The organism is Agrobacterium pusense (assembly GCF_900102105.1).
GTDB classification, from domain to species: domain Bacteria; phylum Pseudomonadota; class Alphaproteobacteria; order Rhizobiales; family Rhizobiaceae; genus Agrobacterium; species Agrobacterium pusense.
This window is the reverse complement of the sequence record NZ_FNBB01000005.1, coordinates 113,623-228,965: the sequence shown is the minus strand read 5'-3', so window position 1 is coordinate 228,965 and position 115,343 is coordinate 113,623. Positions and strand designations below refer to the sequence as shown.

The window sequence follows — 115,343 nt, the reverse complement described above, 5'->3', positions numbered from 1 at the left end:
ACTCTTCCGCCGCCCCTGCCTGCAGCGGCAGGACGGAGAATGCGGCGACGGCAAAAAGGCTGGCGGAAAGCGCGCGTCGGGTGATGGCTGGCATTTCATCTCCTTATCACCAGCCCCTCTGGCCGGATCACGATATGGAGCAATGCTATGGTTTTCCATTAAAACGATAGAGAGACGATAATTCAATATCGGCAATGTTGCGGGAATAAAATTTCGCGCAACCACATGTTTTCCGCAAATCATCGCGGAGGCCCTTGTCAGACCCATCGAATAGAAATGCCGGCGCGGAGGAAGCCGCACCGGCATGACGGATCAATTTCTCTCTCAACAACGCGATCGAAAAGTCGATTACTCGATATCGAAGGAAACCCCCTGCGCCAGCGGTAGCGCCTTGGAGTAGTTGATCGTGTTGGTGGCGCGGCGCATATACGCCTTCCACGCATCCGAACCGGATTCACGGCCGCCGCCGGTTTCCTTCTCACCGCCGAAGGCACCGCCGATTTCCGCACCCGACGTGCCGATATTGACGTTGGCGATACCGCAATCGGAGCCTTCCGACGACAGGAAACGTTCCGATTCCTGTATGTCGCGGGTGAAAATGGACGACGAAAGACCGGCGGCAACGGCGTTGTGCGCTTCAATCGCCTGATCGAGATCGCTGTACTTCATGACGTAGAGGATCGGGGCGAAAGTCTCTTCCAGAACGGGGCCAACCTGCTTCGGCATTTCGACCAGCGCCGGTTTCACATAATAGGCATCTGCCGCACCCGTATCCACGCGCCCGCCCCCATTCACCACGCCGCCGGCCGCCTTGGCCGCTTCGAGCGCTTTCTGCATGGCCTCGAATGCCGCCTTGTCGACCAGCGGGCCTACGAGCGCGGAGGTTTCCAGCGGGTTGCCGACGGAGACGGAAGCATAGGCCTTTTTCAGGCGTGGCACGAGCTCGTCATAAACGCTGTCATGCACGAAAAGGCGGCGAAGGGTGGTGCAGCGCTGGCCGGCCGTGCCCATCGCACCGAAGGCGATGGCGCGCAATGCCATGTCGAGATCGGCAGAGGGGCAGACGATGCCTGCATTGTTGCCACCGAGTTCAAGAATGGCACGGGCGAAGCGTTTCGCCAGACGCGGCCCGACATCACGGCCCATGCGGGTGGAGCCGGTGGCCGAAACCAGCGGCACCTTGGGATTATCCACCAATGCCTCGCCGACCGCGCGGTCGCCGATCAGCAGTTGGGACAGACCTTCCGGCGCATCGCCGAAGCGGGCGGCAGCGCGTTCGAAAATGCCCTGCACGGCAAGCGCCGTCAACGGCGTCTTTTCGGACGGCTTCCAGACGACCGCGTTACCACAGACGAGGGCAAGTGCGGCATTCCACGACCAGACGGCGACGGGGAAGTTGAAGGCGGAGATGACGCCGACGACGCCGAGCGGATGCCAGGTTTCCATCATGCGGTGGCCGGGGCGTTCGGTGGCGATGGTGAGGCCATAAAGCTGGCGGGAAAGACCGACCGCGAAATCGCAGATATCGATCATTTCCTGCACTTCGCCCAGACCTTCTGACGGGATTTTGCCCGCTTCCAGCGATACGAGACGGCCGAGATCGGCCTTGAAAGCGCGTAGTTCTTCACCAAGAAGCCGGATCAGCTCACCACGGCGCGGCGCGGGAACATTACGCCATGTCTTGAAGGCAGCGTCCGCCCTGTCGATCACGGCCGCTACGCCCTCGACCGACACGGTCTTCAGACTTGCAATCCGCTCGCCTGTCACCGGGCTGAAAGAGGCCATGTCGCCGCCAGTGTAGAGATCGCGGGCAACGCCCATCCTGTCGAGCAGGGCGGCGGCTTCCTGTTTCACGTCGAGCTTCGTGGTTGCATCCATATCAATTGTCCTTCTGGCTGAGAGGGAGGAAAGGCCGCCTTGATACGGCGCTTTCAACTCCCGTCGCTCTTCTTTCCCCGGAATTCGTTTATGTTCTGGGAACTCGCTCCGTCGAACTCGGCAAAACCCCGTTCCATTCTTTCCCGTAATCATATATGGGCATTACGACCCTTTTCCAATGAGGAAAGCGGGTAAGTTGATGCGAGAATGGAATGGATCCGCGTAGAAGACTGGTCCCTGACATCGTCACCCTGCAGGCGTTCGAATGCGCCGCACGGCATGGCAATTTTACCCGCGCTGCCGAAGAACTCAACCTCACGCAGAGCGCTGTCAGCCGACAGATCGGCGAACTCGAAGCGCAGACGGGGATGCAGCTTTTCGAGCGTATCCGCAGACGGGTGGTCCTTTCAGAGGCGGGGCGCAAATTCCTGCCCGATGTGCGGCGCCTGTTGCAGCAATCCGAGCAGCTGATGGTGCGTGCGGTTTCGGCGGGAACATCACATGCATCGCTATCCGTCGCGACGCTGCCGACCTTCGGCAGCCGCTGGCTGATGCCGCGCCTGCACCGCTTCATCGACGCCAACCCGGATATGACAATCACAATCGGCTCGCGCTCCCATCCCTTCGATTTCGACGAGGAGGGCTTCGATCTGGCCATTCACTACGGCCAGCCGGTCTGGGCACATGGCACCTGCACATTCCTGTGCGATGAGGTGATCGTACCCGTCGCCAGCCCTGCCCTGCTGCGCCATGCGGCGGTGACGCGGCCTGAAGACCTGACGCGGCAGCCATTGCTGCACGTCACCACGCGCCCGAAACTGTGGACGGAGTGGCTGGAAATGAACGGGGTGATGGCCGAAAATGCCTATCAGGGCAGCCGTTTCGACCAGTTCTCCATGATCATCGAAGCCGCCGCGAGCGGTATCGGTTTCGCCCTTCTGCCGAAATATCTCATCGAGGCCGAACTTTCCTCCGGCCGCCTCGAAATCGTTTTCGATATGCCGTTGCAGACCGACAAGAGCTATTATGTCGCCCTGCCGGAAGGGCGGCAGGACAACGCGCTCGCCCGTGCCTTTCAGGCCTGGCTGCTGGATCAGGTCGGCAAGCCGTTATAGCTGTGCGCATTAGAGGCGATTGCGGAAAAACGGGTTCCAGCGCACCGTGCCGAGCCTGACCTTTTCGCGGATCATTGTCAGCAGCCCGGATGCGGCGATGACGGCGAGCCCGAGTACCGCAATGGCGTCAGGATATTCGTGGAAGAAGGCCATGCCCATCGCGACTGCCCAGAGGATTTGCGAATAATGCGAAGGGGCGATCTGGCTTGCCGGTGCAATGCGGGTTGCCACCAGAAGCGTGATCTGCCCCGTCGCCGTGCAAAGCCCGATAAAGGCAAAGGCCAGCAGCTGGTGCAGGTTGGGCATGACAAAATCGGGAATGGAGGCAATGCCGTTGAAGGTGAGGCCGTAGACCAGCAGCACACCCATGATCGAGGTGCGCTTTTCCTTGCCCGCAAGCGAGCGCAAAAGCACGATGGTCATGGCCGCCAGGAAGGCGACGCCGATTGCGGCGATATGCCCAAGTTCCAGCGTCTTGAAACCTGGCCGCACGACGAGGATAACGCCCACGATGCCCGCCAGAACCGCAGCCCAGCGCCATGGGCCGATATTCTCCTTCAGCACGACGGCGGAAAGGACGGTTACGAAGAGCGGTGACAGGAAGATCAGCGCATAGGCTTCCGCCAGCGGAATGGTGGTGAAGGCATAAATACCGAAAATACCCGCGAACAGGCCGGAAATGGCGCGACCGTGCACCGCGAACGGCCGGCTCATGCGCCAGAACTCACGCCACCTTTCCTCGCGCGGTTTGCTGAAGAAGATGAAGATGCCGGAGAACAGGATGCTGAAAAAGCCGATTTCGAAAACGCTGATCTGCGATCCAAGCGACTTGATGGTGGCATCGCCCATGGAAAAGGTCGCGTAGGCGAACAGACCGAGCAGAAAACCCTTTTGCATTTAAACGTCCCCGAAAATCGACCGCAACGCAAAGCTTCTCCCAGCCGCGTGGAACGCGGCCTGGACGCCCCCACTCCGGGGGACAGACAGTCTGGCAGATTTTGATCCTCTCCCTATGGCTAGACCCGGCTACCTATGAGTGCAAGCCGGAAAAATCGTAAAATGGTCCGATTGAACGCGACCAGTGCAAATGGCTGCAAGGTGCGGCAAATTTGTCCCGTCACCGCCATCACATCCCCGTCATGGAAAGACGTTAGCCGGTGTTGATCGCGGCGCTTGGCGACGGGCATGAAGGCGGCTAAATATTATCCTGCGATTTTCACCCGATGATTTCCCCGGCTGATATTGCTGCGTTACCATGGCCTCGCTAACCGAAAGGAAAAAGAATGCGGATTGTGATGATCGGTTCGGGTTATGTCGGCCTTGTGTCCGGCGCGTGTTTTGCAGATTTCGGCCATGACGTGGTTTGCGTCGACAAGATGCCGGAAAAGATCGAAGCCTTGAAAAATGGCCATATCCCGATCTTCGAGCCGGGTCTGGAGACCATCGTCGCCAACAATGCCAAAGCCGGGCGGTTGAGCTTCACCACCGATCTCTCCGCCGCCGTTGCCAAGGCCGACGTGGTCTTCATCGCGGTCGGCACGCCTTCACGGCGCGGGGACGGCCATGCCGATCTCGGTTATGTCTATGCGGCGGCAAAGGAAATTGCCCATGCGCTGGATGGTTTTACCGTAATCGTCACCAAATCCACCGTTCCCGTCGGCACCGGCGACGAAGTGGAACGAATTATCCATGAGGAAAACCCCTCGGCCGATTTCGCCGTGGTTTCCAACCCGGAATTTCTGCGCGAAGGTGCGGCGATAGAGGATTTCAAGCGGCCGGACCGTATCGTCGTCGGCCTTTCGGATGAACGTGCCCGGCCGGTCATGACCGAGGTTTACCGCCCGCTCTATCTCAACCAGTCGCCGCTGCTCTTCACCACCAGACGCGCTTCCGAACTCATCAAATACGCCGCCAACGCCTTTCTGGCGATGAAGATCACCTTCATCAACGAAATGGCCGATCTGTGCGAAAAGGTTGGCGCCAATGTGCAGGATGTCTCGCGCGGTATTGGCCTCGATGGCCGAATCGGCCCGAAATTCCTGCATGCCGGCCCCGGTTATGGCGGCTCCTGTTTTCCGAAGGATACGCTGGCGCTCGCCAAGACCGCGCAGGACTATGATGCGCCGGTGCGGCTGATCGAAACCACCATCGCCATCAACGACAACCGCAAGCGCGCCATGGGCCGCAAGGTCATCAACGCGGTGGGCGGCGACGTGCGCGGCAAGAAGATCGCCGTGCTAGGCCTCACCTTCAAGCCGAATACCGACGACATGCGCGACAGCCCGGCGATCGCCATCATCCAGACCCTGCAGGACGGGGGCGCGAAGGTGGTGGGTTACGACCCGGAAGGCATGGCGAATGCCCGCCATCTGATCGAGGACATCGATTACGCAACCGGGCCTTATGAGGCTGCGGAAGGCGCTGACGCGGTGGTCATCGTGACGGAGTGGAACCAGTTCCGCGCCCTCGACCTGCCGCGCCTCAAGGCGATCATGAAAAGCCCGGTGCTGGTGGATTTACGCAATATTTACCGCACCGACGAAGTCGCCGCCCATGGCTTCATCTATGCCGCCGTCGGTCGCCCGCAGGAAGGCGGGTCGGATAACGACGCTTGAAAGCGCCGCCATCGCAGTTTCATCAAAAGGTTTTCTGCGTTTCGGTTTAACCGCAGACGCACCAATGGATTCGGGAAATCATCATGCGTTATCTGGTCACCGGCACAGCAGGCTTTATCGGCTTTTACGTCGCCAAGCGTCTGCTCGATGCTGGTCATTTCGTCACCGGCTTCGACGGCATGACGAAATATTACGATGTCAGCCTCAAGGAAAAGCGTCACGCCATTCTTTCCCGCTCCAACGGCTTCCGGGCGGAGATCGGCATGCTCGAGGATACGGATGCGCTGAAGCGCGCGGCCGACGCCGCCGAGCCTGAAATCATCATTCATCTCGCCGCCCAGGCGGGTGTGCGTTACAGCCTTGAAAATCCCCGCGCCTATGTCGATTCCAATCTCATTGGCTCGTTTAACATGCTGGAGCTTGCCAGAAGCCTTGATGTCAAGCACCTGATGCTGGCATCGACCTCCTCCATCTACGGCGCCAATGAGAAAATCCCGTTTGCGGAAAGCGACAAGGCCGATGAGCCGATGACGCTTTACGCCGCCACCAAGAAGTCGATGGAACTGATGGCGCACAGTTATGCCCATCTGCACAAGCTGCCCACCACCGCCTTTCGTTTCTTTACGGTCTACGGTCCTTGGGGGCGGCCGGACATGGCACCGATCAAATTCGTCGACGCCATCTCGAACGGCCGCCCGATCGATATCTACGGTCAAGGCAAAATGAGCCGCGACTTCACCTATATCGACGACCTGGTGGAGGGCATCGTCCGACTGAGCGCGGTCATCCCTTCCGAGGAAAACCGCGTCACACAAGAAGGCGTCACCGACACGCTCTCCCACCATGCACCGTTCCGCGTGGTCAATATTGGCGGCGGCCAGCCGGTGGAATTGATGCATTTCGTCGAGACGGTCGAAAAAGCGGTTGGGAAACCGGCGGTCCGCAACATGCTGCCGATGCAGCAGGGTGACGTTCCCCGCACTTTCGCCTCGCCCGATCTTTTGAGAGCCCTTACCGGCTACGTGCCGCAGACGTCGGTCGAAGAGGGCATCAAAGCCCTCGTCGCCTGGTATCGGCAGATGCAATCCTCCTCGCTGCAGGAATAACTACAGCGTTGCCAGCAGGCGATTGGAGATGGTGCCGCCGGACGCGCTCTGCATGGCGATCTTGGTTTCCACTGCCTCTATGATCGTGTCGCTGAAATCCATATCCGTGAGGTCGCGGATATTGGAAAGTCCGCCCGGCGAAAACACGTTCACCTCCAGTATCTTGTCACCGACGATATCAAGTCCGACAAGGAACATGCCGTCCTCCACCAGCTTCGGCCGCACCATTTCGGCAAGCGCCACGATGTCGTCTGTCACCTTCACGGCCTCCGCCGTACCGCGGGCGTGGATGTTGGAACGCAGATCGCCTTTTGCAGGCACACGGCGAAGGGCGGCATATTTGCCGTCGCGCATCAGCGGCCGGCCATTCATCATGAAGAAGCGGATATCGCCGTCCTTAGCAGCCGGCAGATAGGCCTGCGCGATCAGATAACCCTCGAGGCTGACGGCTTCGAAAATCTGGTTGAGATTGGTTTCCTTGCTGGAGCCGATCTTGAAGACGTTCTTGCCGCCGGAGCCCTGCAGCGGCTTGACGATGACGCCTTTTGGATGGGCATCGGCGAAGGCTCGGATTTCATCCACATTGCGCGAAATAATCGTGGTCGGCCGGACGATTTCGGGAAAGCTCTGGAAATAGAGCTTGTTCTGCGCCAGCGCCAGACCTTCGGGATCGTTCAGTACGACGACACCGCGCTGTTCGGCGAGCCGACCGAACAGGATGCCGGCATGGACCGCCCAGGGCCGTGTGGTCTGGTCGAGCGAGGGATCGTTGCGCAGCATCAAAGCATCGACCTCCTCGACATCCATGGTCCGCCGTTCCAGCGTCTTGTCCTGAAGAGCAGCATGAAACGCTTCGGATTTCTTGTATTTCGCCTTCGGCAGCACCGTGGCATGGATCGTCAGGCTGTCATCCGAACGCAGGGTAAAGTCACCCGGCGTCAGATAGATAACCTCATGGCCGCGATTAAGCGCCGCCATGGCCAGCAGGCCGGTTGCAAAATTCGGCCCCTCGGTTTCAATCGAATTGACGAAAAATGCGATACGCATGAAGCCCCTCCTATAATGTCGCGAGTTCGGCAATGGATATTCCCGCCCGGATTTTTTCCAGACGCTCGTTGGCCCTGGCCGGCAGCAGGAATGCGGGCCTGACGCCTGGCGGGCGCAAAAGGCCGCGCAGGGCAAGCTCCTGCATGACCGGGAAATGCTGGGCGGCGATCTTGCCCATCCAGAACGGATCGAGCGCACCGCCCTTGCGCAGATGGTCCAGCACCTCCGCCAGCCCGCGCAAATAGATCGCGTCCTTCGAGAGGCCGCCGCCGCGATAGATGCGCAACGTCATGTTGAAGGCGCCAGCCTCATCAAAACCATGGTCGCGGGTCATGAGCCGGAACGTCTCCACAAAGCTGGCGCCATCCAGCATGGCGGCACAGCCGACGACGCGGGCCGCAATCAGCCGCAGGCGCTCGCGCGTCATTCCGCCAGCCAGATGCTCCGCGAGCACCGCCAGCCCTTCCTGCACGCCCTCATAGCCGGAGAGGCCGGTGCGAAAGAGCCTGAGCCCCTGAAACGACCCATTGAAATAGGTGAGGAGATGCACGCCGATCTCATGCGACAGGAGCGCTTCGACACGGCGCTGTTCCATAACCGTGTGCCGGGAAATCAGAAGTTTCTCGCCCGTCACCATCAGACCCGGCGGCAGGTCGTCGCGGATTTCTACCCGTGCCTTGAAGCCCGCCTCCTCGGCCAAGTAGGACTCGACCATCTCGCGCGACTTCCGTGCGACGGCGTAACAATCTACCATCGCGATTTCGCCGCCCTCCTCCCGGCGAGGACAATCCTCCAGCACCCGCAGCGCCAGCGTCAGCAGCGCAGGTTCGACGGCGCCATAGAGGGCGCGGGAAAAATCCGTGAAAGTGCGCCGGTGCAGATTGGCCAGCATCGTCAGTTGCAGATCGATCTCCTGCTGTTTCTCCCGATAGAGATGGTAAAGCACCGGATCTTCCAGATGATCGAAAACCACCGAATAGAGCTTTCGCTTCTGCTCCTCGACATCGACGCCTAACGGCCGGTAGAGAAGACGCGGCGCGAACTGGAAGCTGCCGTCCCGAAATTCCTCGAAGGCCCGGCGGGCATTGATTGGCGTGACGGAGAGAAGGAAATCGAAGGACGATACGATATCGTCGATGGACCTGTCTGCGCGCCTGACCGCATCGACGAAGGCCTTGCGGCCGAGCGCCCTGTGGCTGGTCACCTTGAGCGCGTCCATCCCTGCAGAGAATGACGAGAAGGCTTGCAGGCCCGCGTCGAAAAGATCGGCGATCATCGTCTCGCGCAGGCCCGGATAATCGGCACCGGATTCCGGCTGTCTATAGATCGGCGCGAAACGGACACTGATACAGGGAAAGTCCAGTCCTGCATTCTGAAACCGGAGGATCGGGTCGCCTTCCGGCTCGGGCCGGGTGATGCGCGGTGTACGAAACCGGACCTCGGCGTCACACACAGCCTTGATGAATACCCGACGGGCCTTTTGTGTTTCCGGTTCGGCTGTTGCCGAGACGGAGACCTCATAATGCGGTAAGAAGGGTGAATCGTCGGCAAGCAGGATGTCGTGCTCCAACTCACCGATATCGAGCACGATGAAGGCGCCGAAACGCTCCCGCATGGCCGTACCCACGGCCTCGATCAACGGCGCGGCCTCCTGAACGGTCGAAGCAATGAGATAGGAAGCGTGAGCGGCGGCAATGTCGCGCGCGGCAAGATCTTTCGTGCCGCCGGTCAGATGCAGGCACAGGAAAGGTAGTGGCCGGTCGATATGAAGCCGGCCGTCTTTGCCGATATCGCGACGTATTGCCTTGCCTGCCTGGAGGCAAGATGTCACGTCATCCACCAGCTCGGCAGTGGGAGAAGGGACATCACGGGCGGCAGAAACATTCATCGCCGCGACCTCAGACATTCCTCGACAACGGGCTGAAGTGCCGTGATCATGTCCCGTATTTCCGACACTACGCGCCTGTCCGGCTTTCCTGTCCATTCGTCCATAAAGAATTTCTTGAACTCGATGGCGATGGCACAGCCGTTTTCCGCGAAACGCTCGTGAATGAAACGGGTCTGTTCCCCCTTGCCCTGAAACGCCACGTTCTCGCGGACATCAAGACGGCGTCCGGCAATGGTCGCTGACGCGAAATGATGACCGACGGCGCTGACGATATCGTTCCAGCGGCTGCGGTCCATGGAAAAGGTGCCGATATTGATATCGGGTGCTTCCGCAGGCGTGGTCGGCGGCGCAGCCGGACCCTGCCGGCGATGGTTGTATGTGTGCACGTCTAGCACGACAAAAGCGCCGTGCCGCCGTTCGAGCGCGGCCAGCGTATTTTCCAGCATCGCGTAATAATCCGCGTGGAAATCCAGAGATTGCCGGACCGCTGCCGGCGCGGGCTCCTGCTTCCATACCTCAAGCCCCCAGGATTGTTCCGGCTTCAGATAGATGGCCTGATCGGCGGCGCGGTTGAGGTCGATTTCGAAACGTGAGTGGTGCACAATGACGCGGTTGGTCAATCCCGCAATCATGTCGCCGGTGAACGGATCTTCCTCTCTCAGGCGTTGTTCGCCCGAAAGCGCCATCAGCCCGGCTATATCGGGCCGTATGCGGTGGCCGTCATGGATGGCCGTGCCGATAACCGGCGAATTGCCAAACCCGATCGTCCAGAAGCCCGTATTTTCATCCTTGCCGTCGCTGTGTCTGGCTACCATGCTGCCTCCCCTGCATCAGGGGTAGAACAGCACAAGCGGCCCGTTTGTTCCGGCAAAAATTGCGCGCGATTTATTGGGCCGCAGCACGCATGCGCCGTTAAAAAAGTGCGGAACCATACCGGAAAGCTCACGTTGTTCTGGCAGGAGGGCCGCCGTGTCAAACGGACATGATGGCGCTGAAGAACATCGGGGTTTTTCCGTTTTCTCCCGGTGGCCAACGAAACGGCAGTCGAGCTTCTTACCCATCCGGCGTCCCTCCGTTCCCGATTCCACACACAAGGAGCCGCGACATGGAAAAAACCGAAACGCGCAAACTTGCGGAAGAATATCTGCGGCTCGGCGGCACGCGTCAGGTGATGATCGACGACAACAAGACATTTGTGCGCCAATGGGAGCACGAACCAGCTGCAGCCGAGACATTCTGGCAGACGCACATCGAACCGCTCGACGCGGAACGCCGCAAAGACGTGGAATTTTTCCTCCCCTCCGTGAATTCGGACAAGGAAGATTGAACCCAAAGGAGACAGATATGACTGCTATTAACGCCGCAAAAATTCTTATCCTGGCAACCGACGGCTATGAACGCTCGGAGCTCAGGGTGCCCTACGATCAGCTCAAGGCCAAAGGCGCGGATGTAAAGATCGCCTCTATCAAGGAAGGAGAAATCAAAAGCTGGGATGAAAAGGACTGGGGCGACAGTATTGCCGTCGATCTCCTCGCGAAAAGCGTTCGCCCGGATGATTTCGATGCGCTGGTGCTTCCCGGCGGCCAGATCAATCCGGACGTGCTGCGCCATGACGAAGACGCCATGCGGGTGGTCCGCGATTTTCTGAAATCCGGCAAGGTGGTAGCGGCCATCTGCCACGCGCCCTGGCTTCTGGTCGAAGCCGACGCCCTTCGTGGCCGTGACGCCACATCCTATTGGTCGATCAAGACCGACCTGAAAAACGCCGGCGCCAACTGGAAGGATGAAAAGGTGGTCACCGACAAGGGTATCATCACCTCCCGCAGCCCCGATGATCTTGACGCTTTTGTGGCCAAGATCGTCGAAGAGGTGGAGGAAGGTCGCCACGAGCGCCGTGCCGCCTGATAAGCTCCGCAATTCCTTTGTGCCGCCGGCTTCCGGCGGCACTTTTTTGGGAGGAAGTCATGAAAAGCAGATTGCTGGCGAGCGCCGCCGAACGTACCTTCATTCTCGTGATCGAGCCGGATGAAGAGGCATTCGACGCGATCCGCCGCTTTGCACGGACCGAAAACATCAACGCGGCCTCGGTGACGGCGATCGGTGCCTTCTCCACCGCGACGCTTGCGTTTTTCGACCTTTCATCGCGAGAATACAAAGAAATACCCGTGACGGAACAGAGCGAGGTCCTGAGCCTGCTCGGCGATATTACCCTTGACGAAAAAGATACGCCGAACCCGCACCTGCATGTCGTTCTGGGCTTTGCCGATGGCTCGACCAAGGGCGGGCATTTTCTGAAAGGCGTGGTACGACCGACACTGGAGGTGGTTATCCGCGAAACACCCGCAGAACTGCGACGCAGCTATATCAGTGACTTCGGCATAGCCCTCATCGAGCCCGCGAAATAATCCCGCGGAACCGGAAAAACGCCATTGCGTTATCTCTTCACACGGGGGATGGCATGGCGGCGACAATCGATCGGGACGGTGAAGGCGACGACGAGGTCAGACAGTTTCTGACAGGTCTGGCGCGAGGAACGGCGGGCGCATTGCTGTTTGCCCTGCCCATGCTGATGACCATGGAGATGTGGTTTCTGGGCCTTTACATCAGCCCATGGCGGCTCCTGCTGCTTTGCGTCCTCAACCTGCCGCTCCTCCTACTTCTCGCCCGTCGGATCGGGTTCGAGAATATTCACTCCTGGAGCCAGGCGGCGCGAGACGCAATAACCGCCTACGGGCTGGGCGTCGCGGTGAGCGCGGCCGCACTTCTGCTGTTCGGTGTCCTCAACGACCAGATCACCGCCTCCAACATCGTCACAAAGGTTGCGTTACAATCCGTTCCCGCGAGCATAGGCGCCCTGCTTGGCCGCAGCCAGCTTGGACAGCATTCCGATGAGCAGGATGAAGAGAAAGGCGAATATTCGGGCGAGACCGGATATCTGCACGAGCTTTTCATGATGGTGGTGGGTGCGCTCTTTCTGAACCTCAACGTCGCGCCGACGGAAGAAATGATCCTCATCGCCTATAAGGTGACCCCCTATCACATTCTCGTCCTGTGCCTGCTGTCGATCGCCATCATGCATGGTTTCGTCTACGCGCTTCATTTCAAGGGCTCGCATCGGCTCCACGAGGGACAGAAATGGTGGCAATCCTTCATCCGCTTCACCCTGCCGGGCTACGTCATCGCCATCGGCATCAGCATCTACACGCTCTGGACTTTCGAACGCCTCGACCACACCTCCCTGTCGCAGATATTGAATGCCGCCGTCATTCTCGGCGTTCCCGCCTCGATCGGCGCCGCCTCGGCCCGGCTGATCCTGTGAGGACATCATGACAATCTCCAAGGATGGAAAACACACGGAAAGTTCCGATCCGCACTGGATCGAATGGGTCACGGGCGCCATCTGCACTCTGCTCGTCGCCTCCATGCTCGGCTGGATCCTCTACGACATCTATCGCTACGAACCGGACGACGCCCGCTTCGAGATCGCCGTGACAGACGTTAACGGTGAGCCGGGGCAATATCGGGTGAAATTCGATATCCGCAATCTCTCCATGACGACGGCGGCGCAGGTGCAGGTACGCGGAGATCTGCAGCAGGACGGCGGCACGCAGGAAAGCGCGGACGTGACATTCGATTACGTCGCCTCGGAATCGCGCGACAGCGGAACGCTTTTCTTCCGCAACGATCCCGCAGGCGGGAGGCTTGTCATCAACGTCGCCGGCTATACCGAACCGTGACAGTTTTCAGGACCATTTCATGACCGCATCAGACCTGACGAAGGAACGCGACCTCAGGGAGTCAACCCCGCTCTGGGCCGATACGCCGCGGATCGGTGTCAGAAGCGGCAAGACGCCGAAAGACAACCACTACGACACAATCGTTGTCGGGACCGGTATCAGCGGCGCGCTGGTGGCCCACTCGCTGCATCGCCCGGGACGATCCATGCTGATCGTTGACCGACGCGAACCCGTCAAAGGCAGCAGCATGGCGAGCACCGCAATGATACAGCACGAGATCGACACGCCGCTGACGAAACTCCGGACGATGATCGGCAGGGAGGCCGCAGACAGGGCTTGGCAGCGCTCGGCGCGCGCGGTTCTTCGTCTGGAGGAAATCGTCACCTCGCTCAATATTTCCTGCGGCATGAGACGAAAACAGGCACTGTACCTCGCCGGTGACGACATGGGTTCGCGCGCTCTGAAGGCAGAGGCGGATGCCCGCGCAGAAGCCGGCATCGAGGCTGAGTTTCTCGGCGCCGCGCAACTGAGAGAGCATTATGGGTTGGAACGGACCGCCGCCATCGTCAGCGACATATCGGCCTCCGCCAATCCCGCCCAGTTGACAGCGGGTCTGCTGCGCCATACCGCGAGCGCTGGAGCGGAAATCGTCGCTCCTCTGGAAATCACCGATCTCAGAAACGTTGGCGACGAAGTAATCGTCGCCACTGCCAACGGGAAAATCCTCTCCGCCGGCAACATCGTATTTTGCACCGGGTATGAGTTCTTGAAAGCGCTTGAAAGCCCGACACACCGGATCATTTCCACCTGGGCGCTGGCCAGCAGGAAAGGGCTGGATCTGCCGGACTGGCTGCAAAGCCACATCGTATGGGAGGCGGCAGACCCCTATCTCTATCTGCGAACCGACCGTGAGGGACGAGTGATTGCCGGCGGCGAGGACGAGGAAAATCCTGTCTCCTATCAGTCGAAGAGCAAGCTGGCAGGCAAGACACGAACAATCCGCCGCAAGATTGAAACACTGCTGGGCGTGGATATCGGCGAACCCGATTATCGCTGGGCGGGAGCCTTTGGTACGACCACCACGGGCTTGCCGCTGATCGGCCTCGTTCCGGGCATGAAAAATGTCTATGCGGTGATGGGGTTCGGCGGCAACGGCATCACTTTCAGCCAGATCGCCGCCGAAATCGTGGCCGCCGCCATCAATGGCGGTACCGACCCCGACGCCGATCTTTTTCACTTCCGCTGATGCCGTTCATTCATCCTTGATGCCGGTTACCACCTGGATACGGCGAAGCGTCCATAATACGACGATGCCCATTGCTGCGGCGAGCAGAGCGAGCGGCCACATGCCGAGACCGGCCGAGAGGCCGATCGCCGCCGAAAGCCACATGCTTGCGCCCGTCGTCAGCCCCTTGACGTCGCCCTTGGTGTAAACGACCACACCTGCGGCGAGAAAGGCGATACCGGCGGTTACGGCTTCCACCAGTCGGATGGGATCGAGCCGCGCTGCCTCATGCCCTTCCGCCATCGTTTCCATCATATGGATGGTGATGACGCAGAAAGTGACGGCGGCAAGGCCGATGAGCATATTGGTGCGCAGACCAGCGGTGTTTTTGTGAAATTCGCGCTCCAGACCGATCAGGCCGCACAGGATGACCGCGCCGAACACGCGCACCAGCAGCACCTCGAACGGAATGGAAATATTCATGGAAAATTCTTCTGCAAGGCTTTGGGGCACTGTCGCGTCTCCTCCCGGAAATTTCTCCACACTAAGTTCGAAAAGGCGCGATGGTTCCGCACAGCAATATAAACGTTGCGTACAACCGAACCGGAACCATAGGAGCAGCTGAAAGTTTGTTTCCCGTGCGCATGAGCGCACATCGTGCATTTCCACTTCATGGGAGAAGGACCAATGGCCGAGAAGAAACTCGACGACCTGTTTTACGACACGCTGAAGGACATCTACTACGCCGAAAGGCAGATCCTGAAAGCCCTGCCGAAAATGGCGCGGGCGGCGACCGACCCGAAGCTGAAGCAGGCTTTCGAAAAGCACAAGGAAGAAACGCAGGGCCACGTAGAGCGCCTGCAGGAAGTATTCGAGATCATTGGCAAGCGCGCCCAGGGCAAGACCTGCGAAGCCATCCAGGGCATTATCGCCGAGGGCGAGGAAATCATGGAGGATTTCAAGGGCACCGCCGCCCTCGACGCCGGTCTCGTCTCATCGGCCCAGGCGGTCGAACACTATGAAATCGCCCGCTACGGCACGCTGAAGGCCTGGGCGGAAAAGCTCGGCCATACCAAGGCGGTATCGCTGCTCGATGCCACTCTTAAGGAAGAGTCGAAGACCGACGACGCGCTGACCGCGCTTGCCAAGACTTCGGTGAACGCCGCGGCCGAGAAGAAGGCTGCCTGACGCCATCCGCATCGGCTCAAAGAAAAACCGGAATGGTCAGCCATTCCGGTTTTTTATTGTCGTCGTAGCCTGAAGGTTACGGCAGGGTGTAGGCGATGACGTAGTCGCCCGGTTTGGTCCCGACGGAACCGTGACCGCCCGCAACCATCACCACATATTGCTTGCCGTCTTCCAGTGCATAGGTCATCGGCGTTGCCTGACCGCCGGCGGGCAGGCGCGCTTCCCAGAGCTGCTTGCCGGTGGTGAGGTCATAGGCCCGCAGATAATTATCCACTGCGGCACCCAGGAAGGCTACGCCGCCCTTGGTGATCATCGGTCCGCCAATTCCCGGCACGCCCACCTTGAAGGGGAGCGGCAGCGGGGTCATGTCATAGACCGTACCGTTCTTGTGCTTGTAGGCCACATCCCCGGTGCGCAGGTCCGCGCCGGCGACATAACCCCACGGCGGCGCCTGGCAGGGAATCTGCAGCGGGCCGAGGAACGGCCCCATGAAAACGCCATAGGGCGCACCGTCATTACGGTTCAGACCCTGCTCGCTGCCCTTTTCGTCCTGACCCTTGGGCGGAATCTGATCGCGCGGGACGAGCTGGGAGGTGAAGGCGAGATAGGTCGGCATACCGAACATGACCTGCCTTTCAGGATCCACAGCCACACTGCCCCAGTTGAAGGTGCCGAAATTGCCGGGATAGATGATCGAGCCGGTCAGTGACGGCGGGGTGTAGCGGCCCTTGTAGTTCAGCTGATGGAAGCGGATGCGGCAGGCGAGCTGGTCGAACATGGAGACGCCCCACATGTCCTTTTCCTGCAATGGCTCCGGCTTGAACGAGAGGGCCGTTGTCGGCTGCGTCGGCGAGGTGAAGTCCTCGGGGATCGCACCGCCCGGGGCTGGCTCCTCCGTGATCGGCAGAAGCGGCTCGCCGGTGCGCCGGTCGAGAACGTAGATATCCCCCTGCTTCGTTGGCCCGACGAGCGCAGGAACGGTCTGACCATCCTTGGTTATGTCGAGCAACACCGGCTGGGCCGGCACATCCATGTCCCAGAGATCGTGATGAACCGTCTGGCGCACCCAGCGATCCTTGCCCGTATTGATATCGAGCGCGACGATGGAGGAAGAATATTTCTCCACATTCTCGCTGCGGCCCATGCCGAGCTGGTCCGGAACCTGATTACCGAGCGGGACATAAACGAGCCCGAGGCCTTCGTCATAACTGAAGACGGACCAGCTGTTCGGCGAGTTGGTCGTGTAGGTCTCACCGGCCGCAATCGGCTCGGTCTTTTGCGGGTTCCCGGAATCCCAGTTCCAGATGAGCGCACCGCTGTTCACATCGAAAGCGCGGATCACGCCGGACTGTTCCTGCGTGGAGTAATTGTCATTCACCGCGCCGCCGATGATGATCTTGCCCGCAGCAATCACGGGCGGCGATGTCGAATAATAATAGCCGGCGGGATTATATTTCATGCCCTGCTCGAGATGCAGCACACCCTGATCGGCAAAGGAGGTGCAAACCTGGCCGGTGGCGGCATCGAGCGCGATCAACCGTGCATCCGACGTGGGCAGATAGACCCGCTCGGCGCAGGCCGTTCCCGGCGCGGCACCCGGTTCGGCATAATAGGACACGCCGCGGCACGTCTGGTGCTGGCGATCCGGATTGAGGCCGACATTCGGATCGTATTTCCATTTTTCCTTGCCTGTCGCGGCATCGATGGCGATGGCCCAATTATGCGGCGTGCAGATGAAAAGCGTATTGCCGATCTTGAGCGGCGTCACCTGATAGGTGGTTTCGCCCACATCGTCCGGCAGCTTCACGTCGCCGGTCTGGTAACGCCACGCCTCCTTCAATTGCGAAACATTGTCGACATTGACCTGGGTCAGCGGCGAATAACGCTGCCCATAGGGCGTGCGGCCATATTGATGCCAGTCACCATCAGGCACGTTGCCGCCATAGGCCGGCGTCGCGGACGCCGTTTCCTGCGGCAAGGACCCTGGCTGATCATGCGGGTCCTGTGCCATCGAATATCCGGCAACCGCGATGGAAGCGAGAACGGAAAGCGCCAGCGGCCAGGCATTCGGCCCATAGCTTAGCCCCGTCGGGCTTGCAAAACCGAGTGGCTTCCTCACCCAGGGCACCAGGAGCCAGAGGCCTATCACAATGATAAAACCGCCGCGCGGGCCAAGCTGCCACCAGTCAAAACCGACTTCCCAGACGGCCCACGCAAGTGTTGCGACAATGAACACGGCATAGACGTGAAGTGCTGCGCGATTGCGCTTGAAGAGCAGAACGGCCGTCAACAGAAAGGCCAGTCCGGAAAGCACATAATAAAAACTGCCCCCAAGCATCACCAGCTGGGAGCCGAAACCGAACAGCGCGAGGCCGATGAGCGTGAGAAAAACTGCAGTGACGGTGACTGCCATGAATGAAACCCCCGATTCCTGTCACTTTGTGTGAAATGAAATCGGGAGCAATATGGTTCCATTCAAACGCCACGAAAAATCATGGCATCTGCGTCACGGGTTCTGCGGCGCCCCCGTGGAGTCCTGCGGGGAAGGGTTTCGCTCCGTTGAAGCCGGCGGCGAAGCACGGCCGTTCGCGGGATTGTTGTCGAAGCTTTCCGAACCCGAGGGCTGCTGCGGGACGGGGGCGTTCTCCGTCTGCGGATTTTGCGGCAGGTTCTCGTCCGGTTCGAAAACCGCGTATTCCACGACAGCCCAGACCACCAGCGCTAACAACACGCTGACGATCAGAATGACAAGAACCGGACGTCCTGTCGATCCTTGCCGTGCCCGTGTGGCCGTCTCCTTTTTCGGAGCATCCCGACCGTCGAGATAGCTGGTATTTTCTCTGGCCATGTCTTTCACTCCCTAAACTCTGTCAATCTAATCCACAGGGAGAGGTTTTGTTCCCGCGAGGGGCCGGCGCATTCGACATGGCGCAATCTGGCTCTTACCGGAAGAGGGCGTCCGGGCCTCTCGGTTATTTCGCGGTCCAGCCGCCATCGATGGAAATGGTGGTGCCGGTGATGGAACGGGCCATATCGCCAGCGAGATAAAGTGCCATTTCGGCGATTTCCTCCGGCTGGATGAAGCGTCTTGTCGGCTGCGGCGCAAGCATCACCTTTTTCACCACATCTTCCTCACTCATGCCGTGTACCCTCGCCTGATCCGCGACCTGTGCGGCCACAAGCGGGGTCCAGACATAGCCGGGGCAGATGGCGTTACAGGTGATGCCGAGTTCGGCAACCTCCAGCGCAACGCTTTTCGTCAGTCCCACCACCGCATGTTTGGTTGCCACATAGGGCGCCTTGAAGGGAGACGCGCGCAAACCATGCGCGGAAGCGATGTTGACGATGCGGCCCCAGCCTCTTTCCTTCATGCCCGGCAAAGCAGCGCGGATGGTGTGAAAGGCGCTGTCGAGAGAAATGGCAACGATGCGGGAAAAATCCGCGAAGTCGAACTCATCGATCGGCGCGACCTTCTGAATGCCGGCATTGTTGACGAGGACATCGACATGGCCGAATTCCGCAATGACCTTTTCAGGCAGATGCGCGCTTTCTTCATAGTTCGCGAGGTTGGCGGAGAAATAGGCCGGTCTTTGCCGCGCCACTTTCCCCACAGCCTCCAGCGCCTGCGTCGCCTCCTCCACCGTTTCTATGCCATGGACAGCGACCAGATAGCCCGCCTCGGCGAAACGCCTGGCGATGGCAAGTCCGATGCCGCTGGTGGAACCGGTGACAAGCACGGTTTTCGGTTGATCCTCCATGGGCCTAGTCCTTCAACTGCGGCAGGTTGCGGAAAAGTTCGAGCGCTTCGGGATTGGCGAGCGCATCGGCATTCTTCACCGGCCGACCATGGATGGTGTCGCGCACCGCGATTTCGGAAATCTTGCCGGAGCGTGTGCGTGGGATAGCGCTGACAGCAATGATCCTTGCCGGCACATGCCGCGGCGTCGCCCCCGAACGGATGCGGCTGCGGATGGTCTTTTCAAGCTCTTCCGTCAAGGCAGCACCACCCTTCATGCGCAGGAAGAGGATGACCCGCTGGTCCCCGTCGATATCCTGCCCAACGGCAATGGCCTCCTCTACTTCGGGCACGGTTTCCACCTGCCGGTAGATTTCCGCAGTCCCGATGCGCACCCCACCTGGATTAAGCGTCGTGTCCGAGCGTCCATGGATCACATAACCGCCGGAGGGCCGCAGTTCGGCGAAATCGCCATGCGCCCAGATGCCGGGGAAACGATCGAAGTAGGCGGCCTGATAGCGCGAACCATCCTCATCGCCCCAGAATTTCACCGGCATGGACAGATGCGCATTCCGGCAGACGAGTTCACCGGGAACGCCGCGAACGGAACGGCCCTCATCGTCAAGCGTATCGATATCCATGCCGAGCATCGCGCCCTGCAATTCACCGCGATGAACCGGCTGTAGGGGATTGCCGCCGAGGAAACAGGCGCAGATGTCGGTGCCGCCGGAAATGGAGGCGAGATGCACATCCGCCTTCCAGTCGCGATAGATATAATCGAAGGATTGCGGGATGAGCGGCGAACCAGTGGAGAGAATTGTTCGCAGCGATGAAAGATCATGGCTTTCCCGCGGTTTCAGTCCCGCCTTCAGGCATGCATCGATAAATTTCGCAGACGTGCCGAACGTGGCGATCCCTTCGGCGTCGATGAGATCGATCAGCCGGCCGGGCGTCGGATAGCCGGGATTGCCATCATAGGTGACGAGGGTGGTACCGAGCGCGAGACCGGAGACCTGCCAGTTCCACATCATCCAGCCGCAGGTGGTGAAATAGAAAAAGCGCTCACCCTCCTTGATATCGCATTGCAGTTTCAGCTCCTTCATGTGCTGAAGAAGCAGGCCGCCGCCGGAATGGGTGATGCATTTCGGCTTGCCTGTCGTGCCGGAGGAATAAAGGATCACCAGCGGCGCCTTGACGGGCAGACGGTTGAAGACAATCTCGCCCGCCGCATAAGGCGCAACGAAAGCCGCAAGCGTGACGCAGCCCAGATCGCTAAGGCTTTCGGGAACGGTTTCACCGATCAGAACGATCTTTTCAGGGGCCGCACTCTCCGCCACGGCGCGGATGGTCGGGCCGACGTCGATCCGTTTACCGGCATAACCATATTCCGGCACGGCGATGATGATTTTCGGGCCGATCTGAGACAGGCGGTCAGAAGCGCCTGCCGGGCCGAAATCCGGAGAGCAGGACGACCAGATGGCACCGATGGCGCTCACGGCCAGATATCCCACGATCGCCTCTATATCATGGGTGACGATCGCCCCGACGCGATCACCTTCCTGCACCCCGGCATGCACGAGCGCCTGCACCATGCGGGACACTGCGTTGTAAAGCCCCTTGCGGCTTATCTCGCGCCTTGTACCATCGTCGCGATGGGCGATGATGGCCAACCGCTCATCGGCATCGCGCAGCAGGTTTTCGGCGTAATTCAACCTCGCGCCCGGATAGAACTCAGCCTCCCGGATCGTCGCGCCCGGCTTGAACGCAACGTCGCCGCGCGTGCCGATGATGCCGAGCTCGTCCCACAGCGCATCGTAAAACTCTTCCGGCGAGTCGATCGACCAGCGCAGCAGGCCGGCATAATCATCGGCGGCCTGCCCGTGTATCTTTCCGGTTTTTGTCGCGAAGGCAAAAAGCGCCGAGCGCTTCACCCTCTCTTCCGGCGACACCCACAGAATGTCAGATGGCGCGGCGGCTGTCATGCTCTGCTCCCGCGCAGCATTTCAACGATGGCGGAAAAATCACGCCCGCCCTGCCCGTCGTCAACGAAGCTCTCATAAAGCGCTGCCGCAGCAGCACCGAGCGGTGTGGAGGCGTCAGCACCATTGGCCGCCTCCTGAGAAAGCTTCAGGTCCTTGAGCATCAAGGCTGCGGCGAATCCGGGCTGGTAATCCTTGTTGGCGGGTGATGTCGGCACCGGACCCGGCACCGGGCAATAGGTGGTGAGCGACCAGCATTGCCCGGAAGAGGTGGAGGCGACATCGAACAGCGCCTGGTGCGAAAGCCCGAGTTTTTCGCCGAGCACAAAAGCCTCGGAAACCGCGATCATGGAAATGCCGAGGATCATGTTGTTGCAGATCTTGGCCGCCTGCCCGTTGCCGCCCTTGCCGCAATGCACGATCTTTTTGCCCATGGCTTCCAGCAGCGGCTTCGCCGCCGAAAAAGCTTCCGCCTCACCACCGCACATGAAGGTCAGGGTGCCGGCGACCGCACCGCCCGTGCCGCCGGAAACGGGGGCGTCGACCGAAGGGCAGCCGGCGGAAGCGGCCAGTTCATGCGCCTTCAATGCGCTTGCCATATCCACGGTCGAGCAGTCGATAAGGAGCGTTCCGGCAGAGATTTTACCAATCAGATCGCCATAGGCCGAAACGACATGCTCGCCCTTGGGCAGCATGGTGATGACCACATCAGCCGCGTTGACTGCTTCGGCAGAATTCGCGGCAACCGGAATGCCCGCCTCCTTTGCCGCTGCACGGCACGCTTCGGCAAGATCGTATCCCCTGACGGCATAACCCGCCTTGACGAGATTGGCGGCCATCGGCAGGCCCATATGTCCCAGCCCCAGAAAAGCGATGGTCTTCATCGGTAGGTTCCTTTCAGCGATTATCCGCAAGGATCATGTCGGCGGCCTTTTCGGCAATCATGATCGTCGGCGAATTGGTATTTCCGGATGTAATGCGCGGCATCACCGAGGCATCGGCGACGCGCAGCCCGGCGAGGCGGCGGAACTTCAGGCGCGCATCAACGACACTTTCCATATCCGACCCCATGCGCAGCGTGCCGACAGGGTGGAAGATGGTGGTGCCGATATCACCTGCCGCCTTGGCAAGATCATTGTCGTTTTCGAAGGAGGGGCCGGGCCGGTATTCCTCCGGCCTGAAGCGGGAAAAGGCCGGCTGGGCGACGATGCGGCGCGTCAGCCGCATGGCATCTATGGCCACCTTCCGGTCGCCTTCAGTGGAAAGGTAGTTCGGGCGGATTTCCGGTTGCATGGCGAAATCCGGTCCTTTCACATGCACTGAGCCACGGCTTTCCGGCCGCAGATTGCAGACGCTTGCCGTTATGGCGGGAAAAGTGTGAACCGGATCCCCGAACTTGTCGAGCGAAACCGGCTGCACATGATACTCCAGATCAGCGGTTTCCTTTTCCGGAGAAGAGCGGGTGAAGACACCGAGCTGGCTCGGCGCCATGGACATCGGCCCGGAGCGCGTCAGCGCATATTCCAGGCCGATCCGCGCCTTGCCGAAGAGCGTCGAGGCCCGCTCATTGAGCGTCAGAACACCGGAGACCTTGTAGACCATGCGCAGCTGCAGATGGTCCTGCAGGTTCTCGCCCACACCCTGGACCTCCGCCACCGTATCGATACCGGCAGCCTGCAACACATCCCCACGGCCGACCCCGGAAAGCTCCAGAACATGCGGCGAGCCGATTGCGCCGGCGGACAGCACGGTTTCGCGCCGCGCCCGCATTTTTTTCAGGACGCCGTCATGATGGAATTCGACACCCGTCACCCGGTCTTCTTCGATGATGAGCCGTTTGACATGGGCCTTGGTCAAAACGGTGAGGTTCTTGCGGCCAAGCACCGGTTTCAGGAATGCTTTCGCCGTGTTCCAGCGCCAGCCCGCCCGCTGGTTGACATCGAAGTAACCGGCCCCTTCATTGTCTCCGCGGTTGAAATCGTCAGTCGCGGGAATACCCGCTTCTCCTGCCGCCTTCTGGAAGGCATCAAGCACATCCCAGCGCACGCGGGCCTTTTCCACACGCCACTCGCCCCCGCTGGAATGCAGGTCACTCTTGCCGCGATAAAAATCTTCAGACTTCAGGAAATAGGGCAGGATGTCGTTCCAGCCCCAGCCTTCGCAGCCAAGCTGCCGCCAGACGTCGTAGTCCCGTGCCTGCCCGCGCATATAGATCATGCCGTTGATGGAGGAGCAGCCGCCCAGTACCTTGCCGCGCGGATAGATCAGCGCGCGTCCATTCAGGCCAGGCTCTTCCGCCGTCTTGAAACACCAGTCCGTGCGTGGATTGTTGATGCAATAGAGATAACCAACCGGAATATGGATCCAGTGGTAGTTGTCGTTGCCGCCCGCTTCTAGAAGCAGCACGCGGTTGTTCGGGTCTTTCGAAAGGCGGTTGGCGAGAACGCATCCGGCGCTCCCCGCTCCGATGACGATATAGTCATATTCGCCCATTCTCTTCTCCACACGCCATCCTTGCCGCGTTGTCCCGAACGCGGGGAGGCTTTTCAGGTGTTTTCAAAATTGGCTAGCTGCGGTGCTGAAAGCCGAGTTTCCGCCCCAGCCGGGAAGCATAAAATTCACCGATCAGACCGCGACGGAACACCAGAACGCAGGCCATGAAGACGAGGCCGGTAATGATGGTGACCGGGAAGTCCGAGGTCGCGAGATAGTTCTGCAGGGTCACGACAAGGCCTGCGCCGAAAATCGGGCCGATCATGGTGCCGATGCCGCCGAGCAGCGTCATCAGGATCACTTCACCGGACATCTGCCATGTCACGTCTGTCAGCGTCGCGAACTGGAACACCAGCGCCTTCAGCCCGCCAGCAAGCCCGGCGAGCGCCGCCGACATGACGAAGGCGCCGAGCTTGTAGCGCTGCACGCTATAGCCGAGTGAAATGGCGCGTTGCTCATTTTCACGGATCGACTTCAGGATCATGCCGAACGGCGAATTGACGAAACGCCAGATGACCAGCAGCGCCAACACGAAGGCGGCAAGCACCGTGTAATAGATATTGAGCGGACCATTGAGATCGAGAATACCGAAGAGATGGCCGCGCGGCACGCCCTGCAGGCCGTCCTCTCCATGAGTGAACGGCGCTTGCAGGCAGAAGAAATAGAACATCTGCGACAAGGCGAGTGTGATCATGGCGAAATAGATGCCCTGTCGGCGAATGGCGAAAAAGCCGATGACAAGGCCGAGGAGAGCGGCACCGGCCATGCCGATGACCAGACCAATTTCCGGTGTGACACCCCATTCCTTCACGGAATAGGCGGTGAAATAGGCGGCGCCGCCAAAGAATGCCGCATGGCCGAAGGAAAGCAGCCCGGTATAACCGATCAGCAGATTGAAGGCGCAGGCAAAGAGCGCAAAGCAGAGAAGCTTCATCAGAAAGATCGGATAAACGAACATCGGCGCGGCGATGAGAATGGCAAGCCCGGCCAGAATGAGCACCGTCTTGATGGTTGCTGCCGTCGTCGATACTTCCGTCCGCGGCATTGCGCCGGCTGTCGGGCTATGGGTGGCTTTGGACATATCAGGCGTCCTTTCCGAAGAGTCCGGCGGGGCGGATGAGCAGCACAAAGGCCATGATGACGAAGATGACGATATTGGAGGCCTCAGGGTAGAACACCTTGGTGAGGCCCTCGGCGATACCGAGCATGTAGCCGGTGACGATGGCGCCCATGATCGAGCCCATGCCGCCAACGACCACCACCGCAAAGACGACGATGATGAGGTTTGTGCCCATCAGCGGCGAGACCTGATAGATGGGGGCGGCGAGAACGCCGGTGAAACCCGCAAGGCCGGCGCCGAGCGCGTAGGTGAGCGTCAACAGAACAGGCACATTGATGCCGAAAGCCTGCACAAGGGTCGGGTTTTCCGTCGCGGCGCGCAGATAGGAGCCGAGACGCGTCTTTTCGATCAAGGCCCAGGTGGCGATGCACACGATCAGCGAGATCACGACGACGAAGGCGCGGTAGTTCGGCAGGAACATGAAGCCGAGATTGGTGCCGCCTGCGAGTTCGCGCGGCACCGAATAGGGTTGGCCCGCCGCGCCGTAAAGCCACCGGAACGTGCCTTCCACCACCAGCGCCAGGCCGAAGGTGAAGAGCAGACCATAGAGTGGATCGAGATCATAAAGCCGCGACAGAAGGAAACGTTCGATGATCGCCCCGAACAGCGCGACGACGAGCGGCGTGACGATGAGCGCCACCCAGAAATTGATGCCGAAATATTGCAGGCCGAGAAAGGCGACGAAAGCGCCGAGCATATATTGCGCGCCATGGGCAAAATTGATGACGCGCAGCAGCCCGAAGATGACAGCAAGCCCAAGTGACAGCAGCGCATAGAATGAGCCGTTGATAAGGCCGACCAGCAATTGCCCGAGGAGCGCCTGAATTGGAACGCCGAAGATCATCGTCATGGTTAAACCCCCAGCACCTTGTTAAGCTCCCCCATGCGGGCGGAAAGCTCCGCCACCGGAAAATCCCCGACCATCTGGCCGTGGTCCATGAGGTAGAAGCGATCGGCGATACGGCTCGCAAACCGGAAATTCTGCTCCACCAGAACCACGGTCATGCCGCGGCTCTTCAGCTTCTGCAAAACCTCTCCAATGCGCTGTACGATGACGGGGGCAAGCCCTTCGGTCGGCTCATCCAGCAGCAGCACCTTGACGCCGGTGCGCAGGATGCGCGCCATGGCCAGCATCTGCTGCTCGCCACCGGAGAGCTTCGTGCCGGGGCTGGTGCGGCGTTCGTAAAGATTGGGAAACAGCTCGTAGATTTCATCGAGCGTCATGCCGCCGGACGCGACGACGGGCGGCAGCTTCAGGTTTTCCTCAACACTCAGGGTCGCGAAGATGCCGCGCTCCTCCGGCACGAAACCGAGGCCGTATTTCGCCGTACGATGCAGCGGCACCGGCATAAGATCCTTGCCGCCGAGCTTGATGACGCCCTTGCGGTTGCGGATGATGCCCATGATGGTTCGCAAGGTCGTGGTCTTGCCCACGCCATTGCGGCCGAGAATGGTGATGGTTTCGCCCTCGCCGACCGTCAGATCGACGCCGTGCAGCGCCTGGCTTTCGCCATACCAGGATTTCAGGTTGGAGACTTCGAGCATCGCCGCCATATCAAGCCTCCTCCGTGCCCATATAGGCCGTGCGCACGCGCGGATCGGCAGAAACCGTGGCATAATCGCCCTCAGCCAGAATTTCTCCACGCTGCAGAACAGTAACGTGATGGCAGATATCGGCCACGACCTTCAGATTATGTTCGACCATCAGCACCGCGCGGGTCTTTGCCACCTCACGAATAAGCTCGGCCACATGCGAGACATCTTCTCCACCCATGCCCGCCATCGGCTCGTCCAGCAGCAGAACTTTGGGATCAAGCGCCAGCGTAGTAGCGATTTCGAGAACCCGCTTGCGGCCGTAAGACAGATCGGCCGCAAGCGCGTGTTTTTCCCGCGTGAGGCCCACCATGGAGATCAGCTCCTCGGCGCGTGCATTCAGCCTGTCCAGCGAAGAGAGCGGCAGCCAGAACTGCGTTGCAAGGCTGTTGGGCCGCTGCAATGCCACCCGCACGTTTTCCAGAACTGTCAGATGCGGAAACACCGCCGATATCTGGAAAGACCTGACGAGGCCGAGACGCGCCACCTTGTCCGGTGGCGTTTTTGTTATATCCGTTCCCATGAAGGTGATCGCCCCGCCTGTCGGCTGGAGAAACTTGGTCAACAGGTTGAAAACCGTGGTTTTGCCGGCACCGTTCGGACCGATAAGCGCATGCACGCGGGCATGGTGGACGTCGAGATCGACGTTTTTCACGGCCGCGAATGCGCCGAAGGTCTTGGAGAGACCGCGCGCCGAAAGAACGACGCGAGGTTCGGCCTGCCCGGCAAGGGCGGGAGCGATCGTCATCAAGCTTTCCCCTTTTTATTCTTCTTTACTGCGTTACCAGCGGGCAACCGCTCTTTGCGGGGTCCATGAAGGCTTCCTTGCCGGGGATGGTGGCAAGTACCTTGTAATAATCCCACGGCTGCTTGCTTTCGTCCGGCTTCTTCACTTCCATGAGATACATGTCGTGGATCATGCGGCCGTTGGCGGCCACATGGCCGTCCTTGGCGAAGACGTCGTTGACAGCCATTTCCTTCATGGCCTTGGCGACGGCGTCCGCATCGTCGGTGCCGGCCTTTTCGATCGCCTTCAGATAATGCAAGACAGCGGAATAGGTGCCGGTGTGAACCATGTTCGGCATGGCCCCGGTGCGTTCCTTGAAGCGCTCACCAAACTTGCGCGATTCATCGTCGCGATCCCAATAAAAACCTTCCGTCAGTGTCAGCCCTTGAGCTGCCTCAAGGCCGAGGCCATGGACTTCTGCAAGCGTGAAGAGAAGCGCTGCAAGGCGCTGGCCACCTGCAACGATACCGAATTCCGCAGCCTGTTTGATGGCGTTGGAGGTGTCGAGACCGGCATTGGCAAGACCGATAACCTTCGCGCCCGAAGACTGCGCCTGCAGCAGGAAGGACGAATAGTCGGTGGTTGCGAGCGGATGGCGGACGGAGCCAAGCACCTTGCCGCCGTTAGCCTTGACGAAATTGGACGTATTTTCTTCCAGCGAATAACCGAAGGCATAGTCGGCTGTCAGGAAGAACCAGCTGTCGCCGCCCTGTTTGACGAGTGCGCCACCGGTGCCGACAGCCAGCGAATAGGTGTCATAGGCCCAATGAAAACCATAAGGGCTGCACTGCTTGCCGGTCAGCTCGGTGGTGGCAGCACCGGTGTTGACGGTGATCTTCTTTTTGTCCTTCGAAAGTGCCTGCACGGCAAGGCCGACAGACGACGAGGTCAGTTCCATGATCGAATCGACCTGTTCGGTGTCGTACCATTGGCGGGCAATGTTGGAGGCGACATCCGCCTTGTTCTGGTGGTCAGCCGTTACCACTTCCACGGGCGCGCCAAGCACCTTGCCGCCAAAATCCTCAACCGCCATCTTCGCGGCTTCATAGGAGTATTTGCCGCCGAAATTGGCGTAAACGCCGGACTGGTCGTTCAGGATACCGATCTTGACCTTGCCGTCCGAAATCTCGGCGGCATAAGCGGCGGTGCCGGCGGCCAGTGCCATGGCCGTGGATAAAACGATACTCTTGCGCATGACTTCTCCTCCCAGAGATGATTGCGAGCCTCAGATTGTCTGTGCAGCGGTGAACCGAAACCCTGCACATGAATGGCCGCACCGCCCTCCTCAAAGCGGCGCATCCTAAGCGTAGACTTCTCGAATTCGGCCGTTGACACAAGAGCGTGTCATCATCAAATTGCGAACAGGAACTGTTCATTTTTGTACAGAACTCTTGATGGGAGACAATTATGGCCACCCCTTTCACCTGGGACGACCTGCAATATTTCCTGGCCGTGGCCCGCACCGGACAGCTCTCATCCGCCGCCAGAAGCCTGCGCACCAGCCACGCCACCGTCTCCCGCCATATCGACCGGCTGGAATTTTCGCTTAAAACCAAGCTCTTCGAGCGGAACCCGCGCGGGTATGAGCTGACGACGGTGGGGCGGCGACTGGTCGATACCGTCGAGCGCATAGAGGCAGAGGCTGAACGGCTGCAATCGGATATTTCCGAAAGCGGCAGCCTGCTGCGCGGCGTTGTGCGCCTGAGCGCTCCCGAAGGTTTTTCCAATTTTTTCTTCGTCGAGAGGCTGAAGGACTTCGCCGCCACCCATCCCCACATCATGGTGGAAATGGTGACGATCCAGCAGATCATGGCGCTTTCCCGAAAGGAGGCGGATGTGGCTGTCACGCTCGATCCGCCGAAGGCCGGTCCCTATATCAATGAACAGATCATCGATTACACGCTGCATATTTACGCCTCACGGTCCTATCTCGCCGGACAGCCGAAAATTACGAAGCGGGAAGACCTGCTCGACCACTTCTTCATCGGCTACGTGCAGGATCTGATCTTTTCACCCGGCCTCGATTACATGCGCGATGTGCTTCCGGGCCTGCGGCCAAATTTCCAGTCTTCGAGCATTTTTGCGCAACTGACCGCCACGCTTGGTGGCCGAGGGCTTTGCATCCTGCCGAATTTCATCGCCGCGCGCTTTCCGGATTTGCAGATGGTGCTTCCGGGTGAGGTCGAGCTGCGGCGAGGTTACTGGCTCACCAGCCATCAGGACTTTGCCAATGTGCCACGGGTGCGCTCCTTGATGGATTTCATCCTCACCACCGCGCGCGCCCACGAAAAGCTCTTTATTCTCAAGCGCGGCATCATGGTCTGAAGTCGCGATCGTTCACATTTCGGCGACACCCTGTCTTCGTCTCGCAGGTTGGAGGATCTGCGCCGTTGCTTATATGAGGGACAACAACGATGTCGCTGCACTAGCGGACATCCTCCAAATCTGGAAGGTCATTATGAAAAAGATCGGATTCCTATCCTTCGGCCACTGGACGCCCTCCCCCCAGTCGCAGACCCGCTCGGCAGCCGATACGCTGCTGCAGTCGATAGACCTCGCCGTGGCCGCAGAAGAACTGGGGGCTGACGGCGCCTATTTCCGTGTGCACCACTTCGCCCGTCAGCTGGCCTCACCCTTCCCGCTTCTGGCCGCCGTCGGCGCCCGCACGAAAAAGATCGAGATCGGCACCGGCGTCATCGATATGCGTTACGAAAACCCGTTCTACATGGTGGAGGACGCCGGTTCGGCCGACCTCATCGCCGGTGGACGCCTGCAGCTCGGCATCAGCCGGGGCTCGCCGGAGCAGGTCATCGATGGCTGGCGTTATTTCGGTTATCGCCCGGCCGAGGGCCAGAGCGAAGAAGATATGGCGCGTCAGCACACCGAGGTCTTCCTCGAGCTTTTGAAGGGCGAAGGCTTTGCCGAGCCGAACCCGCGGCCGATGTTCCCCAACCCGCCGGGTCTTCTGCGGCTGGAGCCGCATTCCGAAGGCTTGCGCGAGCGCATCTGGTGGGGCTCGAGCTCCAATGCAACGGCAGTGTGGGCGGCAAAGCTTGGCATGAACCTGCAAAGCTCCACGCTGAAGACGGACGAAACCGGTGAGCCTTTCCACGTCCAGCAGGCGCAGCAGATCCGCACGTTCCGGGAAGCCTGGAAGGAGGCCGGACATGCGCGTGAGCCACGCGTCTCCGTCAGCCGCAGCATCTTCGCCCTCGTCAATGATCGCGACCGCGCCTATTTCGGTTACGGTAACGAAGGCGACGACAAGATCGGCTATATCGACGACAAGACGCGTGCGATCTTCGGACGCAGCTATGCCGCCGAACCGGAAAAGCTGATCGAACAGCTGAAGGCCGATGAAGCCATCGCCGAAGCTGACACGCTGCTGCTGACCGTGCCGAACCAGTTGGGCGTCGATTACAGCGCCCATGTGATCGAAACCATCCTGAAGCAGGTAGCGCCGGCACTTGGCTGGCGCTAAATCTGGAAAAATCGTATCATCCACACGCCGTCACCCCGGACTTGATCCGGGGTCCAGCGCGATCAAGTCTTTGATCGCGAAAGAGTCTTTTTACGGCGTAGACGCGCCGTGGCTGGATGCCGGATCTAGTCCGGCATGACGGAGGACGTGCTTCCCTCCGTTAAAATCCGGGCTGTATACCGCTGCTCTAGTTCAGCGCCTTGCCGTAACGCGCGAAGCTCTCCGCCAGCGGCGTGGTGCTCGCACCCGGCTGCTCAGGCCGTTTGTAGACACCATCCTGCACCTGGATCGGTTCTTCGAAATGATCCTTGATCCACGGAATATATTCGAGAATGGTCGACGCCGGATGCCAGTAGCTCAGATGCACATGCACCTGGCTCATCTCGCCGGCATGCGGCACGACAGGCAGGCGATGGGCGAGTGCCAGATCGGCAACCTGGATATATTCGGTGACGCCGCCAAGCCGTGTTACATCCGGCTGGACATAAGCGACGGCGCCGGCATCGATGAAGGAACGGAACGCATCCACCGTATAAAGCTGCTCGCCTAGCGCAATCGGGATAGTGGTATTGCGCGCCAGCCGGGCATGGCTCGTCACATCGTCATACCACAGCGGCTCCTCGAACCAGTAGATGTCCAGATCCCTCGCTGCCGCACAGAAGCGCTGGCATGTGGGCAAATCCCATTTGCCGTTGCCATCGATGGCGATGCGGATGGATGAGCCGACGCGTTTGCGGACGGCAGCAAGCCGGGCGATATCGATATTCGGGTCGTCATGCCCGACCTTGATTTTCAGCCGGGTGAAACCGTCTTCCTCCACCGCCCTTGAGCTGCCTGCAAGCAAATCGTCCAACGAGAAGGAAAGCCAGCCGATATCGGTATTATAAGCTTCCACTGCCGCCGTGCGTGCGCCGCCGAGATAGTGCCACAGCGGCACGCCTGCCTTTTTCGCTTTCAGGTCCCAGAGAGCCACATCGATCGCAGCTAACGCCAGATGGGTGATGCCAGCCCTGCCGACCCATTGGAGTGAGGGATAACGAGCGAGCTTCATCCAAAGCCGTGAATGCTCCGACGCATCCTCGCCGACAAGCAAGGGCGCGTAACAATCGCTGATGCAGGATGTGATCAGCCTGTCCGACGCCAGATGCGCATGGGTGCCGGTGAAACCATAGCCCTCGAGGCCGTCACTGGTGGTGATCTTTGCGCCGACAACACCCCAATGGGTGATGCTGTGGGTGGAATCGGAAATGGAGTCCGATGTCAGCGGCAGGTGCAGGATGAAGGGTTCGACGGCGGTAATTTTCATGATCGGTCATTCCTCGATGCTTGAACGCTTCTGGGGAGGAAAGCCGGAAGTCCCTTTATGAAACACGCTTTGCCGACTGGGCGGGTGAAATCGTGTTATCTCCCGCGTCCAATGGTTGCAGGAGTCAAACCGTCAGGGGATTGCCGGACCGCCCTCCTCCGGCAGCCGGCTTCCGATGGCAGACAGAGCTAACAGAAAAACGGATTTTGTAAAATAAAAAATTTTTTATTTTTAATATTCGATCATTGCCTGCTTAGCAAAGCTGGGCGATGATGTGGGCATGAACACACTCGTCAAAGTCACGCTCGCCGAACAGGCGCACCGGGAACTGCGCGCACGCATCGTCAGCGGCAAATTGCGCGGCGGCGAACGTCTGCTGCCAAATGAACTTGCCGCCGATCTCGGCATCAGCCCGACGCCGGTCAAGGAAGCCTGCCTGAAACTCGAGGCGGATGGGCTGGTGGTCAGTTCGTCCCGGCGCGGAATGGTGGTGCGCGACTTCACGGTCGAGGATGTGGAGGAACTATACGCGGCCAGGATGCTGCTTGAAAAAGGTGCGGTTGAAGTGGCCTTCGATGCCGGGCAGCTGGACGGAACGCTGCACGTAGCACTGCTGGAAAGCCTCGACAAACACCGCGCCTTCGCCAAAGGCTCGACGCTGGATGAATTGTCGAAAGCGCTTTTTTACGACCGCAGTTTCCACGCGACCCTGGTCGCAGCGGCGCGCATTCCGGTCATTTCCGGTTCGCATGAGCGCATTCTAGACCAGACCCACACGGTCTTCGTCTCGATCCTCGGTGATTACGCCCGCTCGGTCGAGGAGCACCAGAATATTGCCGATGCCATTGCCGCCGGCAGCAAGGCCCAGATCATCGATGCGCTGTGGCGGCACCTGGAGCGCAGCCGCCAGAACACGCTGCGTCAGGTCCGACTGTTCAAAGAGGCCGGCGCCTGATCAATTAAAAGACAAGTGGAGGACTGCATGCGCGAAAACCCCGGGGTCGCAATTCCATCAGCGCGAGCCGAAACCATCTCATTCGCCAGGGGGATTTTGTGCTGATGATGGACCGGCTTTCCGCTAGAACCCTGCCCCGCCTGCCGCACACGGTCACGACCCCTGCCTATGAGCGCATGAAAATCACGCCCGGCATCGTGCATCTCGGCGTCGGCGCCTTTCACCGGGCGCATCAGGCGGTTTTCATCGACGATTGCCTCAATCGCGGCGAAACAGGATGGGGCATCGTCGCCGCATCGCTGCGCAGCCCGGACACCCGCGACGCCATCGAACCGCAGGATAATCTCTACACCTTCTGCCTTCGCGATGGCCAAAGCGAGCGCCTGCGCATCGTCGGCTCGATTCTTGAAACCGTCGTCGCCCCGGAAAACCCGGAGCGACTGGTGGAGCGGATGGCCGACCCGCGCGTTCTCATCGTGACCCTGACCGTGACGGAAAAGGGTTACCTGACCAATCTCGCCTCCCGCAGCCTGCTGCGCGACCATCCCGATATCGTCCACGATCTCGAAAACCCGGAGCGGCCGCGCTCGATCTTCGGCTTCATCCTTGCAGCGACCCGGCGCAGACGTGCCGAAGGCTCCCTGCCGCTGACGCTGCTGTCCTGCGACAACCTGCCCGCCAACGGCCACATGCTGCGAAAGCTGCTGCTGGAATTCGCGAGCCTTGCGGATCAGGAACTGGCCTCCTTCATCGAAGCCAATATTGCCTGCCCCTGCTCGATGGTGGACCGTATCGTTCCCGCCACCACGGATGCGGACCGGGATGCGATTTCGGCCGCACTCGGCCTCAGCGATGCATGGCCGGTCGTTGCGGAACCTTATTTCCGTTTCGTCATCGAAGACCGTTTTCCTCATGGCAGACCGGCGCTTGAGAAATCGGGCGTGGAATTCGTCGATGATGTCGAACCTTACGAGCATATGAAGCTGAGGATGCTGAACGGCTCCCACAGTGCCATCGCCGCCATCGGCCAGATTGCCGGCCTTGCGACGGTGGCCGATGCCTGGGCTGAAAAGACCGTGCGCGACTTCATCGACGTCTATTGGCGTGAGGTCGGACGGACGCTGGATCCTGCCGTCAATGGTTCTGAATTCGCAGCCGGCCTGCGGCAGCGTTTCGCCAATCCCTCATTGCAGCACAAGACCATGCAGATCGCCTCCGATGCGTCGCAGAAAGTGCCGCTGCGGATACTTTCACCACTACGAGAATTGCTGGCGGAAAAGGCTGAGTGCGGAGCGGTCATTTTTGCCGTCGCGCTGTGGATCAGGTCCTGTGCAGAGGAAGATGAAAAGGGGCAGCCGATCACCATTCTCGACCCCGCCTTCAGGGAATGGGATGCGCCGGATCAACTGGCGATGGCTCCGGATGCGGTGGTCGACCGCTTCCTCGGTTTCAAACGCACCTTTGGCAGCGACCTGCCCGCCACCGAAACCTTTGTCCTGGCCCTGAAAGCCGCCTATCGCAACATTCGCGAGCAGGGCGCCCTGGCGGCAATTGGGCGTTTCCTGAAGTCCTGAAAAAAGAACAGGCCGGAAATCCGGCCTGCTCCCAACCTCTTTCGTCAACCGTCAGGCTGTTGCAGACTGTCTCGCCGCCTTGCGGCGCTCCACGCGGGCGCGAATGGCATCGACATCCGTGATTGGGGTCGCGGCGAAGAGCTGACGGGTATAGGGGTGCTTCGGATCGGCGAAAAGTTCCTCGCGCGTGCCCTGCTCCACCGCCTCGCCCTTGGAGATGACCATCACGTCATCAGCAATGTAACGCACCACGGAAAGATCGTGGCTGACGAAGACATAGGTCAGTTCGAATTCCTCTTGCAGATCGCGCAGCAGGTTCAAGACCTGTGCCTGCACCGAAAGATCGAGTGCCGAGACCGGCTCGTCCAGCACCAGCAGCGCCGGGTTCAGCATCAGTGCACGCGCAATGGCGATGCGCTGGCGCTGGCCGCCGGAGAACATGTGCGGATAACGGTTGAAATGCTCAGGACCAAGGCCGACCTTGACGAGCATGGCTTCAGCCCGCTCGCGGCGCTCGGAAGCAAGAATCTTCGTGTTGATGATGAGTGGTTCCATCAGCACGTCACCCACCTTCTGGCGCGGATTGAGGCTGCCATAGGGGTTCTGGAACACCATCTGCACCTTGGAGCGCATTTCCGTGCCGGGACGGCGCCTGGCGATATCGACCGGCTGGCCATCGATCTTCAATTCACCGCCGGAAGCCGGATCGATGAGGGCAATGATGCGAGCCAGCGTCGACTTGCCCGAGCCGGATTCACCGACAATGGCGAGCGTCTTGCCGCGCTCGACGGCGAAATCGATGCCCTTCAGGGCCTGCACCATTCTCGCACCGCCGAACAGGCCGCCGGGAACGTGATAGTCGCGGGTAATGCCCTTGCCTTCAACCACGATACTCATCGAACGCCCTCCTTGCCGAAGAAATCGGAGACGGTGGGCAGACGGTCGCCGGTGGCATTTTCCGGCAGGGCCGAAAGCAATGCCTTGGTGTAGGGATGCTGCGGGGCTTCGAAGAGGCTCAGCACATCCGCCTCCTCCATCTTGCGGCCCTTATATTGCACGACGACACGATCGGCGGTCTCGGCAACCACGCCCATATCGTGGGTGATGAGGATCAGCGCCATGCCATATTCTTCCTGCAGCTTCATCAGCAGGTCGAGAATCTGCTTCTGTATCGTCACGTCGAGCGCAGTCGTCGGCTCGTCGGCGATCAGGAGACGCGGCTTGGAGGCAATCGCAATGGCGATCATCACGCGCTGGCACTGCCCGCCCGACATCTGGTGCGGATAGGCCTTGAGCTTGGATTCCGGATCGGGAATACCGACAGCACGGAATAGCTCCAGCGCGCGGGCGCGTGCGGCAGCGCCGCTCATGCCGAGATTGAGGCGAAGCACTTCCTCGATCTGGAAACCGACCGTGAAGGACGGATTGAGCGAGGCGACCGGCTCCTGGAAGATCATGGTGATCTCACGGCCGATCAGCTTGCGGCGCTCCTGCGGCGACATGGCCAGCAGATTGATGCCGTCAAAGACCATCTCATCGGCGGTAATCGTCGCCGTATCGGGCAGCAGGCCCATGACGGCGAGCATCGATACCGATTTGCCCGAACCGGATTCACCGACGATGGCCAGCACTTCGTGTTTGTCCACGGACACATCAATTCCGTCGACGGCGGTGAAGGCACCGGTGGCGGTGGCGAATTTCACCGTCAGGTTCTTGATTTTCAGCAGGCTCATATCTCAGCTCCGCTTCAGTTTGGGATCGAGCGCATCACGCAGCCCGTCACCCATCAGGTTGATGGCAAGCACCGAGATCAGGATCGTCAGGCCGGGAAGGGTAACAACCCACCAGGCCCGCAGAATGAACTCACGCGCTTCCGCCAGCATCGTGCCCCATTCGGAGGCAGGCGGCTGAGCGCCCATGCCGAGGAAGCCGAGTGCGGCCGCATCGAGAACCGCAGACGAGAACGAAAGCGTTGCCTGTACGATTAGTGGTGCAAGGCAGTTCGGCAGGATGGTCTTGAACATCAGCCGGAGATTGCCGGCACCGGCCACGCGCGCGGCCGTGACATATTCACGCCGAAGCTCGCTCATGACCGCTGCACGCGTCAGACGCGCAAAATGCGGCTGATAGACGATGGCAATGGCGATCATCGCGTTGGTGAGCCCCGGCCCAAGGATCGCGACCAGCACCAGCGCCAGAAGCAGCGATGGGAACGCCAGGATGACGTCCATCACACGCATGATGACGGTATCGACCCAGCCGCCGAAAAAGCCGGCAATGAGACCGATGACAATGCCGCCAATGAGCGCGATGGAAACGACAACGATGCCGATGAACAGCGAATATTGCGCGCCGTATATCAGACGGGACAACATGTCACGCCCGACGGCGTCCGTGCCGAAGAAGAAGCCGGCCCGGCCGCCTTCCTGCCAGACCGGCGGCACCAGCAGCGCATCGCGATATTGCTGGGTTGGATCATGCGGCGCGATCAGCGGCGCAAAAACCGCGACCAGCACGAGGAGAATAAACACGGCAAGGCCGATGACGGCACCACGGTTCTGACGGAAATAGAACCAGAAATCGGCGATCATCCGGCGGCGGATGGCGGCGTCAGAAAGCCTGACGACCGGAGCTGTGGTCACATCGCTCATTTGTGACGGATCCTTGGATTGATGAGGCCGTAGGTCAGGTCGACGAGCAGGTTGACGATCATCACCAGACCCGCAATCAACAGCAGGCCGCTCTGCACGACCGGATAGTCGCGGCGCGAGATGGAATCGATCATCCACTTGCCGATACCCGGCCAGGAAAAGATGGTTTCGGTCAGGATGGCGCCAGCCATCAGCACGCCGATCTGCAGACCGATGGTGGTGATGACGGGGATCATGGCGTTGCGCAGCGCATGGATGCCGACGACACGGGAAGGCGACATGCCCTTGGCGCGGGCCGTGCGCACATAATCCTCGCCGAGAACCTCCAGCATGGCCGAGCGCGTCTGGCGCGCAATGACGGCAAGCGGAATGGTGGCAAGCACCACCGAGGGCAGGATAAGATGCGAAAAGGCCGAGGCGAAGGCGCCCTTCTGTCCCGAAATCAGGCTGTCGATCAGCATGAAACCGGTGACGGAGGGGAAGAAATACATCAGCGAGATGCGGCCCGAAACCGGCGTCCATTGCAGGATACCGGAGAACATGATGATGAGCAGCAGACCCCACCAGAAGATCGGCATGGAGAAGCCGACGAGCGCCGTCGTCATGGAAATCTGGTCGAACCAGGAGCCGCGGCGAATAGCGGCGATCACGCCGACCGGAACGCCAATCAGCGTTGCGATGATGATGGCGACGAGACCAAGCTCGACCGTCGCGGGAAAGAGCGACAGGAACTCGGTGAGAACCGGCTTCTTGGTGACCAGCGAATTACCGAGATCGCCCTGAAGCAGCCGTCCCAGGAAATGAAGATATTGCTGCCACACGGGCTGGGCAAAGCCGAGCTGTTCGGCAAGCTGCGCATGCCGTTCGGGCGAAATGCCACGCTCGCCCGCCATCAGCAGCACGGGATCGCCCGGCAGGACGCGCACGAAGGCGAAGGCAACGATGGTGATGCCGAGGAAGGTCGGAACGAGATAGAGAAGTTTGCCGAGAATGAACCGGATCATGGCTTTTTCCTGAAAAGACGCGCGGAAGAACAGGGTTCTTCCGCGCGTCCGGTTGTTCGGGGATTACTCCGCGATGTCGACGTTTTCGAAGGTGAAGTCGCCAAGCGGGCTCATGGTGAAGCCGGAAACCTTGGCGGACATGGGAACGAACTGCGTGGAGTGCGCAAGCGTCGCCCACGGAGCCTGTTCCTTGAAGATCACCTGTGCCTGCTCATAAAGCTTGGTGCGCTCGGCAACGTCGGTGGTCTGCTTTGCCTTGGCCAAGAGGTCCGAGAACTCCTTGTTGCACCACTGTGCACGGTTCGCACCGCCTTCACCGGTTGCGGCGCAGGACAGGAGAACGCTAAGGAAGTTGTCCGGGTCGCCGTTGTCGCCGGTCCAGCCGAGGATGACGGCACCGTCGCGCTTCGTTTCGGTGGACTTCTTGAGATATTCACCCCACTCGAAGGAGACGATCTCGGCCTTGACGCCGACCTTCGCAAAATCCGACTGGATCAGCTCGGCGGTACGACGGGCGTTCGGCATGTAAGGACGCTGCACCGGCATCGCCCAGATCTTCATCGACAGATCCTTGACGCCAGCGGCTTCGAGAGCCTTCTTGGCAGCTTCCGGATCGTAAGCATCGTCCTTGATGCTGTCGTTGTAGGACCACATCGTCGGCGGGATCGGGTTCTTGGCAACCTGGCCTGCACCCTGGAACACGGCGTCGATGATCGCCTGCTTGTTCATCGCCATGTTCAGCGCCTTGCGGACTTCCGGCTTGTCGAAAGGTGCAACGGTCGTGTTGTAGGCGAAGTAAGCGACGTTCAGGCCCGGCTGTTCATCGAGCTTGAGGTTCTTGTCGGCGCGGATGGTCGCGAGATCAGCCGGAGCAGGGTATGGCATCAGGTGGCATTCGCCAGCCTTCAGCTTCTGCAGGCGAACCGCAGCGTCAGGCGTGATCGCGAAGATCAGGTCGTCGATCTTCGGGGCTTCACCCCAGTAGTCGGCGTTCTTCTGGAAGCGGATGACCGCGTCCTTCTGATAGGCGACGAACTTGAACGGACCGGTGCCGATCGGCAGATTGTTGAAGTCTTCCTTGGTGCCGGCCTTCTCAAGCGTATCGGCATATTCCTTCGACACGATGGAGGCGAAAGGCATGGCGATGTTGGCGAGGAACGGCGCTTCCGGGCGGGTCAGCACGAACTTGACCGTGTAATCGTCGACCTTGACGATTTCCTTGATCAGGGACGGCATTTCCATGGAGTTGTAATATTCGTAGGTGATGCCTGCGATATACTGGTTCCACGGGTTCTTCGCGTCGCCCTGGCGGTTGTAGCTGAAGATCACGTCGTCAGCGTTGAATTCGCGGCTCGGCGTGAACTTGTCGTTGGAGTGCCACTTGACGCCCTTGCGCAGGTGGAAAGTGTACTCGAGACCATCCTTGGAAACGTCCCACTTTTCCGCAAGGCCCGGCTCTACTTCTGTCGTGCCCTTTTTGAACTCCGTCAGACGGTTGTAGACCGGATGCGCGGAAGCGTCGAAGGTGCCGCCGGCGGTGTAAGGCGACGGATCAAAGCCTTCCGGCGATGCCTCGGAGCAGTAAACGAAGGTCTTCGCCATGGCTGGCATGGCGGAAGTCATCGCAAGTGCAGAAGCGATAAGCAAACTGCGGGTCAGCATTTTCATCTGATGGTCCTTTCCCTCTTTTTCTGAGTTCCTGCGGCCCCCTCCAGGGGCCTACCTTCTTCTGGTCAGCGGCGGCACGGGGATGCCCGTCTCGCCGTTCGGTCTTTGCCTCCCGACCAATTACCCGGCGACCGGCTGAAACAACCGGTCGAGGTTCGTTTCCGGTGGGCAGAACCAGCGCGGCCCTGCCTCCGTCATGTAAGCGATATCTTCGAGACGAACGCCGCATTCCCCATAAACGCACAGCATCGGCTCGATGGAAAAACACATGCCGGGCTCAAGCGCCGTGGCATTTCCTGCAACGATATAGGGTTCTTCGTGAATATCCAGCCCAAGCCCGTGACCCGTGCGGTGCGGCAGACCGGGAAGCTGATAATCCGGGCCAAATCCGGCCGCCTTCAGACTGTCCCGGGCGGCCTTGTCCACCTCGAAACAGGCGGCGCCAACGCGGGCGGCAGCGAAGGCCGCGGCCTGTGCGTCACGTTCGGCATTCCAGAGAAAACGCTGCCGTTCCGTTGGCTTGCCAAAGACATAGGTACGGGTGATATCGGAACGATAGCCATGAAGAATACCACCGAGGTCGACCAGCACCATGTCGCCCTGGTTCAGCGTCTGCACATGGGGCACGCCATGCGGATAGGCCGTCGCCTCGCCGAACTGCACCGCCACAAAAAGCGGCTTCATGCCAAGGGCAATATGGGCGGCATTGACGAAATCCGCGACTTCCGTGGTGGAGATGCCGGGACGCAGGCCTTCGAACACGGCCTTCTGCACATTATAGCTCGCGTCCATCGCTGTCTGAATGAGGGCGATCTCCGCTGCAGACTTGACCTGCCGCTGGGCGACAATCAACGGCTGAGCGGAAATGATGCGGCCTTCCAGACGCTGCATGAGCGAGGATGCAAAAACAAAGGGCGTAGCCGGATCGATGGCGACGAAGTGACCTGCACAGGCCAGCGCACCGATACGCCTTGCCATCAGGTCGAACGGGCTTTCATCCTCTTCCCAGGTGGCGACTGCGCCGGGGATACGGATCAGGGTCTGGAGTTTCGGTTCCTCGAAGGTCGGGCTTATATAGATCGGCTCGCCCTCGGCCGGCACCAGAGCACCGTGAATACGCTCGGAAAGGCCAAGCGACAGACCGGTATAATAAGTCAGCGACGACGAAGCGTCGAGCCAGACCGCCTTGATGTTCTGCTGGGTCATTCGCGCCTGCAGGCCACGCAACCGCAACCTGAGCTCGTCTTCAGCGATCGATGAAACCGCGATCGGCTGAAACTGCTTCAGCGCCTCTTGAAAGTCTGCCATTCTCTCCCCGCCGCCTTCGGGCGCACGGACACTGGCGTGCCGGCACCTCCCAAGCGTTCTTTTGCCCATGCTTAACCACAGGGGGAAGGCTAAGCAATGGGGCGGGAGGACGCACCGCCACAAAACTGTGCATATTTATCTAGACATAACGAAATCGTGATCGACGCGAGCCTGATTTCAGGAGTCGTTGCCTTGACGCGGAAATCGAAAATCCCCCGGAAATCCAAGGGAGAAACCAGCCCCTTGTCCACGCATCGCGTGCAGCCGGGAAACGGACGCCAATCCACCACGTAAAAAAGAGCCAAGAAAAGGAAAAAGCCTGCCGCGGGAGGAGGTGCGGCAGGCTTCAAACTTGATCGGTGATTGGGAGGAGGAGTACCACCGATCCACATCGAGCGACGCTGGGAGGAGGAGTGCGTCGCTTCGATGATTTGAATATAGCGGTATCTGTGATTTTTAACAGAGCAAGTCTCGCAATGCAGCATTGCATTTCTGCATAGCTCCGGAATGACTGCCCGGTTTTTCGGCAGAACCTACCCTACCGCGGGAAGTCAGCTCTCCCGGTAGACCTGGAAACCGGCGAAGGACTGGTTGACTGGCATGAGCTCAAGACTGTTGATGTTGATATGTTTGGGCTGCGAGGCGACCCAATAGATGGTGTTGGCGATATCATCGGCCGTGATCGGATTGACGCCCTTGTAGAGATTGTCCGAAGCTTCCTGATTGCCCCCGGTGCGCACCAGCGTAAATTCCGTTTCGCACATGCCCGGTTCGATTGAGGTTACCCTGACGCCCTTGCCGTGCAGATCCGAGCGCAGACCGAGCGAAAACTGCCGCAGGAAGGCTTTGGTGCCGCCGTATACATTGCCGCCCGTATAGGGATAATGCGCGGCAACAGACGAAAGGTTGACGACGATACCTTTACGGTCGATCAGTATCGGCAGGAGATGGTGGGTGATGTTCAGCAGACCGGTGATGTTGGTGTTCACCATGGTCTGCCAGTCCTTTAGCGGCACCTGCGGCGCGGGGGCCGTGCCCAGTGCCAGGCCGGCATTGTTGACGAGGACATCGATGTCTCGGAAGCCCTCCGGCAAGGCGGCAAGCGCTTTTTCGGCTGCGTCCTCATCGGTGATGTCGAAGGCGGCGCCGTAGAAAGCCGATCCGAGTTCGGCTGCCAGTGCCTCCAGTCGTTCCGCCCGACGGCCCGTGCCGATGACCTTCCAGCCTTCCCTGATGAAGCGTCGGGCCGTAGCCTGTCCGAAGCCCGACGTCGCGCCGGTGATGAGGATGGTTCCGCTCATGATGATGCCTCCACTCTATTCGTTTTTTCAGGGTCAATCGGTGTCAGTAGTTTTTCCGCCGCCGCTGCAAGGCAGCGCTGGTAGGCGGCGAGATCCGTATACAAGTCCTCATCGGAAACGTCGCCGACAATAACGTTGCCGCCCCGCCGCAAAATCCCGCCGTGCAGCATGAGATTGTCGACCATGTCGAAATTCTCGATCGACAACCCGTCCGGTCCGCGATACCGGCCCGTTTCATCCACGGTGACAACATTGCCGTAATGCGCCTTGATGCGGCTGAAGTGATTGGCCGCGACATTGGTGTAGGCGAACACCGGCTTGCCCAGCGCGCACATGAAGCCCAGCTCGTAGCTCGTTCCCGTGTCGGCGGCGATGCCGCGAAACGGTGTGAGATTGGCAATCACGGCATCCGCTTCAAGCATCATCCCTTCGTCGACTTCATTGATGTTGCAGCCATGACCGATCCTGGTATCCGCCGGCGGGATCTGCAGATCGCCCGGCGAAAGCGGGATGAAGCCGGCCTCCCGCGCCAGTGCTGCCTTGAGGTCGAGCATTTCGCGCGCATTCGGGAGGAACACTTCCGGTCCGGCGAGATAGATTTTCTTTGTCATTGGGAATTCATGCAATTTGTCAGGAAAAGATTTCCGACCCTAACCCGGGGACTTTCGCAAAGGCAAGTGCCAAGGGCGTGCGGCGTGGCGCGGCGGACCGACCGATAAAACGGTATCGTCCCGCTGGTCTTTCCGTTATAGCCGGAGCAGTAGACTGGAATTTCTGGAGCAGGACATGGCAGCACCCATCCGTTATCACGAAGGCGATATTTCCGCCGAAGATGCCGCGCGCTATACCGGCGCCATCGCCATCGATACGGAAACGCTGGGTCTGGTGCCGCGTCGCGACCGCCTCTGCGTCGTCCAGCTTTCGCCGGGCGACGGCACGGCAGACATCATCCGCATCGCCGCTGGGCAGAAAGAAGCGCCGAACCTCGTGCGCATGCTTGCCGATCCCGCCCACCAGAAGATCTTTCACTATGGCCGTTTCGATATCGCCGTGCTTTTTCATACGTTCGGTGTGACGACCACGCCTGTCTTCTGCACCAAGATCGCTTCACGGCTGACCCGCACCTATACGGACCGGCACGGGCTGAAGGACAACCTCAAGGAAATGCTGGAGGTCGATATTTCCAAGGCGCAGCAATCTTCGGACTGGGCAGCGCAAACGCTTTCCCCGGCGCAGCTCGAATATGCCGCTTCCGACGTTCTTTATCTGCATGCGCTGCGCGACAAGCTGACGGCGCGTCTCATCCGCGACGGCCGCCTTGATCATGCCGATGCCTGTTTCGCGTTTTTACCGACCCGTGCGAAGCTAGACCTGCTCGGCTGGGACGAAACCGACATTTTCGCCCATAGCTGAGCGTTTTCGCCTTCGTTTAAACACTGATTTACCAGACTTGCCTATTCTCGGCCGTAACTTTGGGCGGCCGGGGACTTTCCAGATGATTACTCCGCTACAACAGACGGCGGGCATTGCAGTGAGCGACCTCATGCGCTCGATGGTCGAAACCATCGAGGAACGCCAGCGCGAGGAGCAGGAAAAGGCCAACGGCACCAAGAAGGATGATGCGGTCAGAACGAACCCGCAGCCGGATGAAAGCCAGCGCGTCGCCAATGAGAAGATAAGCGCTTATCTCTTCGGTGCCATGAAGCCGGACCCGGATGCCTTCGCCTCGCTTGTTTCCCGCTTTTCCGCCGCCCTCGGCATCACGCAGGACGTGGATGAATCCAATTTTTCCTTTGCACAAAGGCTTCAGGATGCGCTGACCCTGACCCAGAGTTTCGAAAAAACCGATGCGCAGGGAAAAGCCACCACAATTTCCCTCGCCTCCTTCGGTGTTTCGCAGTTGCAGGTCGTCGATGTGCTGAACAACGGCGTCAACGCCAAAACCGATCCCATGGCGGCGCTTGCCGCCCGCATCGCCGAGCGTGCCGGCCTCACCGGAACGGAGGAGGATTTTGGCGCGCAGATGTCGGAGGCCATCATGGCCGCGCGGGCGACCTTGCCCATGAACGTCAGTGAACTGGAGGAATCGACCGGTCTCGAGGAGCTCGGCATCTCAGCCAGCGCGATGATCGCCGCCATCGCCAATCCTTACGGAGATCAGGCGCGAGCGGTAAAAGATGCGCTCAATGACAAGGCGCAAGGCACTCTCTTCATGACGAGGGAGACCCTGAAGGTCATCCAGCGTCTGGAAGACGTGGCAGATCCGAAGTCCAAGGAAGAATTGCAGGCCGAACGTGGCGAAAAGCGCATTGGCGAAATCAACGATGCGGAAGTGGCAGCCGAACGGGAAGAAGATATCCAGACCCGTGACGCACAGGGCAAGCTTGAGGACGTGCAGGAAATTCAGGACGTCGTGAAGGAGCACATTGACGCCTCCGCCGATGAGAAGGCGGATGGCGCAGCCGGCCAGGGCCCCGCCGACATCTCATCGGAAATCGCCCTGATTTCCGTGCTCGCGGCAACGCCGGCGGAAGAGGCCCCACCTGCTGAAGGCGATAACGAGCCTGAGGGAGCGGATGCGGCCACCACGCCGGCCGATGCGGAAAACGAGGCAGAAAAGCTGCTTGATGCACAGGCCGCTGTCGAAGCTGCCGGAACCGACATCTTGCCGATTTCGGTCGATGAAAACGGCCTTTATGCATTGCTGAAGAAAAAGGCGGCATGATTGCCGTCTGGAACTGTCACGTGAGCGAAACATGATGTGAGTTCAGACATGGTCGATATCTCAGGCGTGTCAGGCGGCGCCATTCACGATGCCGAACCGAACGCGGCCCAGGCCCTTCTTTCCATGGCGGCTCCGCCCCTCGCGCCGGAGGATGCCACCATCATTCCACTGGCTGGCGAAGAAGCGACTATCGCGCCCGCAGAAATCCAGCCGGAGCGAAGCTTTCCGAAAGCGAGCTGGCTGGATGCCATGCCGCCGGAGGCGCTGGAAGTCACGGTGAGCGAACCCGATCGTATCTCCTCCGTCAACTCGGACGACAACGGGCTTTATCGCATGTTCATAGGCGTTTCGCCCTGAGCCGGTCCGGCCGTGCGCAATCACTTGGTTAGCCAAATCTTAATATCTGCAGGCGAGGATTCGGCTTGATGATTCTGTGTGCGCTGAAAAGAGCGGCCTTCGAGCCTATGGTGCACATGGCGCTCCCGCATGAGCGGGCGAGATGACACCTGTATGCCAGCGGCGTGGCGATTTTCAACATTCGAGGCAGATGCGGATCACAGAGCCAATGGGGATTGGCGCTTTCGCAGCCGGCGCCGGCCACCGATAGAAACGGAGCGCAGCATGTTACCGCCTGTATCCAAAGTTTCCGCAGCCGATGCCACCTATGGAGCCTCGCTCGCGCCGGCGCAGCGCGCGCAGCCGAAAGGCGTCGTGCAGCCGCAACCAAGCGCTGCCCTTCCCGAACAGAGCGCCAGCCTTTTTTCACGGGCTGCAGTGGCCTCCCTCGCCGGCGAGTTCCAGCTGGCCCGGAGCACCGCAGTCTTGGCGGAAACACTCGGCAAGCTGATGAACCTGCCGCGACGGGACGGCGAAGCCGTCGAAACCTATGTCGGGCGTCTGACGGAAGCCTTACGCGCCCTGCCGCCCGCGCAGCGTCTTGCGCTGGAACAGCAGATTGGCAAAGCACTGCAGGGTCTCAGCCTTTCGATGCTCGCGGAAATCCTGAAACAGCCGACGGGACCGGATGCGGCGCGGCTTGCGCTGCTGATCGAGCTTTCGCGTTACAGGGGGGCCGATCTGGCTGCGAGGGCGGTGGTCTCCTCCTATCAGCAGAATAATTCCGCCAGTCCGGTGCCCGCCCAGCCCAGGCAGCAGCCGACCGCCGCGAGCCCCAATGCGGAGTTCCGTTCCAATCCGCCCGCGGCAGCGCAATTGCCGGGCTCCACGACAACCGGCCGTCTGTTGCCGCTGCTTACTGGCCCACTCGCTCTCAGCGGTGCGGCAATGAAGGCAACGGTCACGGCGCTGACCGCGCAACCGGAAGGAGCCGTCCGGCATTCCGCCGCGCCCGCAAATGCGCCTGACCTGCCAGACCAGTCGGCAAAACCGGAAGGCAGGACGGAAAACACGACGCGTCCGCTTCCGCCGCAGACGGGCAGCATGACAAAAGAAGCGCCGGCAGAGACCCTTCCAGGCAATTCGCCTCGCGCGCAACCCGGCGAAACACGCCCTGCCCTTCCGCATCGGGAGATGATGAAGACCGAGCAGAAAGACGTCCGCACCGCCTCACTGTCAATCTTCGGCCCGCCTGCAACTGATGCAGAGAACGTGGCCAGTCTTGTGCTGGCCGCCACGGCCGGCAAACTGCCGGCGAGAGCAAGCACGACGCAGCAGCCCCCCGCCATGCCGCAGGGCATCGAGCCGCCATCGCCCGACGATCAGCCAACCGAAAAGTCGGGGCTGTCCGCTGCCCACCCAACAGGGGAAGAAGCGGAATCGGTGGCTCACCGGCCTGAAGCTCCCTACTCTTCGCGACTCCCGCTGGACACGGAAGCGAGAATGGCGATGATGGAGCAATCCGCCTCGCAATCGCTGATTGCCGCCGCTCTGGCAAAAGACGGCACGCCGCTGCCGCTCGTCGCTTATCCCCCTGCCGATGATGATTACGAATCAGAAACGCCACCCCGCGGCGGCGGGCCTTTTTCCGACGATGAGGCGGAAAGCGAAAGCGGAGCGGAGTCTGAAAATTCCGGCGATGACGATGGCCTGGAAGAGCGCGTTGCCGCCAATGACGGGATCGACACGCAGGAAAGTCCGACGGCGACGGCCGCCGACGACAGCGCGGAGAATTATTACCTCAAGATGAGCGGCGTCCTCTGAACGCCCAATTGCCTGCCGGCGGATCGCCCAAGAAAAAACCCGCCGGAAAATTCCGGCGGGTTCTTCATTTCAACGATCTAGACGATTATTCGCCGCGGTTCTTCAGAGCCGCGCCGAGGATGTCGCCGAGCGAAGCGCCCGAGTCGGACGAACCGAACTGTGCGACGGCTTCCTTCTCTTCAGCGATTTCCAGAGCCTTGATCGAAAGCATGACCTTGCGGTCCTTCTTCGAGAAGTTGACGACGCGGGCGTCGACAACCTGGCCAACGGAGAAGCGCTCAGGGCGCTGCTCGTCACGGTCACGGGAAAGATCAGCGCGACGGATGAACGAGGTGAGGTCTTCGTGGTTGACGAGCTTCACTTCGATACCGCCATCGTTGACCGCGGTGACTTCAGCGGAAACGACTGCGTTCTTGCGCAGGTCGCCGGAAGAAGCGGCTTCGCCGACAGCGTCCTTGCCGAGCTGCTTGATGCCGAGCGAGATGCGTTCCTTCTCAACGTCAACGTCGAGAACGACAGCCTTAACGACGTCACCCTTGTTGTACTCTTCGATGACCTGCTCGCCCGGACGGTTCCAGTCGAGGTCCGACAGGTGAACCATGCCGTCGACATCGCCTTCGAGGCCAATGAACAGGCCGAATTCGGTCTTGTTCTTGACTTCGCCTTCGACTTCCGTGCCAGCCGGATGGCTGTAAGCGAATGCCTGCCACGGGTTTTCAAGCGTCTGCTTGAGACCGAGCGAGATACGGCGCTTCGACGGATCGACTTCGAGAACGACAACGTCAACTTCCTGGCTCGTGGACAGGATCTTGCCGGGGTGTACGTTCTTCTTGGTCCAGGACATTTCGGAAATGTGGATCAGGCCTTCGATGCCCGGCTCCAGCTCAACGAATGCACCGTAGTCGGTGATGTTCGTGACCGTGCCGGAGATCTTCTTGCCAACCGGGTACTTGGCGGAGATGCCATCCCACGGATCGGACTCGAGCTGCTTCATGCCGAGCGAGATACGGTGGGTTTCCTGGTTGATGCGGATGATCTGAACCTTGACCTGCTGGCCAATGTTGAGGATTTCCGAAGGATGGTTGACGCGGCGCCATGCCATGTCGGTGACGTGCAGCAGACCGTCGATGCCGCCGAGGTCAACGAACGCACCGTAATCGGTGATGTTCTTGACGACGCCGTCAACAACCTGGCCTTCTTCGAGGTTCTGAACGATTTCAGAACGCTGCTCGGCACGCGACTCTTCGAGAACCGTACGACGCGAAACAACGATGTTGCCGCGACGCTTGTCCATCTTGAGGATTTCGAAGGGCTGCGGGTTGTGCATCAGCGGGGTAACGTCGCGGATCGGACGAATGTCGACCTGCGAACGCGGCAGGAACGCAACAGCGCCATCCAGATCGACGGTGAAACCACCCTTGACCTGGTTGAAGATGACGCCTTCGACGCGCTCGCCAGCTTCGAACTTGGCTTCGAGCTTGACCCAGCTTTCTTCGCGGCGAGCCTTCTCGCGCGACAGAACGGCTTCGCCGAGAGCGTTTTCAATGCGCTCGACGTAAACTTCGACTTCGTCGCCGACCTTCAGCGTGCCGTCCTTGGACTTCGCGCCGAATTCCTTCAACGGTACGCGGCCTTCAACCTTGAGGCCGACGTCGACGATGGCAACGTCCTTCTCGATTGCCGTTACGATACCCTTGGCAACATAGCCTTCGGCAAGATCGTTGGAGGCAAAGGATTCTTCGAGAAGCGCTGCGAAATCTTCGCGCGTGGGGGTAGATACTGACATGAAATCTCCTGATTGCATCCGCGCAATGGCGAATACAAAAGCGCCGGTGGGCTAGTGTTGTTGATACCCGACCCCATGCCCGCCTTTTCAAAAGGCTTTCCGGCGCAAGGACATGTCTTCGGGCAATTCCTGACTAAACGCAGACGGCAGGAAGCCGTTCCGCGAAAAACCTATCTCTTCAGAGCGGCGTCGATGATCGTGCGCGCGGCCTGAAACGCCGCCTCTATACTCATTTCCGACGTATCTAGCAAGTGTGCGTCTTCCGCCGGCTTCAGCGGACTGTCGGCGCGGGCCATGTCGCGCTCGTCGCGTTTTTTCACCTCGGCGAAAATGGCATCATAATCCGCGGTGCCGCCATTGGCCAGAATCTCATCGTAGCGCCGGCGCGCCCGCACGTCGGCAGAGGCGGTGACATATAGCTTCACTGGCGCATCCGGGCATACTACCGTGCCGATATCGCGGCCATCGAGAACCGTACCCGGCTCCCTCAAGGCAAAACGCTGCTGCGCCATCACGAGCGCCCGCCTCACCGGCGTCATCACCGCAATCCTCGACGCGGCTTCGCCAATATCGTGCCGGGACAGGACGGAGCGGTCGAGCCCCGCAAGATCGACCTCCAGGGCGACCTTCTCCGCCACGGCCTCGTCATCCAGCGGCAGGCCCGCGTCCAGGAGCGCCCTCGCTGTCGCCCTGTAGGTCAGCCCGGTATCGAGATGATGAAAACCGTAGGCTTCCGCGATCTTTCGCGACAGGGTTCCCTTGCCCGCCGCAGCCGGCCCGTCTATGGCGATCGTGAAGGTCATTAAGCTTTCCGCCTGTGCATCTGTTATTCATATAATAGAGTGCGACACGCCTTACGATTTATATCAGCATTCCCGAACAGGGGTTGCGCCAAGGCAGGAGGCACCCGAAGTTTGTCTTTGACACGAAAGAGCGCAACGATTAAGGGGACCGGCTATAAATTTTACCGTCTATGCCGGTTTTACGGCGTACACACCGAAACTCATTCGACAATTTGAGGCTTAGACAGTGGCAAAAGCGGAACTTGGTACCAAGCGCACAGACCCCGATACCGGCAAGAAGTTCTACGATCTGAACCGCGATCCGGTCGTTTCTCCTTACACCGGCAAGTCCTGGCCGCTCTCCTTCTTCGAGGAAAGCACAGCTCAGGCAAAGCTCGAGCAGGCTGAAGAAGAGGATGTAGCGGAAGTCGATACCGAAAACACGGAAGTCGAACTCGTGTCGCTGGAAGATGCCGACGGCGACAACAGCGGCGACGATATCCCTGATCTCGGTGACGACGATGACGTTGAAATCGACGACGACGACGACACCTTCCTGGAAACCGACGACGAAGATGACGACGACGACATGTCCGGCATCATCGGCGTATCGGGCGACGACGAAGAAGCTTGATTTTATTTGATAATTCGGCCCGACGACAAAAAAATGACGCCGGGCCGTTTTTTATGCTTGCACTCGTCGGAAAGCCGCAGTAGTAAGCCGCCACCGAACGGAACAACAACCGCTTCGGTTCCCGGAACCGGAAGAAATGCCGGAACCCTTATGGGGCTATAGCTCAGCTGGGAGAGCGCTTGCATGGCATGCAAGAGGTCAGCGGTTCGATCCCGCTTAGCTCCACCAAATTTCCCAAGATAAAATTCATCACGTCAGTAAAATCTGAATTGTGCGACCTTCAGTCCCACCTCACGCGGCCATCTATCGCAATAACGCCCGCACATCCTGTCCGTTGATACGGCATTCCAGAGAACGGAGCGCGCCGCTCTCCCCCACCACGCGACATTCGATATATCTGCCGCGCAAACGGTTCTCCAGCGCTTTGAAGGCATTGAGGCCGCAGGCATAACGGCGGCCGTCCGGGGTGGTGCAGACACGGTTTCTCTCCACCTCCTCCACGCCTGCGAGGCGGAACTCCTCGTTTTTGAAGGTGAAGCGGCTGCTGGAGATGACGCGAAGGCGCTGGTCGGCATGCATCTTCAGCGGGAAGGGAGCCGGCGGGGTCGGAACGCGCTCGTATTCCTGCCGGGTGGGGTCAACCCGTACGGGCGAGGTGGTCCACAGCTGTTCGGTGTTGGCCGCAAGTCCTGCCAAGGCGGAGGCAGTCTCGCCATTGACGAGCGAGGCAATACGCATGCCGGCTATGGCGACGCCTATGACCAGGGCGATCTGAAACAGCAAAATTGCGACCTGCCGGACCATGTCACCGCAACATCAAAAACAATGAACAAAATAAAATCGGTCTGACGTCCCCTTGCGAGAGGCCACGGCCGCCCATCACATCAATAGAAGCTTGCCTGCGCTGATATCCCTGACCGTGCCCATGGCCATGATCGGAAGCCGATCGCTGTCGAGGATCACGCGTCCTGTTGTCCGCAGCCAGCGAAAACCACCAGAGGTGAGCTGGATACGGTATTCCTGATCGTAAAACACGCCGTTCGTCAGCGAATTATAGACCGCTTCAGCCACACGCGCCCGGGAGCCGCTTTCGATTTGCGCAATGAAATCCTCTACCGGGATACCGCGGGCGGCCTTTTCCGGACGAACCTCCCGCAGGCGCGCGGCCACGGCATCCAGATAAACCAGATTTTGCCCGATATTCCAGGTGTAGTAACCCACAAGTGTCTCTTCGAGAGATATGTTCTTCAACATCGGCCTTCAACAGTCTGAGATGCTTGTGGCGGGTCTCTACCATAATGGACGATAAACGGCTAACCACAAGAATTCATTCTTTTGTCTGATATAGTATCTTTTTCGGCCGGTCGCTTATCGACAGGCCATTTCGGCCGACATGTTGGCGAAGCGATCTTCCTGTGCCAAAGAAGGTTGACCTTGCCGCCACAGATCACAGGAGCCGCCGTGACCATCGGGCTTGCCCATGCCGAACTCATTGCCGTCGTCACCGCCATTACTGGAGATGAACCGCGCGTGATGACCGTTCGGGCGGGGTCGGCGCTTCCTTCGGGACCCTTCGAATTCGGTCACAGGACGCTTCAAAGCGGCTTGCGGGAATGGATTCACGAGCAGACGCATCATCCCGTCGGTTATCTCGAGCAGCTCTACACCTTCGCCGATCGCGACCGAAACAACGATATTCCGGGCGGCAGAACCATCTCCATCGGCTATCTGGGACTTGTCCGCGAACAGGAGGCCATGGACGGCAAACGTCCTTTCTGGCACGGGTGGTACGATTATTTCCCGTGGGAAGACCATCGCCAAGGACGCCCCGCGGTTCTCGCCAGCATCATCGAGAAGCTGCGGGCATGGGCGGATTCCGACCCATCTTGTAAAAACCAGCGCCACTTGCGGGCCGATTTTACCTTCGGCCTCGACGGCGGCGGCTGGAACGAGGAACTCACCCTTCAGCGCTATGAGCTGCTGTATGAGGCGGGGCTGGTTGAGGAAGCGCAGACCGAACCCCGGATCAATTTCGGAAGGCCGATGTTCGCCGATCACCGCCGCATCCTCGCCACCGGAATTGCCCGGTTGAGGGCCAAAATCAAATACCGGCCGGTGGTATTCGAACTGATGGCCGATACCTTCACGCTGCTGCAATTGCAGCGTGCCGTCGAAGCGTTGGCTGGGCTGACGCTGCACAAGCAGAATTTTCGCCGGCTGATCGAACAGCAGCAACTGGTGGAAGAAACCGGCGACATGGCTACGGAAACCGGCGGACGACCGGCAAAGCTTTTCCGCTTCCGCCAGACCGTCCTCGATGAACGCGCCCTTTCCGGAACGAAACTGCCGCTCTCCCGCAATTGACATATGCTCATAATGAGAATATCTCTTCGTTCTAGATATACTCAAAACGAGCATAAATGGGAGAGCATCGTGAACGAGCAGATTTCCGCCGCAAGCCTTTACGACCGCGTCGCCCGCGTCATTCCCAAGGCCGAATGGATGGGTTTCCAGGACGATGTGGAGGCGATCCTTGAGTTGAAGCGCAAGCGTAATGCCGTCATCCTCGCCCATAATTACCAGACACCTGAAATATTCCACGGTGTCGCCGATATCGTCGGCGACAGCCTTGCCCTTGCCCGCAAGGCGATGGAGGTGGAGGCGGATGTCATCGTTCTCGCCGGCGTGCATTTCATGGCCGAGACGGCGAAGCTGCTCAATCCGGGAAAGACCGTGCTCATTCCGGATATGGCTGCCGGCTGTTCGCTTGCCGATTCCATCACGCCGGAGGATATCGCCCTCCTGAGAAAGGCCTATCCCGGCGTGCCTGTTGTGACCTATGTGAACACGTCCGCCGCAGTGAAGGCGGCGTCCGATATCTGCTGCACGTCGGGTAATGCCCGCCAGGTGGTGGAATCGCTCGGCGTGCCGCGCGTCTTGATGCTGCCGGATGAATATCTGGCGAAGAACGTGGCCATGGAAACCAATGTCGAACTGATCGCCTGGCGCGGCCATTGCGAAGTGCACGAGCTTTTCACCGCCGATGACATCAGGGAGCTGCGGGAAAGCCATCCCGGCGTGATCGTACTGGCGCATCCCGAATGTCCGCCTGAGGTTGTCGAGGCCGCGGATTTTTCCGGCTCTACCGCCGTGATGTCCGACTATGTCGGTCGTGAGCGCCCCGCCCGCGTGGTGCTTCTGACGGAGTGCTCGATGAGCGACAATGTCGCCGTGCATCACCCGGACGTCGAATTTATCCGCCCGTGCAATCTCTGCCCGCACATGAAACGCATCACGCTCGGAAATATCCGCACAGCCCTTGAGGAAAACCGCCACGAAGTGACTGTCGATCAGGCCATCGCCGCCGCCGCCCGTCGCGCGGTGGAAAGGATGCTGGAAGTATGAGCGAGCGCTTGCCGCAGCAGGACTGGACGGCCATCGTCGGCAGCGGCATTGCCGGCCTGATGGCGGCGCTGACACTTGCGCCGCAGCCCGTGCTCCTTCTGACACGTGGTGCGCTTGGCGGCGAAACGTCGAGCGCCTGGGCGCAGGGCGGCATTGCCGCAAGCCTCGGTCCCGATGACAGCGTCGCGCTGCATCTTGCCGATACGCTCGCCGCTGGAGACGGTCTCTGCGATGCGGAAATGGCCGCCGATATCGTTTCCGCCGCCCCTGCTGTCGTCGAGGCGCTGGAGCAGGCCGGGGTGCGCTTCGACCGGGACGCCGATGGCAGGCCCATCTTCGGGCTGGAGGCCGCCCACAGCCGAAGGCGCATCCTGCACGCCGAGGGCGACGGTTCGGGCGCGGCCATCGTCAGGGCTCTCGCCGCCGCCGTTCTGCGCACACCGTCGATCACGGTTCTTGAAGGCACCGAAGTGCGCCGGCTGCTGACACAGGACGGCGCGATTGCTGGCCTCGCCTGCGCCGGACCGAAAGGCGGCTTCGTTCTGCCGGCAACGCGGGTGGTTCTCGCCACCGGCGGCCTCGGCGGCCTCTACGAGGCCACGACCAATCCTTCCGGCAATTTCGGACAGGGCATCATGCTGGCCGCCCGCGCCGGCGCAATCCTTGTCGACATGGAATTCGTACAGTTCCATCCGACGGCGCTTTCTTCAGCGCGGCGGCCGCTGGCGCTGGTCAGCGAGGCGGTGCGGGGCGAAGGCGCACTTCTCCTCAACGAAAGCGGTGAAAGGTTCATGGCCCCTGTTCCCGGCGCGGAACTCGCCTCCCGCGACGTCGTCGCACGCGCGATAGATCGTGAAATCCTGCGCGGCGGCAGGGTGTTTCTTGACGCCCGCAAGGCCCTTGGCTCCGGCTTTTCCGCCCGGTTTCCTGCAATCGACCTGCTCTGCCGGGAGGCTGGAATAGATCCGGCCCGTGAACTGGTCCCCGTCCGCCCTGCCGTGCACTATCATATGGGCGGCATTGCCACGGACGGCAGAGGCCGAAGTTCGGTGCCGGGCCTGTGGGTCGCCGGCGAGGCCGCCTGCACGGGGCTTCACGGCGCCAACCGGCTGGCCAGCAATTCCCTGCTGGAAGCTGCCGCAATGGGTATGCGTGCGGCGCAGGATATCGCCACCCAGCCCTCGTTTGCACCGCCGAGTACCACCGCTTCTGCAACCCGCACGGTGGACCATCCTGCCGCCGATCCCGCCACCGTCCGCGCCATCATATCCCGACATCTCGGTATCGTCAGACATGCGACGGGTCTAACCGAGGCGATCCGGGATTTACTGCCGCTCGTGGAGGGAAAGGACCCGGCATCCGATCCCGCCCTCGTGGGTCTGGCGATCGCCGTTTTTGCCGCCTTGCGGACGGAATCGCGCGGAGCGCATTTCCGCGATGATTTTCCTGGGAAGGATGCGACGGCGACGAGGCGTCGCCTGAGCATGGCAGAGGTGATTGACCGTGCCCATGCCCTTTCCTCGACCAGCCCCTCCTCTTCCAGCTTCGCACGGACCGCCTGACATGACCCTTGCCCCCCTGCCCCGCCTCATCATCGAACCGCTGGTCCGTAACGCCCTTCTGGAAGACCTGGGCCTTGCGGGCGACGTCACTTCTACCGCCGTCATTCCCGCCGATCACCGGTCGGTCGTCGTCATGGCGGCACGCGAAGAGGGTGTCGTCGCCGGGCTTGATGCTGCGGAACTGGCCTTCCAGCTCGTGGACCCCGCCATCACGATAGAGCGGAACGTGCAGGATGGAGCTTCCGTCGCACCAGGCGACACCGTCGCAACGATCAGGGGGCCTTCACGCGGGCTTTTGACGGCAGAGCGTACGGCTTTGAATTTCCTCGGCCACCTGTCGGGCATCGCCTCCGTCACGGCTAAGATCGTCGCGGCCATCGCCGGGACCAATGCTTCGGTCGCCTGCACCCGCAAGACCACACCAGGCCTCCGGGTACTGGAAAAATACGCCGTGCGCGCCGGCGGCGGCATGAACCACCGTTTTGCACTCTATGACGCTGTTCTCATCAAGGACAACCACATCGCCGTGGCGGGCAGCGTGCGTGACGCGATCCGCCGTGCAAAAAAGGGTGTCGGCCATCTCATCAAGATAGAAGTCGAGGTGGATACGCTTTCGCAGTTGCGCGAGGCGATGGATGAAGGTGTCGATGCGGTTCTTCTCGACAATATGACGCCTGAACAGCTGCGCGAAGCGGTGAAAATCGTCGCCGGTCGTGCCATTACCGAAGCGTCCGGCCGCATCACTCCACAGACGGCTGCAGCCATCGCCGCCACGGGCGTCGACCTCATCTCCATCGGCTGGCTGACCCACAGCGCGCCGGTTCTGGATATCGGACTGGATTTCGAGAGCAAAAATTGAAGCCTGCACGCGGCACGGAACAAATTTTCCGCGCCATCGTTATTATCCCGCCTGGGGTCGATTCAAGGCGGGGGGACGTGCGCACAAAGCGGGTCCATATGCCTTTTGACCTCTCTTAGAAAGGAAAGGCCTGTTATGGAAGACGCACAAGTTGGCTGGATTGCAGCAATCATCATTGGCGGCGTAGCTGGTTGGCTCGCCGAACAGTTCATGAAAAGCAATATGGGTGTTTTCATGAACATTATCCTTGGCATTGTCGGTGCCATCGTCGCCAATTTCCTTCTGGGATTGGTGGGCGTTTCGCTCGGCGGCTGGATTGGTTATCTCATTGCCGGTTTCATCGGCGCCTGCATTCTTATTGCCGTCGGGCGTGCATTTCGCCGCTAAGGGGAGGACAGAATGAGCTTTTTCGACAAGATCAAGAACGCGATTTTCGGCAAGGCAGAAGCCGCCCCACAGACTTCGGCTCCGGCCGGCACGCCGACGGGCACTGCCAGCACAACTGCAGCAGCCCCTGCCGCACCGGCGTCACCTGCACCGACAACGGCGGCACCGGCTTCTACCGGCAACGTCGATGTAGCGTCCATCCTGGATGCGGCGGTCAAGAAAAACGGCCAGAAGCTGGACTGGAAGCACTCCATCGTCGACCTTCTCAAGGCCCTCGACCTCGACAGCAGCCTGACCGCCCGAAAGGAACTCGCCAGCGAACTCGGTTACACCGGCGATACCTCGGATTCGGCGACCATGAACATCTGGCTGCACAAGGCCGTCATCAAGAAACTCTCCGAAAACGGCGGCAAGGTTCCGGCCGAACTTCTGGACTGAACCGATAAACGGGAGGCCGCCATGGACGACTATTCCAGCTTGAGGGAGCAGATCGGTCGCGATCTCGACACCCTGCAGGGAACGGAGAACCCGAAATCGATCTTCGAAATCGCCGACGATTACCTTTTGGGAGATCCGGGTCTGAAGCGAACCATCGTCGAAGACATTATCAAGGAAGAAGCGGACAAGCGCGGTATTGCTATCCACTGAAGCAGCGCCTAGCGGGCACCGGCATTAAAAAAGGGGCGGCATCCGGTTTGGATGCCGCCCCTTTCGTGTCGCGCACATCAAGCCGCTATCTATCCAGCTTGGCTTCGGCCTTTTTCGCGTTTTCTTCCATCAACTCATACCACATCGCATTCATGACGGCGAAGATGGCGGCGAGAGGCAGGCCGAGCAGCCAGGCGAAGTACCACATGTTCGATCTCCTTCTTTCTTGATCAATAAGCATGACCGCTGTCATCGCGGATCGCCTTTTCATCCACCTTGCCCCACAGCACCCGATAGACCCACGAGGTGTAGGCGACGATGATCGGGATGAAGATGAGGGCGACGACCAGCATGATGAACAGCGTCATATGGCTGGAGGACGCGTCCCATACCGTCAGGCTCGATTTCGGATCGACCGAAGACGGAAGGATGAAAGGAAACATCGTGAGGCCCACCGTCGAGATGATGCCGAAGATTGCGAGCGAACTGGCAAGCAGCGCCATCACCTCCCGGCGCAGCGTCAACAACAGCAATGCGACGAGCGGAAAAACAAGGCCGAGGGCCGGCGCCAGCATCATCCATGGATGCGCTGCATAATTGGAGAACCAGACCCCGGTTGCAATCTCCACCGTCTTTGACAAGGGATTGGACGGTCCATCGGTCACGACTTCCGAGGTGAAGCGATAACCATCGATACCAAGCCACAGAAGAACGCCGCCAAGCGCGAAGAGAACGGTGGTGGCAAGTGCGGCGACGGAGCCGAAACTGCGGGCGCGGGCCGCCACCGGACCATCCGTTTTCAGTACCAGCCATGCGGCGCCATGCATGACCAGCATGGCGACGGATACAAGCCCGCAGAGAATGGCGTAGGGGTTCAGAAGTTCAAACAGCGTCGTCCCGTCATAGAAAATCCTGAGATCGTCATTGAGGTGGAAGGGAACACCCTGCAGTACGTTGCCGATCGCCACGCCGAAGATAAGCGAAGGAACGAAGCCGCCGATGAAGAGCGCCCAGTCCCAGCCGGTGCGCCATGCGGTGCTCTCGCGCTTGGACCGATATTTGAAACCGACCGGCCGCAGGATCAGTGCAAACAGGGTGGCGAACATGGCCAGATAGAACCCCGAGAATGACACCGCATATAGCGGCGGCCAGGCCGCGAAGATCGCTCCGCCACCAAGGATGAGCCAGACCTGATTACCCTCCCAGACCGGGCCGATGGAATTGATGACGACACGCCGCTCCACATCCGTTTTCGCCACGAAGGGCAACAGCGCGCCGGTGCCGAGATCGAAACCGCCGGTCACGGCAAAACCGATCAGCACCACGCCAAGCAGCAGCCACCAGATGATGCGGAGGATTTCGTAGTCGATGAGTTGGTGCAATATCATGATCGTTTACTCCGCAGCGACGAGTTTTTCAGGAACGAGCGGCGCTTCCGGCTGATGGTCCGGATCGGGGCCCTTGCGGATCGCTTTCAACATCAGGCCCATCTCGACGATGAACAGCACCGTGTAGATGGCGATGAAGCACAGGAGCGTGATGAGGACAGTGGACGCGCTGAGACTGGAGACGGCGGCTGCGGTCGGCAACACGCCCTCGATGATCCATGGCTGGCGGCCGAACTCGGCCACGACCCAGCCCATTTCCGCCGCGATCCATGGCAGCGGAATGGCGAATACCGCCACCTTCAGCAGCAACGGGTAATGATCCAGCCGGCGGCGGGCCGAAAGATAGAAGAAGGTCGCGGTCAGAAGGATGAAGAACATGCCGAGACCAACCATGATGCGGAACGACCAGAAGAGCGTCGGCACATGCGGGATGGTATCCGCCGCCGCCTTGGCGATCTGCTCTTCGCTCGCCTGACGAGGATCGTCCACGTAGCGTTTCAGCAGCAGGGCGTAACCGAGCTCATGGCCGAGTTCCGCGAAGGTGCCGCGCACCTCTTCCGGCAATTCGGCGCCCTTGCCGGTGGCGCGAATCTGCATCAGGGCATCATAGGCCTTGATGCCGTCGCGGATGCGGGTTTTGGCCTGCTCCACGAGATCGTTGATACCGGGAATTTCCGTATCGAGCGAGCGTGTGCCGATGAGGCCCATGACCCACGGGATCTTCACGGCAAAATGTGTCTCGCGCGATTCCTGATCCGGAAAGCCGATGGCGGTGAACGGGGCCGGCGCAGGCTCCGTCTCCCACATGGCTTCGATGGAGGCGAGCTTCATCTTCTGGTGTTCGGTCGAAAGATAACCACTTTCATCACCCAGCACGACGACGGACAGCGCGGACGCCAGGCCGAATGAGGCAGCAACCGTCATCGAGCGTTTGGCAAGATCGACATGGCGGCCTTTCAGCACATACCAGGCGGAAACGCCGAGCACGAAGATGGATGCCGTGACATAACCGGCGGAAACCGTGTGAACGAACTTCGCCTGCGCCACCGGGTTGAACAGGACTTCAAAGAAGTCAGTTACTTCCATGCGCATGGTCTGGGGATTGAAGGCGGAGCCCGTGGGGTTCTGCATCCAGCCATTGGCGATCAATATCCAAAGCGCTGAGAAATTGGAGCCGAGGGCCACGCACCATGTCGCGACGAGATGGCCGAGCTTCGACAGTTTATCCCAGCCGAAAAAGAACAGACCGACGAAGGTGGCTTCCAGGAAGAAGGCCATCATGCCCTCGATCGCCAACGGCGCACCGAAGATATCGCCGACATAATGGCTGTAGTAACTCCAGTTCATACCGAACTGGAATTCCATGACGATGCCCGTGGAGACGCCCAGCACGAAATTGATACCGAACAGGGTGCCCCAGAATTTCGTCATCTGCCGCCAGATTGTGCGGCCGGTCATGACATAGACCGTTTCCATGATGGCGATCACCACCGATAGTCCGATCGTCAGGGGAACGAACAGAAAGTGATAGAGAGCCGTCACCGCAAATTGCAGGCGCGACAGCGCCACTATGTCGAGTTCCATGGTCTTATCCACCTTTTCCGGAAGGCCGGCCTTCCATTTGTAAGACGACGCCGGCTCTCAAAAAAATCTCAGTCCGGGCGCAATGTGTTCAGCACTACGCCGTATTCCGGAGTGCCGCTTTGACATTCATCAAATTGACGCCCCTCTTTCAGCACGACGATGCGGTCTGCGAATTCCGCCTCGCGGCGATTATGGGTGATGACCACGACGGTCCTGCCCTCCGCCGAGGCAAACAGGCGGGCAAGCACGTCGCGGGCGGTCTCGCCGTCCAGCCCTTCCGTCACCTCGTCGAGAAGCCAGAGGGGCTTGTCGGTGAGCAGGAAGCGGGCCAGCGCAAGCCGGCGCGACTGGCCGCCGGAAAGCCCCTGTCCCGCTTCGCCAAGCCTCGCCTCCAGTCGACCCGGCATGGCCTTGACGTGTTCGGCAAGGCCCGCCGCCGTGAGGACCTCCCACAACTGGCTCTCGGTCGCGGCAGGATTTGCCAGCCTTAGATTGTCGGCGATGCTGTCGCGGAAGATCTGGCTTCTCTGTGTCATAGGGCTGGACGGCAGCGCGCTGACCGTGCCTGCCGACGGCTGCAATTCGCCCGCCAGCAGCTGGATGAGGCTTGTCTTGCCCGCGCCGCTTGGACCGACGATCGCAAGCCTTTCTCCGGCGCAGATCTCAAGCTCGATACCGGTCAGCACTACTTTGCCTTCACGTTCGAGGCGCACGCCCTGAAGCTTGGCCGCAATGCCGCCAGCCGGCAGGGGCGGACAGTGCAACGCAGCTGCAGGCGCGAGCCGTGGTGCAATGCGGCGTGCGGAAAAAAGCGTTCGTCCCAGTTCCATCGCACCACGGCGCAGCGCCGTGAACGGCTCCAGCGCTGCCAGACAGACCAGCAGGCCAAGCGCCGCGGCGGGCGCACCGAGCTTTTCCTGCTCCGCCAGCCAGGCCACGCCGAGAAGCGTCGCGCTCAAAAGTACCGCCGTTGCAACGCCGAAGGAAAACCCGGCATTCGTCTCAATGCGGTTCAAAGCTTCATCACAATCGAGCAGATAATCATCGGCCCGTTTCACCGCCTCGACCTGTGAGGCAAGCCGGCCGGCCACGAGCAGTTCCGCCTGCCCGCCGACAAGATCCGCCGCGCGAGCGCGTAGCGCCTCCAGACCGACCGCCCTTCGGCGCGAGAATTTCTCCGCCCGCACAGCTGCGCGCACCGCAATACCGAGGCCGGAAGCGACAAGAAACAATGCAGCCAGAAGACCGGCAAGCGGATCGATGAAAGCAAGCCAGATGCCGGTTGCGATCGCCGCAAGGGCCGCGACGGCCGCGGGAAGCAGCACACGCAGGTAGAGTGAATCCAGCGCATCGATATCCGCTGTCAGCCGGTTCAAAAGGCGCGCCGGCCTTGCCTGGAGATTTTTCGCCGCCTGCGGCGCTGCAAAACCGCGAAACAGCTTTTCCCGAAGTGCCGCGAGGATGGAAAGCGTGGCCTCGTGGGTCGTCATGCGCTCACCATACCGCGCGGCGGTGCGGGCCAGCGCGAGAAGGCGAATGGCGGCTGAAGGTGCAAAAACGTCGAAAGCATAAGCTGTCGCCGGAAGCAGGCCGGCAATGGCGGTGGCCGTGATAAACCAGCCGGATATGCCAAGCAGACCGATGCCAGCCAGCACTGTAGTCGCCGCAAGAACCGCACCGGCCAGCAACATGCCGCTCCGTGCCGACCAGAAGAGGGCGATAACGGGTTTCAATATGGCGAAGCGTGACATCATGAGGGATCTCCCGATCTCACCGCCGCCATATCCACGACCCTGTCCATGCGCGCGGCCAGCACCGGATCATGGGTCGCGACGATCAACGTCCTTCCCTTTGCCAGTTGCAGCAGGTTTTCCGTAACGAGTTCGGCCGTCTCGCGGTCGAGATGCGCCGTTGGCTCATCGGCCAGAATGAGCCGTGCGGCGGGGTCGGCGAAGGCACGGGCAATGGCGAGCCGCACCGCTTCACCGCCGGAAATGCCATGGCCGCCATCTCCCACCGGCAGATGCCCGCGGGAAGACGACAATTGATCGAGGCCGGTGCTTTCAAGCGCCTTGTCAACCATGCTCCGCGTGATGCCGGCCCGGCCGAAGCGAATGTTCGCCTCCAGCGAGCCGGCTGTGAAAAACGGCTTCTGGCCAATCCACCCGATGGATTTGCGCAGTATGTCCGCCGTCTCATCGCCGAGTACGGTGCCGCCGATTTTTATCGTGCCGCCCTGTGCCTTGGCGAGCCCGGCAATAAGGGAGAGCACCGTGGATTTGCCGCAACCGGAGGGTCCGAGAAGTGCCACTGTTTCACCCGCCCGGACATTGAAATCGAAATTTCGAAGCACGGGCGATGCACCGGGATAGGCGAAGGTCAGGTCATGCATATCCACGGTTGCCGGCGTCGCAACTGTCACGTCCGGCGCGTCCTTGCCCGTGCCTGCAATAGCCGCCCCACCCTTCGCCAGATTGTCGAGCGCGCCGAGCGCAGCCTCGCCGGCCGCCCGGTCGTGCCAGACGGCGGACAATTCCCGCAGAGGCTCGAAAAATGCTGGCGCGAGAAGCAAGATGAAAAGACCTTCGGCAAGCGTCAGTTTCTGACCCCACGCGCCGAAATCGAGAAAGCCGAGCAGATGGAAACCAATGTAAACGGCGGTCATGGCGACGCCGAGCGCCGCGAAAAGCTCAAGCACTGCCGATGAGAGAAAGGCGATCCTGAGCACCGCCATCGTTCGCTTCTTGAGATTCTGCGCATCGGCGCTCAGGCGTGTGGCCGTTAGATCGACCGCTTCCAGCGCCCGAATCGTTTCCAGCCCGCGCAGCCGGTCGAGCAGGAAGGCGTTCATATTGCCGGCCTCAACAAGCTGCTTTTCACTGGCGGCCTTGGCCTGCCAGCCAATCAAAGCCATGAACAGCGGAATGGTCGGCATGGCAAGCAAAAGCACCAGCGCCGCGATCCAGCTGAACGGAAGGATGACGAGGGCATATGCCACGGGAACGATCGTTGCCTTCATCCTTGCCGGCTGAAAACGGGAAAGATAGGGCACCAGTGCCTCCGACGTTTCGGCGACGACAGCTGCCACCTCACCGGAAGCCGTTCGCGAGAGGTCGAGCGGGGAGACCCTGGCGAGGGCGTGGAGCGCTTCCAGCCGCCGCTGCGAAAGAGCCGCCCGCGCTATACGGAACGACATGCGCGCTGCGGTTTTTTCCAGAAGGGCCTTGAGGATACCGAGAAGAAAAATGGCGGCAGCCGGCGGCAGGAGCGCCATCATTGGCGCACCATCAGCAATTTTTCCGACGGAAAAGGCAAGCAGACCCGCCTGTGGCAACCAGAACAGCGAAACGAGAACATGCAGCAGGGAAGCCGATCTTGCCGCCGCCGGTGCGTGCATTTTTTGCGGGGTGGGCGCTTTATCGGCGCGGGGCTTGCGGCCAGGAATGGAAAAGACCCGCCGCGTACCGAGCGACAGTGCAACCGGCGCGGAACAGCCGTCATCGCGGCTGTCGGCCAAGGGAGGGGTCTGGGCTGACATGGTCATGATCGCCTTAGCCGTCCTTTTTCGCGACGCGGGGCCGACCAAGGGAAACGATCTTGTCCTTGGCCTCCAGAAGCTTGGTGACTTTGGAGCCGAGCGCCAGAAGAGAAGCCAGCCGTTCCGTCTCCAGCCTTTTCACATCGTCATACCAACCCGTGAGCTGCTCGATCAGCGTCTTCATCTCATCGATACGCCTCTGCGCATGACGCTCATCTTCGTTTTCCGGCGTTTCCATCAGGATTTCCCGAAGCACGCTGAGGGTCGGATCGATTTCGCGTTTCTTGCGCTCCTCAGCAAGCGTTCGCAGGATGTGCCAGACATCCTCAGGCGTCGTGAAAAAATCACGCCTGTCTCCGGGGAAGTGCTTGAGGATTGCCAGGTTCCAGGCTTGCAGTTCCTTGAGGCTCATCGACACGTTGGACCGCGAAATGCCGAGCGCCTCCACAATATCGTCCGCGCAGAGCGGCTGTGGCGATATGTAAAGCAGAGCATAAACTTGGCCGACAGTGCGGTTGATGCCCCAGCGGCTGCCCATCTCACCGAAATGCAGCACGAAGGACTGAACGAGTGGAGAGAGATTGGAAGGCATTTCTCTTCCTTCTGAATTTTCAGTAATTTCTGAAATTTCGATAACGCAAAAATCGACTGGCGGCAAATCACCTTTTTGACCTGCGTCAAAATGTGCAAATGGGCAGAGACGACGCTGGTATAGACGGTCCTGGGTGCAGTCCGGGCAAAATATGCGGCAGTCGTGTTGGGGGTATGACAGGCTGGAGCGTTTGCTGGCGTCCGTCACTTTCCCTCCGTCATTCCGGTCTTGAGCCGGAATCCAGCCAGCCCAAGTCCTTGGGCCGCAAGGACTCTCTCGTCGCGCAGACGCGTGTCGGCTGGATTCCGGCTCAAGGCCGGAATGAAGTCTCCGAAGCAGTCGATGATATCGATAACATCTACGCGAGTCGCTACGACCAACAATCAGCCCAAAAAAATTGGCGGCGGGATAACCCGCCGCCAATCGAAACGTCGGCGTATTCGCACGTAGAAACCTTGCTTACGAGAAAGCGATCTGAACCTTCATGGCGCGGCTGCGGTCGGAAGCGAATTCGAAGGCCGAGATGGCATCGGCGAGATCAACGGTCTGGGTGATGAAAGGTTTGACATCGATCAGGCCCTTTTGCATCAATTCAACGCCGGTTGCGAATTCCTCATGGAAGCGGAAGGAACCGCGCAGATCGAGTTCCTTGGCGGTGATCGCCATCATCGGCAAGCTCATATCGCCGCCAAGGCCAAGCTGGACGATGATGCCGCGCGGGCGAAGCGCCGCGATGCCGCCGGCAAGCGCCACGGCGGCGCCTGAGCATTCATAGAGAATATCGAAGGTTCCCTTGTTCGCACCGTAGGCGGCAAGCGCGTCGGGCTCGTCCTTGCTATTGATGACGCGATCCGCACCCGCCTCACGCGCCTTGCCAAGCGTGAAATCGGAAAGATCGGTGGCGACGATCTCAGCTGCACCGGCGCGGCGCGCGGCCAGAATGGAGAGGATACCGATCGGGCCGCAGCCCGTGACCAGCACACGTTTTCCCAGCATATCACCGGCTCGGCGGGTGGCGTGCAGCGTTACCGCCAGCGGTTCCGCCATGGCGGCCTCACCGGCGCTCAGGCCATCGGCCGGCACGCATTGCAGGGCATCGGCCACCAGGACCTCGCGGAAGGCGCCCTGAATATGCGGGAAAGGCATGGCGCTGCCATAAAACCGCATGTTCAGGCACTGGTTGTGCAGGCCTTCCTGGCAGAAGCGGCAGGTTCGGCACGGGCGGGATGGCGAAACCGCAACCAGACCACCGATCTTCAGCCCATCGACGCCTTCGCCCAGTTCCTCAATGACGGCGGAGACCTCATGGCCCAGCACCATCGGTTCACGCAGCCGCACGGCGCCGAAACCGCCATGATTGTAATAGTGCAGATCACTGCCGCAGATTCCGCCCCTGGCCAGACGGAGCCGCACCTCACCCGGTCCCGGCTTTTCCTCCGGCCGGTCTTCGATGCGCACATCCTTTGCCCCGTGGGCGACAATCGCTTTCATGACAACTCCCGTTCAAGCGCGCGCCATTATGGCGCATAAAATTCTTCATCCCATTGCTGCCGCAAGATGCGCCTCGACGCGCCTTGTCAGTTCGCCACCCGCCCGATACGTACCGAAAGCGGGCGCATCAGCCTTGACATCCGCCCTCAAACGGATGAATGTTATCGGTAACATATACTTTCAAGAATGCAATGTCGAGAGACTGGAGGAAACAGTGGGCCTTAATTTGTTCGATCTTTCCGGCCGCCGCGCCCTGATCACGGGTTCGTCCCAGGGCATCGGGTTGGCGCTGGCGCACGGGCTGGCGGAAGCAGGGGCGGAAGTGGTGCTGAACGGGCGCGATGAGGTGAAGCTGAAGGCGGCGGCAGCGGGCATCAAGGGTGCCAGAACGCTTGCCTTCGATGCTACCGATCACGGCGCGGTGCGCGAGGCGATCGACCGTTTCGAAGCGGAGGTCGGCCCCATCGATATCCTCGTCAACAATGCCGGTATGCAACACCGAACGCCGCTGGAGGATTTTCCGGCGGATGCCTTCGAGCGCCTGCTGCAAACCAACGTCGCCTCGGTGTTTCACGCCGGGCAGGCTGCCGCGCGCCACATGATCGGCCGCGGCCGTGGCAAGATCATCAACATCGCCAGCGTGCAGACCGCCCTTGCCCGCCCCGGCATCGCCCCCTACACCGCCACCAAGGGTGCCGTTGGCAACCTGACAAAAGGCATGGCGACGGACTGGGCCAAATATGGACTGCAGTGTAACGCCATTGCGCCCGGTTATTTCGACACCCCGCTCAACGCCGCCCTTGTTGCGGACGAGACCTTTTCGGCATGGCTTGAAAAGCGTACGCCGGCCGGTCGCTGGGGCAAGGTCGAAGAGCTCGTCGGCGCCTGCATTTTCCTGTCGTCCGATGCCTCATCCTTCGTGAACGGCCACATTCTCTACGTCGACGGCGGCATTACCGCCTCGCTTTGACACCCCAGGCCCGGATGGCCGGCTGCACCGCCATCCGGGCTTGAACGACGACACCACGACGCTTTGGGAGGAGGCCGTGACCACCATGACCGAGAAGAACAAAGTTGCACTGATCGGCGCAGGCGCCATGGGCGGGGCGATCGGGACACGGCTCATAGAGACCGGCAATCAGCTGACGGTTTTCGATCTGGATGCGGAAAAGGTGGCGGCACTGACGAGCCTCGGCGCGCAGAGCGCGAGCACAGCGGCGGAAGCAGCGTCGATTTCCGATGTGGTCATTCTCAGCCTCAATTCGCCCAAAATCGTTCGCATCGCCGTCTTCGGCAAGGATGGCGTCGCGGCGGGGGCGAAGCCCGGCACGCTCATCATCGACATGTCTTCCATCGATCCGGAAGCCACAAAGGAACTTGCAGCCGATGCCGCCGAAAAGGACCTGCGCTGGGTGGACAGCCCGCTTTCGGGCGGCGCGCCCAAGGCGCTTGTCGGCCAACTGACGCTTATGGCCGGGGGCAGCGAAAAGGATGTGGCCGATGCGCATCGCGTGCTGCGACATGTGGCCACCAATTACACCCATATGGGACCCTGCGGCGCAGGGCAGACCACGAAACTCATCAACCAGGTTCTGTGCGGTCTGAACTTCCTTGCTGTAGCGGAAGCGACGCAACTGGCGCTGGACGCCGGCGTCGATGCCGCAAAAATTCCGCAGGCACTGAAGGGTGGCCGCGCCGACAGCGCCATCCTGCAGGAGTACATGCCGCGTTACGTGGCAAGGGATTACCGCCGCACCGGCCGGATCGACAATATGGTGAAGGACCTGAACGGCGCGCAGGATCTCGCCCGACGCACCAACACGGCCATGCCGCTGACGGCTGTTTGCGCCGAGGTGCACCGGATGCTCACGGCAGCAGGGCTCGGTGGAGAGGACCAGGCAGCGCTTATGGAGTTTTTCAGCGGCGCAAAGCGAAGCTTTCCGGACTGATTGACCGGCAGACAGGGGATGGCAGGAGCCTGTTGATACAGTCCCTGCGAGCCATTGCGAAATTGTCTTTCAGCGAAGATGATCAGGCGAATCGGCACGGCAGTGGCCCCGATGACAGCAGACGCATGTATGCAAAGGACAATTTCCCGATGACCACCTCCGCGACAGGCACGGGAATTGCCAGTCTGACCGTTTCCGGAACCGGTTTCATTGCCGAAATCGCTTATCAAGGGGCGACGCTTCTGAGCTGGCGGCCGGTCTCTGCCGATGGCAGCGGAGGCGAAAATCTCGTCGACGGATATTCGACGCCCGCCGAAATGCAGTCCCAAAATGGCGTGAGGAACGGCATTCTCGCGCCCTTCTCCAACCGCATCCTGGATGGTCGGTTTAGTTTTGCCGGGCAGACGCACCGCATTGAGCCGGTGCTTGCCCATGAAGCCCTCGTCTTCCACGGATTTGCCAGAGCCCTGCCCTTCGTCCTCGCCCAGTCATCGGAGGAAAACGGCACTCATACTCTCATCTTCCGTGCCGAAATATCGCCTGCGGATTTCAGCGGTTACCCTTACCGTCTCGCCATCGAAGTGGAATATCGCTTCGTCGGCCGTGACGTTACCATCGACATACGCGGCATCAACCGCGACGGCCGGCCCCTGCCCTTCGCCGCCGGCTGGCATCCCTATTTCCGCCTGCCCGGCACCACGTCCATCGACGACCTTCTCCTCACTCTGCCTTCGCGAACAGCAATTGAAACAAACGAGTATCTCATCCCCCTGCGAAACCCACAGGGCGGGTTACTCAAACGGAACGACACCCTTTTTCTCCATACCCCGCTGGCCGGGCATGTGGTCGATGCCTGTTTCACCGATCTGATTGCATCCGCAAACGGGCTTTACGAGACGAGGCTCGAAAACCCGCATGACGGCTCAAGCCTGACGATCTGGCAGGAGCGTGGGCACATGCATGTCTTTACCGGGGATACGCTCGCACGCGACAGGCGGCGCTCCATCGCGCTCGAACCCGTGGAAACGCCGACCAACGCCTTCAACCAGACGGAACTCGCGGATGCAATCACGCTGCAACCGGGCGAGACGCGAAGCTTCCGCTTTGGCGTCCGTTTCAAGGCAGCACGCTGATCAAGGTTCGATAGCCCTCAGATATGCGTCGTCGGCAGCGAAGACGACAGTTTCACCGTCTCCATGGAGATATAGGCGGACATGTCGTAAAGCTGCACGCGGCGCAGAATCTGTTTGTAGACCGTGTCGTAATATTCGACATTCGGCAGTACGAGCTTCAGAATATAATCAAAATTGCCGGTAAGCCGGTGAACCTCGACGATTTCAGGGATGGTGCTGACCGCGGCATGGAACCGGTCCAGCCAGTCCTCCGCATGAAGGCCCGTTCTTACCAGCAGGAAAACCGTGGTCGGAAGATTGATCTTCCGCCGGTCGAGCAGCGCCATGGTGCCTGTCACGTAACCTTCCGTTCGTAGCCGCGTGATGCGGCGCGAACAGGCCGATAGCGACAGGGAAACTTCCTCTGCGATATCGGCGAGCGGGGTTTCGGCATTTTCCTGGAGAATCGCAAGGATTCGGCGGTCGCGGTCATCAATCATCAGTGAACAATGCACGGGTTAATGGAAGCGCGCAAGAAATTTGCGACATCGGGACAGAAAGCGCGCCGAGTTTGCATCCAGGCCACGAAAACTGCGCAAAAACGCATGCCGTTTTCGTTGCGACGATGGCATTCTTATTTCAATCAAAGTTGAAAAGGGAACTCTTATGAAACGGATCGGCCTGATCGGCGGCATGAGCTGGGAATCCACCGCAACCTATTACCGCATGATCAACGAGGCGGTTCGCGACAGCCGCGGCGGTCTGGTCTCGGCCGATATCGTCATGCATTCGCTCGATTTTTCCGAGGTCGTCGCCCTTCAGAAGGCAGACCGCTGGGATGAGGCCGGCGCGCTTCTGGGTGCAGCAGGCGCGCGCCTTGCCAATGCCGGCGCCGATTGTGTACTGATCTGCACCAATACCATGCATCTCGTTGCCGACACCGTTGCGAAAATGTCCGGCGTGGCGCTGATTGACATCATCGACGAGACCGCAGCCGCCCTGAAAACGGACGGACGCCGCAAGCCGCTGCTGCTCGCCACCCGCTACACGATGGAACACGGTTTCTACACGGACCGGATGCGCCGCCACGGCGTCGACGTGGTCGTGCCGGATGCCGAAGACAGGGCCGCCATCCACGACATCATCTTCGGTGAATTGTGCCAGGGCGAGATCAAGTCCTGCTCGCGTGACCGCTATCTTGCGGTCATCGAGAAGGCTCGCGCACTCGGCGTTGATTCCGTCATTCTCGGTTGCACCGAAATTTCCCTGCTGATCGATCCCGACGCCCTGCCGCTGCCGGGTTACGATTCGACCGCCATTCACGCGAAGGCCGCCGTCGGTTTTGCGCTCGGAGACAAGGCATTCGATAGAGCTGCATGAATGTGCCGCCTCTTTGCCTATTCCGGTGAACCGGTCTGGCTCGACAGCCTGCTGATCGAGCCGGAAGCCTCGCTGGTCAGCCAGTCCATGGCAGCAAGGGAAGCCAAGACCGTCGTTAATGGTGATGGTTGCGGCCTTGGCTGGTATGGCGAACGCGGAACGCCCGGCGTCTTTCGCGACACGCGCCCCGCCTGGTCAGACGCCAATCTCGCAGCACTTTGCCACCAGCTTCGATCGGGCATGTTCATGGCGCATGTGCGATCCGCCACGTCGGGCGAAGTCTCGCGCGCCAATTGCCACCCCTTTGCGCATGGGAAATACCTTTTCATGCATAACGGCCAGATCGGTGGCTATGAGCAGATCAGGCGCGATATCGATTCCCTTATCCCCGATGACATCTATGCATCCCGACGCGGCACCGGCGATAGCGAAGCGATCTTCTTGATTGCCGCCGGCCATGGCCTTGAGGTGGACCCGGTCAATGCCATCTCTACCGCGCTGCGGCTTTGCCAGGAAAAGATGATGGCGGCAGGTGTCTCTTCCGCATTGAGATTCAGCGCCGTTCTGATGGATGGTGATTGCGTTCACGCCTTCCGCTGGTCAAGCGATGACAAGCCGCCGACACTTTACTGGCGCGGTCTGGACGAAGGCATTGCGTTGAGTTCGGAACCCTTTTCCTTCGATTGTGCTCCCTGGTGCGCCGTTCCACCAAATACCAGCGTGACGATCCGCGCCGGAAAAATGACGACACAGGCTTTTTTCCTTCCGTAATCCCGGCTTTGCTGGCCGCATTTTCCCGGTTTCGCGGCGTCGCTTCCGTCGACCGGTGCGGCTGCCGCGATGCCTCGTTTATTTTCATTGAATTTTTGCAGCCGCGAAGGCTAGTGTGTGGTCCATGGCGTCGGATCGGAATAAGCACGATTTTCGGCTCGACGCGCAAAACGGAATATTAGAGCGAAACAGATTTCAGGACCGGTGAACCATTTAGAAGTGTTGCAGCCTCTCCCTTTCTTGCACGTTGCCCGCCATCGCGAAGACCATGCAAACCCGTTCAGGACCGACCCATAATGGGCCGGCAATCCCTTCGGCGATCCTCGGAACGCAGAGTAAAAAGTCTTATTTTTCATCACCCTAGGCCGTTCAACTTTCCGAAAAAATTGCTGTTGCCACACCTCCATATCGATGCATAAACTGGCATCAGCAAAGGCAACACGGATCGACCTCATCAGACCCTCTCCTCCCACCAAGGTGCTGACCGACCAATGATCAATAATCTCAACGCCGCCGATCTCCCCCGTCCCGCGCCGCGCAGTTCCAACCCGGAAATCATGGCGTCGGAAATCATCGAACGCCTCACCTACCGTATCGGCAAGGACGTCAAGGTTGCCAAGCCGCATGACTGGCTGACCGCAACTATTCTGGTCGTACGCGACCGCATCATCGACAAGTGGATGGAATCCACCCGCAAGGCCTATGCCAACAATTCCAAGCGCGTTTATTACCTGTCGCTCGAATTCCTGATTGGCCGCCTGATGCGCGACGCCATCTCCAATATCGGCCTGATGCATGAAATCCGCGACGCGCTGTCATCGCTCGGCGTCGATCTTGACGTCATCGCCGGGCTGGAGCCGGATGCCGCGCTCGGCAATGGCGGCCTTGGCCGTCTCGCCGCCTGTTTCATGGAATCCATGGCGACCGTTGATATCCCCGCCTATGGTTACGGCATCCGTTACGTGCACGGCCTCTTCCGCCAGCAGATGGCAGATGGCTGGCAGGTGGAACTGCCGGAAACATGGCTTGCCCACGGTAACCCCTGGGAATTCGAACGCCGCGAAAGCTCCTACGAAATCGGCTTCGGCGGATCTGTAGAGACGATCGGCGGTTATGAAGATCCGCAGCGTTTCGTCTGGAAACCGGCCGAACGCGTCATCGCCATGGCCTATGACACGCCGGTCGTCGGCTGGCGCGGCACGCGCGTCAATACGCTCCGCCTCTGGTCGGCACAGCCGATCGATCCCATTCTGCTGGCTGCCTTCAACGCTGGCGACCACATCGGCGCGCTGCGTGAAAGCAACAAGGCGGAGAGCCTGACGCGGGTTCTTTATCCTGCTGACGCGACACCTGCCGGTCAGGAACTGCGCCTGCGGCAGGAATTCTTCTTCTCCTCCGCCTCCTTGCAGGACATTCTGCGCCGCCATCTGCAGCAATATCCGGATTTTACTTCGCTGCCGGAAAAGGTCTCGATCCAGCTAAACGATACACATCCGGCCATATCCATTGCGGAGATGATGCGCCTTCTATGCGATGTGCACGGGCTGGAATTTGATGAGGCCTGGAAGATCACCCAGGGTACCTTCTCCTACACCAATCACACGCTGCTGCCGGAGGCGCTGGAAAGCTGGCCCGTGCCGCTGCTCGAACGTCTTCTGCCCCGGCACATGCAGATCGTCTACGCCATCAACGCAAATACGCTGCTCTTTGCCCGTAAGGAAAAGAAGATGGCGGATCAGCAGATCCGCTCCATCTCGCTCATCGATGAAGGCGGCGAGCGCCGCGTGCGCATGGGCAATCTCGCTTTCATCGGCTCTCATTCGATCAACGGCGTTTCCGCCCTCCATACCGAGCTGATGAAGGAGACGGTCTTTGCCGATCTCCACGGCCTCTATCCTGACCGTATCAACAACAAGACCAACGGCATCACACCGCGCCGCTGGCTGATGCAGTGCAATCCCGGCCTCACCAGCCTGCTTCGCGAAACGATCGGCGACGATTTCCTCGATGATGCGGAAAAGCTGACAGCGCTCGACCGTTTCGCCGACGATGCCGCGTTCCGCGAGAAATTCGCCGAAGTTAAGCGTCTGAACAAGGTGCGCCTTGCCAATACGGTGGCGCAGCGCATGGGCATTCGCGTCGATCCGTCGGCCATGTTCGACATCCAGATCAAACGTATCCATGAATATAAGCGCCAGCTTCTGAACCTCGTGGAAACCGTCGCGCTTTACGACCAGATTCGTTCTCACCCGGAACTGGATTGGGTTCCGCGCGTTAAGTTCTTTGCAGGCAAAGCGGCGCCGAGTTACCACAACGCGAAGCTGATCATTAAGCTTGCCAACGATATTGCCCGGGTCATCAACAACGATCCGGCCGTGCGCGGGCTTCTGAAAGTGGTATTTGTTCCGAACTATAACGTCTCGCTCGCGGAAATCATGGTACCCGCCGCCGATCTCTCCGAACAGATCTCGACGGCCGGCATGGAAGCCTCCGGCACCGGCAACATGAAATTCGCCCTCAACGGCGCACTCACCATCGGCACGCTCGATGGCGCCAACGTTGAAATGCGCGATCATGTCGGTGAAGACAACATCGTCATTTTTGGCATGACGGCCGATGAGGTGGCCAGAGCCCGTGCAGAGGGTCACAATCCCCGCGCGATCATCGAAGGATCGTCGGAACTGTCGCAGGCCCTTTCGTCCATAGCATCAGGCGTCTTCTCGCCGGATGACCGCTCACGATTCGCCGGCCTGATCGACGGTATTTACAACAGCGACTGGTTCATGGTTGCCGCCGATTTCGACGCCTATGCCGGTGCGCAGCGAGAAGTAGATGCGATCTGGAGTAATCCGGATAGCTGGTACGCCAAAACAGTGCGCAATACGGCGCGCATGGGCTGGTTCTCGTCCGACAGGACTATCCGCCAATATGCCACCGAGATCTGGAGAGCCTGATGAAAAAACCGCTCAATTCGGCCGACGAGAAAAAGACTGGCGACATCACGAAGGCTGAAATCGAGGCGATCAAGAGCGGTTTGCATTCCAATCCCTTTGCCCTTCTCGGCGTTCACGAAACGCCGGAAGGGTTTTCTGCCCGCTGTTTCATTCCGGGTGCCGAGGAGGTTTCCGTCCTGACGCTGGACGGAAATTTCGTGGGAGAATTGAAGCAGCTGGACCCGGATGGCTTTTTTGAAGGCCCGATCGATATTTCGAAACGCCAGCCGGTGCGTTACCGCGCCTGCCGCGACGATGCCGAATGGGCTGTGACAGACCCCTACAGCTTCGGCCCGGTTCTCGGCCCCATGGATGATTATTTCGTCCGGGAAGGATCGCATCTGCGGCTGTTCGACAAGATGGGCGCACACCCGCTGAAGCTCGAAGGCGTTGAAGGTTTTCACTTCGCCGTCTGGGCGCCGAATGCGCGGCGCGTTTCCGTCGTCGGCGATTTCAACAATTGGGACGGCCGCCGGCATGTGATGCGTTTCCGCAAGGATACGGGCATCTGGGAAATCTTCGCGCCCGATGTCTATGCCGGTTGCGCCTACAAGTTCGAGATTCTCGGTGCAAACGGCGAGCTGCTGCCGCTGAAGGCCGACCCCTATGCCCGCCGCGCCGAGTTTCGGCCGAAGAACGCTTCCGTCACTACGCCCGAACTGACGCAAAAATGGGAAGATCAGGCCCATAGGGAGCATTGGGCGCAGGTGGACCAGCGCCGCCAGCCGATTAGCATCTATGAGGTGCATGCCGGCTCCTGGCAGCGCCGTGAGGACGGCACCTTCCTAAGCTGGGACGAGCTCGCCGCCCAGCTCATTCCCTATTGTACGGATATGGGCTTCACCCATATCGAGTTCCTGCCGATTACGGAACATCCCTATGACCCTTCCTGGGGTTACCAGACGACGGGTCTCTACGCCCCAAGCGCACGTTTTGGCGATCCCGAAGGGTTTGCCCGCTTCGTCAATGGCGCTCACAAGGTTGGCATCGGCGTTTTGCTGGACTGGGTTCCCGCCCATTTTCCGACCGACGAACATGGACTTCGCTGGTTCGATGGCACCGCACTCTATGAGCACGCCGATCCGCGTCAGGGTTTCCATCCCGACTGGAACACGGCGATCTATAATTTCGGCCGCGTCGAGGTCATGTCTTACCTCATCAACAACGCGCTTTACTGGGCTGAAAAATTCCATCTCGACGGCCTGCGCGTCGATGCGGTCGCCTCGATGCTCTATCTCGATTATTCCCGCAAGGAAGGCGAGTGGATCCCGAACGAATATGGCGGGCGTGAAAATCTCGAATCCGTGCGCTTCCTGCAGAAGATGAATTCCCTCGTTTATGGCACCCATCCGGGCGTCATGACGATTGCCGAGGAATCCACCTCCTGGCCGAAAGTGTCGCAGCCCGTTCATGAGGGTGGCCTCGGTTTCGGTTTCAAGTGGAACATGGGCTTCATGCACGACACGCTGAGTTATTTCTCGCGGGAGCCTGTGCATCGCAAGTTCCATCATCAGGAACTGACCTTCGGCCTGCTTTACGCCTTCACCGAAAATTTCGTGCTGCCGCTGTCCCACGACGAAGTTGTGCACGGCAAGGGGTCGCTGATCGCCAAAATGTCCGGCGATGACTGGCAGAAATTCGCCAATCTCCGCTCCTATTACGGCTTCATGTGGGGTTATCCCGGCAAGAAGCTGCTGTTCATGGGTCAGGAATTTGCGCAGTGGAGCGAATGGAGCGAAAAGGGCGCGCTCGACTGGAACCTGCGCCAATATCCGATGCATGAGGGCATGCGCCGCCTCGTGCGTGATCTCAACCTCACCTACCGATCCAAAGCCGCCCTGCATGCCCGGGACTGCGAACCTGACGGCTTCCGCTGGCTTGTGGTCGATGATCACGAGAATTCCGTCTTCGCCTGGCTGCGCACGGCGCCCGGCGAAAAGCCGGTCGCGGTCATCTGCAACCTCACCCCGGTCTATCGGGAAAACTATTATGTGCCGCTGCCCCAGGCGGGGCGGTGGAGGGAGATTCTCAACACCGATGCCGAAATTTATGGCGGCAGCGGCAAGGGAAATGGCGGACGCGTTCAGGCGGTCGATGCCGGCGGCGATATCGGGGCGATGCTCGTCCTGCCGCCGCTCGCCACGATCATGCTCGAGCCGGAAAACTGACAGACAGAGAGGGAGGACACCATGTCGGAAAAAAGAGTTCAGCCTTTGGCGCGTGATGCAATGGCCTATGTCCTCGCGGGCGGCAGAGGCAGCCGCCTGAAGGAACTGACGGATCGCCGAGCAAAACCCGCCGTTTATTTTGGCGGCAAGGCGCGCATCATCGATTTTGCGCTCTCCAACGCGCTTAATTCCGGCATTCGCCGCATCGGCGTCGCCACGCAATACAAGGCGCACTCCCTCATTCGGCACCTGCAGCGCGGCTGGGACTTCTTCCGCCCCGAACGTAACGAAAGCTTCGACATCCTGCCCGCCTCCCAGCGCGTTTCCGAAACGCAATGGTATGAGGGTACGGCAGACGCGGTTTACCAGAACATCGACATTATCGAGCCCTATGGGCCGGAATACATGGTCATCCTCGCCGGCGACCATATCTATAAAATGGACTACGAATACATGCTGCAGCAGCATGTCGATTCCGGTGCGGATGTGACGATCGGCTGCCTTGAAGTGCCGCGTATGGAAGCAACCGGCTTCGGCGTCATGCATGTGAATGAAAAAGACGAGATCATCGATTTCATTGAAAAGCCCGCCGATCCGCCCGGCATTCCCGGCAATGAGGGTTTTGCGCTCGCCTCCATGGGCATCTACGTCTTCCACACGAAATTCCTGATGGAAGCGCTGCGCCGCGACGCCGCAGACCCCACCTCCAGCCGCGATTTCGGCAAGGACATCATTCCCTATATCGTGAAACACGGCAAAGCCGTTGCCCATCGCTTCGCAGACTCCTGCGTGCGTTCGGATTTCGAGCATGGCCCCTACTGGCGGGACGTCGGCACCATCGACGCCTACTGGCAGGCCAATATCGACCTGACGGATGTGGTGCCTGACCTCGATATCTACGACAAATCCTGGCCGATCTGGACCTATGCGGAAATCACACCGCCGGCAAAATTCGTGCATGACGACGAGAACCGCCGTGGCTCGGCCGTGTCTTCGGTCGTTTCCGGTGACTGCATCATTTCGGGTGCGTCGCTCAACCGCAGCCTTCTGTTCACAGGCGTGCGCGCCAATTCATACTCCCGCCTTGAGAATGCCGTAGTACTGCCGAGTGTGAAGATCGGGCGTCATGCCCAGCTCAGCAATGTCGTCATCGACCATGGCGTGGTCATTCCGGAAGGACTGATTGTAGGAGAAGACCCAGAACTGGATGCCAAACGTTTCCGCCGTACCGAAAACGGCATCTGCCTTATCACCCAATCGATGATCGACAAGCTGGACCTGTAGCGCCGATGAATGTCCTTTCGGTTTCATCCGAAATCTACCCCCTGATCAAGACCGGAGGGCTCGCCGATGTTGCCGGCGCGCTCCCCATCGCGCTCGAAGCCTATGGCGTAAAGACGCGCACGCTGATACCCGGGTATCCGGCGGTGAAAGCTGCCGTGACGAACGCGGTGAAATGTTACGAATTCACCGACCTGCTGGGCGAAAAGGCCGATCTGCTCGAAGGCCGGCACGAGGGACTGGATCTCCTTATCCTCGATTCGCCCGCTTATTACGAGCGCTCCGGCGGGCCCTATCTCGACCAGACGGGCAAGGATTATCCCGACAACTGGAAGCGCTTTGCGGCGCTTTCGCTGGCGGCGGCCCGCATTGCAGCCGGCGAATTTCCCGACTGGCGGCCGGATCTCCTGCACGCTCATGACTGGCAGGCTGCCATGGCGCCAGTCTACATGCGTTATGCCGAAACGCCTGAAATTCCGAGCCTGCTCACCATTCACAACATTGCCTTCCAGGGGCAGTTCGGCGCCAACATCTTCAGCAAGCTTGGGCTACCAGCCCATGCTTTCGGCATGGAGGGCGTGGAATATTATAACGATGTGAGTTTCCTCAAGGGCGGGCTGCAGACGGCGACGGCGCTCTCCACCGTCAGTCCCTCCTATGCCGAGGAAATCCTCACCCCGCAATTCGGCATGGGCCTGCACGGCGTTATCGGCAGCCGAGCCCATGTGCTGCACGGCATCGTCAACGGCATCGACACGGACGTCTGGAACCCGGCAACGGATCATCTGATTCATGACAATTATTCCGCCGCCAATCTCAGAAACCGGGCCCTGAACAAGAAGTCTGTCGCCGAACATTTTCGCATCGACGACGATGACAGCCCGCTGTTCTGCGTCATCTCACGCCTCACCTGGCAGAAGGGCATCGACCTCATGGCCGAAGCCGTGGACGAGATCGTTGCTCTCGGCGGCCGTCTGGTGGTGCTGGGCGCGGGCGATGTGGCGCTGGAAGGTGCGCTCCTAGCGGCAGCATCCCGCCACCATGGCCGCGTCGGCGTTGCCATCGGTTACAACGAACCCCTGTCACATCTCATGCAGGCGGGCTGCGACGCGATCATCATCCCCTCGCGCTTCGAACCCTGCGGCCTCACCCAGCTTTATGCGTTGCGTTACGGCTGCATTCCGGTCGTCGCCCGCACCGGCGGCCTTGCAGACACGGTGATCGACGCCAACCATGCCGCCATCGCCAACAAGTCGGCGACCGGTGTGCAATTTTCCCCCGTCACGCTTGATGGTCTCAAACAGGCGATCCGCCGGACCATCCGTTATTATCACGACCCGAAACTATGGACACAAATGCAGAAACTCGGGATGAAATCCGATGTTTCCTGGGAAAAGAGCGCCGGCCTTTACGCCGCGCTTTACAGCCAGCTTATTTCGAAAGGCCATTGAACCAATGATCAAGACTGTTCAGACGAAGCCCTATCAGGACCAGAAGCCGGGCACTTCAGGCCTGCGCAAGAAGGTGCCCGTCTTCGCCCAGGAAAATTACGCCGAGAACTTCATCCAGTCGATCTTCGACGCGCTTGAGGGCTTTGAAGGCCAGACGCTGGTGATCGGCGGCGATGGCCGTTACTACAACCGCGAAGTCATCCAGAAGGCAATCAAGATGGCCGCCGCTGCCGGCTTTGGCAAGGTTCTGGTCGGTCAGGGCGGCATTCTTTCCACGCCGGCCGCATCCAACATCATCCGCAAATACAAGGCCTTCGGCGGTATCGTGCTCTCCGCTAGCCACAATCCCGGCGGCCCCACCGAAGATTTCGGCATCAAATACAATATCGGCAATGGCGGTCCCGCCCCGGAAAAGATCACCGACGCGATCTACGCCCGTTCCAAGGTCATCGACAGCTACAAAATTTCAGACGCCGCCGATATCGACCTCGACAAGGTGGGCAGCTTCAAGGTGGACGATCTGACGGTCGAGGTGATCGATCCGGTCGCCGATTATGCCGCCCTGATGGAAGAGCTGTTCGATTTCGATGCCATCCGTGCCCTCATCGCCGGCGGCTTCAAGGTCGTGGTCGATTCCATGAGCGCCGTCACAGGCCCTTATGCCGTTGAGATCATCGAAAAGCGGCTTGGCGCTCCGAAGGGCTCGGTCCGCAATGCTACACCGCTGCCGGACTTCGGCGGCCATCACCCCGACCCTAATCTTGTCCACGCCAAGGAGCTTTATGACGATGTCATGAGCCCGGAAGGCCCCGATTTCGGCGCTGCTTCCGATGGCGACGGCGACCGCAACATGGTCGTCGGCAAGGGCATGTTCGTCACGCCATCAGACAGCCTGGCGATCATCGCCGCCAATGCCAGACTGGCGCCCGGTTACGCGGCAGGCATTTCCGGCATCGCCCGTTCCATGCCGACAAGTGCGGCAGCTGACCGTGTCGCCGAAAAGCTCGGCCTTGGCATGTACGAGACTCCAACCGGCTGGAAGTTCTTCGGCAACCTCATGGATGCCGGCAGGGTGACGATCTGCGGCGAAGAAAGCTTCGGCACAGGCTCCAATCATGTACGCGAGAAAGATGGTCTCTGGGCCGTGCTCTACTGGCTGAACATCGTCGCCGCCCGCAAGGAAAGCGTGAAGGACATCGTCACCAAGCACTGGGCCGAATATGGCCGCAATTATTACTCCCGCCACGACTATGAGGAAGTGGATTCGGACGCCGCCAACACGCTGGTGGCGACCCTGCGCGAAAAGCTCGCGACGCTTCCTGGCACCAGCTACGGCAATCTGAAGGTCGCCGCGGCAGATGATTTTGCCTATCACGATCCGGTCGATCAGTCCGTCAGCAAGAACCAGGGTATCCGCATCCTGTTCGAAGGCGGTTCGCGCATCGTGCTGCGCCTTTCCGGCACCGGTACGGCGGGCGCCACACTTCGTCTCTATGTCGAGCGTTACGAGCCGGACGCGGCGCGTCACGGCATCGAAACGCAGGAAGCGCTCGCCGACCTGATTGCCGTTGCCGATACGATCGCCGGCATCAAGGCCCATACGGGACGAAGCACGCCCAGCGTTATCACGTAAGCTGGCTGCGGCGCTGCTTTCTCCTGAGAGAGCCGGGCACAATACGATGAGTTCACAAAGCAACTCGTTGGAGTGACACGTCCGCCGCCCTGCTCGGCGTCATCCTCGGGCTTGCTCGAGGATGACGGAGGAGGGTTTCCAACCCTCCTATTCTGCCGATACCTTTCAGAAGAGATATTATCTAGCGGAGACAGATAATGCAGACACCTTCCGTTTTCCCCAAAGGCGCGCTGCAGACGGAAAACGGAACGGAATTCACGGTCTATTCCCGGCACGCCTCCCAGATCGATCTTTGTCTTTTCGATACGGCCGGGGAAAAAGAGATGGCGCGCCTGCCAATGGTGCGCGGCGAAGGCGACATTCACGGATTGATCGTCTCCGACGCTGGCCCGGGTACGCGTTACGGCTTTCGCGCTCACGGTATTTATTCGCCCGAACATGGCCTGTGGTTCGATCCCGCAAAGTTGCTGCTCGACCCCTATGCCACCGAGATAGACCGTCCCTTCCGGCATGATCCAGCCCTTTTTGCCTTTGGTCAGGAAACGGGCCACATCGTGCCCAAGGCGATTCTTGCCAGCCATGAGCCGCTCAAGCGCCAACCCCCGCTTTTCACCGAAGGTGGGCTGATTTACGAACTTTCCGTGAAGTCCTTTTCACAGCTGCATCCCGAGGTGCCGGAAGACATCCGGGGCACCGTCGCCGCGCTCGCCCATCCCGCCATCCTCGCCCACCTGAAAAAAATCGGCGTCGACGCGGTGGAGCTGATGCCGATTACCGCGTGGATCGACGAGCGTCACCTGCCGCCTCTCGGCCTTTCCAATGCCTGGGGTTATAATCCCGTCGGCTTCATGGCGCTTGATCCTCGACTCTGTCCCGGTGGCGTGCGCGGACTGCGCGAGACGGTTGCAGCGCTGCATGCGCAGGGCATCGGTGTCATTCTCGATCTGGTCTTCAACCACACGGGTGAAAGCGATATCGAAGGATCGGTTCTATCGCTGCGCGGGCTCGACAATCTCACCGCCTTTCGTCACCCGCCGGGCAAACCGGGGGTTCTGGTCAACGATACCGGCACCGGCAACACGGTCGCCTGCGACCATCCCTATATCCGGCAGCTTATTATCGATTCTCTCAGGCATTTCGTTCTGAGTGCCGGCGTGGACGGTTTCCGCTTTGATCTGGCCCCAGTGCTCGGACGAACGGCCAATGGCTTCGAAATGGCAAGCGAAACGCTCTCGGCCATGCATTCGGACCCGGCGCTTTATGACCGCCTGCTAATCGCCGAACCGTGGGATATCGGCCCCGGCGGTTACCAGCTCGGCAATTTTCCGGAAAGCTTCCTCGAATGGAACGATCGCGCCCGCGATGACATGCGCCGGTTCTGGCGCGGGGACACCGGCACGACCGGGGCGCTGGCCGATGCGCTTTCCGGTTCCTCGCCGATCTTTTCCCGCCATGGCCGCCAGAACACCCGCAGCGTCAATTTTCTCGCAGCCCATGACGGTTTCACCCTGTACGATCTCGTCAGCCACGAACATAAGCACAATGAGAAAAACGGCGAGAGCAATCGCGACGGCCACAATGACAACCATTCCTGGAACAATGGCTTTGAGGGGCTGACAGACGATCCCGCCATTGGAGCAGCCCGGATTGCAGATGTGAAGGCGCTGCTTTCCACGCTTTTCGTCTCTCGCGGCGCCCTGATGCTCACGGCGGGCGATGAGGGCGGCCGCAGCCAGCAAGGCAACAACAACGCCTATTGCCAGGACAATGAGATAAGCTGGGTCGACTGGTCATCGCTTTCCCGCGAATTGATCGACCATACGGCCTTTCTCGCTTCATTGCGCAAACGTTTCGACGTGTTTTCGGGGACAGGCTTCTTCTCAGGCTATGGCGATGTGACATGGCTCGCCCCCGCCGGCGAGCCGATGACGACGGCAGACTGGGAAAGGCCAATTGCGCAGGCTTTTGCCATGGTGCTTTCCACCCTCGACCGGGAAACTGGTGCCGACGCTGAACTTGCCGTGCTGATAAACCGCAGCCGTGAGATAGTGCCTTTCACCCTGCCGGGCGATGGCTGGTCCGCCATCGGCACGGATTTCGGTAACCCCGCCTTCCTTCCAGCCCGTTCGGTGGTGTTTTATCTGCGCGGTTGATCCCGTCGCGTCACGAGCCGTATAAGTCGCGGGAGACAATGCGGACGAGGTAACATGACAAAAGAAATTGCGCTGGCCGAGATGAAAAACCACGTTGGCACAGAAATGGGCGTTTCCGACTGGATCACGGTCGACCAGACAATGATCGACAGCTTCGCAAAAGCAACACTGGATGACCAGTTCATCCACACAGATCCGGAACGCGCCAAAGCGGAAAGTCCCTTTGGCGGCACCATTGCACATGGGTTCCTGACGCTGTCTCTGCTTTCGGCCCTGAATTACGACGCCCTGCCGCGCATCCGCGAGCAGACCATGGGCATCAATTACGGCTTTGACGCCATTCGTTTCGTCGCTCCGGTCAAAAGCGGTGCTCGCGTGCGCGGCCGTTTCACCCTGGCGGAGACGCGCTTTCGCGGAGCCTCCATGCTGATGACCACCTACGATGTGACGGTGGAAATCGAAAACGAGAAAAAGCCGGCGCTAACCGCGCGCTGGACCACCATCAGCCAGTTCAATCCGGAGGACAGGCCGGAGGACGCCTGAAACCCACGAGGGAGAGACCGCATGCATGACGAAGCCGTGAGGAATGCGTTTCTCGTTCAGGCAAGAGCCTGCGACAGCCTCGGCTCTCCCTTCACTGCACGGCTTTGCCGCGCCATGGCAACAAGGCTCGACCGCCAGACAGAGGTCGGCGAGCGAATTTTGTCCTGGTCCGGCGATGTCGGCCCATCCGGAGATTCCGTACCGCTACGGCTGGCCGGCGCCCTGCATGCGCTTGCCATAGAGGAAAAGATCGCGCCGCTCGCCGATATTCCGCCGGAAAACGAAGAAGCGCTCTGGCAGGCATGTGCAAACGCCCTGCGTTTTCATTCCGCCTTCATCCTCGGAAGGTTGCAATCACCGCCGCAGACCAACGAGGTTCGCCGTTCTGCCGTTCTGCTGCCTGGCTTTCTTTCGATTGCGAAAATGACGGGCAAGCCGCTGGTGCTTTCCGAAGTCGGGGCCAGCGCTGGCCTCAACCTGCAATTTGACCGTTACCGATATCGCCTCGGCGATCTCGTCTGGGGTGAACAATCCGATGTTTTCCTGTCACCGGAGTGGCGCGGCGACACCCCCGCCCATGAGCGGATCGACGTTATCGAGCGCGCCGGCTGCGATATCAACCCACTCGATCCGTCATCCGCGGAAGATCGTCTGCGGCTGATGTCCTATGTCTGGGCCGACCAGACGGACAGGCTGGAACGAACGGCCGCCGCCCTGCGCATAGCGATGGAACACGCTCTGCATGTCGAGAAGGCCGACGCTGTCGACTGGCTGCAACGCCGCCTTGCCACGCAATATCCGGGCGCTGCCCATGTCATCTATCATTCCGTCGCCTGGCAATATCTGCCCGATGACCTGAAACAGGCCGGCGAGACTGTGATTGCCGAGGCCGGCACCCGCGCCACGCCGGACGCCCCGCTTGCCCGGCTGCAAATGGAAGCGGATGCGACGCCCGGCGGTGCTGCAATTATGCTTCAAATCTGGCCGGGCGGCGAAAAGCAGGAAATCGGCCGCGCCGATTTCCATGGGCGATGGGTGGAATGGCGGGGTTGGACAGAGAGTTAAACCGCCACGTCCTCAGCCGCCTCCTGCAGCAGCCCGCCGACATAGGTCGCGAAGGAGCGCCAGCACTCCACCCGGAATGTGTCATCCGCCGTGCGCAGCAGGACCACTTCCGCCTTGCCGAAAATAGTGCGTGAGCAGCCACCTACCGGGAACCTCGCAAGAGAAAGGTCCTGCGGGCAGCCGGCATTGAGAGCTGCTTCCGCGCCAGCGCCGGAAACGATGATGGCGGTGTTGCGGTGGGAAATATCAGTTGCCGAAAACAGGCCGGAAACGCCGGCAAGCGCCACCATGAGATCGCTTTCGCCCTGATCGATCAGCAGCCATTCATCCGGGCCGAGCCACAGAGCGGATCGCAGACCAGAGGTGACCGAGCTTTTCGGGCTGGTCGGCAGGGCAAGACCGAGCGCTTCGGACAGCGCCGGCACGGCGCTCTCGCGTGCCCGCAGCGACAACCGCGAGGCAGAAGCCGCAGGCTTCAGCGATACGAAGGGCGAACCGCCGTGAAAATCCTCAAGCACGGATTTGCGTTTTGCGTGCAGCATATCAGCCATTGAGACGGGCTCCTTCCTTGTCGAGGAAGACCATGTCGGTCACTTCGACGGCAATGGTTTTATCAGCAAGCGGAATATAGAGCGTTTCGCCCATGCGCGCCCTGCCATCCGCCACCAAGGCGAAAGCAATGGAATGGCCGAGATTTTCCGACCAATAGGCCGAGGTCACATGGCCGAGCATGGTCATTGGCTTTGGCTGGTTCGGATCGGCAACGATCTGACCGCCCTCGTCCGGAACGGTCAGCCGGTCCTTCGTCTTCAGGCCAACAAGCTGTTTGCGGCCGGAGCGCGTTAGATCGGGGCGTTTCAGACCGCGAATGCCGACGAAATCCGTTTTCTTTTTGGAGACAGCCCAGGCAAGCCCGGCATCATCGGGCGTCACGGTGCCATCCGTATCCTGCCCGACGATGATATAGCCCTTTTCGGCACGCAGGATATGCATTGTCTCGGTACCATAGAGGCAGCCGCCGACGGCTTCCGCCCTCTCCCGGATTGCAGACCAGACGGCTGCGCCGTAATCGGCAGGCACATTGATTTCGAAACCGAGTTCGCCGGTGAAGGAGACGCGGAAAAGCCGCGTCGGCACGCCGCAGAACTTGCCTTCCGCCACCGCCATATGCGGAAAGGCCTCCGGCGAAAGGTCGATACCCTCGACGAAAGGCGCGATAACCTCGCGCGCCTTCGGCCCCTGCACGGCAATCACGGCCCATTGTTCGGTTGCCGATGTCAGCCAGACATTGAGATCGGGGAATTCGGTCTGGAGATAGTCCTCCATGTGCTGGAGAACGCGCGGCGCGCCGCCCGTCGTCGTCGTCACGTGGAAACGGTCTTCGGCCAGGCGCCCAACAACGCCGTCATCGTAAACGAAGCCGTCTTCGCGGGTCATGATGCCATAACGGCAGCGGCCGGGTTTCAACGTATCCCAGGCATTGGTGTAGATGAGGTTCAGGAACTTCGCCGCATCCGGGCCAACCACCTCGATTTTGCCGAGGGTGGAGGCATCAAACATGCCGACGCTATCACGAACCGTCTTGCATTCACGGTTGATCGCTTCATGCATGTCCTCGCCCGCCCGCGGGAAGAACCAGGCACGCTTCCAGTTGCCGACATCCTCGAATACCGCGCCAGCCGCCAGCTCTTCGTCGTGCATCGGCGTCTTGCGCGCGGGATCGAACAGCGTGCCGCGTGAATGGTTGATGAGCGTGCCGAAAGTAACCGGCGTATAGGGCTGGCGGAAGGTGGTGAGGCCGACCTTGGGCAAATCCCGGCCGAGCGCTTCCGATGCAATGGCAAGGCCATGCATGTTCGACATCTTGCCCTGGTCGGACGCCATGCCATTGGTGGTGAAGCGCTTGATATGCTCGACCGAATGCATGCCCTCGCGCACGGCAAGGCGAATATCCTTGGCGCAGACATCGTGCTGGAAATCGATGAAAGCCTTGACGCCGGTGCCCTCGCCTGCACCCTCCGCCGCACCAATCATGCCGCCTGTCCAGGCCCGGGCGTTTTCACCGGAAAACGCCACCGCGCCGCCACCCGCAGCCGCGGCCTCGGCGATCAGCGCCGAAAGATCATCCGTGCCATTGCAGGCGCCGATGGAGACGCAGTTCTGCACATGGATGTCAGGCAGGAAACGCTGGTTAGCCGCGTCAAACTTCAGCTTGCCGCGAGATTGCGAGAACAGATGCACTGAAGGCGTCCAGCCGGCGGAGACAACAAGCGCGTCGATGGCGATCTTGCGCTTGTTCGACCCGCCATTGCGGCCGACCGTCATGGAAGATACGCGCAGGCGGCCGGCGGTATTGTAAACGCTGTGACCCGCCAGCACCTCGATGCCGAGTGCCCGGGCCTCGTCCAGCAGACGCTGGTCCGGATTTTCGCGGCAATCGACGATGGCGGCGATCTTCACCCCGGCCTTCTTCAGATCGAAGGCGGTCTCATAGGCGGAATCATGAGCGGTGTAGACACCGACATTGTGGCCCACGGCGACGCCGTAGTGGTTCAAATAGGTGCGGGCGGCCGAAGCCAGCATGATGCCAGGCCGGTCATTGTTGGCGAAGACCATGTGGCGCTCGATCGCACCGGCCGCCAGCACGACCTTTTTGGCGCGGACCTGCCAAAGGCGCTCGCGCGGCTGATGTTTAGCCGGCGTCGCGAGATGATCGGTGACGCGTTCGGCGAGCGCGACAAAATTGTGGTTGTAATAACCAAAGGCGGTCGTGCGCGTCAGAACCCGCACATTGGGCAGGGACTTCAGCTCGGCAAAAACCTTCTGCGCCCATTCATAACCGGCGAGACCGTCGATGACCGCGCCGGCATCGAAACGCAGGGCTCCGCCGACGTCCGCATTCTCATCCACCAGAATGACGCTGGCGCCAGTTTTCGCGGCAGAAAGCGCAGCTGTGAGACCGGCGACACCAGCGCCGGCCACCAGCACGTCGCAATGGGCATAACGGCCGGAATAATGATCCGCATCCGGCTCGCTCGGCGCCTTGCCGAGACCGGCGGCGCGGCGGATCAGCGGTTCGTAAATCTTGTGCCAGGCGGCCTTCGGCCACATGAACGTCTTGTAGTAGAAACCGGCCGCGAACATCGGCGACAGAAGATCGTTGATGGCGCTCAGATCGAAGGACAGTGACGGGAAACGGTTCTGCGAGGCGATAATCGCGCCGTCGAAGACTTCCTGCACCGTAGCGCGCACGTTGGGCTGCTTGCGCAGGCTGTCGCGCGACACGTCGATCAGCGCATTCGGTTCCTCCGGCCCGGCCGACAGGAAACCACGCGGACGGTGATATTTGAACGAGCGGCCGATCAGATGCACGCCATTGGCCAGAAGGGCTGACGCGACGGTGTCGCCCTCCAGCGCCGGATAGATCTTGCCGTCAAAGGTAAAGCGCGCGGTTCTCGCCGGCGTGAGACGGCCTGCGCCCTTGATACGATAATCGCCGCTCATTGCCCGGCTCCCTTTTCTGCCGAAAGGACCGTTTCAATATCGGGTTTCGGTTCACCCGCCTTGTAGGTCATCAGGAATCTGTCGCTCACCGAATCGCGGGCGGCGTTGAAAAAGCGGCCGCAGCCGTGAATGTGACGCCAGCGCTCGAAAACGAGGCCCTTGTCGTTGTCGCGGATGAAGAAATACTCCGCAAAGGCCTCGTCGGAGATATCGGCGATGTTTTCCGGCCGGGCGATATGGGCTTCGCCCGCCCAGCGGAATTCCAGTTCGGAACGGTCTTCCCCGCAATAGGGGCAATGGATCAGAAGCATCGTCGCTCCACCTAGAGAGAATTTTCCGGAAGGATCGTTCCGGCGGGTTGGTCACACAGCCGCTTCCCCATGGCTACAAAAGGGGAAAGCCGCTTTAAAAGCTGCTCAAAATTATCGAAGGGACGCAACGCCGAGGCCCGGCCCATATTGACGATGGCGACCGCCATCATGTCGGTGTCGATCGCGAAGGGATAATCCTGCTCGCCATCCTCATTCTCTCCGACAAAATAAACCATCTTGTCTGCGAGGCTGGGAGCACACAAAAGCAGGCCCTTTTCCGCCGTGAAGGGCCAGTCTTTCTCACCCTGCATCTTCGCAATCTTCTGGCTGCGAAAATCCTCGGCCCCGGGAATAACGCTACCGGCGGGCACGGCCTCGGCCGCGCCTGATATATTGATCGCAAGCATGGCCGCCGCCAGCATCAATGCGCCACCGCGGCAGCGGCAGCCTCATCAATCAGTCGGCCGGTGCGGAACCGGTCAAGCGTCAGCCCGGCCGCCAGGCGATGCGGTTCACCGCGGGCGATGAGATGCGCGAAGAGATTGGCGGAGCCCGGCGTCGCCTTGAAGCCGCCGGTGCCCCAGCCGCAATTAACGAAAAGGTTTCGCACCGGCGTCACGCTTTGGATGGCGGAACGATCAGGTGTGTTATCGGTGATGCCGCCCCACTGGCGCATCATCTTCACCCGCCGAAAGATCGGAAACAGCTCGCAGATGGCGTCGAGCGTGTGAGTGATGATCTGCAGACCACCGGTCTGGGAGTAGGAATTATACTGGTCGGTACCAGCGCCGATGACCAGCTCGCCCTTGTCCGACTGCGAAATATAGGCATGCACCGTGTTGGACATGACGACGCAGGGGAAAATCGGCTTCAGCGGCTCCGACACCAGCGCCTGCAGCGGGTTCGAATGCAAGGGAACGCGCACGTCCGCCATCTTCATGATGACGGAGGAATGACCGGCGGCCGATACGCCGATCTTCTTTGCGCCGATGAAGCCTCGATTGGTCTCGACACCCGTCACCGCGCCATCAGGCCCGCGGCGAATGCCAGTCACCTTGCAGTTCTGGATGATATGCACGCCGCGGTCGGAGGCCGCGCGCGCATAACCCCAGGCCACGGCATCGTGGCGTGCCGTGCCGCCGCGACGTTGCAGGGCTGCGCCATTGATCGGGTAACGCGCATTGCCGGATATGTCGAGCGGCGGACAGTACGCCTTTGCCTGCTCCGGCGTCAGCCACTCATTGTCGATGCCATAAAGACGGTTGGCATTGATATGACGGCTGAAGGACTGCCGGTCATGGATATTGTGCGACAGCATCATCACGCCGCGCGCCGAATACATGACGTTATAATTGAGATCCTGGCTCAAGCCCTCCCATAGCTTCAGGGAATGCTCGTAAATATCCATGCTCTCTTCATAGAGATAGTTGGAGCGGATGATGGTGGTGTTGCGGCCGGTATTGCCACCGCCGAGCCAGCCTTTTTCCAGGACTGCGACATTGGTAATGCCATGTTCCTTGGCAAGATAATATGCCGCGCCGAGACCGTGGCCGCCCCCGCCAATGATGATGACATCATAGTCCTTGCGCGGCTCGGGTGAGGCCCATTGCGCATCCCAGCCCTTATGACCCCTAAGCGCCTCACGCGCCACGGCAAAAACGGAATATTTGCGCATTCGCAATCTGCTCCTCGAGAACCGGCCAGAGGCCTGGAACATAGCCCCGGCCCGTATCATACACATGGCAAATCGGGATGGGAGGCAATATCCATTTTGCGACGCGGCAATGGTTTTGTTTCGACATGGCCGAAAGATTGCGGGACGGCGCGCATTTTGTGGCTGAATATGCGCTACCGGCTGGACTTGCTGCAAATGATCTGTTATTGCACGTCACCAATCGCCCGGCTCAACAGCCGGATGAACCACTTTTTGTTTGCGTGCGAATGCCTTTATTCACACAGCAAGATAACCAAACTAAAGGAACGGGTTTAACGTGCAGGTACTAGTCCGCGACAATAACGTTGATCAGGCGCTCCGCGCCCTGAAGAAAAAGATGCAGCGCGAAGGCATTTTCCGTGAAATGAAGATGCGTGATTATTACGAAAAGCCCTCCCAGAAGCGCGCTCGCGAAAAGGCTGAAGCCGTTCGCCGCGTTCGCAAGCTGGCACGCAAGCGTGCACAGCGCGAAGGTCTGGTTGCTGGCCCCCGCGCAGGCCGTTAATAGGCCGTCTTTTGGACGTTTTTGAATGCTTGTTGGGCGGGGGCGATCAATTCGCCGCCGCTCTTTGTGTTTGTGGCCGGAGAACGCTCTTGAAAACGACCGTGAGACCGGCCTGCGAGGGAACCCACACCGAATGATCGCTGTCGACACCTGTGTTGTGAAAAACGCCGATGCCTCCACGCGCCGGTTGCCATTAAAAAACAACAGAGGGTTCCGCGCTTCTCTGGTCGTCTGCGCCGTGCTTGCCGGTCTTTCCGGCTGCGCGACATCCAACCAGACGGAAGATGTGTTCCGGATCGACCGCGCACAGGGCTCGCAGGAAAACATCGCCTCGCTCACCTCGGTCATCAACGCCAATCCGCAGGATCCTGAAGGTTACAACGTCCGCGGCTCGGCCTACGGCCGCGCCGGCGATTCGCGCCGTGCCATCGAAGATTTCAACAAGGCGCTGCAGCTCAACCCGCGCTTTTACCAGGCCTATGCCAACCGCGCGCTGGTTTACCGCAATAGCGGCCAGCAGCAGCAGGCCCTTCAGGACTACAACGCCGCCCTGCAGATCAATCCGAGCTACGATGTGGCGCTGATCGGTCGCGGCAATCTTTACCGGCAGTCCGGACGCGTCAACGAAGCCTTCAACGATTTCTCCCGCGCCATCGAGCTGGAAACCACCGACGGTCGCGCATGGCACAATCGCGGCCTGATCTACCAGCTGCGTAACCAGCATGCCCAGGCCATCGAGGACTTCTCCAAGGCAATCTCGTTGTCATCGACGTCACCGGAGCCCTATAACGGTCGCGGCCTTTCCTACGTCGCGCTCAATGACGACGAAAACGCCTTCGCGGATTTCAACCACGCCATTTCGCTTGACGGGAATGTGGCGGAATCCTGGGCCAACCAGGCGCTGGTCTATGAGCGACGCGGTGAGATGGCCAAGGCGGCCAAGTCCTATGCGCATGCGGCGCGACTCGATCCCAAATACAAGCCCGCACTGGATGGTGTTGCCCGCACGCGCGGCGCCGCTGGCGCCTCCTAAGGCGTCCGGAACCAATAAAAAAGCCGGCTGGTTTATAACCCGCCGGCTTTTTTAATGAAGAAAAAGAACCATCAATGGCTGTCGCGGCGTGCCTCGGGCGCGGCATCCACCGCCCACAATTCAGCCTGCACGGCGTTTTGAAATTCCATGACCTCGCGCCGCATGGCGGCGTCCTCATAGCCAAGCGCCGTCAGACGGGCGGCCAGTTCACGGCACTCCCTGCGCCAGAAATCATTCGCCTCCACACCATGCAGCCGGTCGAGCATGGTTGCACATCGTTTTACGTCGGCAATGCGGTTCTTTGCCGGAAAGGCGATTACTTCTGAACTCGTCGTCACGCGGGCACCCTGCTCTTCGAGGAATCAATACCGACTTTTTAAAGGCGAGATGGTTAACGAAGTCTGCAGAGCCGGCCAGACGCTCCGCAAGGCCCGCACCGGAGGCGGTTTTAGACTTATCAGAAGCAGGCATCACTGTTGTCTGGCCGACGTCATCGATGCGAATCGGCAGTTACTGAGGAATTTACCAATCAAGATTACCGAAATTTCATGCCGCGGGAGGTAGAAGAAGTATATGTGTGTTGAAACAGCACCGGTCTCATCGTATATTTCCTGCAAAGAAGAAAAATGCCGCAGCGCAGTCAAAAATGGAGAAATCGTTCTCGGGAGGAGAGCAACATGTATGCACCTCGTGTTTTTTTCAGCATGATCGGTGCTTTGCTTGCTTTTGCGGTTGCGACATATTTCATCCACGGCTCCTTCTATACGGCATTCATTCAGACCCTCATTTGCGCAGTCATTCTGCAAGTCGGTTACTTCGTGGCGATTTTGGTTCTGGTCGCCCGTGAAAAACGCCGGATGCGGGAGACCTTTTCCCGGGACCTCAGCGCTGAAACAATTGCGGCAGACACCGCAAAAAGCGCACCGCCGCATGGGGCAAAGCTGACGGATATGTAAGTTTTTTCGCATCCGCTTTTATTGCATCGCAAAAAATCGCTTGCATCCATATCGCTGACACTTTCTGCTGGCCAAATCCTGAAGGTTCGTCAAAGCAGAAGGACACCCCATGGTGAGCGGTTCACAGCCCATTTGCGTCATCATCGCTGCAAAGAATGCATCTGATACCATCGATATCGCCATTCGCTCCGCCCTTGCGGAGCCAGAGGTCGGCGAAGTCGTGGTGATCGACGATGGTTCCACCGATACAACGAGCGACGTGGCGCATGCGGCGGATGACGGCACGGGTCGCCTGCGGGTGGTGCGATTCGACGTCAACCGCGGGCCATCGGCTGCGCGCAATCATGCCATCTCGATTTCCTCCGCTCCCCTCATCAGCATTCTTGATGCGGACGATTTTTTCTTCCGCGGCCGTTTCGCTGCCATGCTGGCCGATGACGACTGGGACCTCGTGGCCGATAATATCGCCTTCATCCAGCAATCCGTTCCAGGCGCGTCCTCCATGCAGCCTGCCCGCTTCGAGCCCCAGGCGCGGTTTTTGTCGCTGACGGAATTCGTGGAAGGCAATATTTCCAGGCCTGGTGTGGAGCGCGGGGAAACCGGCTTCCTGAAACCGGTGATACGCCGCGCCTTTCTCGACAAACATGCGCTGCGTTATGACGAGGCTCTGCGACTTGGCGAGGATTACGAACTTTACGTGCGCGCGCTGGCGGCCGGCGCGCGCTACAAGGTCATCCGTCATTGCGGTTACGGTGCGATCGTTCGCGGCAACTCGCTGAGTGGCCGCCACCGAACCGAAGATCTCCGTCTTCTCTACGAAGCAGACAGGGCGATTCTCGCCGGTTGCCGGCTCTCGGCAGAGGAAACGGCGATCCTGCGCGAGCACGAGAAACACATCCGCGCCAAATTCGAGCTTCGCCATTTTCTCGATACAAAAAAACAGAAGGGTGTGAGCGGAGCGCTGAGCCACGCCCTTGCGCGTCTGCCCGCCCTGCCCGCCATTACACGCGGTATCTGGAGCGACAAGACCGCCCGCTTCCGCAAAGCGGCGCCGGTGCGGGACGTGCGTTATCTGCTGGACGGCACGCCGGTTTCCTAAGGGAAAAGACAACTCACGACAAATCTCTGCCGTCCGCCCCGGGGCTTGTCCCGGGGATTTGCTCACGTATCCTCTAAGCGTTCAGTCGCAGATGCTCGGGACAGGCCCAAGCATGGCGATGCAGCAACGGTGTCCTCAAGCAAAAGCCGCAGAAAATTCTCTGCGGCATCCGCTCCTCACCTCTAGAGATAATCCCGCTTTACCGTTTCCAGAACGGCGGCGAAACGCTCCTTGCGTTCTTCCAGTCTGCCATCCGGGCTAAGACGCGGTTCCGCTCGGCTTGCCTGCCAGAGCGCCAGTGTGGAAGGTGCGGCCAGCACCTGCTTGGCGAGCTTCCGCAACGAGCGGGATTGCGTTTCCTGCGGACGCACCATTACATCGCCCTCATGCGCCCGGCCCTCAAGCGCAGAGACGGAATCGGCGGTGACAACGGGGGCGGGCGGTGGGGGGAAGCTCATGCCCCAGAAGCGTGAGCCCTTTTTCGCCGCTTCGGCGCGGGTTGAAACCGGCACATAGCGCGGCTGATATTCGACTCCGACGCTGCCGGCCCAATCGCTCCATTTGAAGCTGTTGATCGATGGTGAAGTGCTGACGGCGACCCACGGCACGCGGAAGGCATCGGCAAGGATTGCACCATGCATGGATTCAGCCACGATGAATTCCGATTGGGCAATGGCGCGGATGACCGCTTTTGCCTCGCCGCGCGGGTCGAGATAGGTGAGTCCTGCCGGTTCACAGACGGTTTCCCACATGCCGAATTCCGCCGATTCCCAATGGGGGACGAAAGTCTTCTTGTGGAGCTTTGGCAGCCCCTTGAAATCAGGCATCTCGGTGACCATCACGGCGGGATCGACAATGCCTTTTTCGGGAGCGAGCCCCAACTTGGCGGCGGTTTTTTCGCCGCGCACACACCGGATATCCCAGAACTCGGTGCTGGTATCCGGCACCGCGCCATAACCATAGCCGCTGCCGATCACCAGCTTGCGCTGCTTGGCGGGCAAAAGAACGTCGTTGAGCACCGTTCCGACGCCCACGAGCATGACATCGTCATGCACATCGCGCAGGCCCGGAAGCAGAAAGTCCCACAGCCACAGGTTGAGATCGTCACCGAAATTTCCGTGATGAGATTCCCAGTGGTAAGGTTTCATGAGGTCACTCCTGGGTGAAAAACATATAAATTGTTGCGGGCGAAAATTCGCTCATCTGGAGCGGACGATTTTTCCGGCGCCGAGTTCGAAAGCGGCGCGCAGCAGTGCCGGATCGCGCATTGCCCATTTTAGCAGCAAACCGAATTCGGGAGCCTTGCGCCGTTTCAGGTTGCCAGCCTGGCTCCAGAGAGCCTGTTTGCGCGCGGTGTTTTTATAGGAAGCGATGGACGCCACGTCGGCCGGCCGGCGAGAAAAACGTCCCTCCAGCGTATCGAGCGCCACCCAGGTATTGAACTGCTGGCGCAGGAATTCCGGCGAGGTATTGTCGATGCTGTGGAAGATATTGACGCCCATGCCGCGCATCGCGCCGGCGTCGTCACAGAGCAGTGTCCGCTTCGATGCAAGGATGGAATCGCAGAAAAACAGCACGTCTTCCGCCGCCAGTCTGAGCGCCGGATCGAAACGGATCTTCTCGAAAAGAGGACGACCGATCACCATGCAGGAGAGATGCAGGAAGCTCCAGTTCCGCAGCATGACGCTTGCGAGATCCGGCAGTTCGATCACCAGCGGCTTCTCCGAAAGCCGTGCCGCACCCTCATTCTTTTCCAGCTCGGAAATGGCGAAATGATAATAAAATTCGTCACTTGCCTGCATGGACGCCCAGTAGCACTCGCCGCCATAGGTCGTGAGCGCAAAGGCCGCATTCCGCAGATGATCGGGCGTCCAGATATCGTCGGAATCAAGAAAGGCAACGTAGTCGGTGCCGTCAGGCACATTGTCCAGACCGGTGTTGCGGGCGCCGCCCGGGCCGGCATTGGCCTGCTTAATGACAAGAATCCGGTCTTTCTGTTCCTGCGAAAGTTCCGCAAGTTCCTGATCGATCGGGTATGGCGATTCGTCATCGACGATGACAAGATCGAAGTCTTGGTAGGTCTGCGCAAAAACCGATGCGAGTGCACGTCCCAGGACACCGTGCTGCTTTTGATAGTAGGGAATGACGACAGTAAATCTTGCCATTGTTTCGCCCCTTGCGTTGATCAAGAAGTGTCGGGCCCGATCCTAAAAGCGGCCCCGATGGTATCGGCAACTCCCAACCGGCTTCCTCCCGCCGGCCTCCAGAAACAGGATGCTTGTATGCCCCCAGCGCCAAATGTAAAGACCATCACCACGAATGTCGGCTGGAGCGTTTTATCAAAAACAGGGACATTCGGGCTTAAATTTGTCACGGTCCCTATTCTTGCAAGGCTGCTTTCCCCGGAGGAATTCGGGGTGGTAGCGGTAGGACTAACGGTTGTACAGTTCCTGACCATGATTGCCGGCGCGGGGCTCACCTCCGCTCTCATCGTTGAGAAGGAAGAGGATATGGAAACGATCCATACCGTCTTCTGGGCTAATCTGGCGATCTCCTGCTCCATGGCAGCCGTCCTCTACATCTGGGCGGAATTTTTCGGCGGACTGCTGGGGGCGGTGGAAAGCGCATACCTGCTGCGCATCATGGCATTCCTCATTCCATTGCAGCTTGCCGGCGATGTCGCCTATTCGCTGCTGGCGCGACGGATGAACTTCAGCAAGGATGCGCTCTGGAGCATGGCCTCGGAGAGCATCGCAGCGATTGTCGCGGTCGCGCTCGCCTTCATGGGGTTCGGCGTCTGGGCACTTATCATCCAGCTTTTTGCCGCAGCTCTCATCCGTCTCGTCGGGCTTTATGCCGTTTCCCGCTATTGCCCGCGTTTTGTCATGAAGCCACGCCGGCTGGTGCCGCTTCTCGGCTTCAGTTCGGGGCTGATGGGCTCGGAAATCGCCAATTTTGTCACCTTCCAATCGCCGATGGTGGTCATCGCCCGTCACCTGGGTCTGGCGGATGCCGGCGCCTATTCCGCCTCCAACCGTTTCGCCAGCATTCCCAACCAGGTGGTTTTATCCGCCGTCATGGGGGTTCTGTTTCCCGCCTTCAGCCGCATGATGGACGACCCGCAGCGCCGTCGTGATGCGTTGATGTTCAGCACGCAGGTGCTGACCGTACTGCTCGCGCCCATGATGTTCGGTCTCTGGGCCGTGGCCGAGCCGGCCATGCTTGTCATCTTCGGCCAGAACTGGGCCTATGCCTGGCCTGTCCTCGGGCTGCTCGCCCTGTCCAAGGCCATTCTCACACCGTGCAGCACCTTCATCCCGTATCTGAAGGGTGCTGGTTACGGCCGCGTATTGTTCTGGTCGGCGACGATCCGCGCCATCGTCACCACGGTGGCAGTGTGGCTCGCCGCACTTTATGGCACGCTGATCGACGCCATGGTCTGGCTTTGCATCGTCAACGCGGTCACACTGGTCGCTTACTCCTGGGCCGTGTTCAAGGCCAGCGACACGCCTTTCTTCCGGGGCCTTTATGTCAGCAGTCGGCCGATGATCGCCGCTTTCGTGATGGCCGTTGCGGTGCGCTATCTGCTTCACCTTCTCGCCGATCGCATTCCCAATGCCACCCTTCAGGTTCTTATCGGTGGTGCCGTGGGCGGCGCCATCTATGCAATACTGATTCTGCTGACTGAACGTGCCCTGCTGGGAAAAATCCTGGGCATGGTCAAATCACGGCGTATGCCGAATACCGCAACCCAAGGTTAGAAATATCACAAAAAAATGCGCCTCATTTCTGCCGTTAAGGGGCCTTGCCACGGTGATTTTTCTCGCCGTGGCAAGGTGGGTTCGGCGCTCTTTTTGCAGCGCAACATCACGGCAAATGACAAATTCGCACGCTTCAGAGATTTTTAATGAAGCGTGAGTTTAGATAAAATTCATTTATTTCAATCGTTTAATTTTTTCACGCGATAGAAACTGCGCTGACGCCAGACATTCACCCGCAAAATCTAATCTTGTGTTTTTCCCGCGTCGCCACATTTTATCCCAAAGTCGAAACCAGACTTCCCAGTGCGGGCTTAAGTTCGCTCTGGTTGCAACGCGGCGTGGGGAGACGCCGCCCAATAGGGGTGACTGATGTGACTGTCGATCAGAACCTATCCTCCCGTATCAACTTGATGCGCATATTGCTGATTTCAGGAATCGTGTTCGTGCATGTGCCGCACAATGCCGAAACCAGCCCCTTTCTTGGCCTTTACGGCTTTTTCGACTGGCTGCGGGTTTTCCTTGGCGACGCGCTGTTTCGCATCGGCGTGCCCTGTCTCAGCGCCATTTCCGGTTATCTGCTGTTTCGCCGCGGCATGAGCGCTTTCGATTATCCGGCGACGATCCGCTCCAAGACGAAAACCGTGCTGCTGCCATTCCTCTTGTGGAATGGCGCACTGTTTGCCGCCGTGCTGCTGATCCAGCTGTTCGAGGTTGGCGTCGGATATTTTCCCGACCTATGGAACGCCAGCCCGCGCGAAATACTCAGCCATGGTACGGCGCTGGAAGAGCTGCCGGTGAATGTGCCGCTTTATTTCCTGCGCGACCTTTTTGTCTGCATTCTGCTGTCGCCGGTGCTCGCATTTCTGATGCGCCGCTTTGCGCTGCCGACGCTCGTAATCCTGCTGATCGTCACGGCCATGCCAGACCTGAAGATCTTCATTGTCCAGAAAAAATCCATCCTCTTCAGCTTTTCGCTCGGCATCGCGCTTGCGCTGCACCGGGTCGACGTCAAGGCACTTGATCCTTATGCCCTGCCGATCATGTTGTTGACATTTGCCGCGTCGGCCATTCTCGCCACAGGTCTCTATTTTACTGGCCCTGAATTCACATTCTGGCTGAATATGTCGCGCAATCTGCTCGCGGTCTTCGGCGCGCTCGGCTTCTGGGTGTCTTCATCGATCTTGATCCGCAGCCGGCTTGGTCAGAGGCTTGCCGAGACCGGCAGTCTCAGCTTCTGGATATTCTGCGCCCATTATCCGCTGCTGGTCATCATGTGGATGGTCTGGAACAAGGGCGGGCCGGATTTCTATCCGGCTTTCTACATCAGCGCGACGCTTTGCGCCTTCGTCATTTTGGTGATCAGCAATGCCCAGACCCGCAAATACCTGCCGGCCGTCTATGCCGTATTGACCGGAAGCCGCAGCGGCAAAGGCAAGGCAAAGGCCGAATTCGCGGCCAAACGGGCTTCCACGATAGGCCCACCCACATCCGAAACACTTTATTCGCAACGACAGAGGTGAACCAATGACAACATTTGTCACCCGCGTTCAGACACGCATTCTTCTTGCCGCCGCCCTCACTGCAACGGCATTCACGGCCCCCGTCAACGCCCAAGAGGGCAATGGCACGTCCTTCATGGAGAATTTCGACCAGATGGACAGAAGCTTCTGGTACGTTTCTGACGGCTGGAACAATGGCGCGCACCAGAACTGCACCTGGTCGAAGAAGCTGGCAACGGTGGAGAACGGCCAGCTGACGCTGGGCTTCGAGGAAGCCAAGGCTGGCGACCGCAACTTCGCCTGCGGTGAAATCCAGACCAAGGGCCGTTATCGTTACGGCACCTATGAAGCGCGCATGAAGGCCGCCACCGGCCCTGGCCTGAACTCCGCCTTCTTCACCTATATCGGCCCGACCGACAAAAAACCGCACGACGAAATCGACTTTGAGGTTCTTGGCAAAAATACCGGTCAGGTGCAGCTCAACCAATATGTGTCCGCCAAGGGCGGCAATGAGAAGCTGGTGCCGGTGGAAGGCGGGGCCGATGCCGGCTTCAACGACTATGCCTTCGTCTGGGAACCGCAGCGCCTGCGTTATTACGTCAACGGCAAGCTCGTTCATGAGGTGACGGACGCGACGAAAATTCCGCAGAACGCCCAGAAGATTTTCTTCAGCCTGTGGGGCACCGATACGCTGAAGGACTGGATGGGCAAGTTTGCTTATGCCGGGCCATCGCAGATGGTCGTTGACCGCTTCGCCTTCACGGCGCTCGGTGACAAATGCCAGTTCCCGGAAAGCATTGCCTGCGCTCTGAATTGACCGATTTTTTTGAACCAAATCCTGTGCTGCGGCGTCTTTGACCCGCGAACCGACCGGAACCCTGCATGATCCATATTCTCTACCTCGCGCATGATCTGTCAGACCCCGCCATTCGTCGGCGGGTGCTGACGCTGCTTGCAGGCGGGGCGCGGGTCACGCTGGCCGGTTTCCGGCGCGGACAGAACCGGCTGGCGGAGATCGAAGGCGTCGTACCCGTCGTGCTCGGGGAAACCGCCGACGGGCAATTTCTGCAGCGCATGGCGGCAGTGGCGAAAGCCAGCCTTTCGCTCGGCAAAGTCTTGAACGGAATTCCGGCACCCGACGTCGTTCTCGCCAGGAACCTCGAAATGCTGGCTCTGGCAAAGCGCGCCATGTCGATCTATTCCGGCCGCCCGGCGCTGGTTTACGAATGTCTCGATATTCATCGCCTGCTGCTCAACGAAGGCAAGCCCGGACAGATGCTGAATGCCGCGCAGCGTTATTTCGCACGCGACGCAAAGCTTCTGGTGACAAGTTCCCCGGCATTCGTGGAGCATTATTTCAAGCCCGTGTCGGGCCTCGACCTTCCTGTCCTGTTGCAGGAAAACAAGGTGCTGGCGCTCGACGACACCGTTGCCGCCACGCCAAGACCACGGGCGCCCGCGCCCGGCGAGCCATGGAAAATCGGCTGGTTCGGCGCGCTTCGCTGCCGCAAATCGCTTGAAATTCTCGCTGAGTTCGCTCGCCGCATGGAAGGCAGGGTCGAAATCATCCTGCGTGGCCGGCCGGCCTATTCGGAGTTTGCTGATTTCGATGGCTTCGTGGCCGCAGCGCCGCATGTGCATTTCCATGGGCCATACAGGAACCCCGAGGATCTAGCCGCGATCTATAACGAGGTGCAACTTACCTGGGCGATCGACTTTTTCGAGGAAGGCCAGAATTCCAGCTGGCTGCTGCCCAACCGGCTTTACGAGGGCTGCCTTTACGGCGCTCTGCCGATTGCACTTGCTGGCACGGAAACGGCTCGCTTCATTGAAAAACGCAATATCGGCTTTGTCCTGCAACAGGCGGGCGCTGACGATCTTGCCGCCCTCTTCAACCAGATGACCCCGCAAACCTATGCGGATGCCTTCCACGCCCTGTCGGCAACAGACAGGAAACAATGGCTGACCGACCGCGACGATTGCCGTCTGCTGGTGCAGCAATTGTCTTCTCTGGCCAAATCCGCTTCCGGCCACGCCCGTGAAGCGCAGTTTTCACCCGTGTAGTGCGTAGGGGGCAAATCATGGAAGGTCCAGGTCATTCCGGCATCAGAACGCTGATCGTCATACCCTGCCTCAATGAGGCGAAGACGATCGAGGGGTTGCTTGTCAAATTCACCGGCGCAATGCAGGGGCGCCTGTTCCGCATCGTCGTCGCCGATGGCGGCAGCACGGATGGAACGCGCGATATCGTTGCCGCCTTTGCGGCAAAGGACGAACGCGTCACGCTTCTCGCTAATCCGAAGCGTATCCAGAGCGCCGGCATCAACCTTGCCGTCGCCACCTTCGGCGAGGATTTCGATTATCTCATCCGCATCGACGCCCATGGCGATTATCCCGATGATTATTGCCAGCGGCTGATCGAGGATGCGGAACGGACGGGTGCGGACTCCGTTGTCGTTGCGATGGATACGGTCGGCCACGGCCTGTTCCAGAAGGCGACTGCCATTGCCCAGAATTCCAAGCTCGGCAATGGCGGTTCCAAGCACCGCGAAGGCGCAAAAGGCCACTGGATCGACCACGGCCACCACGCGCTGATGCGGATCGCAGCTTTCGATGCGGTAGGCGGTTATGATGAGAGCTTCAGCCACAACGAGGATGCGGAGCTGGATTTCCGGCTGCGCAAATCCGGGTTCCGCATCTGGATGACCGACAAGACCCGCATGACCTATTATCCGCGCGCCAGCGTCATGCCGCTCTTCAAGCAATATCTCGCCTATGGCCGCGGCCGGGCGAAGAACCTGTTGAAACATCGCTCAATCCCGAAAATCCGCCAGATGATTCCGCTCGCCGTGCTGCCGGTCTTCATCTTCGCGCTGCTGTCGCTGGTGCATTGGGCAGCCCTTATTCCGCTCGGCCTCTGGATTGCCGCATGTGTGGGTTATGGCTTGTGGATGGCAATAGGTCAGAAAAATCCATACGGCCCGCTCGCCGCTTTTTCGGCAATGGTGATGCATCTGGCCTGGTCCACCGGCTTCTGGCTGGAACTCCTGAAATTCCGGGGAAGAAAGGCTGTCTCATGACCGACAACACCGTCACCGGCACGCAATATCTCAAGACCGTCGATATCGGCATCTGCACCTACAGACGCCCGGCGCTTGTCGCCACACTTCTGTCACTCTTCGAGCTGGATGTGCCTGAAGGCGTGAAAGTTAGGCTGATTGTCGCCGATAATGACGAGGAGCCCAGCGCAAAGGCAAGCGTCGATCGCCTGCGCGAAACCGCCCCCTTCGAGATCACCTATGTGCATTGCCCGAAATCTAATATTTCGATTGCCCGCAATGCCTGCCTGTCGGAATGCAAGGCGGATTATCTCGCCTTTATCGATGACGACGAAACGGCGCCGCCACACTGGCTGGCCGCGCTTCTGGAAAAGGCAGACGAGACCGGTGCAGAAACAGTTCTCGGCCCCGTCACTGCGGTTTACCGGGACAACGCGCCGGGCTGGATGAAACGCGGAGATTTCCACTCGACCGTTCCGGTCTGGGTCAATGGCGAGATCATCACCGGTTATACCTGCAACACGCTGCTCAGGATGGAAGCGCCATCGGTAAAGGGCCGGCGCTTCGCGCTGGCGCTTGGCCAGACCGGCGGCGAAGACACACATTTCTTCTCGCATCTCCACGCCGCTGGCGGCCGTATCGTCTTTGCGGAAGACGCTGTCTTGTCGGAGCCGGTTCCGGAAAATCGGGCAAGCTTTCTATGGCTTGCCAAGCGCCGGTTCCGTTCCGGCCAGACCCATGGACGGGTGCTGGCTGAAAAGAAACCCGGTGCGCGCCGCGTCGTCCAGGTGGTGAAAGCTGGTTCGAAAGTGCTTTATTGCGCTCTTTTTGCCGCCTTGAGCGGTTTCAATGCCGTACGCCGCAACCGTTATGCGTTGCGAGGCGCGCTGCACATGGGTTCGATGAGCGGCGCCTTCGGTGTGCGCGAAATCCGCCAATATGGTGCCGTGGAGGCGACCTGATGGAAAACCTCACCTCTTCGCCAGACATCAGCTTCGTCATCGCCGCCTATAATGCCGCCGATACGATTGAGGCCGCGGTTCAAAGCGCGCTCGATCAGCAGGGCGTGACGCTGGAAGTAATCGTCGTCGACGACCGCTCCGCAGACGATACCATTCCCTTCGTTGAAGCGATCGCCGCAATCGATCCGCGCGTGCGGCTGCTTGCGCTCGAAGAAAACCGCGGTCCAGGCGGCGCCCGCAACGCTGGCATCGAGGCCGCGACGGGGCGCTGGATCGCCGTGCTCGACTCCGACGATGTCATCCGCCCGGAGCGCTCCGCCTGCATGATGTGCCGGGCAGAAGCCGCCAACGCTGACATCGCTGTCGATAATCTCGATGTCGTCTACACCGATGGCCGGCCGATGGAGACGATGTTTCCCGAAGAGTTTCTGGAGGAACGGCCTGTTCTCACGCTGGAGGACTTCATTTCCTCCAACATCCTGTTCCGCTCCACCTTTAACTTCGGCTACATGAAACCGATGTTCCGGCGCGATTTCCTTAATAACGAAGCACTGCGCTTCCGTGAGGATATCCGCATCGGCGAAGACTATATTCTTCTCGCCTCGGCGCTTGCCGCTGGCGGCCTCTGCGTCATCGAACCGAAGCCGGGTTACATCTACAATATCCGCGAAGGTTCGATTTCCCGCGTCCTCGAACTTCATCACGTCGAAGCGATGATGCGAGCGGACGAAGAATTTCTGAGCCACTACACCTTGCTGCCGGCCGCCATGGACGCGCAGCAGGCGAGAGCCCGCAGCCTGCGGCTGGCGCATAATTTTTTGACTTTGGTGGACAACATCAAGCGCCGCTCGGTACTCGGCGCCTTGAAGACCACAATCCGAGATCCTGCCGTGCTGGGGCACCTGAGAATGCCGATTGCAGTGCGGCTGAGGAGGCTGCGGGACGCCGTGTTTGCGCCCGCAGCGAATACAGGGGTGAAAAGGCAGATTTCATAAAATTTGCGCGCGGACCATGTCTGCGCGGGGACTGGGGACAGATCAAACCTTGATGAAGGAGAACGCGATGGACCTGAAGAGAACTGTCAGAAAAGCCGTCATTCCGGTAGCCGGCAACGGCACGCGGTTTTTGCCCGCCACCAAGGCGATGCCAAAGGAAATGCTGACGATCGTCGACCGGCCGGTCGTTCAATATGCCGTGGATGAAGCCATGCAGGCCGGCATTGAGCACATTATTTTCGTCACGAGCCGCAACAAGACCGCCATCGAAGACTATTTCGACAGCGCACCTGAACTCATCAACACGCTGACCCGCTCCGGCAAGACCGTGCAGGTGCTGCAGCTGGAAAAGATGCTGCCGGTTGCCGGCACCGTCAGCTATACCCGCCAGCAGGTGCCGCTCGGCCTCGGCCATGCCGTCTGGTGTGCGCGTGAACTGGTCGGCAAGGAGCCTTTTGCACTGCTGCTGCCTGACATGGTCTCCTATGGCGCGCGCGGCTGCATTGCCGGTCTGATGGAGCTTTACGATGAAGTCGGCGGCAATATTCTCGGTGTCGAGGAATGCCTGCCGGAAGAAGTTTCGTCCTATGGCGTCGTCGGCGTCGGCCAGAAGGTCAATCACGGCTTCGCCGTGACCGAAATGGTCGAAAAGCCGGAACCATCCAGGGCGCCTTCGAATTATTACCTGAATGGCCGTTATATTCTGCAGCCGGAAATCTTCGATATTCTCGCCAAGCAGGAGCGCGGCGCGGGCAACGAAATCCAGCTGACCGACGGCATGAAGCGGCTCGCCGAAAAGCAGGCCTTCCATGCGCAGAAATATAGCGGCCGCACCTTTGACTGTGGCAGCAAGCAGGGCTTCATCGCCGCCAACGTCGCCTTCTCGCTGCTGCGCGCCGACATGGAAGCGCAGGTTCTCGCTTCGGTGAAGGAACTGGTGGCAAACCACGAAAGCCGCGTGCAGGCGGCCTGACTTTCATCGCGCCGCCGGGGGAGGCGGCCGGCGCACCAATAACGGGAGGCGGGAAGGCGAGAGTTGCTCGGCTTCCCGCGTACCATTTTTAATTCACAAGGTAGGTCCATGCACCACAAGACCTTTAAATCCAATATCGGTTTTCCGGAATCCGGCAAGGATTCCGACACGTTCATCGACCTCGACCGCCTGTGGGCCGCCGTGGTGCGCCGTGCCAACGTCATTGCCGCCTCCGTCATTGCCGCCGTAGTTTTGGCCGGACTTTACCTGGTGCTTGCGACCCCTGTTTATACGGCGATGACGCAGGTGCTGCTCGATGAAAGCCTCTCCCGTTATGCGGAAGAGGAATCGCCTGTGCCCGCTGCCCAGATCGTCGACAACCGCATCGCCAGCGCCGTGGAAATCCTGAAATCCAAGGAAATGGCGCTGACCGTGGTGGACAAGGCCAAGCTTGACGAGAACGACACCATCGTCAATCCGCCGATGTCGCCGGTCGAGCTCGTCAAATCCTCCGTGCGCGGTATCCTCGATCTCGTCCTGCCGGGCGATCCGCCGGTCTCCGAAGCCGCAATCCGTGCCGGGCGCCGCGAAAAGGGTGCCGCCGTGCTGCAGCAGTCGCTGACTGTGGAGCGGGTCGGTCGCAGTTCCGTCATCGCAATCTCCACCCGTTCGACTGACCGCCAGCTGGCCGCACACATCGCCAAGACCTACGCGCAGGCCTATCTCACCGAGCAGCTGAACGCCAATTTCGACGCCAGCGAGCGGGCCTCTGTCTGGTTGCAGGAACGCCTGACCGACCTTAACCAGCGCGCCCAGGCGGCAGAGCTTGCGGTGCAGAAATTCAGGTCCGACAACAATATCGTGTCCTCGCGCGGCGAACTGATGTCGGAAGGCCAGCTTGCCGATCTCAATGGCCAGCTGATTGCGGCACAGGCGGATGCCGCGACGGCCTCCGCCCGTTACAATCAGTATAAATCCATCATCGACCGCGGCCCGGAAACGGCCGTCGACAACGCCGTCGTCTCGGCCCGTGATACCGACAATTCCGTTATTCAGGATCTGCGCAAGCGCTACATCACCATTTCCGACCGGCAACGGGGCATTGTGCAGCAGTTCGGAGCAGACCATCCGCAGGCAGCCGCGCTGGACGCCGAGAAGAAAGAAGTGGCGCAGCAGATCTTCCAGGAACTGCAGCAGCTGACCGGCAGCTTCAAGAACGAATACGACGTCGCAAATTCGCGCGTACAGTCGTTGCGCGACAGTATCGACAAGGTGGCTGGCCGTAATTCGGAAGCCAATATCACCATGGTGCAGCTGCGCGAGCTCGAGCAGCGGGCGACGGCCCTGCGCACCCTCTACCAGTCCTATCTCGGACGCTTCGAAGAGGCTTCGCAGAAGCAGTCGCTGCCGATCGCCAAAGCCCGCATCATCTCCGAGGCCGGTCTTCCCACATCGCCTTCCAGCCCGAAAAAGACCATGACAATGGCGCTTTCGGTCGTATTGGGCCTGATGCTGGGTGGGGGCATTGCGGCACTTCTCGAATTCCGCGACCGCTTCTTCCACACCGGCAACGATGTGCGTGATAACCTGCGCATGCGCTTTCTCGGCTACCTTCCCTTCATCGGCGAAAGGGGTGTGGAAAACGCCAAGACCGGAAACAGCGCCGCAACCCCCGGCGGCGAAAACGCCACGCTTGAGGACAGCGGACAGGTTTCGTTCCAGAAAATGCTGCGCCTCGCCGTTGACAGTCCGCGCTCCAGTTTTGCGGAAACGCTGCGCAACGTGAAACTGACGGCGGATGTCGTTATTCAGGAGCGCCAGTGCCGGGTCATCGGCGTCATTTCCTGCCTGCCGAATGAGGGCAAATCGGTCGTTGCGCTCAACCTCGCGGGCCTGATCGCCTCCACCGGCAAGCGCACGCTTGTGGTGGATGCCGACATCCGCAACCCGGGTCTCAGCCGCATGCTGACCACGCGCCAATCCGCCGGTCTGGTGGAGGTCGTGCTTGATGAGGTGCCATGGACGCAGGCGGTGAAAGTGGACACGCGCACCAAGATGGGCATTCTGCCGGTTTCGACCAGCAACCAGTTCGCCCATTCAAGCGAATTGCTCTCCTCTTCCGGCATGCGCAAGTTTATCGACTCGGCTCGCGAGGCCTGCGACTACATCATCGTTGACCTTGCACCCGTTGTGCCCGTCATCGACGCCAAGGCCTTTGCGCCGCAGGTGGACGGCTTCGTCTTCGTCACCGAATGGGGCAAGACACCGATCCAGATGGTGCAGAACCTGATGGCCAACGAACCGCAGATCGCCAACAAGACGCTCGGCATCGTGCTCAACAAGACCGACATGACGGAACTGCAGCGTTATGCCGGACCTGGCGGTTCGGAGCATTACCACGAGTCGTTCTCGGCCTATTACGGCGATGCAAAGCCGCCGGTGAAAGAAGATGCGTAGTGGCAGAGATTTAACAGGCCGGTTGCATCCACACTCCGTCACCCCGGCCCCCGAGCCGGGGTCCAGCCAGCCCAAGTCCTTGAGCTGAAAGAAGTCCTGGCGCCGCGCAGACGCGCGGCGGCTGGATACCGGATCTAGTCCGGCATGACGGAAGAATCACAAATTCCCCTATTCCACCCATGGCATTACCCGCCGAAATTGCGCATTGATGGCGTCACGCAAAAATCGCAAGCAGGACCAATGCCATGTCTTCACCAATCGCCTTTGTTTCACGGATGAATGCAGAGACGGAGGCCGTTTGGAAACAGGCGCTGCGCGCCGCCATGCCGGAGGAGGAGATCCTCTCCTTTTCCGAATTGACGGATGAGCAGCGGCGGGCAGTGGAATTTGCCATTGTCGCCAATCCCGATCCGGCCGATATCGCCGCTCTTCCGGGCCTCAAATGGATCCACAGCCTGTGGGCGGGCGTGGAGCGGCTGGTGCTGGAACTGGGCAGCAAGGCTCCCCCCATCGTTCGGCTGAAGGACCCGGAACTTTCCCGCGTCATGGCCGAAGCGGTGCTGGCATGGACCTATTATCTGCAGCGTGACATGCCCGCCTATCGCGAAAATCAGCGAAAGGCGCTCTGGCAGGAACTGGATTACCGCCACCCCGGCGAGATGACCATCGGTCTCCTGGGGCTCGGAGCACTCGGCGCGGCCGCGGCGGAGCGCCTTATCCATGCCGGCTTCAACGTCGCAGGATGGAGCCGTTCGGCCAAAACAATCGAAGGCGTGGAAACGTTGACCGGCGATGCAGGGCTGCAGGCATTGCTGGAAAAAAGCGACGTTCTCATCTGCCTTGTGCCGCTTACCGATGCGACGCGCGGTCTTCTCGATGCCCGCCGTCTCGCCGCAATGAAACAGGGCGCGGCAGTCATCAATTTCGCCCGCGGCGCCGTCATCGTCGCCGATGCGTTGATAGCGGCACTCGATTCCGGCAAGCTCTCGCATGCCGTACTCGATGTCTTCGAACAGGAGCCACTCCCTGCGGCTTCGCCATTTTGGCAGCACCCCAAAGTTACCGTCCTGCCGCATATTTCCGCGCCGACAAGCTGGGAGAGTTCGGCGCGGATCGTGGCCGGCAACGTCCGCACATGGCGGGAAACAGGCAAGCTGCCGGAAACCGTCGACATGGACCGCGGTTACTGAGCCGGCATCAAGGCGGCCTATTCGGCCGCCACCGGCCTGGCCGTATGGGCCTTTTCTACGGCGGCAATGATCTGCTGTTCATCGTAGGGCTTGGTGAGCAGGACTGCGCTTTCCGGCGCCCCCTCCGGCAGATGGCTGTCGCCCGTCGCAAAGACGATGGCAAGACCCGGCCTGCGGCGCAAGGCCTCCACCGCCAGTTCACCGCCCTTCATGTCCGGCAGGCCGATATCTGTAACGAGAACGTCGATCTGCTCCGATTCGATAACCTTCAGCGCCTGCGCCGCGTTGCCAGCCTCAACAACGGCAAAGCCGCTCTCCGAAAGCATCTCCATGGAATTCATCCGGATCAGCTCGTCATCCTCGACCAGAAGAACCTGGATTGACCGCTCCCGGTTGTCGACCGCCATGGCGGGTTCGGGGATTTTCGAAGAACCAGGCCGCGCCCTCGACAGCGAAACCTGCTTGCGGTTGGCTATGACGTGGCGGATGCGCCGCGCCAGCGCTTCACGCGTATAGGGTTTGGATAGCAGTTCCACACCTGCATCCAGCTTGCCGCCATGCACAATGGAGTTTTCGGTGTAACCCGAGGTGAAAAGAACGGCGAGATTGGGCAACCGCTCCTGCGCGCGACGCGCCATTTCCCGGCTTTTCAAGGGGCCTGGCATCACGACGTCGGTGAAGATGACATCGATCGGAATGCCGCTTTCCACCACCGTCAAACCCGCCTGTGCGTCGCGTGCGGTCAGCACCCTGTAACCGAGATCGCTCAGAGTTTCGACGACAGTACCGCGCACTTCTTCATCGTCCTCAACCACGAGGATCGTCTCCGTACCACCTTCGACAGGGCCGTTATGCACCACGACCTCCCTGTCCTCATCGGCTGCGGAACGCGGCAGATACATTTTCACCGTGGTGCCCTGCCCCACCTCGCTATAGATGTTCACATGCCCGCTGGACTGTTTGGCGAAACCATAGACCATGGAAAGGCCAAGGCCCGTGCCCTTGCCCTCGGGCTTGGTCGAGAAGAACGGTTCGAAGACCTTTTCGAGTATCTCCGGCGACATGCCCGAACCCGTATCGGTGACCGCGAGCATCACATATTGCCCGGCCGTGACCTCGGAATGTTTGCGGGCGTAATCGCGGTCGAGAACAGCATTGGCTACCTCGATGGTGAGCTTTCCGTGCCCTTCCATGGCATCGCGCGCGTTGATCGCGAGATTGAGAAGCGCGTTTTCCACCTGGTTGGGGTCGGCATAGGTGTTCCAGAGGCCACCTGACGTGATGACCTCCACCTCGATCGCCTCACCAAGCGAGCGGCGAAGCAGGTCATCCATGCCGGTTACGAAACGGGCGATATTGATGACCCGCGGCTCCAGCGCCTGACGGCGGCCGAAGGCCAGAAGCTGGCTCGCGAGCTTCGCGCCACGTTGGACGCCCGCGAGCGCATTCTCCAGCCGGCGCTCCGCACGTTCATTGCCGATCACATCTTTCGCCAGCAATTGCAGATTGCCGGCGATCACCTGCAGTAGATTGTTGAAATCATGCGCCACGCCACCGGTCAGCTGACCGATCGATTCCATTTTCTGCGCCTGCTGAAGGGCCTTTTCGGTCTGACGGCGCTCCGCCATTTCAGCTTCGACCCGGGCTTCCAGCCCCTCATTCAGTTGCCGGAGCTGCTCTTCCGCCCGGATGCGATGGCGAATTTCACGCTCAAGGTTGCTCGCATGTTCCTTGAGGGTATCTTCGGCACACCGCTGCTCGGTGATATCGGTGTGAACGCCGACCCATTCGGCAATAGCACCTGACTTGTCGAAAATCGGCACGCCGCGGATCGCGAAAGTACGATAGACACCGTCATGTCTGCGCACGCGATGTTCCCAGATATAGGTCGATTTTTCCGCGACCGCCTTGTTCCAGCTATCGACTGAACCCTGCCTGTCTTCCGGATGAACGGCGTCCGCCCACCCAAAGCCCTGATATTCTTCGGGCGTCTGGCCCGTCAACGCCGCCCATGCCGGTTGCTCACCCAGCATCCTGCCTTCGGCACTGTTGGTCCACAGCACACCGTGCACGGCCTCCACCGCCGCGCGGAAACGGTTGTTGCTGATGAGGATTTCCTGCTCCGAGCGCTTCCGCTCCTCGATATCGATGATCAGGACATAGATGCCGTCGACGGAGCCGTCGGCAATGTAGCGCGGAACATACCGGATTTCAGCGGCGCGCTTGGTGCCATCCGGTCTGCTGATGACGGTATCCGAAACGATCTTCTCACCGGCAAGCGCCCGGTCGAGATAGGCCTTGCGCGCATCGAAAAATGCCTCGCCGACAATCTCGGGAACGCTGCGCCCGATGACGTCTTCACCACTTCGGCCGAACCATTCGAGATAACCGTCATTGGCAAATTTATAGATGTAATCGCGATCGACATATCCGACCAGAATGGGCAGGGCGTTGGTGAGCCGGCTCAATTCCTTGCGGCTCTGCTCCATAGCCTCAACGGCTTTCACCTTGTCGGTATTTTCGAGCACGGTGCACAATACGCCATCAACCGTGCCACCTTCATTATAGATAGGCGTGTAAAACAGGTCGAAGATCACCTCTTCCGGTATGCCATGTCGCATAAGCGTCATTGGCTGGTCGCGATATGCCAACACTTCACCGCGAAAACCGGCTTCGAGAATGCGGCTGTTCCAGTCCCAGATTTCCGGCCAGATGCCGGGCACCGTGCCGCCCAGCGCCTGCGGATGGTAATTACCGGCGATCTCCGCATAACCGTCATTGTAGATCATCACATGATCGCGGCCCCACATCAGCACCTGCGGAATAGGTGAATTGACGACGGAATTGGCTTTTTGCCTCAGATTTTGCGGCCAGTCGCAAATCGAACCAAGCGATGTCTTCGACCAGTCGAAGCGGCGCACAAGCTCACCCGTTTCACCGCCGCCGATGGGCCATACCGGGGCAGCACGAAGATTGGTCATTCAAAATCACCACAAAAATCGAGAAGAAATCTCCCGTAATACAGAACGGGATAAAAGTCCAAGAGAACAGAAACTTCGCCTGATTGTTCCCAGACTTTTCAAAAAAATGAAAAAGTTCCCTCGCTTGTGAAATATCATTGATGCGCCGCTAAACAACTATATGTTTCAATATCTTAATTCCGAAATTTTCGCTAATATGGCCCCGCGATCGCGCCTTCGTCCGGCGAATGGCATCCTCAATACGCCAGAAATTGCCGCAAACGGGATGGCGACAAAAGATTTATTAAGCCTCAATAAGGGTGCTGGCGGTCGCGGTGCCGTCAGCGCCCGGGTCATCGCCACACCGCGACCAGAGGGAACAACAATGAAAATACTTTTGGGTGCCACAATTCTTTCCGCCGGCTTCGCCTTTTCAGGCAGCGCAGCCTATGCCGCCGACTGTGGAAACGTAACAATCGCCAGCATGAACTGGCAATCCGCTGAAGTTGCCGCCAACCTGGACAAATTCATTCTCGAAAAAGGCTATGGCTGCTCCGCCGAAATCGTTACCGGCGATACGGTGCCGACACTGACCTCCATGGCCGAAAAAGGCCAGCCGGATATCGCACCTGAGGCCTGGGTCAGCCTGCAGCCGGAAATCGTCAAGCAGGGTCTGGAAGGCGGCAAAGTGGTCGCGGCCGCAAAAATCCTTTCCGATGGCGCTGTTCAGGGCTGGTGGATTCCGAAATACGTCGCTGACGCCAACCCCGATCTCAAAACAATTCCTGATCTTTTCAAGCATCCCGAGCTCTTCCCATCGCCTGAAGACAAGTCCAAGGGTGCTGTGTTCAACGGCCCGCAGGGCTGGGGCGGCACAGTCGTCACCGCGCAGCTGTTCAAGGCGTTTGGCGGCGAGAAGGCCGGCTTCACCCTCGTGGACACCGGCTCTGCCGCAGGTCTCGACGGCTCCATCGCCAAGGCCTATGAAGCCAAGCAGCCCTGGGTCGGCTATTACTGGGCGCCCACCTCCCTGCTCGGCAAATACGAAATGGTGAAACTTGGATTCGGCACTGAGTACGACGCGGCCGAATGGAAACGCTGCACATCCGTTGCCGATTGCGCCGATCCGAAACCGAACGCCTGGCCGATCGACGACGTACAGACGCTGGTCAGCAAATCCTTTGCCGATCGTGCCGGTCCGGCAATGGATTATCTCAACAAGCGCGCCTGGACCAACGCCACCGTCAACAAGCTGATCGCCTGGATGACGGATAACCAGGCCACCGGCGAAGACGGCGCCAAGCAGTTCCTGAAGGAAAACGAAGCCCTGTGGAAGGGCTGGGTCTCGCCCGAGGTCGCGGAAAAGGTCAAGGCCGCCCTTTAAAAAGCGCGTTCTGACATATCTGCCCGGCAACCGGCGTCTCCCGCGGCGACGCCGAACCGCATCGGCTACCCGGCTTTGGCTGATAACGATGCGCCGGTTCAACAGAGCGTTCCGCCCATGCGTCCAGTTGGCCGCGCGGCGCTCTGGCGATTTTACTCCCGGAGTGCGGAGGACATCGATCCCCGCCTCCGGTTCGTCATGGAGAACAGGATATGGAATGGCTTTTCAAATTTCCGACCATGAATGACGATGCTCTGCGCGCGCTGAAAAAAGTCATCGACGAGGGGTTCCGGGCCTTTACCCGAACCTATGGCGGCGCAATCGAGGGGTTGTTCACCCCACTCCAGAGCTTCCTCATCTGGGCGGAAAGGCTTTTGATCGGCGCGCCCTGGCCGGTCGTTATTCTTATTGTCGGCGCTCTTGCCTGGTTCGGCAGCCGCAGCGCCACCATTGTTTCGCTCTGTTGCGGCATTCTCTTCGCCATCGGCTGGTTCGGCATGTGGGAAGACACGATGAAGACGGTTTCGATGATCTTCGTCTGCGCCGTGCTGTCCATCATCGTCGGCCTGCCCATCGGCATCGCCATGGCACGGTCCAACCGCCTGCAGAACGTGATCAACCCCGTTCTCGATGTGATGCAGACGATGCCGAGTTTCGTCTATCTTATTCCCGTCGTCATGCTGCTCGGCATCGGCCGTGTCCCAGGTGTCATCGCCGTCGTCATCTATGCCATTCCGCCGATGATCCGGCTCACCAATCTCGGCATCCGCATGGTCGACCGTGACGTTCTGGAGGCGGCCGATGCCTTCGGCTCCTCCAAACGCCAGAAACTTTTTAAAGTTCAGCTGCCGCTCGCGCTGCCCACCATCATGGCCGGCATCAACCAGACCATCATGATGGCGCTTGCCATGGTCGTCATCGCCTCCATGATCGGCGTGCAGGGCCTCGGCCAGCCGGTGCTGAAGGCCATCGCCAACCAATATTTCACGCTCGGCGTGTTCAACGGGCTTGCCATCGTCGGCATCGCCATCATTTTCGACCGCATCAGCCAGGCCTATGGCCTTCGCCTGCAAAAACACCGGGAAGTGGCGCATGGCTAGTCAATCGATCGAAATTCGCAGTCTTTACAAGATTTTCGGCTCCAAAGCGGGGGATCATGTCGAAGCCGTCAAAGCCGGCATGTCCAAATCGGAACTCAACGCCAAGCACGGCCATGTGCTCGGCCTGCGTGACATCAACATCACCATGCCGGGCGGGCAGATCACCGTTATCATGGGCCTTTCCGGCTCCGGCAAATCCACGCTGATCCGCCATGTCAACCGGCTGATCGACCCGACCGCCGGCGAAATCCTCTATGGCGGCACAGACGTGTGCAGCCTCAACGAAGCGGATCTTCTGGAATTTCGCCGCCACAAGACGGCGATGGTGTTCCAGAAATTTGGTCTCCTGCCCCACCGCAACGTGCTGCAGAATGTCGTCTACGGCCTTGAGGTGCAGGGCGTCGACAAGCGCGAGCGCGAAGAAAGGGCAGAGGTCTGGATCAGGCGGGTCGGCCTGGAGGGCTTCTCCAACCATTACCCCAACCAGCTCTCCGGCGGCATGCAGCAACGTGTGGGTCTCGCTCGGGCGCTCACCAACAATGCCGAAATCCTGCTCATGGACGAGGCCTATTCGGCCCTCGATCCGCTCATCCGCGTCGACATGCAGACGGTGCTGCTGGAACTTCAAAAAGAGCTGAAGAAGACCGTGGTCTTCATCACCCACGATCTCGACGAAGCGCTGCGGCTGGGTGACAAGATCGCCATTCTGCGCGACGGCGAAATCATCCAGCAGGGAACGGCCGCTGAAATCGTCATGTCGCCGGCGGATAGTTATATCGAGGCCTTCGTGGAAGAGGTCAATCGCGGCCGCGTCATTCGCCTTGGCGCCGTGGTGCAGCCGGAATTTGCCGGCCAGTCCCGCCTTCAGCTCGATGCGGATATGACGGTTGAAGAGGGCCTGCGCGCGCTGGTCCGGGAAAATGTCAGCAGCTCCACGGTCGTCGGAGAAAACGGCAAGGCGCTTGGTGCAATCACCACCGATGCCATCATGCGCTGCCTCGTCCGAACCGCACATGGTGAGGAAGCAGGCATGGCTGAACGTTTGTCAGGCTGAGCCTTCGAGCCACGCGGCCATGCCCTTTGCGG

General features: G+C 59.8%; 106 protein-coding genes and 1 tRNA gene (2 of these 107 only partly in view). 57 read left to right on the top strand and 50 right to left on the bottom strand.

Features of this window, described 5'->3' with window-relative positions; all coding sequences use genetic code 11:
• Together BLU28_RS14785 and amaB are read right to left on the bottom strand one after the other, a co-directional pair.
• On the bottom strand, positions 1–94 hold the beginning of the coding sequence (locus BLU28_RS14785; RefSeq protein ID WP_022563488.1) for an aliphatic sulfonate ABC transporter substrate-binding protein. The gene continues 860 nt to the left of window position 1, outside the view; 94 of the gene's 954 nt are visible here — the first part of the coding sequence; its start codon is at positions 92–94; the stop codon falls past the left edge of the window.
• A 254-nt stretch (positions 95–348) separates the two neighbouring features.
• The gene (gene amaB, locus BLU28_RS14780) at positions 349–1,878 is read right to left on the bottom strand and encodes an L-piperidine-6-carboxylate dehydrogenase (protein WP_034500234.1); all 1,530 of its coding nucleotides are present in this window, start codon (positions 1,876–1,878) and stop codon (positions 349–351) included.
• A gap of 212 nt (positions 1,879–2,090) precedes the next feature.
• On the opposite strand from amaB, the gene BLU28_RS14775 reads away from it, so the two are divergent.
• The gene (locus BLU28_RS14775) at positions 2,091–2,993 is read left to right on the top strand and encodes a LysR family transcriptional regulator (RefSeq protein ID WP_006698048.1); all 903 of its coding nucleotides are present in this window, start codon (positions 2,091–2,093) and stop codon (positions 2,991–2,993) included.
• Between the two features lie 9 nt (positions 2,994–3,002).
• Here BLU28_RS14775 and BLU28_RS14770 read toward each other — a convergent pair whose 3' ends face one another.
• The gene (locus BLU28_RS14770) at positions 3,003–3,890 is read right to left on the bottom strand and encodes a DMT family transporter (RefSeq protein WP_004437937.1); all 888 of its coding nucleotides are present in this window, start codon (positions 3,888–3,890) and stop codon (positions 3,003–3,005) included.
• Positions 3,891–4,276: 386 nt separating this feature from the next.
• Here BLU28_RS14770 and BLU28_RS14765 point away from each other — a divergent pair, with 386 nt between their 5' ends.
• Both BLU28_RS14765 and BLU28_RS14760 read left to right on the top strand, forming a co-directional pair.
• Positions 4,277–5,608 carry a UDP-glucose dehydrogenase family protein gene (locus BLU28_RS14765; RefSeq protein WP_004437935.1) on the top strand — a complete coding sequence of 444 codons (1,332 nt, stop codon included), beginning with the start codon at positions 4,277–4,279 and terminating at the stop codon, positions 5,606–5,608.
• A gap of 83 nt (positions 5,609–5,691) precedes the next feature.
• Positions 5,692–6,714: an NAD-dependent epimerase gene (locus BLU28_RS14760; RefSeq protein ID WP_077987879.1), complete on the top strand. Its 1,023-nt coding sequence runs from the start codon at positions 5,692–5,694 to the stop codon at positions 6,712–6,714.
• Here the strand turns inward: BLU28_RS14760 and BLU28_RS14755 are convergent, their stop codons facing one another.
• The 4 genes from BLU28_RS14755 to BLU28_RS14740 are packed head-to-tail and all read right to left on the bottom strand — an operon-like array spanning position 6,715 to position 10,710.
• Positions 6,715–7,761: a glutathione synthase gene (locus tag BLU28_RS14755; protein ID WP_004437928.1), complete on the bottom strand. Its 1,047-nt coding sequence runs from the start codon at positions 7,759–7,761 to the stop codon at positions 6,715–6,717.
• A 10-nt stretch (positions 7,762–7,771) separates the two neighbouring features.
• Positions 7,772–9,649: a flavohemoglobin expression-modulating QEGLA motif protein gene (locus BLU28_RS14750; protein WP_022563484.1), complete on the bottom strand. Its 1,878-nt coding sequence runs from the start codon at positions 9,647–9,649 to the stop codon at positions 7,772–7,774.
• Positions 9,646–10,464 (bottom strand): N-formylglutamate amidohydrolase, encoded by an 819-nt coding sequence (locus BLU28_RS14745; protein ID WP_022563483.1) that lies wholly within the window; start codon positions 10,462–10,464, stop codon positions 9,646–9,648. The genes BLU28_RS14750 and BLU28_RS14745 overlap by 4 nt, the downstream gene beginning before the upstream one ends.
• A 15-nt stretch (positions 10,465–10,479) precedes the next feature.
• Positions 10,480–10,710: a hypothetical protein gene (locus BLU28_RS14740; protein WP_077987880.1), complete on the bottom strand. Its 231-nt coding sequence runs from the start codon at positions 10,708–10,710 to the stop codon at positions 10,480–10,482.
• A 44-nt stretch (positions 10,711–10,754) separates the two neighbouring features.
• Here BLU28_RS14740 and BLU28_RS14735 point away from each other — a divergent pair, with 44 nt between their 5' ends.
• The 6 genes from BLU28_RS14735 to BLU28_RS14710 are packed head-to-tail and all read left to right on the top strand — an operon-like array spanning position 10,755 to position 14,632.
• A complete protein-coding gene (locus tag BLU28_RS14735; RefSeq protein ID WP_004437916.1) occupies positions 10,755–10,976 on the top strand; it encodes a hypothetical protein in 222 nt (73 codons plus the stop codon).
• A 17-nt stretch (positions 10,977–10,993) separates the two neighbouring features.
• The gene (locus tag BLU28_RS14730; protein ID WP_004437914.1) at positions 10,994–11,554 is read left to right on the top strand and encodes a DJ-1/PfpI/YhbO family deglycase/protease; all 561 of its coding nucleotides are present in this window, start codon (positions 10,994–10,996) and stop codon (positions 11,552–11,554) included.
• A 59-nt stretch (positions 11,555–11,613) separates the two neighbouring features.
• Complete coding sequence (locus BLU28_RS14725; RefSeq protein ID WP_022563482.1) at positions 11,614–12,054, top strand: PPC domain-containing DNA-binding protein; 441 nt, start codon at positions 11,614–11,616, stop codon at positions 12,052–12,054.
• A 53-nt stretch (positions 12,055–12,107) separates the two neighbouring features.
• On the top strand, positions 12,108–12,968 hold the full coding sequence (locus tag BLU28_RS14720) for a TIGR02587 family membrane protein (RefSeq protein ID WP_077987881.1): 861 nt from the start codon (positions 12,108–12,110) through the stop codon (positions 12,966–12,968).
• 7 nt (positions 12,969–12,975) lie between these two features.
• Positions 12,976–13,386, top strand: a complete 411-nt coding sequence (locus BLU28_RS14715; protein WP_022563477.1) for a TIGR02588 family protein — start codon at positions 12,976–12,978, stop codon at positions 13,384–13,386.
• Between the two features lie 19 nt (positions 13,387–13,405).
• Positions 13,406–14,632 (top strand): NAD(P)/FAD-dependent oxidoreductase, encoded by a 1,227-nt coding sequence (locus BLU28_RS14710; RefSeq protein ID WP_022563476.1) that lies wholly within the window; start codon positions 13,406–13,408, stop codon positions 14,630–14,632.
• Between the two features lie 6 nt (positions 14,633–14,638).
• On the opposite strand, the gene BLU28_RS14705 is transcribed toward BLU28_RS14710, so the two are convergent.
• Positions 14,639–15,124: an MgtC/SapB family protein gene (locus BLU28_RS14705; RefSeq protein WP_004437902.1), complete on the bottom strand. Its 486-nt coding sequence runs from the start codon at positions 15,122–15,124 to the stop codon at positions 14,639–14,641.
• Between the two features lie 174 nt (positions 15,125–15,298).
• On the opposite strand from BLU28_RS14705, the gene BLU28_RS14700 reads away from it, so the two are divergent.
• A complete protein-coding gene (locus BLU28_RS14700) occupies positions 15,299–15,799 on the top strand; it encodes a YciE/YciF ferroxidase family protein (RefSeq protein WP_004437899.1) in 501 nt (166 codons plus the stop codon).
• A 76-nt stretch (positions 15,800–15,875) separates the two neighbouring features.
• Here the strand turns inward: BLU28_RS14700 and BLU28_RS14695 are convergent, their stop codons facing one another.
• The 11 genes from BLU28_RS14695 to BLU28_RS14645 form a co-directional block, all read right to left on the bottom strand.
• A complete protein-coding gene (locus BLU28_RS14695; RefSeq protein WP_006698058.1) occupies positions 15,876–18,212 on the bottom strand; it encodes a glucose/quinate/shikimate family membrane-bound PQQ-dependent dehydrogenase in 2,337 nt (778 codons plus the stop codon).
• A 93-nt stretch (positions 18,213–18,305) separates the two neighbouring features.
• On the bottom strand, positions 18,306–18,647 hold the full coding sequence (locus BLU28_RS14690) for a hypothetical protein (RefSeq protein ID WP_022563475.1): 342 nt from the start codon (positions 18,645–18,647) through the stop codon (positions 18,306–18,308).
• A 124-nt stretch (positions 18,648–18,771) separates the two neighbouring features.
• Positions 18,772–19,557 carry a 3-hydroxybutyrate dehydrogenase gene (locus BLU28_RS14685; protein WP_004437889.1) on the bottom strand — a complete coding sequence of 262 codons (786 nt, stop codon included), beginning with the start codon at positions 19,555–19,557 and terminating at the stop codon, positions 18,772–18,774.
• A 4-nt stretch (positions 19,558–19,561) separates the two neighbouring features.
• Positions 19,562–21,517, bottom strand: coding sequence for an acetoacetate--CoA ligase (locus tag BLU28_RS14680; RefSeq protein ID WP_022563474.1), 1,956 nt, complete (start codon positions 21,515–21,517; stop codon positions 19,562–19,564).
• The gene (gene mmsB / locus BLU28_RS14675; RefSeq protein WP_022563473.1) at positions 21,514–22,398 is read right to left on the bottom strand and encodes a 3-hydroxyisobutyrate dehydrogenase; all 885 of its coding nucleotides are present in this window, start codon (positions 22,396–22,398) and stop codon (positions 21,514–21,516) included. Before mmsB ends, BLU28_RS14680 begins: the two co-directional genes overlap by 4 nt.
• 13 nt (positions 22,399–22,411) lie before the next feature.
• Positions 22,412–24,007, bottom strand: a complete 1,596-nt coding sequence (locus BLU28_RS14670; protein WP_006698061.1) for a GMC family oxidoreductase — start codon at positions 24,005–24,007, stop codon at positions 22,412–22,414.
• Positions 24,008–24,080: 73 nt separating this feature from the next.
• Positions 24,081–25,088 carry a branched-chain amino acid ABC transporter permease gene (locus BLU28_RS14665; RefSeq protein WP_006698062.1) on the bottom strand — a complete coding sequence of 336 codons (1,008 nt, stop codon included), beginning with the start codon at positions 25,086–25,088 and terminating at the stop codon, positions 24,081–24,083.
• A 1-nt stretch (position 25,089) separates the two neighbouring features.
• The gene (locus tag BLU28_RS14660; RefSeq protein ID WP_004437878.1) at positions 25,090–25,977 is read right to left on the bottom strand and encodes a branched-chain amino acid ABC transporter permease; all 888 of its coding nucleotides are present in this window, start codon (positions 25,975–25,977) and stop codon (positions 25,090–25,092) included.
• A gap of 2 nt (positions 25,978–25,979) precedes the next feature.
• Positions 25,980–26,681 (bottom strand): ABC transporter ATP-binding protein, encoded by a 702-nt coding sequence (locus tag BLU28_RS14655; RefSeq protein WP_022563472.1) that lies wholly within the window; start codon positions 26,679–26,681, stop codon positions 25,980–25,982.
• Between the two features lies 1 nt (position 26,682).
• Complete coding sequence (locus BLU28_RS14650) at positions 26,683–27,468, bottom strand: ABC transporter ATP-binding protein (protein ID WP_022563471.1); 786 nt, start codon at positions 27,466–27,468, stop codon at positions 26,683–26,685.
• A gap of 25 nt (positions 27,469–27,493) precedes the next feature.
• Positions 27,494–28,702 carry an ABC transporter substrate-binding protein gene (locus BLU28_RS14645; RefSeq protein WP_004437873.1) on the bottom strand — a complete coding sequence of 403 codons (1,209 nt, stop codon included), beginning with the start codon at positions 28,700–28,702 and terminating at the stop codon, positions 27,494–27,496.
• Between the two features lie 212 nt (positions 28,703–28,914).
• On the opposite strand from BLU28_RS14645, the gene BLU28_RS14640 reads away from it, so the two are divergent.
• Positions 28,915–29,832, top strand: a complete 918-nt coding sequence (locus tag BLU28_RS14640; protein WP_004437871.1) for a LysR family transcriptional regulator — start codon at positions 28,915–28,917, stop codon at positions 29,830–29,832.
• Between the two features lie 133 nt (positions 29,833–29,965).
• Positions 29,966–30,988, top strand: coding sequence for an LLM class flavin-dependent oxidoreductase (locus tag BLU28_RS14635; RefSeq protein ID WP_034500268.1), 1,023 nt, complete (start codon positions 29,966–29,968; stop codon positions 30,986–30,988).
• A gap of 187 nt (positions 30,989–31,175) precedes the next feature.
• Here BLU28_RS14635 and BLU28_RS14630 read toward each other — a convergent pair whose 3' ends face one another.
• On the bottom strand, positions 31,176–32,294 hold the full coding sequence (locus tag BLU28_RS14630; protein ID WP_022563468.1) for a mandelate racemase/muconate lactonizing enzyme family protein: 1,119 nt from the start codon (positions 32,292–32,294) through the stop codon (positions 31,176–31,178).
• Positions 32,295–32,574: 280 nt separating this feature from the next.
• Between BLU28_RS14630 and BLU28_RS14625 the strand changes: the two genes are divergently transcribed.
• Both BLU28_RS14625 and BLU28_RS14620 read left to right on the top strand, forming a co-directional pair.
• Positions 32,575–33,249 (top strand): GntR family transcriptional regulator, encoded by a 675-nt coding sequence (locus tag BLU28_RS14625; RefSeq protein ID WP_022563467.1) that lies wholly within the window; start codon positions 32,575–32,577, stop codon positions 33,247–33,249.
• A 104-nt stretch (positions 33,250–33,353) separates the two neighbouring features.
• Positions 33,354–34,823 (top strand): mannitol dehydrogenase family protein, encoded by a 1,470-nt coding sequence (locus BLU28_RS14620; RefSeq protein WP_045533875.1) that lies wholly within the window; start codon positions 33,354–33,356, stop codon positions 34,821–34,823.
• Positions 34,824–34,874: 51 nt separating this feature from the next.
• Here the strand turns inward: BLU28_RS14620 and BLU28_RS14615 are convergent, their stop codons facing one another.
• The 8 genes from BLU28_RS14615 to BLU28_RS14575 form a co-directional block, all read right to left on the bottom strand.
• Complete coding sequence (locus BLU28_RS14615; RefSeq protein ID WP_022563465.1) at positions 34,875–35,720, bottom strand: ATP-binding cassette domain-containing protein; 846 nt, start codon at positions 35,718–35,720, stop codon at positions 34,875–34,877.
• Positions 35,717–36,556, bottom strand: coding sequence for an ABC transporter ATP-binding protein (locus BLU28_RS14610; protein WP_022563464.1), 840 nt, complete (start codon positions 36,554–36,556; stop codon positions 35,717–35,719). The genes BLU28_RS14615 and BLU28_RS14610 overlap by 4 nt, the downstream gene beginning before the upstream one ends.
• A 3-nt stretch (positions 36,557–36,559) precedes the next feature.
• Positions 36,560–37,474 (bottom strand): ABC transporter permease subunit, encoded by a 915-nt coding sequence (locus tag BLU28_RS14605; RefSeq protein WP_004437857.1) that lies wholly within the window; start codon positions 37,472–37,474, stop codon positions 36,560–36,562.
• Entirely contained in the window at positions 37,471–38,478 is a 1,008-nt protein-coding gene (locus BLU28_RS14600) for an ABC transporter permease subunit (RefSeq protein ID WP_004437854.1), read from the bottom strand. The genes BLU28_RS14605 and BLU28_RS14600 overlap by 4 nt, the downstream gene beginning before the upstream one ends.
• A 63-nt stretch (positions 38,479–38,541) precedes the next feature.
• On the bottom strand, positions 38,542–40,146 hold the full coding sequence (locus tag BLU28_RS14595; RefSeq protein WP_004437852.1) for an ABC transporter substrate-binding protein: 1,605 nt from the start codon (positions 40,144–40,146) through the stop codon (positions 38,542–38,544).
• A 120-nt stretch (positions 40,147–40,266) separates the two neighbouring features.
• Positions 40,267–41,454 (bottom strand): M24 family metallopeptidase, encoded by a 1,188-nt coding sequence (locus BLU28_RS14590; RefSeq protein WP_022563463.1) that lies wholly within the window; start codon positions 41,452–41,454, stop codon positions 40,267–40,269.
• A gap of 551 nt (positions 41,455–42,005) precedes the next feature.
• Positions 42,006–42,755: an SDR family oxidoreductase gene (locus BLU28_RS14580; protein WP_022563462.1), complete on the bottom strand. Its 750-nt coding sequence runs from the start codon at positions 42,753–42,755 to the stop codon at positions 42,006–42,008.
• Positions 42,752–43,366: a nucleoside 2-deoxyribosyltransferase gene (locus tag BLU28_RS14575; RefSeq protein ID WP_022563461.1), complete on the bottom strand. Its 615-nt coding sequence runs from the start codon at positions 43,364–43,366 to the stop codon at positions 42,752–42,754. The genes BLU28_RS14580 and BLU28_RS14575 overlap by 4 nt, the downstream gene beginning before the upstream one ends.
• A 175-nt stretch (positions 43,367–43,541) precedes the next feature.
• Here BLU28_RS14575 and BLU28_RS14570 point away from each other — a divergent pair, with 175 nt between their 5' ends.
• The 4 genes from BLU28_RS14570 (at position 43,542) to BLU28_RS14555 (ending at position 47,640) form a co-directional block, all read left to right on the top strand.
• Positions 43,542–44,168, top strand: a complete 627-nt coding sequence (locus tag BLU28_RS14570; protein WP_006698074.1) for a ribonuclease D — start codon at positions 43,542–43,544, stop codon at positions 44,166–44,168.
• A gap of 82 nt (positions 44,169–44,250) precedes the next feature.
• Positions 44,251–45,480, top strand: a complete 1,230-nt coding sequence (locus tag BLU28_RS14565) for a hypothetical protein (RefSeq protein ID WP_022563460.1) — start codon at positions 44,251–44,253, stop codon at positions 45,478–45,480.
• A 48-nt stretch (positions 45,481–45,528) separates the two neighbouring features.
• Positions 45,529–45,837, top strand: a complete 309-nt coding sequence (locus BLU28_RS14560; protein ID WP_004437838.1) for a hypothetical protein — start codon at positions 45,529–45,531, stop codon at positions 45,835–45,837.
• Between the two features lie 264 nt (positions 45,838–46,101).
• Positions 46,102–47,640 carry a hypothetical protein gene (locus BLU28_RS14555; protein WP_022563459.1) on the top strand — a complete coding sequence of 513 codons (1,539 nt, stop codon included), beginning with the start codon at positions 46,102–46,104 and terminating at the stop codon, positions 47,638–47,640.
• Positions 47,641–47,725: 85 nt separating this feature from the next.
• Here the strand turns inward: BLU28_RS14555 and rpsA are convergent, their stop codons facing one another.
• On the bottom strand, positions 47,726–49,426 hold the full coding sequence (rpsA, locus tag BLU28_RS14550) for a 30S ribosomal protein S1 (protein WP_004437832.1): 1,701 nt from the start codon (positions 49,424–49,426) through the stop codon (positions 47,726–47,728).
• Positions 49,427–49,596: 170 nt separating this feature from the next.
• On the bottom strand, positions 49,597–50,229 hold the full coding sequence (gene cmk, locus BLU28_RS14545) for a (d)CMP kinase (RefSeq protein ID WP_022563458.1): 633 nt from the start codon (positions 50,227–50,229) through the stop codon (positions 49,597–49,599).
• 226 nt (positions 50,230–50,455) lie between these two features.
• Between cmk and BLU28_RS14540 the strand changes: the two genes are divergently transcribed.
• Together BLU28_RS14540 and BLU28_RS14535 are read left to right on the top strand one after the other, a co-directional pair.
• Positions 50,456–50,842 (top strand): TIGR02300 family protein, encoded by a 387-nt coding sequence (locus BLU28_RS14540; protein WP_004437826.1) that lies wholly within the window; start codon positions 50,456–50,458, stop codon positions 50,840–50,842.
• Positions 50,843–50,994: 152 nt separating this feature from the next.
• Positions 50,995–51,070: transfer RNA gene (locus BLU28_RS14535), tRNA-Ala, on the top strand.
• A gap of 75 nt (positions 51,071–51,145) precedes the next feature.
• Here the strand turns inward: BLU28_RS14535 and BLU28_RS14530 are convergent.
• Both BLU28_RS14530 and BLU28_RS14525 read right to left on the bottom strand, forming a co-directional pair.
• Positions 51,146–51,646, bottom strand: coding sequence for a hypothetical protein (locus BLU28_RS14530; RefSeq protein WP_022563457.1), 501 nt, complete (start codon positions 51,644–51,646; stop codon positions 51,146–51,148).
• Positions 51,647–51,721: 75 nt separating this feature from the next.
• Entirely contained in the window at positions 51,722–52,096 is a 375-nt protein-coding gene (locus tag BLU28_RS14525) for a PAS domain-containing protein (RefSeq protein ID WP_006698082.1), read from the bottom strand.
• A gap of 207 nt (positions 52,097–52,303) precedes the next feature.
• Here BLU28_RS14525 and BLU28_RS14520 point away from each other — a divergent pair, with 207 nt between their 5' ends.
• The 7 genes from BLU28_RS14520 (at position 52,304) to BLU28_RS14490 (ending at position 57,703) form a co-directional block, all read left to right on the top strand.
• Positions 52,304–53,206 (top strand): NUDIX hydrolase, encoded by a 903-nt coding sequence (locus tag BLU28_RS14520; protein ID WP_022563456.1) that lies wholly within the window; start codon positions 52,304–52,306, stop codon positions 53,204–53,206.
• 69 nt (positions 53,207–53,275) lie between these two features.
• Positions 53,276–54,247 (top strand): quinolinate synthase NadA, encoded by a 972-nt coding sequence (gene nadA, locus BLU28_RS14515; RefSeq protein ID WP_022563455.1) that lies wholly within the window; start codon positions 53,276–53,278, stop codon positions 54,245–54,247.
• Positions 54,244–55,809, top strand: coding sequence for an L-aspartate oxidase (locus tag BLU28_RS14510; RefSeq protein ID WP_022563454.1), 1,566 nt, complete (start codon positions 54,244–54,246; stop codon positions 55,807–55,809). The genes nadA and BLU28_RS14510 overlap by 4 nt, the downstream gene beginning before the upstream one ends.
• Position 55,810: 1 nt before the next feature.
• On the top strand, positions 55,811–56,668 hold the full coding sequence (gene nadC / locus BLU28_RS14505; RefSeq protein WP_022563453.1) for a carboxylating nicotinate-nucleotide diphosphorylase: 858 nt from the start codon (positions 55,811–55,813) through the stop codon (positions 56,666–56,668).
• Between the two features lie 135 nt (positions 56,669–56,803).
• Positions 56,804–57,055, top strand: coding sequence for a GlsB/YeaQ/YmgE family stress response membrane protein (locus BLU28_RS14500; RefSeq protein WP_004437812.1), 252 nt, complete (start codon positions 56,804–56,806; stop codon positions 57,053–57,055).
• Between the two features lie 12 nt (positions 57,056–57,067).
• On the top strand, positions 57,068–57,493 hold the full coding sequence (locus BLU28_RS14495) for a DUF3597 domain-containing protein (protein ID WP_004437809.1): 426 nt from the start codon (positions 57,068–57,070) through the stop codon (positions 57,491–57,493).
• A gap of 21 nt (positions 57,494–57,514) precedes the next feature.
• Complete coding sequence (locus BLU28_RS14490) at positions 57,515–57,703, top strand: hypothetical protein (protein WP_004437805.1); 189 nt, start codon at positions 57,515–57,517, stop codon at positions 57,701–57,703.
• A gap of 85 nt (positions 57,704–57,788) precedes the next feature.
• Here the strand turns inward: BLU28_RS14490 and cydX are convergent, their stop codons facing one another.
• The 7 genes from cydX to BLU28_RS14455 all read right to left on the bottom strand — a co-directional run bounded on the left by cydX (position 57,789) and on the right by BLU28_RS14455 (position 66,296).
• Positions 57,789–57,911, bottom strand: coding sequence for a cytochrome bd-I oxidase subunit CydX (gene cydX, locus BLU28_RS14485; protein ID WP_006698088.1), 123 nt, complete (start codon positions 57,909–57,911; stop codon positions 57,789–57,791).
• Between the two features lie 22 nt (positions 57,912–57,933).
• The gene (cydB, locus tag BLU28_RS14480; RefSeq protein ID WP_004437800.1) at positions 57,934–59,091 is read right to left on the bottom strand and encodes a cytochrome d ubiquinol oxidase subunit II; all 1,158 of its coding nucleotides are present in this window, start codon (positions 59,089–59,091) and stop codon (positions 57,934–57,936) included.
• A gap of 6 nt (positions 59,092–59,097) precedes the next feature.
• Positions 59,098–60,675 (bottom strand): cytochrome ubiquinol oxidase subunit I, encoded by a 1,578-nt coding sequence (locus BLU28_RS14475; RefSeq protein WP_006698090.1) that lies wholly within the window; start codon positions 60,673–60,675, stop codon positions 59,098–59,100.
• 68 nt (positions 60,676–60,743) lie between these two features.
• Positions 60,744–62,429 carry an amino acid ABC transporter ATP-binding/permease protein gene (locus BLU28_RS14470; RefSeq protein WP_022563451.1) on the bottom strand — a complete coding sequence of 562 codons (1,686 nt, stop codon included), beginning with the start codon at positions 62,427–62,429 and terminating at the stop codon, positions 60,744–60,746.
• On the bottom strand, positions 62,426–64,213 hold the full coding sequence (gene cydD, locus BLU28_RS14465) for a thiol reductant ABC exporter subunit CydD (protein WP_374709483.1): 1,788 nt from the start codon (positions 64,211–64,213) through the stop codon (positions 62,426–62,428). The genes BLU28_RS14470 and cydD overlap by 4 nt, the downstream gene beginning before the upstream one ends.
• A gap of 13 nt (positions 64,214–64,226) precedes the next feature.
• Positions 64,227–64,805, bottom strand: a complete 579-nt coding sequence (locus tag BLU28_RS14460) for a GbsR/MarR family transcriptional regulator (RefSeq protein ID WP_022563449.1) — start codon at positions 64,803–64,805, stop codon at positions 64,227–64,229.
• Positions 64,806–65,264: 459 nt separating this feature from the next.
• Positions 65,265–66,296, bottom strand: coding sequence for an L-idonate 5-dehydrogenase (locus BLU28_RS14455; protein WP_022563448.1), 1,032 nt, complete (start codon positions 66,294–66,296; stop codon positions 65,265–65,267).
• A 214-nt stretch (positions 66,297–66,510) separates the two neighbouring features.
• Between BLU28_RS14455 and BLU28_RS14450 the strand changes: the two genes are divergently transcribed.
• The 3 genes from BLU28_RS14450 to BLU28_RS14440 all read left to right on the top strand — a co-directional run bounded on the left by BLU28_RS14450 (position 66,511) and on the right by BLU28_RS14440 (position 69,378).
• Entirely contained in the window at positions 66,511–67,266 is a 756-nt protein-coding gene (locus tag BLU28_RS14450; RefSeq protein WP_022563447.1) for an SDR family oxidoreductase, read from the top strand.
• A gap of 85 nt (positions 67,267–67,351) precedes the next feature.
• Complete coding sequence (locus tag BLU28_RS14445) at positions 67,352–68,245, top strand: NAD(P)-dependent oxidoreductase (protein WP_034500261.1); 894 nt, start codon at positions 67,352–67,354, stop codon at positions 68,243–68,245.
• Positions 68,246–68,394: 149 nt separating this feature from the next.
• Positions 68,395–69,378 (top strand): aldose 1-epimerase, encoded by a 984-nt coding sequence (locus BLU28_RS14440; protein WP_022563445.1) that lies wholly within the window; start codon positions 68,395–68,397, stop codon positions 69,376–69,378.
• Between the two features lie 17 nt (positions 69,379–69,395).
• Here BLU28_RS14440 and BLU28_RS14435 read toward each other — a convergent pair whose 3' ends face one another.
• Entirely contained in the window at positions 69,396–69,857 is a 462-nt protein-coding gene (locus BLU28_RS14435; RefSeq protein WP_003508584.1) for an Lrp/AsnC family transcriptional regulator, read from the bottom strand.
• A 166-nt stretch (positions 69,858–70,023) separates the two neighbouring features.
• Between BLU28_RS14435 and BLU28_RS14430 the strand changes: the two genes are divergently transcribed.
• From BLU28_RS14430 to BLU28_RS14380, 10 genes are all read left to right on the top strand, one after another.
• Positions 70,024–70,737, top strand: coding sequence for an aspartate/glutamate racemase family protein (locus BLU28_RS14430; RefSeq protein WP_006698095.1), 714 nt, complete (start codon positions 70,024–70,026; stop codon positions 70,735–70,737).
• Positions 70,738–71,508: a class II glutamine amidotransferase gene (locus BLU28_RS14425; RefSeq protein ID WP_022563444.1), complete on the top strand. Its 771-nt coding sequence runs from the start codon at positions 70,738–70,740 to the stop codon at positions 71,506–71,508.
• A 491-nt stretch (positions 71,509–71,999) separates the two neighbouring features.
• Entirely contained in the window at positions 72,000–74,462 is a 2,463-nt protein-coding gene (locus BLU28_RS14415; protein ID WP_022563443.1) for a glycogen/starch/alpha-glucan phosphorylase, read from the top strand.
• Positions 74,462–76,669 (top strand): 1,4-alpha-glucan branching protein GlgB, encoded by a 2,208-nt coding sequence (gene glgB / locus BLU28_RS14410; RefSeq protein WP_022563442.1) that lies wholly within the window; start codon positions 74,462–74,464, stop codon positions 76,667–76,669. Before BLU28_RS14415 ends, glgB begins: the two co-directional genes overlap by 1 nt.
• Positions 76,670–76,690: 21 nt before the next feature.
• Entirely contained in the window at positions 76,691–77,953 is a 1,263-nt protein-coding gene (gene glgC / locus BLU28_RS14405) for a glucose-1-phosphate adenylyltransferase (RefSeq protein ID WP_004437759.1), read from the top strand.
• Between the two features lie 5 nt (positions 77,954–77,958).
• Positions 77,959–79,401: a glycogen synthase GlgA gene (gene glgA / locus BLU28_RS14400; protein ID WP_034500217.1), complete on the top strand. Its 1,443-nt coding sequence runs from the start codon at positions 77,959–77,961 to the stop codon at positions 79,399–79,401.
• Between the two features lie 4 nt (positions 79,402–79,405).
• On the top strand, positions 79,406–81,034 hold the full coding sequence (locus BLU28_RS14395) for an alpha-D-glucose phosphate-specific phosphoglucomutase (protein ID WP_022563440.1): 1,629 nt from the start codon (positions 79,406–79,408) through the stop codon (positions 81,032–81,034).
• Positions 81,035–81,231: 197 nt separating this feature from the next.
• Positions 81,232–83,187 (top strand): glycogen debranching protein GlgX, encoded by a 1,956-nt coding sequence (gene glgX, locus BLU28_RS14390; protein ID WP_022563439.1) that lies wholly within the window; start codon positions 81,232–81,234, stop codon positions 83,185–83,187.
• A 54-nt stretch (positions 83,188–83,241) separates the two neighbouring features.
• Positions 83,242–83,730 (top strand): MaoC family dehydratase, encoded by a 489-nt coding sequence (locus BLU28_RS14385; protein WP_004437750.1) that lies wholly within the window; start codon positions 83,242–83,244, stop codon positions 83,728–83,730.
• Positions 83,731–83,751: 21 nt separating this feature from the next.
• Positions 83,752–84,795, top strand: coding sequence for a DUF2332 domain-containing protein (locus BLU28_RS14380; protein WP_022563438.1), 1,044 nt, complete (start codon positions 83,752–83,754; stop codon positions 84,793–84,795).
• On the opposite strand, the gene BLU28_RS14375 is transcribed toward BLU28_RS14380, so the two are convergent.
• From BLU28_RS14375 to BLU28_RS14355, 5 genes are read right to left on the bottom strand one after another with little or no spacing between them, the layout of a single operon-like run.
• Positions 84,792–85,346 (bottom strand): sarcosine oxidase subunit gamma, encoded by a 555-nt coding sequence (locus BLU28_RS14375; RefSeq protein ID WP_022563437.1) that lies wholly within the window; start codon positions 85,344–85,346, stop codon positions 84,792–84,794. The two genes, BLU28_RS14380 and BLU28_RS14375, sit on opposite strands and share 4 nt — an antisense overlap.
• Positions 85,339–88,299, bottom strand: a complete 2,961-nt coding sequence (locus BLU28_RS14370; RefSeq protein ID WP_022563436.1) for a sarcosine oxidase subunit alpha — start codon at positions 88,297–88,299, stop codon at positions 85,339–85,341. Before BLU28_RS14370 ends, BLU28_RS14375 begins: the two co-directional genes overlap by 8 nt.
• Positions 88,296–88,610: a sarcosine oxidase subunit delta gene (locus BLU28_RS14365; protein ID WP_004437737.1), complete on the bottom strand. Its 315-nt coding sequence runs from the start codon at positions 88,608–88,610 to the stop codon at positions 88,296–88,298. Before BLU28_RS14365 ends, BLU28_RS14370 begins: the two co-directional genes overlap by 4 nt.
• Before the next feature lie 11 nt (positions 88,611–88,621).
• A complete protein-coding gene (locus tag BLU28_RS14360) occupies positions 88,622–89,032 on the bottom strand; it encodes a hypothetical protein (RefSeq protein WP_004437734.1) in 411 nt (136 codons plus the stop codon).
• A complete protein-coding gene (locus tag BLU28_RS14355) occupies positions 89,032–90,285 on the bottom strand; it encodes a sarcosine oxidase subunit beta family protein (RefSeq protein WP_022563435.1) in 1,254 nt (417 codons plus the stop codon). The genes BLU28_RS14360 and BLU28_RS14355 overlap by 1 nt, the downstream gene beginning before the upstream one ends.
• A 316-nt stretch (positions 90,286–90,601) precedes the next feature.
• Between BLU28_RS14355 and rpsU the strand changes: the two genes are divergently transcribed.
• Together rpsU and BLU28_RS14340 are read left to right on the top strand one after the other, a co-directional pair.
• A complete protein-coding gene (rpsU, locus tag BLU28_RS14345; RefSeq protein WP_003508541.1) occupies positions 90,602–90,829 on the top strand; it encodes a 30S ribosomal protein S21 in 228 nt (75 codons plus the stop codon).
• Positions 90,830–90,962: 133 nt separating this feature from the next.
• Positions 90,963–91,862, top strand: coding sequence for a tetratricopeptide repeat protein (locus BLU28_RS14340; RefSeq protein WP_006698105.1), 900 nt, complete (start codon positions 90,963–90,965; stop codon positions 91,860–91,862).
• Positions 91,863–91,933: 71 nt separating this feature from the next.
• On the opposite strand, the gene BLU28_RS14335 is transcribed toward BLU28_RS14340, so the two are convergent.
• A complete protein-coding gene (locus BLU28_RS14335; protein ID WP_004437715.1) occupies positions 91,934–92,200 on the bottom strand; it encodes a DUF6074 family protein in 267 nt (88 codons plus the stop codon).
• Between the two features lie 339 nt (positions 92,201–92,539).
• On the opposite strand from BLU28_RS14335, the gene BLU28_RS14330 reads away from it, so the two are divergent.
• Both BLU28_RS14330 and BLU28_RS14325 read left to right on the top strand, forming a co-directional pair.
• Entirely contained in the window at positions 92,540–92,818 is a 279-nt protein-coding gene (locus tag BLU28_RS14330) for an exopolysaccharide production repressor protein (protein ID WP_004437712.1), read from the top strand.
• Between the two features lie 109 nt (positions 92,819–92,927).
• A complete protein-coding gene (locus BLU28_RS14325) occupies positions 92,928–93,917 on the top strand; it encodes a glycosyltransferase family 2 protein (RefSeq protein ID WP_034500211.1) in 990 nt (329 codons plus the stop codon).
• Positions 93,918–94,099: 182 nt separating this feature from the next.
• On the opposite strand, the gene BLU28_RS14320 is transcribed toward BLU28_RS14325, so the two are convergent.
• On the bottom strand, positions 94,100–95,065 hold the full coding sequence (locus tag BLU28_RS14320; RefSeq protein ID WP_004437706.1) for a polysaccharide pyruvyl transferase family protein: 966 nt from the start codon (positions 95,063–95,065) through the stop codon (positions 94,100–94,102).
• Between the two features lie 51 nt (positions 95,066–95,116).
• Entirely contained in the window at positions 95,117–96,082 is a 966-nt protein-coding gene (locus BLU28_RS14315) for a glycosyltransferase family A protein (RefSeq protein ID WP_004437703.1), read from the bottom strand.
• 117 nt (positions 96,083–96,199) lie between these two features.
• Here BLU28_RS14315 and BLU28_RS14310 point away from each other — a divergent pair, with 117 nt between their 5' ends.
• From BLU28_RS14310 to BLU28_RS14265, 10 genes are all read left to right on the top strand, one after another.
• Positions 96,200–97,678: a lipopolysaccharide biosynthesis protein gene (locus tag BLU28_RS14310; RefSeq protein ID WP_022563430.1), complete on the top strand. Its 1,479-nt coding sequence runs from the start codon at positions 96,200–96,202 to the stop codon at positions 97,676–97,678.
• A 371-nt stretch (positions 97,679–98,049) separates the two neighbouring features.
• Positions 98,050–99,198: an acyltransferase family protein gene (locus tag BLU28_RS14305; RefSeq protein ID WP_022563429.1), complete on the top strand. Its 1,149-nt coding sequence runs from the start codon at positions 98,050–98,052 to the stop codon at positions 99,196–99,198.
• 4 nt (positions 99,199–99,202) lie between these two features.
• Complete coding sequence (gene exoK, locus BLU28_RS14300) at positions 99,203–99,994, top strand: endo-1,3-1,4-beta-glycanase ExoK (RefSeq protein ID WP_004437693.1); 792 nt, start codon at positions 99,203–99,205, stop codon at positions 99,992–99,994.
• 65 nt (positions 99,995–100,059) lie between these two features.
• Entirely contained in the window at positions 100,060–101,241 is a 1,182-nt protein-coding gene (locus BLU28_RS14295; RefSeq protein WP_022563428.1) for a glycosyltransferase family protein, read from the top strand.
• A 17-nt stretch (positions 101,242–101,258) separates the two neighbouring features.
• Positions 101,259–102,257, top strand: a complete 999-nt coding sequence (locus BLU28_RS14290; RefSeq protein WP_004437687.1) for a glycosyltransferase family 2 protein — start codon at positions 101,259–101,261, stop codon at positions 102,255–102,257.
• Positions 102,254–103,198: a glycosyltransferase family 2 protein gene (locus BLU28_RS14285; RefSeq protein ID WP_034500209.1), complete on the top strand. Its 945-nt coding sequence runs from the start codon at positions 102,254–102,256 to the stop codon at positions 103,196–103,198. The genes BLU28_RS14290 and BLU28_RS14285 overlap by 4 nt, the downstream gene beginning before the upstream one ends.
• Positions 103,198–104,193 carry a glycosyltransferase family 2 protein gene (locus tag BLU28_RS14280; protein WP_022563426.1) on the top strand — a complete coding sequence of 332 codons (996 nt, stop codon included), beginning with the start codon at positions 103,198–103,200 and terminating at the stop codon, positions 104,191–104,193. The genes BLU28_RS14285 and BLU28_RS14280 overlap by 1 nt, the downstream gene beginning before the upstream one ends.
• Before the next feature lie 67 nt (positions 104,194–104,260).
• Positions 104,261–105,166: a UTP--glucose-1-phosphate uridylyltransferase gene (locus BLU28_RS14275; RefSeq protein ID WP_004437677.1), complete on the top strand. Its 906-nt coding sequence runs from the start codon at positions 104,261–104,263 to the stop codon at positions 105,164–105,166.
• A 108-nt stretch (positions 105,167–105,274) separates the two neighbouring features.
• Positions 105,275–107,623, top strand: coding sequence for a polysaccharide biosynthesis tyrosine autokinase (locus tag BLU28_RS14270; protein ID WP_175477700.1), 2,349 nt, complete (start codon positions 105,275–105,277; stop codon positions 107,621–107,623).
• 245 nt (positions 107,624–107,868) lie between these two features.
• Complete coding sequence (locus BLU28_RS14265; RefSeq protein ID WP_022563425.1) at positions 107,869–108,813, top strand: 2-hydroxyacid dehydrogenase; 945 nt, start codon at positions 107,869–107,871, stop codon at positions 108,811–108,813.
• Positions 108,814–108,830: 17 nt separating this feature from the next.
• Here the strand turns inward: BLU28_RS14265 and BLU28_RS14260 are convergent, their stop codons facing one another.
• Positions 108,831–111,794 (bottom strand): PAS domain-containing protein, encoded by a 2,964-nt coding sequence (locus BLU28_RS14260; protein WP_022563424.1) that lies wholly within the window; start codon positions 111,792–111,794, stop codon positions 108,831–108,833.
• A gap of 364 nt (positions 111,795–112,158) precedes the next feature.
• Between BLU28_RS14260 and BLU28_RS14255 the strand changes: the two genes are divergently transcribed.
• The 3 genes from BLU28_RS14255 (at position 112,159) to BLU28_RS14245 (ending at position 115,311) form a co-directional block, all read left to right on the top strand.
• A complete protein-coding gene (locus BLU28_RS14255; protein ID WP_022563423.1) occupies positions 112,159–113,157 on the top strand; it encodes an ABC transporter substrate-binding protein in 999 nt (332 codons plus the stop codon).
• 212 nt (positions 113,158–113,369) lie between these two features.
• Positions 113,370–114,257, top strand: a complete 888-nt coding sequence (locus BLU28_RS14250; RefSeq protein WP_006698119.1) for an ABC transporter permease — start codon at positions 113,370–113,372, stop codon at positions 114,255–114,257.
• Entirely contained in the window at positions 114,250–115,311 is a 1,062-nt protein-coding gene (locus BLU28_RS14245; RefSeq protein WP_077987886.1) for a quaternary amine ABC transporter ATP-binding protein, read from the top strand. The genes BLU28_RS14250 and BLU28_RS14245 overlap by 8 nt, the downstream gene beginning before the upstream one ends.
• On the opposite strand, the gene BLU28_RS14240 is transcribed toward BLU28_RS14245, so the two are convergent.
• Positions 115,303–115,343, bottom strand: partial view of a TIGR03862 family flavoprotein gene (locus tag BLU28_RS14240; RefSeq protein WP_034500204.1) — the final stretch only. 1,189 nt of this gene lie beyond the right edge of the window; 41 of the gene's 1,230 nt are visible here — the last part of the coding sequence; the start codon falls outside the window, past its right edge — the gene reads right to left on this strand; the stop codon is at positions 115,303–115,305. The two genes, BLU28_RS14245 and BLU28_RS14240, sit on opposite strands and share 9 nt — an antisense overlap.

Bases quoted from the DNA above. Each gene is read 5' to 3' on its own strand.
- BLU28_RS14765 (WP_004437935.1), top strand. From the start codon at position 4,277: ATGCGGATTGTGATGATCGGTTCGGGTTATGTCGGCCTTGTGTCCGGC.
- BLU28_RS14325 (WP_034500211.1), top strand. From the start codon at position 92,928: ATGGTGAGCGGTTCACAGCCCATTTGCGTCATCATCGCTGCAAAGAAT.
- BLU28_RS14690 (WP_022563475.1), bottom strand. From the start codon at position 18,647: ATGGCCAGAGAAAATACCAGCTATCTCGACGGTCGGGATGCTCCGAAA.
- BLU28_RS14255 (WP_022563423.1), top strand. From the start codon at position 112,159: ATGAAAATACTTTTGGGTGCCACAATTCTTTCCGCCGGCTTCGCCTTT.
- BLU28_RS14470 (WP_022563451.1), bottom strand. From the start codon at position 62,429: ATGATGTCACGCTTCGCCATATTGAAACCCGTTATCGCCCTCTTCTGG.
- BLU28_RS14365 (WP_004437737.1), bottom strand. From the start codon at position 88,610: ATGCTTCTGATCCATTGCCCCTATTGCGGGGAAGACCGTTCCGAACTG.
- exoK (WP_004437693.1), top strand. From the start codon at position 99,203: ATGACAACATTTGTCACCCGCGTTCAGACACGCATTCTTCTTGCCGCC.
- BLU28_RS14275 (WP_004437677.1), top strand. From the start codon at position 104,261: ATGGACCTGAAGAGAACTGTCAGAAAAGCCGTCATTCCGGTAGCCGGC.
- BLU28_RS14560 (WP_004437838.1), top strand. From the start codon at position 45,529: ATGGTCGATATCTCAGGCGTGTCAGGCGGCGCCATTCACGATGCCGAA.
- BLU28_RS14315 (WP_004437703.1), bottom strand. From the start codon at position 96,082: ATGGCAAGATTTACTGTCGTCATTCCCTACTATCAAAAGCAGCACGGT.
- BLU28_RS14435 (WP_003508584.1), bottom strand. From the start codon at position 69,857: ATGATTGATGACCGCGACCGCCGAATCCTTGCGATTCTCCAGGAAAAT.
- BLU28_RS14760 (WP_077987879.1), top strand. From the start codon at position 5,692: ATGCGTTATCTGGTCACCGGCACAGCAGGCTTTATCGGCTTTTACGTC.
- BLU28_RS14415 (WP_022563443.1), top strand. From the start codon at position 72,000: ATGATCAATAATCTCAACGCCGCCGATCTCCCCCGTCCCGCGCCGCGC.
- cmk (WP_022563458.1), bottom strand. From the start codon at position 50,229: ATGACCTTCACGATCGCCATAGACGGGCCGGCTGCGGCGGGCAAGGGA.
- BLU28_RS14610 (WP_022563464.1), bottom strand. From the start codon at position 36,556: ATGAGCCTGCTGAAAATCAAGAACCTGACGGTGAAATTCGCCACCGCC.
- BLU28_RS14630 (WP_022563468.1), bottom strand. From the start codon at position 32,294: ATGAAAATTACCGCCGTCGAACCCTTCATCCTGCACCTGCCGCTGACA.
- BLU28_RS14490 (WP_004437805.1), top strand. From the start codon at position 57,515: ATGGACGACTATTCCAGCTTGAGGGAGCAGATCGGTCGCGATCTCGAC.
- BLU28_RS14775 (WP_006698048.1), top strand. From the start codon at position 2,091: ATGGATCCGCGTAGAAGACTGGTCCCTGACATCGTCACCCTGCAGGCG.
- BLU28_RS14635 (WP_034500268.1), top strand. From the start codon at position 29,966: ATGAAAAAGATCGGATTCCTATCCTTCGGCCACTGGACGCCCTCCCCC.
- BLU28_RS14380 (WP_022563438.1), top strand. From the start codon at position 83,752: ATGCATGACGAAGCCGTGAGGAATGCGTTTCTCGTTCAGGCAAGAGCC.
- BLU28_RS14425 (WP_022563444.1), top strand. From the start codon at position 70,738: ATGTGCCGCCTCTTTGCCTATTCCGGTGAACCGGTCTGGCTCGACAGC.
- BLU28_RS14620 (WP_045533875.1), top strand. From the start codon at position 33,354: ATGATGGACCGGCTTTCCGCTAGAACCCTGCCCCGCCTGCCGCACACG.
- BLU28_RS14445 (WP_034500261.1), top strand. From the start codon at position 67,352: ATGACCGAGAAGAACAAAGTTGCACTGATCGGCGCAGGCGCCATGGGC.
- BLU28_RS14285 (WP_034500209.1), top strand. From the start codon at position 102,254: ATGACCGACAACACCGTCACCGGCACGCAATATCTCAAGACCGTCGAT.
- BLU28_RS14265 (WP_022563425.1), top strand. From the start codon at position 107,869: ATGTCTTCACCAATCGCCTTTGTTTCACGGATGAATGCAGAGACGGAG.
- BLU28_RS14320 (WP_004437706.1), bottom strand. From the start codon at position 95,065: ATGAAACCTTACCACTGGGAATCTCATCACGGAAATTTCGGTGACGAT.
- BLU28_RS14730 (WP_004437914.1), top strand. From the start codon at position 10,994: ATGACTGCTATTAACGCCGCAAAAATTCTTATCCTGGCAACCGACGGC.
- BLU28_RS14250 (WP_006698119.1), top strand. From the start codon at position 113,370: ATGGAATGGCTTTTCAAATTTCCGACCATGAATGACGATGCTCTGCGC.
- BLU28_RS14750 (WP_022563484.1), bottom strand. From the start codon at position 9,649: ATGAATGTTTCTGCCGCCCGTGATGTCCCTTCTCCCACTGCCGAGCTG.
- glgC (WP_004437759.1), top strand. From the start codon at position 76,691: ATGTCGGAAAAAAGAGTTCAGCCTTTGGCGCGTGATGCAATGGCCTAT.
- BLU28_RS14685 (WP_004437889.1), bottom strand. From the start codon at position 19,557: ATGGAGGATCAACCGAAAACCGTGCTTGTCACCGGTTCCACCAGCGGC.
- BLU28_RS14665 (WP_006698062.1), bottom strand. From the start codon at position 25,088: ATGTCCAAAGCCACCCATAGCCCGACAGCCGGCGCAATGCCGCGGACG.
- BLU28_RS14440 (WP_022563445.1), top strand. From the start codon at position 68,395: ATGACCACCTCCGCGACAGGCACGGGAATTGCCAGTCTGACCGTTTCC.
- BLU28_RS14570 (WP_006698074.1), top strand. From the start codon at position 43,542: ATGGCAGCACCCATCCGTTATCACGAAGGCGATATTTCCGCCGAAGAT.
- glgX (WP_022563439.1), top strand. From the start codon at position 81,232: ATGCAGACACCTTCCGTTTTCCCCAAAGGCGCGCTGCAGACGGAAAAC.
- BLU28_RS14745 (WP_022563483.1), bottom strand. From the start codon at position 10,464: ATGGTAGCCAGACACAGCGACGGCAAGGATGAAAATACGGGCTTCTGG.
- BLU28_RS14455 (WP_022563448.1), bottom strand. From the start codon at position 66,296: ATGAAAGCGATTGTCGCCCACGGGGCAAAGGATGTGCGCATCGAAGAC.
- BLU28_RS14460 (WP_022563449.1), bottom strand. From the start codon at position 64,805: ATGCCTTCCAATCTCTCTCCACTCGTTCAGTCCTTCGTGCTGCATTTC.
- BLU28_RS14340 (WP_006698105.1), top strand. From the start codon at position 90,963: ATGATCGCTGTCGACACCTGTGTTGTGAAAAACGCCGATGCCTCCACG.
- BLU28_RS14565 (WP_022563460.1), top strand. From the start codon at position 44,251: ATGATTACTCCGCTACAACAGACGGCGGGCATTGCAGTGAGCGACCTC.
- BLU28_RS14525 (WP_006698082.1), bottom strand. From the start codon at position 52,096: ATGTTGAAGAACATATCTCTCGAAGAGACACTTGTGGGTTACTACACC.
- BLU28_RS14375 (WP_022563437.1), bottom strand. From the start codon at position 85,346: ATGGCTGATATGCTGCACGCAAAACGCAAATCCGTGCTTGAGGATTTT.
- BLU28_RS14290 (WP_004437687.1), top strand. From the start codon at position 101,259: ATGGAAGGTCCAGGTCATTCCGGCATCAGAACGCTGATCGTCATACCC.
- BLU28_RS14720 (WP_077987881.1), top strand. From the start codon at position 12,108: ATGGCGGCGACAATCGATCGGGACGGTGAAGGCGACGACGAGGTCAGA.
- BLU28_RS14770 (WP_004437937.1), bottom strand. From the start codon at position 3,890: ATGCAAAAGGGTTTTCTGCTCGGTCTGTTCGCCTACGCGACCTTTTCC.
- BLU28_RS14595 (WP_004437852.1), bottom strand. From the start codon at position 40,146: ATGAAAATGCTGACCCGCAGTTTGCTTATCGCTTCTGCACTTGCGATG.
- BLU28_RS14755 (WP_004437928.1), bottom strand. From the start codon at position 7,761: ATGCGTATCGCATTTTTCGTCAATTCGATTGAAACCGAGGGGCCGAAT.
- BLU28_RS14650 (WP_022563471.1), bottom strand. From the start codon at position 27,468: ATGACGATCGCTCCCGCCCTTGCCGGGCAGGCCGAACCTCGCGTCGTT.
- BLU28_RS14710 (WP_022563476.1), top strand. From the start codon at position 13,406: ATGACCGCATCAGACCTGACGAAGGAACGCGACCTCAGGGAGTCAACC.
- BLU28_RS14740 (WP_077987880.1), bottom strand. From the start codon at position 10,710: ATGGGTAAGAAGCTCGACTGCCGTTTCGTTGGCCACCGGGAGAAAACG.
- glgB (WP_022563442.1), top strand. From the start codon at position 74,462: ATGAAAAAACCGCTCAATTCGGCCGACGAGAAAAAGACTGGCGACATC.
- amaB (WP_034500234.1), bottom strand. From the start codon at position 1,878: ATGGATGCAACCACGAAGCTCGACGTGAAACAGGAAGCCGCCGCCCTG.
- BLU28_RS14735 (WP_004437916.1), top strand. From the start codon at position 10,755: ATGGAAAAAACCGAAACGCGCAAACTTGCGGAAGAATATCTGCGGCTC.
- BLU28_RS14510 (WP_022563454.1), top strand. From the start codon at position 54,244: ATGAGCGAGCGCTTGCCGCAGCAGGACTGGACGGCCATCGTCGGCAGC.
- BLU28_RS14500 (WP_004437812.1), top strand. From the start codon at position 56,804: ATGGAAGACGCACAAGTTGGCTGGATTGCAGCAATCATCATTGGCGGC.
- BLU28_RS14600 (WP_004437854.1), bottom strand. From the start codon at position 38,478: ATGATCCGGTTCATTCTCGGCAAACTTCTCTATCTCGTTCCGACCTTC.
- cydX (WP_006698088.1), bottom strand. From the start codon at position 57,911: ATGTGGTACTTCGCCTGGCTGCTCGGCCTGCCTCTCGCCGCCATCTTC.
- BLU28_RS14590 (WP_022563463.1), bottom strand. From the start codon at position 41,454: ATGGCAGACTTTCAAGAGGCGCTGAAGCAGTTTCAGCCGATCGCGGTT.
- nadC (WP_022563453.1), top strand. From the start codon at position 55,811: ATGACCCTTGCCCCCCTGCCCCGCCTCATCATCGAACCGCTGGTCCGT.
- BLU28_RS14260 (WP_022563424.1), bottom strand. From the start codon at position 111,794: ATGACCAATCTTCGTGCTGCCCCGGTATGGCCCATCGGCGGCGGTGAA.
- BLU28_RS14370 (WP_022563436.1), bottom strand. From the start codon at position 88,299: ATGAGCGGCGATTATCGTATCAAGGGCGCAGGCCGTCTCACGCCGGCG.
- BLU28_RS14330 (WP_004437712.1), top strand. From the start codon at position 92,540: ATGTATGCACCTCGTGTTTTTTTCAGCATGATCGGTGCTTTGCTTGCT.
- BLU28_RS14660 (WP_004437878.1), bottom strand. From the start codon at position 25,977: ATGACGATGATCTTCGGCGTTCCAATTCAGGCGCTCCTCGGGCAATTG.
- BLU28_RS14625 (WP_022563467.1), top strand. From the start codon at position 32,575: ATGAACACACTCGTCAAAGTCACGCTCGCCGAACAGGCGCACCGGGAA.
- cydD (WP_374709483.1), bottom strand. From the start codon at position 64,213: ATGTCAGCCCAGACCCCTCCCTTGGCCGACAGCCGCGATGACGGCTGT.
- BLU28_RS14670 (WP_006698061.1), bottom strand. From the start codon at position 24,007: ATGGGCGAATATGACTATATCGTCATCGGAGCGGGGAGCGCCGGATGC.
- BLU28_RS14575 (WP_022563461.1), bottom strand. From the start codon at position 43,366: ATGACAAAGAAAATCTATCTCGCCGGACCGGAAGTGTTCCTCCCGAAT.
- BLU28_RS14295 (WP_022563428.1), top strand. From the start codon at position 100,060: ATGATCCATATTCTCTACCTCGCGCATGATCTGTCAGACCCCGCCATT.
- BLU28_RS14695 (WP_006698058.1), bottom strand. From the start codon at position 18,212: ATGGCAGTCACCGTCACTGCAGTTTTTCTCACGCTCATCGGCCTCGCG.
- BLU28_RS14555 (WP_022563459.1), top strand. From the start codon at position 46,102: ATGTTACCGCCTGTATCCAAAGTTTCCGCAGCCGATGCCACCTATGGA.
- BLU28_RS14645 (WP_004437873.1), bottom strand. From the start codon at position 28,702: ATGCGCAAGAGTATCGTTTTATCCACGGCCATGGCACTGGCCGCCGGC.
- BLU28_RS14270 (WP_175477700.1), top strand. From the start codon at position 105,275: ATGCACCACAAGACCTTTAAATCCAATATCGGTTTTCCGGAATCCGGC.
- BLU28_RS14725 (WP_022563482.1), top strand. From the start codon at position 11,614: ATGAAAAGCAGATTGCTGGCGAGCGCCGCCGAACGTACCTTCATTCTC.
- BLU28_RS14430 (WP_006698095.1), top strand. From the start codon at position 70,024: ATGAAACGGATCGGCCTGATCGGCGGCATGAGCTGGGAATCCACCGCA.
- BLU28_RS14245 (WP_077987886.1), top strand. From the start codon at position 114,250: ATGGCTAGTCAATCGATCGAAATTCGCAGTCTTTACAAGATTTTCGGC.
- BLU28_RS14605 (WP_004437857.1), bottom strand. From the start codon at position 37,474: ATGAGCGATGTGACCACAGCTCCGGTCGTCAGGCTTTCTGACGCCGCC.
- BLU28_RS14395 (WP_022563440.1), top strand. From the start codon at position 79,406: ATGATCAAGACTGTTCAGACGAAGCCCTATCAGGACCAGAAGCCGGGC.
- BLU28_RS14385 (WP_004437750.1), top strand. From the start codon at position 83,242: ATGACAAAAGAAATTGCGCTGGCCGAGATGAAAAACCACGTTGGCACA.
- BLU28_RS14475 (WP_006698090.1), bottom strand. From the start codon at position 60,675: ATGGAACTCGACATAGTGGCGCTGTCGCGCCTGCAATTTGCGGTGACG.
- BLU28_RS14700 (WP_004437899.1), top strand. From the start codon at position 15,299: ATGGCCGAGAAGAAACTCGACGACCTGTTTTACGACACGCTGAAGGAC.
- BLU28_RS14715 (WP_022563477.1), top strand. From the start codon at position 12,976: ATGACAATCTCCAAGGATGGAAAACACACGGAAAGTTCCGATCCGCAC.
- BLU28_RS14655 (WP_022563472.1), bottom strand. From the start codon at position 26,681: ATGGCGGCGATGCTCGAAGTCTCCAACCTGAAATCCTGGTATGGCGAA.
- BLU28_RS14530 (WP_022563457.1), bottom strand. From the start codon at position 51,646: ATGGTCCGGCAGGTCGCAATTTTGCTGTTTCAGATCGCCCTGGTCATA.
- BLU28_RS14280 (WP_022563426.1), top strand. From the start codon at position 103,198: ATGGAAAACCTCACCTCTTCGCCAGACATCAGCTTCGTCATCGCCGCC.
- cydB (WP_004437800.1), bottom strand. From the start codon at position 59,091: ATGATATTGCACCAACTCATCGACTACGAAATCCTCCGCATCATCTGG.
- BLU28_RS14640 (WP_004437871.1), top strand. From the start codon at position 28,915: ATGGCCACCCCTTTCACCTGGGACGACCTGCAATATTTCCTGGCCGTG.
- BLU28_RS14360 (WP_004437734.1), bottom strand. From the start codon at position 89,032: ATGCTGGCGGCGGCCATGCTTGCGATCAATATATCAGGCGCGGCCGAG.
- BLU28_RS14310 (WP_022563430.1), top strand. From the start codon at position 96,200: ATGCCCCCAGCGCCAAATGTAAAGACCATCACCACGAATGTCGGCTGG.
- BLU28_RS14680 (WP_022563474.1), bottom strand. From the start codon at position 21,517: ATGACAGCCGCCGCGCCATCTGACATTCTGTGGGTGTCGCCGGAAGAG.
- BLU28_RS14615 (WP_022563465.1), bottom strand. From the start codon at position 35,720: ATGAGTATCGTGGTTGAAGGCAAGGGCATTACCCGCGACTATCACGTT.
- mmsB (WP_022563473.1), bottom strand. From the start codon at position 22,398: ATGAAGACCATCGCTTTTCTGGGGCTGGGACATATGGGCCTGCCGATG.
- BLU28_RS14495 (WP_004437809.1), top strand. From the start codon at position 57,068: ATGAGCTTTTTCGACAAGATCAAGAACGCGATTTTCGGCAAGGCAGAA.
- glgA (WP_034500217.1), top strand. From the start codon at position 77,959: ATGAATGTCCTTTCGGTTTCATCCGAAATCTACCCCCTGATCAAGACC.
- rpsA (WP_004437832.1), bottom strand. From the start codon at position 49,426: ATGTCAGTATCTACCCCCACGCGCGAAGATTTCGCAGCGCTTCTCGAA.
- BLU28_RS14580 (WP_022563462.1), bottom strand. From the start codon at position 42,755: ATGAGCGGAACCATCCTCATCACCGGCGCGACGTCGGGCTTCGGACAG.
- BLU28_RS14355 (WP_022563435.1), bottom strand. From the start codon at position 90,285: ATGCGCAAATATTCCGTTTTTGCCGTGGCGCGTGAGGCGCTTAGGGGT.